The organism is Caballeronia sp. AZ7_KS35 (assembly GCF_023631045.1).
Taxonomy (GTDB): Bacteria; Pseudomonadota; Gammaproteobacteria; order Burkholderiales; family Burkholderiaceae; genus Caballeronia; species Caballeronia zhejiangensis.
The window spans coordinates 54,293-136,941 of record NZ_JALQDV010000071.1 but is presented as its reverse complement, the minus strand read 5'-3'; the positions used below and the strand labels follow the sequence as shown (position 1 = coordinate 136,941).

The window sequence follows — 82,649 nt, the reverse complement described above, 5'->3', positions numbered from 1 at the left end:
TGATGATCGTTGCGGCCGAGGAACTCGATGTTGCCATCGGCACGATAACGTGCGAGATCGCCTGTGCGGTACATGCGCTCGCCAGAAGTGAAGGGGTCGGCGACGAAGCGCTGCGCGGTGAGCGCCGCGCGCCGCGGATAGCCGCTCGCGAGACCCGTACCGCCGATATACAACTCACCCGTCACGCCGAGCGGCACAGGACGCAGGAATTCATCGAGAACATAGGCTCGCGTGTTGGCCAGCGGTCTCCCGATGGGAATCGACATGCCGTATGCGATGTCATCGTGATAGGCATGCGTCAACACGCCCACCGTCGTCTCGGTCGGGCCATAGTGATTCAGAATGCGCATGCCGGGCTTCAGTGCCTGCACGCGGCGGATCCAGTCGGAGCGCGTCGCTTCCCCGCCTAGCACGAGCAATTGCGTCGGCAATGCAGGCGCGGTGTCGAGCGTAACGTCAACGAGCGCGCGCAAATGTCCGGGCACGATCTTGAGGACATCGATTCCGCGCTGACGCATGTACTGCCCGAACAGATAGCTATCAGTGGTGCGGTCGTTCGACAGCACATGCAGCTCGTGGCCAGCGACCAGCGCACCGAACAGAATCGTATTGCCCAGATCGGTCGCGATGGTCGAAGCGAGGGCCATCTTGCACGGCGCGAGCACGTTCATCCTCGCAAGCACGCCGCTCAGATAGTTCGATAGATTCCGATGACTCAGCACGACGCCCTTGGGCTTGCCGGTCGAGCCGGACGTGTAGATCACATACGCGGGGCTGTGCGACTGCAGGTCAATGGCGGGATCGATATCGGGACATGCATCGATACGGCACGCTCCTTCGTCGGGACAAACGATCGAGACGTTAAGCGCGACCCGTGAAAGACCGTCGAGCAACGATGTCTGAGTCACGAGCAGCGATACATCGGCGTCGTCGAGCATGTACGCGAGGCGCTCGGCGACCGAGGCGGGGTCGAGCGGCACATACGCAGCGCCTGCCTTGAGTATCGCCATCAACGCGACGATCATGTCGATGCCGCGCTCCATGCACAATGCGACGCGATGTTCCGGTTCGACGCCAAGCGCGATGAGATGGTGCGCAAGCCGATTAGCGCGCGCATCGAGTTGCGCATACGTGAGGGATTCGTCTTCGAAAACGAGCGCGATCGCATCGGGCGAGCGTCGGACCTGTTGGGCAAAAAGTTGATGGATACTCAAGTGCTCGGGATACGCAGCAGCGGTGTCGTTCCATCGCCTGAGCGATGCATGCTCTTCGGGTAGCACGATGTCGAACGCGTGCAGAGGCGCATCGGGTTTTTCTAGCGCTTGTTCGAGCAGACGCGCGAAGCGTTCCCCGAGCCTTGCAATCGTGTGCTCGTCGAAAAGATCGGATGCGTAGCTCAGGCTACCGGTAAAGCGCCCTTGCGTGTGCGCGAGCTTCAACGTGAGATCGAACTTCGCGCCGGCTTCGGAAGGAGGCAGCAACTCGAGCGTGAGTCCGGGCAAGGCGAGCGGCTCCGTCGGGGCGTTCTGCAACACGAACATCGCCTGGAAGAGCGCCGTACGGCTAGTATCGCGAGCGGGCGCGAGTGCTTCGACGAGCTTCTCGAACGGCAAGTCCTGATGCGCGTACGCGGCGAGCGTCGTATCGCGAACTTGCCTGAGCAATGTACGCAACGAAGGCGAGCCGGAGAGATCCGCGCGCATGACGAGCGTATTGATGAACAGGCCGATGAGCGGCTCGACTTGCGCATGCGTGCGATTGGCGATCGGCGAGCCCACCGCGATATCCGTTTGCCCGGACAAACGCGCGAGGAGCGTCTGGAAGACGGCGAGCAGCAGCATGAAGGGCGTGGCGCCTTCGCGTTGCGCGAGCGCGATCAGCCGCTCGGAAAGCGCCGGGCTGAGCGCGAAGGGCAAGCTGGCACCGCGCCCGCTGATGTGCGAGGGCCGGGGGTGATCGGTCGGCAGATCGAGCGGCGCGAGGCCTTCGAGCCGATTGCGCCAGTACCGAGTCTGTCTTTCGAGCTCGGCGCCGGCGAGCCAATCGCGCTGCCACAAGGTGAAGTCGGCGTACTGCACATCGAGCGGCGGCAACGCAGCAGGCGCGTTCGACAACGCCGCCGTGTAGCACGCGCCGAGTTCACGCACGAGCACGCCCGTCGACCAGCCATCGTAGATGATGTGATGGATCGTGAACAGCAGGACATGCTCTCGCGCGGACAGGCGCATCAATCTCGCTCGGAGCAGCGGACCCTGTTCAAGATCGAATGCGCGTGTTGCCTCATCTTGTGCGAGGCGGCGGACTTCGGTGGCCTGCGCATCGGCATCGAGCGTATCGAGCGCGATCAGCGGCACGGTGACCTGCGCTTGCATTGCGATGCGTTGAACCGGAACGCCGTCGTGTTGCGCGAAGCAAGTGCGCAGGACTTCATGCCGATCGATGAGCGCGTTCATCGCGGTCTGCAACGCCCGAGCATCGAGCGATCCGGTGAGACGCACGGCCACTGGAATGTGATACGCGGACTGACCCGGGTTGAGTTGCTCGAGGAACCATAAACGTTCCTGCGCGAAGGACAACGGCAGATGCGCGGGGCGCTCGCGCGTCTGCAAAGGCGGCAAGATGCTCGCGCGATCCGAAGGCGCATCGAGCGTCAGCGCTTCGGCAAGCAAAGCGACGCCAGGCGCATCGAACAGCGTCCGCAAGGGCAGCTCGATCGCAAGCGTCTGACGCAAACGCGAGACGAGTTGCGTAGCAAGCAGCGAATGGCCGCCGAGCGAGAAGAAGTTGTCGAAGACGCTCACGCGTTCGAGGCCGAGTACATCGGCGAAGCACTTCGCGAGCGTGTGTTCGAGCAAGGTGCGCGGCGCGACATACGCGGCAAGGTTTTGCCATTCAGGATCGGGCAACGCGCGACGATCGAGCTTGCCGTTGGGTGTCAGCGGCAGCGCGTCGAGCAGCACGAAGGCCGACGGCACCATATAGTCGGGCAGACGAGAACGTGCATGTTCCCGAAGTGCCTCGATGTCGATATCGCCGGTTGCCGTAACATAAGCGACGAGTTGCTGATCCAGCGTTTTTTGATGCCGCATGCGGCCGATGACGACAGCCTCGCGCACCGACGGATGACTGGCGACGTGCGCTTCGATCTCGCCGAGCTCGATACGGAAGCCGCGTATCTTGACTTGATGATCGTTGCGTCCGAGGAACTCGATATTGCCATCGGCGCGATAACGCGCGATATCGCCGGTTCGATACATGCGCGCGCCCGCGATGAACGGATCATCGATGAAACGTTCGGCCGTGAGTTCGGGCCGGTTCAGATAACCACGCGACACACCCGCGCCGCCTATAAACAACTCACCGATCGCGCCCGGCGGAACCCGCCGAAGGTGCGCATCGAGCAGATAGATGCGCGCGTTGGCAATCGGCTTGCCGATGACCGGCTGCACCTGGTCTGCCGTGATCTCGGTAAGCGCCGCATCGACGGTGCATTCAGTCGGACCGTAGACGTTGAACGCGCGAATCTGTTCAGCGTTCGCCAGTCGATTCCACGTCTGTTGTGTGATCGCTTCGCCGCCGATAAGCAAGGTCAGCTTCGACCGCCGGCGTTCGAGCAAGCCGCTGGCGAGCATGACATCGAGTTGAGTGGGCGTGCAGTCGAGCGCGTCGATATCGGCGTTGTTCAGATAGTCGATGAGCACCGCACTATCGGTGCGCACGTCGGCGGGAATCACGATCAGTCGATGACCTGCAAGCAGCGCCGTGAGGCTCTTCAATGAAGAGTCGAACGCGATGCTCGCGTTCAGACCGATGCCGGAGCGCGCGGCGCAACGTGTGAACACCGTCGATTGCAGCGCGTAATGCAGATTCACGACATGGCGATGTTCGACCATCACGCCCTTGGGCTTGCCGGTGGAGCCGGAGGTGTAGATGACGTAGGCGAGATGATGAGGCGCGACGTTCGTTTGCGGGTTCTCTTGTGGGAGCGCTTCATCGAGCGATGCATCGATATCGAGTACGTCGAGCGCGCCGGTGTCGCCCAATGCTTCCCGGCCCGCGGCATCGGCGAGCAGCAGACGCGGCGCGGCATCGGTGAGGATATGGTTCAGGCGCTCGCCCGGATAAGCCGGATCGAGCGGCACGTAAGCGCCGCCTGCCTTGAGTATCGCCATCAACGCGACGATCATGCCGATGCTGCGCTGCATGCACAGCGCGACGCGATCGTCCGGCCGGACGCCGAGCGCGATCATTCGATGCGCAAGCCGATTCGCGCGCGCATTGAGTTCGGCATACGTGAGCGATTCGCCTTCGAATACCAGCGCGGTCGCTTCAGGCGAGCGCCGAACCTGCTGCTCGAACAGACGATGGACGCATACATCTTCGGGATGCGCCTCGGCCGTGTCGTTCCATCGTTCGAGCAGCGCATGCTCGTCAGGCAGCACCAGTTCGAACGCGTGCAAGGGCGCATCCGGTTGATCGAGCGCCTGTTCGAGCAGACGCGTGAAGCGTTCGCCCAAGCGCACGATCGTCTGTTCATCGAACAGGTCGGTCGCATAAGCGAGCGTGCCTTGGAATCGATCTTGTGTATGCGTCAGATTCAGCGTGAGATCGAACTTCGCGCCGGCATCGGCGGGGCGCATCACTTCCAGCGTCAGGCCGGGCAGCGAGAGCGGCTCCATCGGCGCGTTCTGAAGGACGAACATGACCTGGAACAACGCCGTGCGGCTGGTGTCGCGAACCGGCGCGAGCGCTTCGACGAGCTTCTCGAACGGCAAGTCCTGATGGGCGTAAGCGGCGAGCGTGGTCTCACGAACTTGCGCGAGCAGTTCACGCAGCGACGGCGATCCCGAAAGATCGGCGCGCAAGACGAGCGTGTTCACGAACAGGCCGATGAGCGGTTCCGTCTGCGCATGCGTGCGGTTTGCGATCGGCGACCCTATGGCGATGTCGTTTTGACCGGACAGTCGCGCGAGCAGCGTCTGGAACACGGCGAGCAGCAGCATGAACGGCGTGACGCCCTCCCGATTCGCAAGCGCGTCGATCCGTTCGCATAACGCGGCACCTACCGCGAATGGCACACTCGCACCGCGTCCGCTCATTTGCGATGGACGTGGGCGATCGGCGGGCAGGTTCAGCGGTGCGAGTTCGGCGAGCTGATTGCGCCAGTATTGCGTCTGACGGTCGAGTTCTGCACCCGCCAGCCAATCGCGCTGCCACAAGGTGAAGTCGGCGTATTGCACGGCCAGCGGCGGCAGTGAAACAGGCTCATTGCGTAACGCAGCCGCATAGCCCGCACCGAGTTCACGCACGAGCACGCCCGTCGACCAGCCATCCGAGACGATATGATGCATCGTGAACAGCAGCACATGTTCGTCTTGTGCAACGCGCAGCAAGAGTGCGCGCAGCAACGGACCGCGCTGAAGATCGAATGCCCGCGTGGCTTCGTCCTGCGCGAGTCGACGCAGTTCGGCGGCTTGCGCATCAGATGCAAGCGCATCGAGCGCGATGACCGGCAGCGCGATGTGCAAGTGCGGCGCGATGCATTGCACGGCCTGTTCGTCGTATTGCGCGAACGTGGTTCGCAAGCTCTCGTGACGCTCCACGAGCGCGTTCAGCGCGGTCTCGAATGACGGCACATCGAGCGATCCGTTCAGACGCACCGCGACTGGAATGTTATACGCGGATTGTCCGGGATCCAGTTGTTCGAGGAACCACATACGTTCCTGCGCGAAGGAAAGCGGCAGATGAGCGGGTCGCTCGCGTGCTTGCAGAGGCGGCAAGGCGCTCGCGAGGCGACGTGACTCATCGAGCGCAAGCACTTCGGCAAGCGCTGCAACGCTCGGCGCATCGAACAAGGCACGCAGCGGCAAGTCGATGGAGAGCGCTTGGCGCACGCGCGAAACGAGTTGCGTGGCCAGCAGCGAATGACCGCCCAGCGAGAAGAAGTTGTCGAACACGGCGACACGTTGAAGGCCGAGCACACTGGCAAAGCATTGCGCGAGGGTTTCTTCCAGCGATGTGCGCGGCGCGACATATGTGGCCTGATCCTGCCACTGCGGATCGGGCAATGCGCGACGATCGAGCTTGCCGTTGGGCGTCAGCGGCAAGGCATCGAGCACCACGAACGCCGAGGGCACCATGTAATCGGGTAAGCCCGATGCAAGATGTTCGCGCAACATGCCCGCGTCGATCTCGTCCGTACCGGTGACGTACGCGATGAGTTGCTGATCCTGCGTCGCTTCATGCCGCGCGCGCGCGATGACGACAGCCTCCCGCACCGACGGATGACTCGCGATCTGCGCCTCGATCTCGCCGAGTTCGATACGGAAACCGCGAATCTTGACTTGATGATCGTTGCGTCCGAGAAATTCGATGTTGCCATCGGCGCGATAGCGTGCGATGTCGCCGGTGCGATACATGCGCCCGCCCGGTACGAAGGGATCGTCGAGGAAGCGCTCGGCGGTGAGTTCGGGACGGTTCAGATAGCCGCGTCCGACACCCGCGCCGCCGACATAGAGTTCGCCCACGGCGCCGACAGGCATCAGGCGGCGCTCGGCATCCAGCAGATAGATGCGCGTGTTCGCGATGGGACCGCCGATCGGCACCGGGTTCGACTCTTCCGGCAGGCACCGATACGCGGTCGCCCAAACCGTCGCTTCCGTCGGACCGTATTCGTTGTAGAGGGCGACCGGTCGAGGCAGCGTGGAGCTTTGCTTCGCGAGTCCGGGCGGGCACGCTTCGCCCGCTACGATGATCTCGCGAAGCTTATGATCATCGCTCGACGACATACTGTCGAGAATGGCCTGACCGAGCGACGGCACGCACAACACACGCGTGATGTCGCGGTGCCGCACCAGTTCGATGATCGCGTGCGGGTCTCGCGCGGTATCGAGATCGACGAGCGCAAGACAGCCTCCGTTCGTGAGCGTGCCGAAGAGGCCCGCGACGGAGCTGTCGAACGCGAGCGACGACAGCAGCAGGAAGCGTTCGTTCGGTGCGCGCTCATAGAACCGGTGCCGCGCGAAGGTGGACGCGACGAGCGTTCCGTGCTCGATCGCCACGCCTTTGGGCTTGCCGGTCGAACCCGATGTATAGATCACGTAAGCAAGGTTGTTCGGGCTGACGTTCGGGCGCGGATCATCCTGCGGATACGCGTCGTCGAGCGCTGCTTGCGGATCGATGACAGTGAGCGAACCCGTGTCGCCCAATGCTTCGCGACCGGCGGCATCGGCAATGAGCAGACGAGGCATCGCATCGGTGAGGATATGCGTCAGGCGTTCGCCCGGATAAGCGGGATCGAGCGGCACGTACGCGCCGCCTGCCTTCAGTATCGCCATCAACGCGACGATTCCTCCGATGCCGCGTTCCATGCAGAACGCGACGCGATCTTCCGCTTGCACGCCGAGCGCGATCAGCCGATGCGCAAGCCGGTTCGCGCGCGCATCGAGCTGCGTGTACGTGAGCGACTCGTCCGCGAAGATGAGCGCGAGGGCATCCGGCGTGCGCCGGACTTGCTCTTCGAAGAGTTGCTGGATGCAAACATCGTCGCGATAAGCCGTTGCCGTGTCATTCCATCGTTCGAGGAGCGCGTGCTCCTCGGGCAGCACGATGTCGAGCGCAAAGAGCGGCGCATCGGGCTGATCGAGCGCATGTTCGAGCAAGCGCGCGAAGCGCTCGCCGAAGCGCGCGATGGTGCGTTCATCGAAGAGGTCGGTGGCGTAGTTCAGGCTGCCGGTCAGATGGTCTTGCGCATGAGTCAGGTCCAACGTGAGATCGAACTTGGCGGCGGATTCGGCCGGTGGCAGCGGTTCCAGCGTGAGGCCGGGCAGCGCGAGTGGTTCGAGCGGCGCGTTCTGTAACACGAACATCACCTGAAACAACGCGGGGCGGCTAGTGTCCCGAACCGGCGCGAGTGCTTCGACGAGCTTTTCGAACGGCAAATCCTGATGCGCGTAAGCAGCGAGCGTCGTTTCGCGGACTTGCGTGAGCAACGTACGCAACGACGGCGATCCCGAAAGATCGGCGCGCAGCACGAGCGTATTGACGAAGAGGCCGATGAGTGGCTCGATCTGTGCATGCGTGCGATTGGCGATGGGCGAGCCGACGGCGACATCGTTCTGTCCGGACAGGCGCGCAAGCAGCGTCTGGAACACGGCGAGTAGCAGCATGAAAGGCGTGACGCCTTCCCGATGCGCGAACGCATACAGCCGTTCGCACAGCGCGGGGCTGAGCGCGAAAGGCAAGGTCGCGCCGCGTCCGCTGATCTGTGCGGGGCGTGGACGGTCGAGAGGCAAGTCCAGCGGCGCGAGATCGGCAAGACGACCGCGCCAGTATTGCGTCTGGCGTTCCAGTTCCGCATCGGCGAGCCAGGCACGCTGCCAAATCGTGAAGTCGGCGTACTGCACGGGCAAGCGCGGAAGCGCAACCGGCTCCTTGCGCACGGCAGCCGTATAGCATGCGCCGAGTTCGCGAACGAGCACGCCGATAGACCAGCCGTCCGAGACGATGTGATGCATCGTGAACAACAGGACATGTTCAGCGGATGACAACCGCAGCAATCGCGCGCGAAGCAGCGGTCCATGTTGAAGATCGAAGGCGCGCGAGGCTTCGATCTGCGCGAGACGGCGGACCTCGGCGCTTTGCTCATCGGCGACGCGTTCATCGAGTTCGATGATCGGCAGCGCGATCTTCAGGCTGGACGCTATGCATTGCATCGCTTGGCCGTCGTGCTCCACGAACGATGTGCGAAGGCTCTCGTGACGTGCCACGAGCGCGTTCAACGCGGTTTCGAATGCGTGAACATCGAGCGAGCCGAAAAGGCGCACGGCGACGGGTATGTTGTACGTCGATTGTCCCGGATCGAGTTGATCGAGGAACCACAAGCGTTCCTGTGCGAACGACAGCGGCACTTGCGCGGGACGCGGCAACGCTTGCAACGGCGGGCGCGCCCCGGCGCGATGAGCCGTGTCCTCCAACGCGTCGGCGAGCGCGGCGACGCTCGGCGCATCGAACAGCGTGCGCAAGGACAATTCGATCGACAGGGCTTCGCGCAGTCGCGAGACGAGTTGCGTGGCGAGCAGCGAGTGTCCGCCAAGCGCAAAGAAGTCATCGAAGATGCTCACGCGTTCGAGGCCGAGCACGCTGGCAAAGCACTCGGCAAGCGATGTCTCGAGCGATGTCCGCGGCGCGACATACACGGCGAGGTTCTGCCATTGCGGATCAGGCAGCGCGCGTCGATCCAGCTTGCCGTTCGTCGTAAGCGGCAAGGCATCGAGCGTCACGAACGCGGACGGCACCATGTAATCCGGCAGACGCGAACCGAGATGCTCGCGAAGGTCGCTCGTGTCGATGTCGGAAACGCCGGTGATATACGCGATGAGTTGCTGATCCTGCGTCGCTTCATCGCGTGCGCGCGCGATGACGACGGCTTCGCGCACCGCCGGATGACTGGCGATCTGCGCTTCGATCTCTCCCAACTCGATACGAAAGCCTCGAATCTTGACCTGATGATCGTTGCGCCCGAAAAACTCCAGACTGCCATCGGGACGATACCGTCCGAGATCGCCCGTGCGATAGAGCCGCGCGCCCGGAACGAAGGGATCGTCGATGAAACGCTCCGCGGTCAGCTCGGGCCGATTGAGATAGCCGCGCGCCACGCCCGCGCCGCCGACATACAACTCGCCGACCGCACCGACAGGCGCGAGCCGCTGTTGCGCATCGAGCAGATAGATCGTGAGGTCAGGAATGCGCACGCCGATCGGGCTGTGGCTGTCCGCGCAGTCTTCGCGATCGAGCGGTCGATAAGTCACATGCACGGTCGTCTCGGTGATGCCGTACATGTTGACGAGGCGCGGATGCCGATCCGAATGACGCGCGTACCACGGCTCCAGCATCGAAGGATTCAACGCCTCGCCGCCGAATATCACATAGCGCAACGCGGTGGGCGCATCGTTCGTCTCCTGCGCCTGAATCAATGCGCGAAACGCGCTCGGTGTCTGATTCAGTACGGTCACGCGTTCCCGCTGAAGCAGTCGAAGAAAGTCGGGCGCGAAGCGCGCAAGCTGTTGCGGCACGATCACGAGCTTGCCGCCATAACGCAGCGCGCCCCACATTTCCCAGACCGAGAAGTCGAAGGCGAACGAGTGGAACAGGCACCATACGTCGCGTTCATCGAAATTGAACCAGTCGTGCGTCGCATCGAAGAGGCGAACGATCTGCGCGTGCTCGATCATCACACCCTTGGGCTTGCCGGTAGAACCGGACGTGTAGATCACGTATGCGAGATGCGACGGAGCGACGGCCGTGACCGGATCGTCTTGCGAGATGTCGTCGTCGAGCAATGCATCGGGATCGATCACGGTAAGCTCGCCCGTATCGCCGAGCGCCGCGCGGCCGGGGGCGTCGGCGAGCAACAGGCGCGGCGTCGAGTCGCTGAGAATGTGGCTCAGGCGCTCGCCCGAATAAGCGGGATCGAGCGGCACATAAGCGCCACCGGACTTGAGGATCGCGAGCAACGCGACCATCATGCCGATGCCACGCTCCACGCATAACGCGACGCGATCTTCCGGCCCCACGCCCAGCGCGATCAGACGATGCGCGAGCCGGTTCGCTCGCGCATTGAGTTGCGCATAGGTCATGGATTGATCTTGGAAGACGAGCGCGACCGCGTCGGGCACGCGCCTGGCCTGTTGCTCGAAAAGCTGGTGAATGCACATGTCCGATGGATACGAAGCCGTGTCGTTCCATGTCTTCACCAGCAGCTCGTACGTGTCGGGCGGCACGACGTCGAGCTGATTCACCGGCGTTTGCGGCGCTTCTTCGAGTGCCTGCGCAAGGCTCGACAAAGCCTGCGCCATATATCCACAGAGCTGTACGGGCGACAGCGGCGCAACGGTCTGCGCGATGAGACCGAGACTATCGCCGTTGTCATCGACGCACAACGTCAGCGGATAATTGGTGCGCTCTTCGGCGCCGAGCAGTTCGATGCCGTCGAAGGGGGTGTGCCGGTCGTCGGATGCGCGATTATGACGATAGTTGAGCAGCGCATTGAAGAGCGGCGCGGGCGCGGCGACGCCGCTGCATCGTTGAGCGAGCGCGAGCGGGGCATGCTGATGCTGCAGCAGCGCGGCGAGACGGTCATGCGCAAGACGCGCGCTGTCAGCGACGGAAGCGTCGTCGATGTCGAAGCGAACCGGCAAGGTGTTGATCACGAGCCCGAGCGCCTGGTCGACGCCCGCCTGCATGCGTCCGAGCAACACGGTGCCGAATACCACGCACCCATCGGAATCCAGTGCGCTGCCCGCGTTCAACACGCGCGCCCACGCGAGATGACAGAGACTCGCGAGACTGACGCCGATATGCCGGGCCTGCGCGCGCAGACGCGCATCGAGTTCGGCGGGCAGCGTGATGTGCGCTTCGGCGACGGCCGAGCCGTCGTGATGCACATCGGTCAAGCCGAACGGCAACGTGGGCTCGCTGACATCGGCGAGCATGTCGCGGAAAAAGGCTTCCTGCGCGTCATGGTTCGCCGCGAGCCGGGCCTGCGCGACAAGGTCGCGGAATGGTTGCGCCGCGCCCAACGCGTGCGCGCGGCCATCGAGAATCGCGCCGATTTCCGCATGCATGACCTCGAGCGTCGCATGATCGCCGATCAGATGATGCCAGTTCAATTGCATCAGCCAGCGATCCCCGCTCGCGTCGCGTGCGATTGCAATCTGCATCAGGGGCGCGCGAGCGAGATCGAGGCGCTGCGTGCGCGCATCGAAATGATGCGCCAGATCGTCGACCTCGACGATCGTCACGGGCGCATGACGCAGGACGACTTGCGCCGCCGTCGTCACGCCTTCGTGAACGAACGCAGTGCGCAGAATGTCATGCCGCGCGACGACCTGTTGCAACGCATCGACCCATGCATCGAGACGGGCGCGGCTGTCGAACGCGAGGCGCGCGGTTTGCAGATACGGATCGCCTTCCGTCGTGAGCATGTGATGAAACAGGATGCCTTCCTGAAGCGGCGCGAGTGCATAGATATCCTGAACGTTATAGATTCCGCCAGGCATTTGATCGGCGATGCGATCGATATCCGTCTGCGTCAGCGAGATGAGCGGCAGCATGTCCGGCGTGATGGCGCTGTTCGCGGGCGTGATGACATTGGGCGGCACGACAATGTCGGACTTCGGCGCGGCGTAATCGATGGCATCGGCGAATGCGCTGAGCACGGGCGTCGCGAAGAGATCTCGCACGCTCGCTTGCAACCCGATGCGCCGCAAGCGCTCGATCAGCGTCACCGCGAGCAGCGAGTGGCCGCCGAGCGCGAAAAAATTGTCATGCCGACCGACACGTTCGATTCCCAGCAGTTCAGCCCACAGTCCGGCAAGCGCGCTTTCGGTGCGACCTTGCGGTGCTTCGAAGGGACGCAGCGCGAAGGCGTCGGCTTGCGGATCGGGCAACGCGCGGCGATCGAGCTTGCCGCTCGGCGTAAGCGGCAGCGCATCGAGCGCAACGAACGCGGCGGGCGTCATATAGTCGGGAAGACGCGTGCTCAGATGTTCGCGCAAGTCGCTTGCGTCGATGCCGAATTCATCGCGTGCGGTGACATAGGCGATGAGTTGCTGATCCTGCGAGCCGGGCGTGCGCGAACGCGCAATCACCACCGCATCGCGCACGGCCGGATGACTCGCGATCTGCGTCTCGATCTCGCCGGGCTCGATGCGGAAGCCGCGAATCTTGATTTGCAGATCATTGCGTCCGAGGAATTCGATATTGCCGTCGAGATGAAAGCGGGCGAGATCGCCGGTGCGGTACATGCGTGCGCCGGGCACGAACGGATCGTCGAGAAAGCGCTCGGCCGTGAGCTCGGGACGATTCAGATAGCCGCGCGCGACACCCGCGCCGCCGATATACAGCTCGCCCACCGCGCCAGGCGGCACCGTGCGACGCCGTGCGTCGAGCACATACGTGCGCGTGTTGGCGAGCGGCTTGCCGATAACCGGTCGCGCCTGTTCATCCGTGATCTCCGCGAAAGTCGCATCTACCGTGCATTCGGTCGGACCATAGACGTTGAACGCACGTATGCCTTGTGCGCGCGCAAGACGGCTCCACGTCTGCGGCGTGAGCGGTTCACCGCCGACGAGCACGGTCAGTGGCGCTTGCCGTCGTTCGAGCAGACGGGCCGAGAACAGCGATTCGAGTTGCGTCGGCGTGCAGTCGAAAACGTCGATACCGGATGTGTCGAGAAAATCGACGAGCGCCATCGCGTCGGTGCGCACATCGGCGGGAACGATGACGAGCCGATGCCCGGACAGCAACGCGGTGAGATTCTGCACGGACGCATCGAAGGCGATGCTTGCGTTCAGCGTCACGCCCGCATGCGGCGCGCAATGCGCGAACACGGTCGATTGCAACGCATGATGCAGGTTCATCACGTGCCGGTGCTCGACCATCACGCCCTTGGGCTTGCCGGTGGACCCCGACGTGTAGATGACATACGCGAGATGATGCGAGGCGAGGGCGGGCACATGCGGATCGTCGTTCGGCAGGGCATCGTCGAGCGATGCATCCGGATCGAGCACCGTAAGCGCGCCGATATCACCGAGCGCGTGACGGCCCGCTGCATCGGCGACGAGCAACCGAGGCGAGGCATCGCCGAGTATGTAACTCAGACGTTCGCCCGCGTAAGCTGGATCGAGCGGGATGTAAGCGCCGCCCGACTTGAGTATGCCGAACAACGCGACGATCGCGCCGATGCCGCGCTCCATACACAAGGCGACGCGACCTTCGGGACGCACGCCGAGCGCGATGAGCCGATGCGCGAGCCGGTTCGCGCGCGCATTGAGCTGCGCAAACGTGAGCGATGCGCCATCGCAGACGAGTGCGACGGCGTCGGGCGTGAGCCGTGCCTGCTGCTCGAGAAGCCGATGAATGCACTCATGCTCCGGATACGGCGCGGTCGTGTCGTTCCAGCGTTCGAGGAGCGCCTGCCTTTCAGGTAACACGAGCTGAAGCGTATGCAGCGGCGCATCGGGCCGATCGAGCACTTGTTCGAGGAGACGTGTGAAGCGGCGCGCGTGCGCCTCGACGGACTCGGGCGTATAGAGCAACGGATTGCCATCGAACATCAATTCGATGCCAAGTTCATCGCCCTGGTCATGCACGATCAGCGCGAGATCATCGGGCGTGCCATAGAAGGAGCGATTCGAGCCGATGACGCAGCCCGCGAAGTTCAGCGCACGGCTGTACTCCGGCATGATGTTCACCGTGGGACCGAAGAGCGGCCTGTCGGCTTCGATGCGGCCGACATCGCGCCGGATATCTTTCACGCGATAGCGCTGATGACGCAGCACGCGGCGGCTTTGCCGTGTTACGGCATCGAGAAGATCGACGATGGTCGTGCGTTCGTCGACGATCGCTCGTAACGGCAGCGCATTCGACAACATGCCCGGCACGCTTCTCGCCAGACGTCCGACGCGTGCGGTGACGGGCAACCCGAGCACCACTTCGGGCTGGCCGCTCAGACGTGCGACATAGGCGGCCATGACCGCCGTCATGATTTGCGGCCAGGTCGTGCCGTTGCGTTCAGCCATATCGCGCATGCGCGCGGTCGTGTCGGGCGACAGACGGATCCGCGCGCTCGCCTGCGAATAGGCTTCTGCGGGCATCGGCTCGGGCGCCATGCATGCCGAGAGGATTACAGGCTCGGGGCAACCCGCCATGTATTCGTGCCAGAACTGCCGATCGTTTTCGAAGGCGCTGGACGCGCGATACGCGGCGTCGTTATCGAGGAGATCGGCAAGACGCGCCCAGCCGGACGGTGCGGGATCGTCTCCTTGGATCAGTGCCGAGTAAATGGCTGCGAGCCGCTGCGTGAACAGCAAAAACGAAAAGCCATCGAACGCTACATGGTGAATCCGCTGAAAGAAGAAGAAGCGCGTGGGGCTCGCCTGAAAGAGCTGCCCATCGAATAGCGGCCAATGGCCGAGGTCGAAGGCGGTGGCCAGCGCGATCTGCACAGCGCGATCGATCGCTTCCAGCGGATCGGGTGCATCGCTTACATCGACCACGCGCAGTGTGAAGTGCAACGGCTCATCGGGGACGATCTGACGCGGCAAGCCGTCGGTGACGAAGAGGCGCACGCGCATGCCTTCGGCTTCGTCGATGGTTTGCCGCAGCGCTGCCTGAAGCGCATCGACATCGAGCGGTCCGATGATCTCCGTGAGTTGAGCAAGATTGAAGCGCGGATCGCGCAAATCGAGTTGCTGTCGAAAGAAGATGCCTGATTGAGCGGGCGTGATGGGAAAACCGTGCATGGCGTCGATCCGTAGTGGAGAGCACGCGCGTGCTCTGAAAGCGATAGTCGAGAACGTCGTCATCGGAACGCGTGGAAGAAGCGCACGCGCGTTCGCGCGTGGTTGCATCTGGCACAGGTCCTTGCGTGTTCGTCAGACTGATGCGGCGGCGTAAAGCGACGCTAACGCGCCTCGATTGGCCGCGGGTGTGAATGTGAAACTCAGGAAGTCACGAGCCTCGAAAGCGAACCGAGGGCGACGAACGCTCTCATCCGGAACGCGAGCATGGCGCTTTGCTGCGCGCGGATGACGTCTTTCACCGCGGGATCGCTCAGTGAACCGAGGCGATTGAGCGGCGTTCTGAAACAATGAGCGAGTGTGATGCCGAAATCGTTATCGGCGGGATCGACGCCATGCCACCAGAACGGTGGGATATAGAGAACGTCGCCGGGCGCAAGCGTGGTTTCGAACTTCGTCAGTGCACCATCCGCGGGAAAGAAGCGCGCGCCATCATTCATGTGATGAAGATTGGACTTGATCGGCACGGCATACGCTTGCCAGTTTTCACTGGACAGCCTGAACATGGAAATGCGCTTGGTGCCGATGATCTGCGTGGTTAGCGTCTCGTCGGTCGTGTGGTAGTGCCATTCGGTCGAAGCATTCCGATAGATGAAGAGCCGGTCTTGTGCATATGCGCGCGGCGGTCGATCGTGCTCTCTTTCGAGAAACTCATAATGGCCGAGATCGGGTTTCCATTCCGACGGAATAGGGAGCGCGCGGATCGCATGCGTCTCGTCCGGCCCTGCGTCGCGCAGACGCGTAATCGCCTGATTGAGTTTGAGCTTCGGGAGATTTGCATACCAGAGACCGGTGGGCGAGGCGTTGAACGCATCCGAGATGCCGACTTCGCTATCCGTCAATGCTTCGAGATAGCCGGGTGCGTTCCATTTCCGGAGAGCAGGCCAGTTGCGCACCGCTCCTCTGATGACAACAGGTTTCTGAGCGCAGACATGGTCGCTCCAGAATTGTCCGTGTCTGAGCGTTTCATTATCGATGGACGGAAGCTGAACGCTGCGTCCCGGAACGAGGTCGATCACTTTCACAATGCGCTTGGCCATTTCCCACTCCAGATCGAGAATCATCAGGACCGTGCAGTCCAGTTCTGTTCGATGTAGTCCAGGCATTGCCTGCGTGAGCAATCTGGATACTCCACCGTCCAGCCGTCCGGAACCTCGAGATGAGCGGGCCAAAGCGAGCGCTGCTGCAATTCGTTGATCAGCACACGGAATGTGCCCTGATCGTCGTCGAATGGATTGTCCACGCTGTTGCTCCCTTCGTTCGTGCTTCGGATTGCAACGAAATATAGGCGCCGGGAGTTAGCATTGAATGAGGTGTCGCGAGAGCCATAGCGTGCGTCGAGCGTGGCGCGCACTCGATGCGACGAGCACCTTGCAAAAGACGTGAGGAATGCATCGCTATTTAATATCGGCTTCGGATTGGTAGCAAGGGAAATTGCGGGGGCCTTACCGAGTTCGATATGTCTCGCGTGACGAGTGCTTTGCGCGATGCCCACATCGCGCTCGGCGCAAGGCACGTCGAGTTGCTTGTGACGCGTGTGCTGCCCTTGGGGGACGAGGTACGCAGCTATGCAAGCGCTTCCCGATGGCCTCGATCGCAATAAAAGAAGCGTATCAAGGATTGGTTTTCTAATCCAAAGCGCCCGGCATTTGCACGCAGACCGGCACAGACTCGGTCTTAACTCGAAAGAGCGTGCGCTGTGCACCTCGCCCGAGTTTGTGAGTGCTTCAAACATGGACTGCGGTCCCGGTGAGCCGCGCACGCGCGTATCCCGGCGCATACGATAACTTTCCGCGATGCCGTGCGCTGGCGCCAGGCGCTGCGGTTCCGTCGCGCGGGCTCGACTGCACCCGCCGACGCCATCGAACGCGTGGCGCGTCATGCGAACTTCCATCTGCATCTGGCTGCGCCCTGGCACGAAGCCGTCGTCGATGACAACCGCGTGCGCGCGCGTGCGGAAGACGGCACGTTCGAATTCGATTTCGTGATCGCGGCACGGGCTACACGGTCGATCTGCATGCGCGGCCCGAACTCGCCGGCATCGCCCATCGTGTGCTGCTTTGGCGCGACCGCTACCGCCCGCATCCGACGAACGCGACGATGCGCTCGAATATGTGGAGAAGCGGCCCGGCGAGGCATCGTTCCTGAAGAATATCCACGTCGTCAATGCCGCGGGATTGGTGAGCCGGGGCGAAGCCGCTGCGCCACGCTGTTACCGGTAACGCACGCAATTGCACGAATCGCGAAACTGTCGTTATACTGGCTCCGCGATCGAGTGGCCTGACCACCGCGATTGGCCTGACCGCAGGACGAATCAAGCAGACTGACTGGAAGCGTCGCATCGGCACCGCGCCCGATGCGCCCGGAAGGGGCGTGCTGAAGATGAAGTCGCGCAGCGCCTCTCCACAAGAAAAATGAAAGGAGACAACCCGATGTTCCGTGAAGGAGTGCAGGCAAGAGCCGCGCTCGCGCTCGCCGTCTGCATGCTCGCAGGCGCCGCGCACGCGCAGGTCGCAACGGGCGACACCACGCAGAAAAAAATCGCCCTGTCGAATAGCTTCGCGGGCAACGCGTGGCGGCAGTCGATGCTCAAGAGCTGGAACGCCGTCGCCCAGCAAGCGGTGGCGGACAAGAAGATCGCGGCCGCGCCCGCTTTCACGACCGCCGAGAATCAGGTGACGGAGCAGGCGCAGCAGGTTCAGAACCTGATCCTGCAAGGCTATAACGCGATCGTCATCGACGCCGTTTCGCCGACCGCGCTCAACGGCACCATCAAGAAGGCATGCGCTGCGGGCGTCGTCGTCGTCTCGTTCGACGGCGTCGTCGACGAGCCGTGCGCGTATCGCGTCAATTTCGACTTCAAGGGCTGGGCGGAGCAGGGCGTCGACTATCTGGCGACGAAGCTCAATGGCCACGGCAACATACTGGAAGTGCGCGGCGTGGCCGGCATCTCCGTCGACAACCTCATGCACGAAGGCGTGCTCGAAGGGCTCAAGAAGCATCCGGGGCTCAAGCTCGTCGGCTCGGTGAACGGCGACTGGACGCAATCGGTCGCGCAGAAGGCTGTGGCCGGCATTCTCCCGACGCTACCGCAAGTCGATGGCGTGGCGACCGAAGGCGAGATGTCGTTCGGCATCGCGCAGGCGTTCAAGGCCGCCAATCGTCCCGCGCCGCCGATGGTCATCGGCAGCACCTATCCCGAACTGCAATGGTGGAGCGAGCAGGCGAAGACCGGTTATCAGTCGCGCTCGCTGTCGAATCCGCCGGGCGCGGTCTCGTTCGCGTTCTGGGTGGCGCAGCAAGTGCTCGCGGGCAAGAAGATTCCGAAGGAAGTCACCATTAACGTGCCGCTGCTCGCCATCTCGCAGCAGGAGTTGCCGGCGAGGCTCGCCGCGACGCCGCCGGGTGGAATCGCCGACGTCACTTATACGCTGCCGCAGACCGTGGCCTTGCTCGACAAGAAGTAAGCATTCGATGACGCCACGCATGGAGGCATGTGAATGGGCGCAACTATCAATACAGAGGACGAGCGCACGCTGATTCGCTTCGAAGGCGTCGGCAAGACCTTCGGCCGGGTGCGCGCGCTCGCGGATATCGACTTCGCGTTCATGCGCGGCGAATGCGTCGGCATCGCGGGACACAACGGCGCGGGCAAATCGACGCTCATGGCCGTGCTCGCGGGCGTGTATGCGCCGACGCAGGGCCGTATCGAAGTGGACGGCCAAAGCGCGCCGCACTACGACGCCAACGCCGCGCGCAAGGCCGGCGTGCGCTGCGTCTTTCAGGAACTCTCGCTGTGCGCGAACCTGACGGTCGCGGAAAACATGACGATCGTGCATCCGAAATTGCGCGGGCGCGGCTGGCGGCGCACGGCAACGGCGCTCATGCGCGACAAGCTCGAAGAGATTTTTCCGGGCAACGGACTGAAGGGCAACGAACTCGTGTCCGATCTGACGCTCACCCAACAGCAGATGGTCGAGATCGCGCGCGGGTTCACGGTGACGGACGCGCCCGTGCGTCTCGTGATCCTCGACGAGCCGACCTCGTCGCTCGATGCCCATACCGCCGATCAACTGCTTGCCTTCGTCCGGCGCGCGGCAGAGAGCGGCATCACCTGTCTGCTGATTACGCACATGCTCGGCGAGATAGAGCGCGTCGCGAATCGTGTGATGGTGATGCGCGACGGCGGCATCGTCGGCGTGCTGCCGGGCAACGAGGCGAACCGTGCGTCGATCATTCAGGCGATGGGCCAGCATCTGGAAGCGGAGAAAACGCCGGCCGCCGCCCGCATACGCAACGCACAAAGCGATGACAAACCGTTCCGCTGGAACGTCGGCGGAAGGAAACATACGCTGATCGAGGCATCGCGCGGAGAGATCGTCGGCTTCGCCGGACTCGCGGGCCAAGGTCAGACCGAAGCGCTGCTCGCCATCTACGAGGCAGCGACGAGCCACGGCGCGGGCCGCATGAAAGCCGCATTCGTTGCCGGCGATCGCGGGCGCGACGGCGTGTTCCCGGTGTGGTCCATCGCGCAGAATCTCGATTTGCGGTGGCTTCTCGGCGGTGCGAAGCGCAAGCGCGGACTCGTCGATCGCGCGGCGGCGCGCGCGCTCGTGGAAGCGTGGCGCACGAAGATCGGCATACGCGGCGCGCCGATAAGCGCGGGCATCCTGTCGCTCTCGGGCGGCAACCAGCAGAAGGTGCTGTTTGCGCGCGCGCTGTCGTCGGACGCGCAGCTCATTCTGATGGACGATCCGACGCGCGGCGTCGATGTAGGCACCAAGCGCGACATCTACCGGCTCGTTCACGACGAAGCCGCGAAAGGCCGCACGTTCATCTGGTACACGACAGAAAACGAAGAGCTGTCGCATTGCGACCGCACGTATGTCTTTCGCTCGTCGGCGGTCACGCGCGTCTTGCATGCGGACGAATGCACGGAAGAAGCGCTGCTCGCTGCGAGCTTCGAGGAGCAGGCCGCATGACCCCCGCGCGCATCACCTTCCGGGACACGCAAGCGCGTCTTCGCGCGCTGCTTCCCGCCATCTCGCTCGTCGCGGTGCTCGTGCCGATTCTCGTCATGCAACCCGCCGTGATGAGCTATTTCGGATCGAGCCTGCTGCTCAATCTGGCCGTGCCGATCGTGCTCGCCACGCTTGCGCAACTCGCGATCATCACCGTCAACGATCTCGACTTGTCCATCGGTCCATTCGTGAGTCTCGTCGCGTGCATCGGCGCGACGCTGCTCGTCAAGGAGCCGTGGCTCGGCGCGCTCGCACTCGTCGCCTGTGTGCTCGCGTATGCAGCCGTCGGCGCGCTGATCGAACTGCGGCAGATTCCGTCGATCGTCGTGACGCTCGGGCTGTCGTTCGTGTGGAGCGGGCTCGCAATCGTGCTGCTGCCTTCGCCGGGCGGCGCGAGCCCCGGCTGGCTCGGCACGGCGATGAGCTATCAGACGCCGTTCATCGCCGCGCCGATCGTGTGGTCGGTGCTCATTGCCATCGCAGGGCACATTCTGCTGATGCGCACCTCGGCCGGCGTGCGCATACGCGGCGCGGGCGGCAATCCGCGCGCGATGCGGCGCTTCGGCTGGTCGCTCGTGCGCAGCAAGGCGACGCTTTACGGCATCGCGGGCGTGTTCGGCGTGCTGTCGGGTCTTTCGCTGCTCGGGCTCACGACCTCCGCCGACGCGAACCTTGCGCTGCGCTACACGCTGCTCTCGATTGCGGCGGTCATTCTCGGCGGTGGCGAATTCGTCGGCGGGCGCGTATCGGTCATCGGCGCGGTGCTCGGTGCCATCACGCTCACGCTCGCGGCGTCGTTCCTCGCCTTTCTCAACATCTCGGCGGATTGGCAAGTCGGCATGCAGGGCGCGATCCTGATCGTCGTGCTGTCCTTGCGCGTGCTGCTGCAACGCGGGGAACGGCAATGAAATCGCAGACTTCCGGTGAAGCGCTCGCCAACAACGATACCGCGTGGGAACGGCTGAAGGGCGTTCAAGCGCCCTGGGCGTGGTCTTTCGTCGGCACGGTGCTCGTGTGGTTCGGTATCGTCGGCATCTTCGGCTTCGGCATCGCGAGCAATGTCGCGCAGACGGCCCTCACCTACGGCGTGTTCATGGTGCTGGTCGGTCTCGGGCAGATGCTCGTCATCACGTCGGGTGTCGGCAACATCGACCTCTCGGTGCCGTCGACGATCGCGCTCGCGGGCGTCGTCGGCATGCACGCGATGGGCGGCTCCAACGGCCAGATTGCGCTCGGCGTCGCGGCGGCGCTCGGCGTGGGCGTCGCGGTCGGGATCGCGAACTACATGCTGATCCGGCTGCTGCGCATTCCGCCGATCATCGCGACGCTGTCGTCGAGCTTCATCATCCAGTCGATCGCCATTACGCAAGGGCGCCAGCTTCCGCCGCCGCCGCCCGCGCTGGGCGCATTCGCCACGAGCCGGCTCTTCAACGTGCCGTATATCGCGCTGGTTGCGCTCGCCTTGTCGGTCTCGCTCGCGGTGCTGCTTCATCGCGCCGTGTATGGCCGCAGGCTTTCGGCGATCGGACAGAACGCCCGCGCCGCGTGGCTCGCGGGCGTGAACGTGCATCGCACGCGCTGCCTTGCCTACGTGCTTTCGTCGATGATCGCGGCGCTCACGGCGCTGCTGCTCGCGGCGACATCAGGCGGCGCGTCGCTCGATATGGGCGTCGAGTACATGCTGATCTCGATCGCCGTGGTCGTGATCGGCGGCACGCTGGTCACGGGCGGCAAGGCGACGATCGTCGGCGTATGGGGCGCCTCGATGTTCCTGTTTCTCACCAACGCCGCGCTCAACGCGGTCGGCGCCGATGCCGGCGTGCGCTCGATCGTGTACGGCGTGCTCATCATCGCGGTGACGGTCGCCGCCGGCGGAAAACCGGCGCGCTGACACGCAATCCACAAAGGACGAGGAGACATGAAACCCAGCGATTTCGAAGTGCATGATCCGCGTTTCAGGCTGCTGCTGCAGCCGAACGCGTTCCTTTCCAAAGTGACGGACGAATGCCTCTGGGCGGAAGGACCGGTCTATTTTCCGGCCACGGACCTGTTCGTCTGGAGCGACATCCCGAACAACCGCATGCTGCGCTGGGCGCCGGGAATGGGCGTCGGCGTGTTTCGCGCGCCGTCGAACTACAGCAACGGCAACACGCGCGACCGCGAAGGGCGGCTCGTGAGTTGCGAGCATGGCGCGCGGCGCGTGACGCGCACGGAGCACGACGGCAGCGTGACCGTGCTTGCATCGCATTTCGAAGGCAAGCGGCTGAACTCGCCGAACGATGTCGTCGTTGATTCGAAGGGCGACATCTGGTTCACGGATCCCGACTACGGAATCTTGAGCGACTACGAAGGCTATCGCGCAGAGAGCGAGATCGGCCGATGCAACGTGTATCGCCTATCGCCCGACGGCGCGCGTGTGCATCTCGTCTGCGACGACTTCGCGAAGCCGAACGGCCTCGCGTTTTCTCCGGACGAATCGCAGATCTACATCGCGGATTCGGCCGCTTCCCACGACGAAGAAGCGCCGCGTCATATCCGCGTGTTCGATGTATCGGGCGATGGCGTATTGCGTAACGGACGCGTGTTCATCGAGATGCAGAGCGGCGTGCCGGACGGCATGCGGGTCGACGAGCACGGCAATGTCTGGACCAGCGCGGAGGACGGCGTGCACTGCTACGCACCCGACGGCACGCTGCTCGGCAAGATCCTCATTCCCGAGGTCGTCGCGAACCTGACGTTCGGCGGCATCCATCGAAATCGCCTGTTCATTACGGCGACGTCATCGATCTATTCGCTGCATGTCGGCGTGCGTGGCGCGGGACGGTAAAAACATCAATAACAGGAGACGAGCATGAGAATCACAACACTGGCCGTGGCGCTGTGCCTGGTCGCGGCGTCGGCGGGCGCGTCGGCGCAGGTCGCGACGGGCGATACGTCGTCGATGAAGATCGCGCTGTCGAACAACTACGCGGGCAATAGCTGGCGCCAGCAGATGCTCAAGAGCTGGGCCAACGTCGCCGATCCGGCCGTGAAGCAGAAGGTCGTCGCGGCGGCGCCCAGCTTCACGACAGCCGAAAGCCAGGCGACAGAGCAGGTTCAGCAGATCCAGAATCTCATCTTGCAAGGCTTCAAGGCCATCGCCGTCGATGCCGTTTCGCCCACGGCGCTCAACGGCGTCATCAAGCAGGCATGCGGCGCGGGCGTGACGGTCGTATCGTTCGATGGCATCGCAACCGAGCCGTGCGCGTATCGCATTGCCGTGGATTTTCAGGGCATGGGCCGCATGCAGGTCGATTACTTGGCGAAGCGGCTGAACGGCAAGGGCAACTTGCTCGAAATTCGCGGACTCGCGGGCGTCTCCGTGGACGACGAGATTCATCAGGGCATCGTCGACGAACTCAAGAAGTATCCGGGGATGAAGATCGTCGGTTCGGTGCACGGGGACTGGACGCAGACCGTCGCGCAGAAGCAGGTCGCGGGCATCCTGCCGACTTTGCCGAAGGTCGACGGCGTGCTCACGCAAGGGGGCGACGGCTTCGGCACCGCGCAGGCGCTCAAGGCCGCGGGGCGGCCGACGCCGATCATCATTCTCGGCAACCGGCAGGAAGAACTCGCCTGGTGGGCCGAACAGAAGAAGAGCGGTTACGAGACGATGTCGGTGACGATTCCGCCGGGCGCGTCCTCGTTCGCCTTCTGGGTGACGCAGCAGCTTCTCGCCGGCAAGAAGATGCCGCACGACATCCGTATGCCGGTTCTGGAAGTGAAGCCGGAGGAACTCGACGCGGTGCTGGCCAAAACGCCGGTTGGTGCATTGGCGAACAAGGAGTACACGCGCGACGAGGTCGTCGCCGTCGTGGATGGGAAGAAGTAGGCACGTATCATCGGAGATGGAAACACGACGAATGAATCTCTCAAGGGGCTAAAGGTTGCGATCTTGGTCGCGGGAAGGATTTGAGCAAGTGGAAATGGCGAGCCCCGCAAGGCGCTCGATGAAGCCGGCGCCAAGACGCGCATCGTCTCGCCCAAGAATGAGCATGTGCGCGCTTCGACATTCACGAACTGGGGAGACGAGTTCCCGGTCGACGTCGTTCTCGATACGTCGGCGCGCACCGTTCGCTCATCGACGACGCATGGAGCCCTTCGAAGCGTTCGACGGTCTCGTGAACTGCGCGGGCATTGCATCGCTCGAATCGCCGCTGGAACTCGACGCGGACGCATTCGACCGCGTGATGGCCGTCAATGCGCGGGGCGCCGCGATGGTCGCCCGCGCCGTCGCGCTCGAGATGATCGAGCGGGATATCGCTGCCTGTCGATGGCGGGTACACGGCGCGTTGAATGCGGTTGGCTCGTCGCCCGCCAGCCTGATCGCCTGCTCCGAGCGCTGATGAAGCTCGGCAAGCGTGTATTGGCCAGAGCGTCTCTGCTCGTGGTGTTCAGAAGGTATTGCCGAGACGTCCTGCGGCAAGGACGTCTCGCGCTCATTTCGCCCGCGAGGCGTTCGCAGTCAGCTTGACGATTGCGTCGAGCGCGCCATTCACCATGCCGCGTACCACCGGCTCCACTTTCCTCGCGACCTCGGGCAGATAGTGGAACGGTGCGTTTTCGCTCATATAGGTGGACTGGCACATCTCCAGTTGCACCGCATGCACGCCGTCCTGCGGCGCGCCGGCGTGCCGCGTGATAAAGCCGCCCTTGAAGCGGCCGTTCGCAATCCATGTGAACGGACTCGCCGCGGCGACCCGCTGTATTGCTTCCTGCACGGAGGGCGCGGCGGTGCGGCCATCCTGCGTACCGATGTTGAAGTCCGGAAGCTTGCCTTCGAAAACGCGCGGCAGCACCTCGCGATCGAGTGCGCTTCCCACAGCAGCACATTGCGATGCTGGCTGCGCAGGCGCGTCAGCTCTTCCTGAAGAGCGTCGTGATACGGCTGCCAGTAAGTCGCCACCCCGCGATCGCGCTCGGCCGCGTCGGGCGCGCAGCCTTCGCGATACAGCGGCGCGCCGCGAAACGTTTCCGTCGGGCACAGGGACGTGGTGGTCTGCCCGGGATACAGGCTCTCGTCGTTCGATGGCCGGTTCAGGTCGATCACGTAGCGCGACACGCGCGCGCCGAGGATCGTCGCGCCGAGTGCGCGGGCGAAGCCGTAGAGGCGGTCGAGGTGCCAGTCAGTATCCGCGACCGTCAGCGCGATATCCGTGTACCGGTCGCGCAGGGCGTCGGGAATGTGCGTGCCGAGATGAGGAATGGAGATTATCAGCGGCGCATCGCCGACTTCGAGTGAGAAGAGATCGTTCATGGTGCCTGCAATGGAATTACGGTTGCGTTCAGGCGTCGGCGAGAAGCTGCGCCAGCGCCCGGCGATAGTCCGCGTAATGCCTGGCTTCGTCGCGATGACGGCGCTCGTGGATCACGCGCTCGCCGCCGACGAAGACATCGCGCACGGGCGTTTCGCCGTGTTCGCAAAAGACGGCGGACGAAAGCGACGTCGCGCTGGTCTGTTCGGCGAGAGCGGGATGGTCGGAATCGAGCACGATCCAGTCCGCCCGCCCGCCCTGTTCGAGGGCGCCGACGGTGCGGCCGGCCGCGCGCGCGCCGCCTGGACAAAAATGCGATTCCCATTGCGCGGGAATGACGAATTGAGGGTTTGCACTATCGCTTACCTAAGGCTATGTTCAGGCGCGGCAGTATCGCAATGCGAAGGTCGCAGTCGGTACCTTGGGGGGCAGCGCCAATGTCGCTTCGACCGGACGCCGCTAGGCGCTGTTAGCTCTCTCCTGAGTTTGGATCCGTCAGCTTGAGACACTCGCGGGGTTAGTCGACTGGTCGGACGAAGCAGCGATGGTCGTTCGAACACATTGCCTCGTTTGACGCGTCGTTCGATCAGGCTGCGGCCGACATGACATCGCGTTCAGTCATCTTTAGATTTCGGACCTGCAGTCGAATGACCGGTGTTTTTCGTTACCCGACGCCAAAACCCTGTCCAGGTAACGGCGGTTCTGGGTCGGTTCGCGCCCGTCACCTCCTCAAACCCGTCGCTGGAAAGCAGTCAGTGGTTGCAACTGCCCACAAGCTCCCGGCCGGCAGCGGATCTTCACAACACCGAACGGCCGTCCACGTTCCTCAAGCCGACGTTTAGGGCCGCGGAAGTCCCACTGCGTAGGAATGCGCTAGGCGCATGTAGCGCGTCGTCGCACGTGCGACAATTCGGTTTTCGCCTGCGCGCGCACCGCCTTGAGATCTGCACCGCATCAGCACAGGGCGGCCTTCCGGGGCCATATATCATGAATCTACGAGCACCGGTCTTACCCCCCGACTGGGTGAGGCGCGCCGAGCCGATAGAAGGCGTCGAGCGCATCGAAGCGTGGTTTCACGGCAGCGCATACTCCATGCACCGCCACGACACCTACGCGATCGGCCGCACGCTCGCTGGCGTTCAGAGTTTCAACTATCGGCGCAGCCAGCGGAACAGCCTGCCGGGCAACACGCTCGTACTGCATCCCGATGAGGCTCACGATGGCCAGGCGGGCACCGATGAGGGGTTCCAATACCGGATGGTCTACGTGGAACCCGCTCTCTTTCAGGAAGTGCTCGGCGGACAAGCGCTGCCGTTCCTCGAAGGCGGCGTGACTACCGATCGGCGCCTCGAGGTTGCGACCGTAGCGTTGCTGCAGCATGTCAGCTATACGCTCGAGCCGCTTGAACAGAGCGATGCACTTGCCGAGTTGGCGAATGCCTTGGCCGCCGTCACTGGTACGCCTGCAAGAAAAGCCAAAGGGGACTTCCTCGCGGCGCGGCGTGCACGCGACTATCTGCACGCAAATTGCTCGCGCGTTGTCGCGCTCGACGAACTCGAAGCGGTGACGGGTCGCGATCGCTGGAGCTTGTCGCACGATTTTCGCAGGTTCTACGGCACGAGCCCGTATCGATATCTGACGATGCGGCGCCTCGATGCAGTGCGCCACATGCTGCTCGCTGGCACCTCGCTCGCTTGCGCTGCTGCAGCCGCGGGTTTTGCCGATCAGAGTCATATGACGCGACACTTTTCGAAGACATTTGGGCTGACGCCAGGGCGCTGGTTACAAGTCGCGGGCGGCGTTCCGCGCGGCTAAAACGCCACGATCGTTCAATACGACCGGAAGGAGCATGCGTATCCTCAACGCATCAACCTTTGAACGGAGAGAACGATGTCCCAATCCTCGAACCATTCCACCGCTCCGGTCACGCGCGGCCAGTGCGACACCATCGATCTGATCGGCAAGATCGCGCAGATTAACGATCACTGGCAACCGCGCGTTGTCGCTGAAATGAACGACTATCAATTCAAGGTCGTCAAGGTCGAAGGCGAGTTCGAGTGGCACCGACATGCCGATACCGACGAAGCGTTCATCGTCCTCGATGGCGAACTGCGTATCGATTTTCGGGCAGGGCCTTCAGGCGATGGTTCGATCGTATTACGTGCCGGACAGTTGGGAGTCGTTCCGAAGGGAGTCGAGCACAAGCCCTGTGCAAACGCAGAAGTCAAGCTGCTGCTTATCGAGCCGCGAGGTGTCGTGAACACAGGCGACGGCGCGGCAAGCGAGCGTACTGTCGCGAACGACCAGTGGATTTGAGCCGGCCACCGGGGTATGACCGGTGAGACGTGGCGGGCGGAGACGGGCGATTCTCCGAGGGGCGCGATTGCGTCGATTCCACTTCAACGTCCGCTCTTGTGTGGGGCCAGGTAGTTCCACCGGCGATTCGCTTGAGGACACAAGGCATGTGCCGGTCGAAACAGCCCGGCGCCTGCCACTCGGCCATGGCTGGTGAGCCGGCGACAATCGCGAGGAAACACAGAGCGCAACTAATCGTCTGCGTTTCCGTCCGCCTTCAAGAACATCTCAGGTCACCATCTTCAGGATATGCCTTTGAGAAGGGGGCAAGACAATCAGCCGCCCGAAGAATCACCCTCGGTCAGGCACACGCGATTCGTGGGGCGGGCTCGAAGGTTTCGTCGTGCGACAGTTTCGAGCCGAGCGAACCCGTTCCTGAACACGCTTACCAGTCGAGCATCGTCCGCATTGCGCGGAAGCCAGAATGCTTAGCCGGACGGCAGGCTCACGTACTGCGGGGATCTTAACGGCCGCTCGTTTTACGGAGCGAGGCTCGATAGCGAAGCTCGAACATCAGGCGCGAGACATCCGAGTCCGATTAGCGTCTTTTCGACGGCCACGTCCAGCGGCGTATGCGGCTCGTGGCCGAGCGTCTGCACGAGCCGCGCGTTATTCAGATGCACGGACGTTGTCCATAGATAGCGCATTTCCTGAAGCTCCCTGAATGTTACGTTGAACGGCGCGGCAAGCGCGAGCAGCCACCACGGAAAGCCGACGACAGCGGGCGCCCGCCCGGTGCGCCGCGCGACCACGCGACGGATCGCGTCGGCAAAGCCGGTGCCGTCCTCGTCCCAATGACCGCTCATGTGAAAGCGCGCGAACGCATCGAGCGAATGGCGGTGCGCAAGCAGTTCAACCATCGTGCGAGCGACATCGGGTAGATACGCCCATTGATGCCCGATGCCACGCGCACCCGGATTGCTGACCTTCGCCACCGGCTTTCCTGGCTTCACGAGTCCTTGCGCGAGCCAGTTATTGCCCGCTCTTGGCCCGAAGAAATCGCCCGCGCGCACGATCAGCACTCGCGCGCCTTCCTTGCTCGCGCGTTGCAGACGCGCTTCCATTTCCACGCGAATCGCGCCTTTGCGCGTGACGGGATGCTGTGGCGCGTCTTCGTCGATGAATGGAAACGCGTCCGGCCCGAAGTTGTAGACCGTGCCCGGCAACACGATGGTAGCGCCCTGCGCCTTCGCCGCCGCGATGGTGTTGTCGATCATCGGCAGCACCAGTTCGGCCCAGCGCTTATAGCCTGGCGGATTGACCGCGTGCACGATCACGGATACGCCCTGTGCCGCGCGCATCACGTCGGCCGCGTTCATCGCGTCGCCGTGAATCCAGTCGATGCCGTCGCCCTTCGATGCCCCCGCGCCACGCCGCAGCCCGTGCACGCGCCAGCCCCCATCGCGCAATTGCCGCGCAACTTCCCCGCCGATGCCGCCCGTCGCCCCAAGTACCAGAACCGTTTCGCCTTGCGCCATGTCACGCCTCCCAGGTTGTCGATGACGCCATTCTCCGCCCTTCGCGGACACATTAAAATTGGCGAACCTCGTTGATCCGATATTCAAAAACGTATGGCAGACGACATCGGCTGGGAGCTTTACCGAACGTTCCTCGCAGTGCTGCGCGAGGGCTCGCTGTCGGGTGCAGCGCGCGCGCTCGGCATCACGCAGCCGACGGCTGGGCGGCACGTTGAAGCGCTCGAACGGGCGCTGAAGGTAAGTCTATTTACGCGCTCGCAGAACGGGCTTCAGCCGACCGACGTTGCGCTTGGATTACAGTCGCACGCCGAAGCGATGCAGAGTACGGCGGCATCGCTCAAGCGCGCGGCGAGCGGCCACACGGGCGACGACGGCGCGGGCGTGCAGGGCGTCGTGCGCGTATCCGCGAGCGAAGTGGTCGGGGTCGAAGTGCTGCCGCCGGTCATCGCCGCGCTGCGCGAGCGGCATCCGCGATTGATCGTCGAACTCGTGCTGTCGAACCGCGTGCAGGACTTGCTGAGGCGCGAAGCGGATATTGCCGTGCGCATGGTGCGCCCGCGCCAGACGCAACTCGTCGCGCGGCGAGTCGGCGTGATCGAGGTCGGACTTCATGCGCGGCGCGATTATCTCGACCGTCACGGCACGCCGCGCAGCATGGCGGCGCTCGCAGAACACGCGGTCATCGGCTACGACCAGCCAAACGCGTTCATTCGCGATGTGAGCCGCACGTTGCCGGGTTTTCGTCACGCGTTGTTTTCGATGCGCGCCGATAGCGATCTCGCGCAACTCGCACTGATCCGCGCGGGTGCGGGAATCGGCGGATGTCATGTCGCGATTGCGCGCCGTGATGGTCTCGTACGCGTGCTGTCGAAAGCGTTCGCGCTCCGGCTCGAAACGTGGGTGACGATGCACGAAGATCTGCGCGCTAGCCCGCGCTGCCGCGCTACCTTCGATGCCCTTGCTGACGCGCTCGAACAGTACGCGCGATAACGCCGCGACTGGGCGACACGCGCATCCGCAAGCCTCACTGTGAGCGTCGGCGCGAGGCATCGACACGGCGCAGTCCGCACCCGTCTTCCGAAACACTTCCAGCGGAGCTTCGACGAGCGGCGCAACCAGTTCGCATGGGCACGACGGATTTGTTCGATCCCGTATCGATGATTCTCCGCGAGACGCGACAGCGCATGTTATAGCGCGTGCTACCAGCGGAGGAAGAGGCATTTGACCGTTCTGGGCGAGGTCAATCCAGAAACTTGACGCGGGCAGCGAGGTGAGAGCCGCGCGTTCTGATTGCCGAGCGAACCGAACAGCCATGTGCACGCCGATGAACTCAAGCGCGTCAACGAAAGGGTGTTGAATACGTACAGAATCTCGGCACCATGCGTGGCGCCTGCGACTTTATCTCTGATCGACTGAGCGACATACGAAAAACGATAGAGATACGCCGGCGCGCCGTTGGACGTAAAAATTCGGGCGACAAAGCGGGCGGGCACATCCATCGTAATGACACGAGAAATTTGGCTCTCAATGGACGCGACAGAGGCGGTGCCAGCCGGATCAAACGCCGCAGCGGCGGCGCTCGAGTTTTGAGGACCAAAGATCGCGAACGCCTGCTCCTTCGTCGTAATGCCTCGACTCGAAAAGCCGAGGTCGGCACCGTTCACAGCAATCATGAGCGGGATCTTCGCAAAGTGTCCCGCCTTGTACCGATTCTCCGGTTCGTCCACCACGATTTTCCCGTCAATGATCGCGCTGCCCGAGAACGTGGCCGGTTGTGCGGCGTATTCAACGTTGAGGCGTCCAACCCGTCGAGGACCTGGTCTGCCGAGAGCGCACGTAGGGCGTCGAGCGAACTGGCGTCACTCCCGTTGATTCCGAGTCCACTGGCGAATGAAGCACCCAGTTCTTCAGCCGAAGCCCCGACCATCCTGGCGTTACGCGTGAGCGTACGGCCATAGTACTGATTGACGCGTCCATTGCCGGACTCATTAATCGCCTTTGCAAACAGTCTTGATGCCAACGGCGATGTCAGCAGGTTGTGAATAGATTCACCTCCAGCCGATTCCCCGAATATCGTAACGTTCGTGGGGTCGCCGCCGAAATTGGAGATGTTACGCTGTACCCATTTCAAAGCGGCGATCTGGTCCATATAGCCGTAATTGGCCAACGTTTCGCCTGACCGGGCAGCGGCCGCGGTCAGTGCAGGATGTGCAAAGAAGCCGAAGCGGCCGAGCCGGTAATTTACAGTGACGATAACGACGCCTTCTTTGGCGAACTGCGTGCCGTCATAGGTCGGCATCGATGTCCACCAACGACGTATGCACCGCCGTAGATCCAGACCATCACAGGCAAGTTCTTGCCAGTGCTGTTCTGCGGGCGCCATACGTTGAGGTACAGACAATCTTCTGACGGGGCGACCGTCAGCGCGGGATTCGGACCGCTCGTTTGCATGCAGTCGTGAACAAAAGAAGTGGCCTGTCGCACACCACTCCAAGCAGACACGGGCTGAGGGGGGCGCCAACGCAAGCTCCCGACAGGAGGAGCCGCAAAAGGAATACCCTTGTACGCGACCACTCCGCTAGCCGCCGCGCCCTGTACAGCACCATCGGCCGTCATAGAGATTAAGGAATCCGACGAACTCGAAGAGCCGCCGCCTCCACAAGCAGACAGCGCCGCCGCGAGAATGGGCGAGGTGAGCAATGCGAGACGCGCATCAATGCGTCTCGCTTTGGCACAGTCCGTTTGATCTTTCCTGGAGCTTTACGTCTCTGTTTAATCGTGATGCCATCGTCCCCCTTATAAGCTCGGATGCTCCATGCCGCCATGAACCGTTGCTTCGGCGGGCTCTGCGGCGCAGAGTGGAATTGAGTATCGAAGGGTGATTGTCTGCAGTCAAATTCAAGACAATAATTGACCGCATGAACGGCGTTCATAGGAAATGGTATTAAGGAATGCGACGGAATAAGGGCTTTGGTCCAAAGCTTATGTCCTCGGCAAGGCGTATTCTGTGAGCGTTCCTGCCCGCATCATCCGCAACACGTAACGCACGTGACGGAGCAGTCGCCCCGCCATCCGACAGGACGCCCGCGTAGGCGCTATTGACCCCGTGGCTAATCCGCGTTCGTTACGCCGGTCGGAGAGTTGGAAGGGCGGGAACACTCGCACGAGACGTAGCGTTGATTTCATAACGACGTTATGATTTCAAAGAAGACTACGCCGCTGGGCGCACAGGCACGCCTCACTGATGCACCACAGGTGCCTATCGAGTCCTGCTCTGATGGCACGCGTGAATTCGAGAGACAAGCAATGAGAGACGAAGAGAAGAAGCACGCCCCGGCGCAGGCAATTCCGCGGAGATTGAGGCGGTATCTCTCGCTCGATGACTTCGAGCACGTCGCGCAGCGGCACCTTCCGCGTCCCATCTTCGGCTACATCTCGGGCGCTGCGGAGCGTAATGCGTCGCTGGACGACAACCAGCGCGCGTATTCCGAATATCGCTTCGTTACGCGCGTGCTGCGCGACGTTTCTCGTCGCACGCAGGAAACGACGCTGCTCGGCCGGACATATCGCGCTCCGTTCGGCATTGCGCCGATGGGCATATCCGCGCTATCTGCCTACCGGGGCGACGTCGTCCAAGCCGAAGCAGCTCGGGAAGCTGGCATCCCGATGATCATGAGCGGTTCGTCGCTCATTCCTCTCGAGGTCGTTGCACGAGACGCTCCGGGCACATGGTTTCAGGCTTATCTCCCCGGCGAATCGCAAAAGATTCGCGCACTAGTCGAGCGCGTCGAGCGCGCAGGCTACGACACGCTCGTTTTGACCGTGGACACTGCCTTGCTGGCCAATCGTGAAAACAACGTCCGCACAGGGTTTTCCACTCCACTAAAGCCGAGCATGAGGCTCGCGTGGGATGGCGTCACGCGTCCTCGATGGCTGCTCGGGACCGCGCTTAGAACGCTGGTCAGGCACGGTATGCCGCATTTCGAGAACTCGTCCGCCACGAGAGGCGCGCCAATCTTCTCGGGCCGTGTGGTCCGGGATTTCGGCGCGAAGGATCATCTGAACTGGAGCCATGTGCGTCAGATCCGAGCGCAGTGGAAAGGGAAGCTCGTCATCAAGGGCATCATGGCGGCCGAGGATGCGATCGCCGCGCGAGACCACGGCGTAGACGGAATCATCGTCTCGAACCACGGCGGGCGTCAGCTGGACGGCACGGCCGCTCCGCTTCGCGTGCTGCCCCGCATCGCCGATGCAGTCGGTCGCGACATCGCCCTGATGATCGACGGAGGCATCCGCCGGGGCACCGATGTTTTGAAGGCGCTTGCTCTCGGCGCCGATTTCGTCTTCGTCGGGCGCCCGTTCAACTATGCCGCTTCGGTGGCCGGCCAGGCGGGCGTCGCGCATGCGATCGGCATTCTGCACGCGGAAGTGCAGCGCAATCTCGGTTTGCTCGGGCTCAACAGCATCGACGAATTGAGTCCGGACCTGCTCATCAGGTTGCCGGAGGGATCGGCTGCAAGCGAGAGGCACAGTCAATGAAGCCGGCAATGAAGGATGAGGAACAGATCGACCGTTCCGTCGCCGCGGTGGACAGGACGCTCTCGTTGCTCGAAGCGTTTCTGGGCGAGCCGGGCGTCCGTTCGCTGTCGGACCTGGAAGAGCGAACGGGGCTCTTCAAGAGCGTGATTCTTCGCTACATGCTTTCCCTCGAAACGCGCGGCTTCGTGCATAAGGAGCAAAGCGGCACGTACCGGCTCGGCGTCAAGGCCGTTCAACTGGGCCGCGCGTTCGAAAGCAGCGTGGATCTGGCGTCGACCTTGCAGCCGGTCGTTGAGCGGCTCAGCGAGAAAACCGGCAACAGCGCGTCCGTCTACGTGCGCGACGGCGAGTGGCGCGTCTGTCTGGTGCGCGCGGAACCGGAGCGCGATGTGCGCGTCGCGATCCGTGCCGGCACGCGGCGCCCGATGGACAAGTCGGCGTCCAGCCTCGCTTTCAAGCGCTTCGAACGAAAGACCGTGCAGGTGTTCGCCGCGTCGGGCGTGGCCGGCATCGCTTCGTCCGCCGGTGTCGGCGATCCGCTGCTCGCGTCGATGGCCGCGCCGCTGTTCGGCATTGACAATGCGTTCGTCGGCGTGCTGACGCTTTCGGGCGTGATCGGCCACTTTCATGTCGACGACGAAAAAGTGCGCTCGCTCCTCTTCGATGCGGCGCTCGCCGCGAGCGCATTGCTCGGCGCGACGTGCAACGAAGGCGCTGGCGAATGACGCGCGCGTGCTCAGCGTCGCTCGGCCGTGCCGTATATGCGCTCGCAGAAGGCCACGCTCGCGCCGAGCCGCCGGGAAAGGTCGGAGGCGGCCTGCAATTGCGGGGCAATCATTTCGCCCGTTTCGCGCGCCACGCTCAGGCGCGAGGCCGGACCGGACAGCGTCAGTGCCGCCATGAATTCTTCGTCGGGACCGAACACCGGCGTGGCGAACGCCGCGGTATGCACATCGCGCGCGCCCGAGGTGAAGAGCGGAATCTGCGGCGGCTCGGCGAAGAGCGGTTCGCGCATTCCCCAATAGCGGATGACTTGCCCGATGGCCGTGTCGTCGAGCGGAAGCGAAGTTCCCGCGAGCCGCGTTTCGCGCAGCCCCTCGGACGGTTCCGCGCGAAACAGACATAGCCGCTTGCCATTGTCGAGCACGTAGTACGAGGCGCTTTCCTTCGTCGCGGAAGCGAGCGCGAACAACACCGGTTCGACTACCGACGACAGATGGAACGACTGTTCGTAGAGCTTGCCCAGATAAAGCACGCGCGCGCCGAGTCCGTACATGCCGTCGTCGGATCGCACGACATAGCCCATGCGCTCCAGTGAGTTCATCAGCCGGTACACAGTCGTCTTGTGCATGCCCGAAGCGCTTGCCAGCGCGGCAAGCGAGAGTTTCTCCCTGCCGAGCCTGAAGCAGTCGAGCAGACCGAGCGCTCGTTCGACCGCGATCACCCCGTCGTTTCCCATCTCGTCTCCTTGACGTTCGTTTTCTCGATGCATTGTACACAGTAAAACGACGGTGCGCACAGTAAAAGGGTAAACGCTACTGGCTCGCACATCGACCGCACGTTAAAGTGGTTTCACTTCGTACACCACTGTTGCACACAGTACAACTTTCTCCTGAGGTTAGTCCATGAGCACCGACACGAATCAATCGATCATTCGAGACATCGACCGCGTTTCCCCCGAACTCGTCGAAGCTGCGGGGAAGTTCCAGGCCGCGATCGTCGCCGACGTCGCAGGCCGGCGCGGCACCGTGCACGGCCGCGTGAAGCCGCTCTCGCCGAAGATGAAAGTAGCGGGACCGGCAATCACCGTCGAGGTCCGTCAAGGCGACAATCTCGCGATCCACGCTGCACTGGCGATCGCGAAGCCGGGCGATGTGATCGTCGTCGACGGCAAGGGCGACGTGAGCTGCGCGCTGCTCGGCGAGATCATGGCGACGCAGGCGAAGGTCAGCGGCATCGCGGGCATCGTCATCGACGCGGCGGTGCGCGACGCGCACGAACTCGCGAACGGCGACTATCCGATCTTTTCCGCCGGCCTGAATCCGTGCGGCCCGACGAAGAGCGTGGCCGGGCTCGTCAACCATCCGATTTCCGCTGGCGGAACGGCGGTCAATCCCGGCGATCTCGTGGTCGGCGATGCCGACGGCGTCGTCGTGATTCCGCGTGCCGATGTCGCGCGCATCGTCGAACTCGCGCAGAAGAAGCTCGATATGGAAACGGCGCGCATCGCGGCGATCCACAAGGGCGACGTGCGCCCGGGTTGGCTCGACAAGGAACTGCGCGCGGTCGGCATGCTGGCCGAAGGCGAGGCGCTGTGATGGACTCGAACGTTCAAAAGCCCGTCGTGCTCGTGACGGCCGCCGATATCGCACCGCAGGCGCTCGAGATGCTTCAGGCATTCGAAGTCGTGTTCGCGGGCAAGCAGCCGACGGAAGACGACGTCGTGGCGCTGTGCGAAAAGACGAAGCCGGTCGCGATCATCGTGCGATACGGCAAGGTGGACGCGCGCATCATGGACGCAGCGGAAAACCTGCAGGTCATCTCGAAGCACGGCAGCGGCATCGACGTGATCGATCAGGACGCGGCCGCCGCGCGCGGCATCGCGGTGCGGGCGGCGGTCGGCGCGAATGCCGCGGCGGTCGCCGAGCACGCGTGGGCGCTCATCCTTGCGTGCGCGAAGTCGATTCCGCAGTTGGACGTTCGCATGCGCGCCGGCCACTGGGACAAGTCGACGCACAAGTCCTTCGAACTCGACGGCCGCACGCTCGGCGTCGTGGGCCTCGGTTCGATCGGGCGTCGCGTGGCGACGATCGGCGTCGCGTTCGGCATGAACGTGCTCGCCTTCGATCCGTTCGCGAAGGAAGCGCCGCACGGCGTCACACTCGCGTCGATGGACGAGATCTACGCCGCATCCGACGTGCTCTCGCTCAACTGTCCGCTGACGGACGAGAACCGCAACATGATCGGCCGCGACACGCTCGCGCGCATGAAGCGCGGCGCGATTCTCGTGAACACGGCGCGCGGCGGGCTGATCGATGAAGCGGCGCTCGTCGAGGCGCTCTTGAGGGGTCAATTGCGTTCGGCCGGCGTCGATAGTTTCGCCATCGAGCCGATGACGCATCCGCATCCGTTCCAGTCCGTGCCGAACCTGATTCTTTCGCCGCACGTGGGCGGCGTCAGCGAAGCGGCGTACGTGAACATGGGCAAGGGTGCCGCGGCCAACGTGCTCGCGGTCATCGAGGAAAACGCCCGCAAGGTGGCGTGACGTTCGCAGGAAGGCTCAGCATGTTCCATCTCACATCGCCCGGAGTGCGCGAAGCGCAGGTGTTCACGCGCATGCCGGAGAAATACCGCAAGCGGGATGCAGAGAGCGATTGGGCACGCGCCAATCGCGGCGGCATGACCACCGATTCGTTTCTGGAGGGTCCGGTCTGGGATCCGCGCGGCCATCTGTACGTGACCGATATTCCCTACGGCCGCATCTTTCGCATTTCGCCTTCGGGCGAGTGGGATCTCGTCGCGCAGTACGACGGCGAGCCCAACGGGATGAAGCTGTTCGACGACGCGCATCTGCTCATCACCGACTATCGCAACGGCCTGATGCTGCTCGACATCGAGCGCGGGGAAGTGAAGCCCTACCTCGAACGCCGCAACTCCGAGCGCTTCAAGGGTGTGAACGACCTGACCTTCGATTCGCACGGCAACCTCTATTTCACCGATCAGGGCCAGTCGGGCCTGCACGATCCGACGGGCCGCGTGTATCGGCTGTCGCCGGATGGCAAGCTCGACATGCTGCTCGGCAACTGCCCGAGCCCGAACGGACTCGTGCTGTCGCCCGACGAAAATGTGCTTTACGTCGGCATGACGCGGGGCAATTGCGTGTGGCGAGTTCCGCTGCAAGCGGACGGCTCGGTCAGCAAGGTCGGGCAGTTCTTCACGTCGTACGGTCCGAGCGGCCCCGACGGACTCACGATCGATGCCGAAGGCCGGCTGTTCATCGCGAATCCGGGGCTCGGTCGCGTGTGGGTGTTGAATCGCCGCGCCGAGCCGGTGGAGATTCTGACCGCGCAGGAAGGCGTGTCGCTCACGAATCTCTGTTTCGGCGGCGCGGACATGAAGACGCTCTTCATGACCGAATCGACGAACGGGCTCATGTTGAAGGCCGACATGACCGTTCCCGGACCGCTTCCCAAGCGGGCAAAGACCCACTGAGGCTTACTGCGCAGCGGGACCGAAAAGGCTCGCGCGGCGTCTATCGAGACATTGCGCCGAAGCAGCGCAGTGGAGGAGCAAGCATGAATCTCTCGGAAACCATCGATCACACGCGCGCCGAGCGCTCGACGAACGCGACGAGCGGCGCCGCGTTCGCGAGCGACGATTTCGCCGCCAGCGAACGCACGCTCGCGAAGGCGTTCCGGCGCATCCTGCCGTTCATCTTCCTGTGCTACGTCGTCAGCTATCTCGACCGAACGAATGTCGGCTTCGCCGCGCTGACGATGAACAAGGACCTCGGTCTCACCGGCGAACAGTTCGGCTTCGCTGCGGGACTCTTCTCGATCGGCTACTTCCTGTTCGAGATTCCGAGCAACCTCATCATGCAGAAGGTGGGCGCCCGCGTCTGGATCGCGCGCATCATGATCACCTGGGGCGTGTGCTCGATGCTGACGGCGTTCGTCGTCGGGCCGAAGAGCTTCGCCGCCGCGCGGTTTCTGCTCGGTATCGCGGAAGCGGGATTCACGCCCGGCATCTATCTGTATTTCACGCACTGGTTTCCCGGCAAGTGGCGCGCCAAGGTGACGGCTGCGTTCCTCGTCGGCATTCCTGTCGCGAACATGATCGGCTCGCCGATATCGGGCGCGCTGCTGCAGTTGGGCGGCTTGCAGGGCTTGAAAAGCTGGCAATGGCTGCTGCTGATCGAAGGCCTGCCCGCCGTGCTGCTCGGCATCGCATGTCTGTTCATCCTCGCCGATCGCCCCGACAAGGCTTCCTGGCTAAGCGATGAAGAGAAGGCCACGCTCGCCCGGCGCCTCGCCGCGGAGCAAAAGGATATCGGCAGCAAGCACGGCAGCACGCTGCGCGATGCCATGACCAACTGGCGCGTGTTCGTGCTCGCGTTCATCAACTTCTGCGGGATCGTCGGATCGGTGGGCGTCGGCTTGTGGATGCCGCAGATCATCAAGCAGTTCGGCGTCGCACATTCGGTCGTCGGCTGGCTGACGGCGGTTCCCTATCTCATCGGCGCGTTCGCCATGCTGTGGTGGGCGCGCGTGGCGAACAAGTCGCAGAAGCGTGTCCCTTACGTTGCCGGCGCATTGCTGATTGCCGCCGCCGCGCTCGCGTGCAGCGCGCTGACCGACGTGCCGCTCCTGAAGCTCATCGCCCTTTGTTTCACCGTCAGCGGAATTCTCGCGTTCCAGGCGACGTACTGGGCGATTCCCTCCAGCTTCCTCACCGGCCGCGCTGCCGCTGGCGGACTGGCGCTGATCGTGTCTGTCGGCAATCTCGGCGGCTTCGCGGGGCCGTCGATGATCGGCGCGCTCAAGCAGATGTCCGGCGGCTTCACCGTGCCGCTGCTCGCGGTCTCGGCCGTGCTGCTGATCGGCGCGCTGACGATCGCATGGCTCGGCGACCCCGGCGCGAATGCCGGCGAAGCGGGCGCCGCGCGCAAGTCGTGAAGCTACGCATCAAATCGATTCATAACCACTATTCGGAGACGAAATGTCCGTGAAGAAGGCTGCCAAGAAAGCCAACCTTAGAACCAGTCTTGCGCTTGGGACGGTCGCAGTCGCAAGCATGACGTTCGCGTCCGGCGCTGCGCGTGCGCAAAGCAGCGTGACGCTGTACGGTATCGCCGATGTCGGCGTCGAGTATCTCAACAACACGAGCGCTGGCGGTTCTCAGGTGAGAGAAGTGTCCGGCAATCTGTCGGGTTCGCGCTGGGGGCTGAAGGGCGTCGAAGACATGGGCGGCGGGCTCAAGGCGATTTTCAACCTCGAAGCGGGCTTCAACATCAACGACGGGACGAGTTCGCAATCGACGCGCGGCCTCGGCCCGAATCCGACTACGACGTCGCGTCTGTTCGGTCGCCAGGCGTGGGTCGGTCTCAATTACAAGGGGCAGCAGCTGACCCTCGGCCGCCAGAACGCACTGATTTACGAACAGTCGGTGACGTTCGATCCGATGGGCGTCTCGTCGAGGTACTCGGCGCTGTCGCTCGACTACGCGCTTGCCGCTCGCATCGACAACTCTGCGAAATACACAGGCAAGTTCGGCCCCCTGACGGCTCAGGCGATGTACAGCACGCGCTACGACACGGGCTATGGCGCGGAAGTGCCGGGCGCGCTCATCACGGGCCGCTTCTTTAGCGGCGCGCTGACGTATTCCAGCGGCCCGATCGCGGCGACCGCAGTCTACGAACAGCGCAACAGCAACACGCAGACGACGAACACCAGCACCGAGCGCCGCGCGCTCGCCGCCGCTACGTACAACTTCGGTCCGGTGACGGCTTATGCCGGCTACCGCTATCTGCGGGCATCGAACGCATTTCTGCCGACGAATCCCATCGCCGTGGCCAACGGCTCCGAAGCGAATGCCGCGAACCTGTACTGGCTCGGCGCGCAGTATCTGATCACGCCGTCGTTCCAGTTGACTGCGGCCGGGTACTACCACGACGTTCATTCGACCGGCGCGGATCCGTGGCTCGCCGTCATCAACGCCGATTACTTCCTGTCGAAGCGCACCGACCTGTATGCGACCGTCGCTTACGCGCACAACAAGGACAACGCGGCGCTCGGTGTGAACGGCTACGGTACGGTGGCGCCGGGGCATAACCAGACCGGCGTGACCATCGGCTTGCGCCAGAAGTTCTGACGAGGAAACCGCCGTGCAGATCGTCCATGCGCCTCATTTGCCTGTCCGCGAAAAATGGCTCGCGCTCCATGAGGAGCCGATTCTGGAGCCGGATCTTTGCATCGTCGATGCACATCATCATCTGTGGGACCGGCAGAGCGGACGCTACCTGACGGAGGAGTTCGCGCGCGATGTCGGCAGCGGGCATCGCATCGTATCGAGCGTGTATGTGCAGTGCCGCTCGATGCTGCGCGAGCACGGTCCCGCCGCGATGAAGCCCGTCGGCGAAGCGGAGTTCGCCAATGGCATCGCCGCGATGTTCGCGAGCGGGGCGTATGGACCGACGCGAGCCTGCGATGCGATCGTAGGCGGCGCGGATCTCGCGCTCGGCGATGCAGTCGCGCCCGTGCTCGAAACGATGCGTGAGGTGACGGGCGGACGCTTGCGCGGCATCCGCAATCCGCTCGCGTGGCATTCGAGCCCGGACGTGAGTTCGAGCCCGGTGACGCCGCCGCGCGATCTCATGGCGAACGCAGGCTTCCGGCAAGGCGTGAAGACGTTGGCGCGTCATGGCCTGTCGCTGGACGCGTGGGTCTATCACACGCAGCTGTCCGAACTTTACGAGCTGGCTCGCGCGGTGCCGGATGTCACCGTGGTCATCGATCACTTCGGCGGGCCGCTAGGCGTCCGACCGTATGCGAACAGCCGTGAGGAAGTCGCAGCGGAATGGCGGCGGCAGCTCGCGCGACTCGCGAGCCTGCCCAACACGCGCATGAAGCTGGGCGGTGCAGGCTTGACCGTGTTCGGCTTCGATTTCGCGTGGCGCGAAACGCCGCCCACATCGGAGGAATTGGCCGCTGCATGGCGTCCTTACTTCGAAACGTGCGTTGAACTTTTCGGCGCGAAGCGCTGCATGTTCGAGAGCAACTTTCCCGTCGATAAAGGAATGTTCAGCTACGCCGTGCTATGGAACGCCTTCAAGCGGCTGGCGCAATCCGTGTCGGCGGATGAAAAAGCCGCGCTGTTCAGCGGCACGGCTGCGGCGACGTATCGCTTGCGGCTACAAGGAGACGAGTCATGAAAACGAGCGCTAGCGTTGCATCGGGCGACATCGGCAGTGAAATCGGCAGCGAAGCCGAAGGCAAGCGTTACAAGGACATCACGCGCACGGAGTGGCGCTCGCTGTCGCTCGCCGGTCTGGGCTGGACGTTCGAGAGCTATGACTCGTTCCTGCTCTCGCTTCTTTTGCCGACGCTTGCGCTGCAATTCGGTCTGACGAAAGCGCAGCTCGGGCTTTTCACGAGCATCACGGCGGCGGGGCAGATTCTCGGCGGCATCCTGTTCGGCTACGTGTCGGACCGGCTGGGGCGCGTTCGCACGGCGCTGCTTTGCATCGGCATCTATTCGCTGTTCTCGGGACTGCTCGCGTTCGCGCCGAACGAGCACTGGTTTGCGACGATCCGCTTCTTCGGCGCGCTCGGCATGGGCGGGACGTGGACGGCGGGCGCGGCGCTCATCGCGGAAACGTGGCACGCGAGCCGCCGCGGGAAGGGCGGCGCGCTGATGCAGATGGGCCTGCCCATCGGCGCGATTCTCGCGATCACGATCTCGGGGATCGTCAGCGGCGTCAACGACGGTCTCGCGGGCCACGGATGGCGCGTGCTGTTCCTGATCGGCGCGCTGCCTTTCTTCATCCTGTTCTTTGTCGCGCGCAAGACGCCCGAATCGCCCATCTGGCTCGAGCGCAAGAAGGCGAAAGCGCAAGCAAAGACCGTTTCCGTCGATGCGAAGCTGAACGTTCGCGGTCTTCTCACTGCGTTCACGTTCATCTTCGTTCTGCAATACCTCTATTGGGGCGTGTTCACATGGACGCCGACGTTCCTCATCACTGTGAAGCACCTCGATTTCGTGCATAGCCTCAAGTTCGTGCTCGCGCTGCAATTCGGCGCAATCTCGGGCTTTCTGCTGTTTTCCGCGTTCGTCGATCGCCTCGGCCGCCGACCGATGTTCATGGCGTATCTGCTCGTGGGCGCGGCGGCGGTGTTCGGCTACATCCTGTCGTCGAATGCGCTCGTGCTGATGGTCGCCATCTTCTTCACGGGTTTCAGCGTCAACGGAATCTTCGCGGGCGCGGGACCGTTTCTCGCCGAAATCATCGGCAATACGGCTTCGCGCGGCTTTCTCATGGGCCTCGCCTACAACGGCGGACGGCTCGGCGGATTCATCGCGCCGCTCGTCATCGGAACGCTGGCGTCGACTGCGAGCGGATTCGTGCTGGGCTTGTCGACGACCATCGTCGCGTTCATCGCAGCTGCGATCGTCGTCTACTTCGCGCCGGAGACGCGCGGCAAAACGCTCGCATGACGACGGCCGCCAATCAGCCGGGATGGATCGGCAGGCTCTTTCCCGCCCTCAACGAAGCGCCGCTGCGGCGCTATCTGAGCGGTCAGGTTGCGTCGGTGCTCGGAAGCTGGACGCAAAACGTCACGCTGAATCTGCTCGTGTATCACCTGTCGGGATCGGCGGCGATCCTCGCGCTGCTCAACTTTCTGTTGTATGGGCCGCAACTGGTGGTCGCGCCCGTCGCCGGATCGCGTATTCGCGCGGAGAACGCGCGCCGCGTGACGCTGTGCGTGCTGACGACATCGCTCGTATTGACGGGCAGTCTCATCACGCTGTCCGCATTGAACGTGCTGAACGTGCCGCTGATTCTCGCGCATGCGCTGGCGATAGGCATTTCGAGCGCGATTGAAGTGCCCGCGCGTCAGGTGCTGCTGTTGACGAGCCTGCGCGATACGAGCCTGACATCGAACGCGGTCGCGATGAATACGATGGTCTATAACGTCGGCCGCATGGTCGGCCCGACGATTGCGGGCTTCGTGTATCCGACGCTGGGTCCGAGGGCATCGTTCGCCATTTATGCGCTGGCGCTCTGCTTCATGGCGATATGCGTGCGATCGATCCGGCTGTCCACGAACGTACGCGCCGCGCGCCCCGACAGCAGCTTGCGCGACGCCGTCGGCTACGTGATGTCGGACGCCTTTTCCGCGCGCTATCTGCCGATTCTCGCGTGCATCGGCCTGTTCGCGGCGAGCTATCAGACGCTCGTGCCGCTTCTGGCGGATCGTGCGTTTCACGACGCCGCGCGCTTTACGGGCGTGTTCTTCGCCTGTGCGGGCGCGGGCTCGCTGAGTGCCGCGGTGCTGCTCTCGTCGGCGCTGGGGCCGCGCGCGTCGGCGCGGTTCATCGCGTGGGCGCCGTGGACCGCGATCGTCGCGCTGATGGTGCTCGCGACGACGAGCGCGGTAGGGGCGTCGATGCCCGCGTTCTACGCGCTCGGCTTCAGCCTCACGTTCGCGGCGACATCGACGAATGCAACGATCCAGCGCCGCTGCCCCGAGCACGTTCGCGGCGGACTCGTCGGCATGTACGGCATGGCCTACAACGGCACGATGCCGTTCGGCTATCTGCTCGTGGGCACCGTATCGGAGGCGCTCGGCGTGCGTCACACATTCGCGGCGATGGCCGTGGTGCTCGCATTGGGCATCCTGTCCATCGTTGCCTGGCAACGCTTCAGGGAACAGCGCTAAAAGGCGCACTATATATCGGGAGACGGAAATGCAAGCTAGTGGCGCGATGGCGAAATCCGAGCTTGAGCAGAAAACCATACGGAAGGTCGTATGGCGGCTCGTTCCATTTTTGATGATCTGCTATCTGTTCGCCTACATTGACCGAGGCAACGTCGGAATGGCATCGCTACAGATGAACCATGACCTGGCGATGTCAGCAAAAGTATTCGGATTCGGGAGCAGTCTGTTTTTCATCTCATACTTTTTCTGTGAAGTACCGAGTAATCTCGCGCTTCAGAAGTATGGCGCCCGGCTTTGGATCTCCCGCATCATGATTACATGGGGCATCATCTCTGCCGGCACCGCGCTGGTGCAAAACGCGACGATGTTCTATGTCCTGCGCTTCTTGCTCGGTGCTGCCGAGGCTGGTTTCTTTCCGGGGGTCCTACTGTACCTCTCGTACTGGATTCCGGCGTCGTACCGCGCTCGCATCGTTGCTATATTCATGGTGGCGATCCCGCTCGGTAACTTCGTCGGTTCACCACTGTCCGCACTGCTTCTGCAAATGGATGGAATCGCAGGGATGCGCGGATGGCACTGGCTTTTTATCCTTGAAGGCCTGCCAACTGTGCTTCTTGGTCTGATGTGCCTGTTCTTCTTGACGAACAAGCCAGAGCAAGCAAGATGGCTCAAGGAGGAAGAGCGCACCTGGCTCGCCAATGAACTTGCGACGGAGACGAAGGCGCCAAAAAAAGTCTTGGATATGCCGCTGACGAAGCTCTTCCGAAACCGCTACGTCCTTTGCCTTGCTCTTGTCGATACCTGTGCGTCGGCTGCGGGTAGCACCCTGAACGTGTGGCAGCCACAATTGCTCAAGTCGTACGGCCTGACCGTTATGCAGACAGGCCTCATTAACTCTGTACCCTACGCGTTGGCATGCGTGTTGATGGTCTATTGGGGCCGACGCTCTGACCGAGTAAAGGAACGTCGCTGGCACACAGTCATTCCGATGCTTCTTATCGGTATGGGCCTATTCGCCACGTCGCTTAGCGGCGCCTTGCTCCCGACGATATGTCTGCTCTGTGCCGTTTTGGTCGGTGCTTATGCGTTCAAAGGGCCTTTCTGGGCGCTCGCTGGCGACATGCTCTCCGGCAGCGCGGCGGCGGCGGGCCTCGCAACGATTAACGCCATCGCAAATCTGCTTGGTGGCGGCCTCATGGTGAACGTCTACGGCTGGGTTAAGGAGGCAACGGGCAGTTACTCCCTCGCGCTCATGCCGCTTGCCATCCTTACGCTCGTCAGTGTCGCAACGTTGCTGCTCTTGACGCGCAAAGGGCGATCCGGGCACATGGTCGGCAAGACCGAGGCAGCCTGAGCATGAAAAATCTCTCGCGGCGCGGCTTTCTGAAGCTCGCCTGCGCTTCGAGGCGAATGGATTTACCTCGGTATGTTGCTTCTCGGATTGATCGCGATCGCCTTCATTCCCTCAATATCAACGGTCTCTCTTAGAGGCGCCGTCGAAAGCCGAGGTCGCTTGGTTTGAGGCCGCTGGCGCGCATCAGTGCGTACGCGAATGCAGGCGTCGATCCGACGACCATTCCTCGATTCCACGTACAGCAGGAATTTGTAATTCCCATCTGTACGGAGGTTTGAATGTCAGGGAAGCTAGTGCCAAAGCGACAACGGTGTCATTGCGCTGCGGCCGCCGTGTCGCGCAGCGCCGTGCGATCCCAGCCGCCTCCGAGCGCCTTGAACAGTCGAACGCTAGCATTCAGTCGGCGCGCTTCGATCGTCTCGCCGTTGCGCTGGTTCTCGAGCGCAACGGTCTGCGCGCTGGCGACGTCCAGATAGTCAACCGCGCCAGCTTGGTATCGGTTCGTCGCGAGCCTAAGTGAAAGCTTGGCGGCGGCTGTCGCACGCTGCTGGCTCTGCGCCTCCCGCCCTAGTGTGTTAAGCGTGTCGAGGCTGTCCTCGATCACCGGCCTCCCCTTGAGCACGAAAGGGTGGATGGAACGCTCTTACCTTCGTAGCTGTGTCGACCATGAGGTCCGACGTGCGCGCTAAGGTCTTAGCGACGTTCGGGACTGAAAGCGAGCTTGCTTGGCGAAACAAGTAGCATCACCGATGTCGACCTCGACCGGCTGAAGTATGGCTGCTCGCGGCTGCCCGTTGGATCGCTAGCTGCGCGGGACTTAGCAAACGGACTTCGATTGTGATCATCTTCTAGTTCTTGACCGTTGCGGTTACCGGATCTGTGCCGAGTTCTCGCGATGGTGCTATGTTCGCGTGCATCAGTTCCGCGCATCCGAGCGGACCCCCAACGGAGTCGAACCGAACATGAAAGGTTGTACACGGAAAGCGGTGGCCGGTTTCACCTTTGTCGCGTCGGGCGCCATGGCGCAATCCAGCGTCACGATGTATGGACGCCTCGACGGGGGCATCGAATATCTGAATCACGTCGCGAACGGTTCCGGCGGCACATCCGCGCGATGGAGCGCCGAGGGCGGCGACTGGGGCACCAGCATGTGGGGCCTCAAAGGCAACGAAGATCTCGGCGGCGGCCTGACGTCGGTGTTCAATCTCGAAACTGCGATACAGATCATGAACGGCACCACGGGGGGCGGACGTCTCTGGTCGCGCCGCGCCTATGTCGGACTGAGCTCGAAGACATACGGGCAGTTGCAGGCGGGCCGCAATCTGTTCATTGACAGCGACGGCGTCTGGGAATTCGATCCCTTCGTGCAACAGGCGGTGTCATCGGCGTCACTCGTGCGCGGACGCAACTGGCAGCAGACGAGCAACAACGTCGAATATCACAGCCCCGTGTTTCATGGGTTCGACGTGCAAGGACAGTACTCGCTGGGCGGTCAGGCGGGCGCATTCAACTCCGGCGCGGCGGGCGAGTTCGGCCGCTCGGACGGCATCATGCTGACTTACCACTCGCCGCTTTTCGACGTGCGCGGCATCTATGACGAACTGCGCAGCCAGAATGGCCAGATGAACAACGTATTTCAGGCGTCGCGCGAACTCTTCGTGGGCGCGAACCTGAAGGTGGATCGATGGAAAGTGCAGGCCGCCTACACGCACTATTCCGCGCCCGACACGCCCGCGGGCCTCTCCAGCACCGCCGATCACTATTGGCTCGGCGCGACCTATCAGGCGACGCCCGCTTGGGCCGTCACGGCGGCGGGCTTCTATGTCCACGTGGGCGAGGGCGGCGGCGACGCATCGCATGACCCGGCGAGCCACGCGATGCTCTATGTGCTCGGCACGACCTATAACTTCACCAAGCGCACATTTCTGTACAGCACGGTCGCTTACGTGCGCAACAGCGCGAACGGTACGTTCTCCGTCTTCGCCACGCCGCGCGACGCCGATCCGGGCACGAGTCCGCTCGCGGGGCAATCCCAGACGGGCGCGTACATCGGCATGATGCATATTTTCTGACGCGCCGACGTTTCTTTTCGGCCGAAGTAGTCATGTGCCTTGCGCTTGGTGCACTACGCGAGCGTGACCGCGCAATCGAGGCGTGGCTGCGGGATGAGGTTTTGCCGGCGGCGAAAGCGTTGAGGGAAAATCTCGAGCGAGCGCTGTCTGCCGACGACGTCCGTGCAGAGCTCGCCAGAGCGCGCACAGGCCACGGATGACGCTGAGCATCCAGTTTGCTCCCGAGGCGTTGACACAACTCAAGAAGCTGGGACAACCGATTAGTGACGCCGGCGTCCCGGTTGCCGGAGCCAAGGAGCTGCAAGCTGGAACGGGCGACGGTCGATCGCACGGAACTCAGCCCATTACAACGCCTTCACGAACTGCGGCACCGCCTCGAACAGATCGCCCACGAGCCCGTAATCCGCGACGCTGAAGATCGGCGCTTCCGCGTCCTTGTTCACGGCGACGATGACCTTCGCGTCCTTCATGCCGGCCAGATGCTGGATCGCGCCCGATATGCCGACCGCGACATACAACTGCGGCGCGACGATCTTGCCCGTCTGTCCGACCTGCCAGTCGTTGGGTGCGAAACCCGCATCGACCGCCGCGCGCGACGCGCCAACCGCCGCGCCGAGTTTTTGCGCGAGCGGATCGAGCAGCGCGAAGTTCTCCGCGCTTCCCATACCGCGCCCGCCCGAGACGACGACGCGCGCCGACGTGAGCTCGGGCCGTTCGCTCAGCGCCACCTCGCGACGCACGAAACGCGCGCGCTGCGTCCCCGCGACGGCTTCTTTTGTGTCGACGGGAGTGCAAGCCTCGGACAACGGCGCGGCATCGAATGCGGTGGTACGGATCGTCAGCACCTTGATCGCGTCATCGCATTGCACGGTAGCGATGGCGTTGCCCGCGTAGATCGGCCGGTCGAAGGTATCGGCGTTGTGAATGGCGATGACATCGGAGATCTGCGAGGCATCGAGCTTCGCGGCGACGCGCGGCGCGACGTTCTTCCCCGACGCCGTCGCCGGAAACAGCACGTGCGTATAGGACGGCGCGAGCATCAGCACCTGTGCGGCGACATTCTCCGCGAGACCATCGGCGAGATGCGATGCATCGACGAGCACGACGCGATCCACGCCTTCGATACGGCTCGCGGAATCGGCCGCGCCGCGCGCATCATGACCCGCGACCAGCACGTGCACGGGCGCGTTCAACTGGCTGGCGGCGCCGATCGTATTGAGGGTAACCGCCTTGATGCGTGCGCCGTCGTGATCGGCAATGACGAGTGTGCTCATTCAGATGACCTTCGCTTCGTTCTTGAGTTTGTCGACGAGCGCGGCGACGTCGTTCACGCGCACGCCCGCGTTGCGCGCCGCCGGTTCGACGACCTTCAGCGTCTTCAGGCGCGGCGAAGGATCGACGCCGAGATCGGCGGGAATCAGCGTATCGATCGGCTTCTTCTTTGCCTTCATGATGTTGGGCAGCGTCACGTAGCGCGGCTCGTTCAGCCGCAAATCCGTCGTTACGATGGCAGGCAACACAAGCTCGATGACTTCGAGACCGCCATCCACTTCGCGCGTGACCGTGGCGGTGTCCGCGCCGATCTCGATGTGACTCGCGAAGGTCGCCTGCGGCCAGTCGAGCAATGCGGCGAGCAATTGGCCGGTCTGACCGGCGTCGTCGTCGATGGCCTGTTTGCCGAGAATCACGAGTCGCGGTTGTTCGCGCTCGACAGCGGCCTTCAGCAACTTCGCGACGGCCAGCGGCTGCAACTCCGCGTCCGTCTGAATGAGCACGCCGCGATCCGCGCCGATGGCAAGCGCGGTGCGCAGCGTCTCGGTGGTTTGCGCCGGACCGCACGTCACCGCGATCACTTCGCTTGCGTGTCCGCCTTCCTTCAGGCGCGTGGCCGCTTCGACGGCGATCTCGTCGAACGGATTCATCGACATCTTCACGTTGCTCATTTCCACGCCGCTTCGATCCGCCTTGACGCGGACCTTCACGTTGTAATCGACGACGCGTTTCACTGCTGCCATGACCTTCATGGTTGCATTCCCTGGTTCCAATCCAATGAGAAGAGCGCGACGCCGCGCGGCTCAAGACACCGCGCCGAGCCCGTATTTGCCGGTCAACAACGCGCCGGTCGCAAAGCGTTCGACGGAATACGGCGCGAGCGACACATCCGTCGGCAAGCCGAGCGCGGCCTGCGCAAGCACCTTGCCGACGGTCGGCGACAGCTTGAAGCCGTGCCCCGAAAAGCCATAACCGACGACGAGACCTTCGATGCCCGGCAACGCGCCGAGCACGGGGTTCCAGTCGGGCGTGACGTCGTACACGCCCGTCCACGACGACGCGATGCCCGCCGCCTCGTATGCCGGAAAGCGTTCGGCGACCTGCGCGCCGACTTCGACTACATAGTCCATCGAGATATCGCCTTGTTCGATCTCCGCTGTGTCGAGCTTCTCGCCGGCGGTGCCTTCGCTAACGAGCATCTGATTGCCGCCGTAGCTGCGGCAATACAACATGCCCGGCGATGCGAGGTCTTTGAACACCGGCATTGTGTACGTATAGGCCGCGCCTTCGCATTCGAGCGCGAGCACCGCGTGACGCTCGGGCGATACCGGCAGCGTCGCGCCGGTCCAACGCGCGAGCTCGGGCGTCCAGATGTTCTGCGTGCTGACGACCATCGATGCCGCGAAATCGCCCGCCCTCGTCGATACCCCGCGCACCCGGCCGTGCTCGATCAACAAGCGATTCACCGTGACGTTCTCGCGGATTGTCACGCCGCCGCGCCGCGCGGCGCGCGCGAAACTCGTCGCCGTGAGATAGGCGTCGGCGAAACCGGCTTCGGGCTCGAAGCCGATCAGTGCGGCATCGTCGAAACGTGCGATCGGCATGAGTTCGCGCGCCTGTTGCGCGCTCAGCAATTCGAGCGGAATGCCCTGGCTCTTTTGCTGTTCAAGCGATGCGCGCAACGGCTCGACCTTGTCGCCATCGGCCGCGACGATCATATAGCCGCTCTTGACGATGCCGCACGATGCTTCGTCATCGCCGAGATAGGCCGCGAAGTCGTTGAACACGGCCCACGACTTGCGCGCGAGCTCGACGTTCTCCTTCACCGAATAATGCGTGCGCAGAATGCCCGACGATTGCGACGTCGTGCCCGCGCCGATCGTCGCTCGATCCAGCACGAGCACGCTTTTCGCGCCCAGCTTCTGAAGATGAAACGCGACGGAACTGCCGACCACGCCGGCCCCGATCACCACCACGTCATAGGTATTCACTGTTGCGCGTCCTTCCTCATGCGGATGATGTGCAGTGTGCCGCTTCGCTGATGCAACGCCGCATCCATAAGCGAAAACGATGTTAAGCAGAAGCGATATCAGACAGCGCCTTCGAGTCCCTTCATGACTTCGGCCTGCACCGTTTCCCAGATCGATTTCTTCATCTCCAGATACGCGGGCGAGAGCTGCACTTCGGCGCTGCGCGGCAGCGGCAGATCGTTGCGGATATCCTGCACGATGCGCCCCGGCTTCGCGCCCATCACGATCATGCGAGTGGAAAGCATCAGCGCTTCGTCGATGGAATGCGTGATGAAGACGATGGTCTTGCCGCTCTTTTCATAGAGCGACAGCAGTTGTTCCTGCAGCACTTGCCGCGTCATCGCGTCAAGCGCGGCGAAGGGTTCGTCGAGCAGCATGACGTCCGGATCGTTGGCGAGCACGCGCGCGATCGATACGCGCTGCTTCATACCGCCCGACAACTTGCCGGGATAGCTGTCCTCGAAGCCCTTCAGTCCGACGGCTTCAATATGACGCCGCGCCGCCTCGCGCCTTTCCGCCTTGCCGACGCCGCGCATCTTCAGCCCGAACGCGACGTTCTCGCTCACCGTCTTCCATGGAAAGAGCGCGTACTGCTGAAATACCATGCCGCATGCGGGTTCGACATCCTTCACGGTCTTGCCGTTGACGAGCACGCGGCCCTGCGTCGGATGCTCGAAGCCGGAGATCATGTTGAGCATCGTCGATTTGCCGCAGCCCGACGCGCCGAGCAGCACGACGAACTCGCCCTTCGCGATATCGAGATCGACTTCCTTCAACACCTGCAACGCGCCATAACTCTTCGCGACGCCTTCGAGCCGGATCATCGGGTGATTCATCGTTGCCATGACAGCACTCCGCGTTCGATGAGCCGGAACACGGCATCCGTCACAAGCACCGTGATGCTGATGAGCACCATGCCGAGCACGACGGTATCGGTCTGGAAGAACTCGCGTCCGTTCATGATCATGAAGCCGAGACCTTGTTGCGCCGCGACGAGTTCGGCCGAGATCACGCAAGTCCACGCGAGTCCGAGAATCACCTTCATGCCCGACAGAATCTGCGGAATGCAGCCGGGCAGAATGACTTCGAACATGACCTGCCAGCGGTTCGCGCCGAGATTGCGCGCCGCGCGAATGAAGATCGGATCGATGCTGCGCGTCGCGTCGATCACATACAGCAGTGCGGGCGCGAACGAGCCCATGAACACGATGCTGTACTTCTGCGTTTCGGTAATGCCGAACCAAAGGAGCGAAAGCGGAATCCAGCTCATTGACGGCAGCGGTCGCAGGAACGACAGCAGGGGATCGAACACCGCGCGCGCCACGCGCGACGTGCCGAGCATGATGCCGAGCGGTATCGATACGACGGCCGCCGTGAGAAAGCCAACCATCACGCGGCGCGTGGACGCGATCACGTTGTCGACGAGCGAATGCTGATTCCACATGCGGATGCCGCGTGCCAGCACTTGCGATGGCGCGGGCAGAAAGACCGCATCGACGAGACCCGCGCGGCACACGAGTTCCCACAGCAGCAAAAATCCGATCAGCGAACACGCGCTGACGACGAGCAGGCCACCGCCCGCCCATTTGCGATTCGATGCCATCCGTGGAGGCTCACAGATAAGTTGCGTTGATCCAGTCCACCACCTTCGGCGACTGATCGATCTGCTTGAGATCGACGAGCATGTCGGCGAGCTTCTGCACGCCATCGACGAACGGTCCCGGCTTGCCGCCACTGCTCACGAAAATCGCTTTCTGCTGCGCGTGCGAATACCACTGCGTCTGCTTGAGGATCGCCAGTTGCTCGTCTTCGGACAGATTCGTGAGCGTCATCAGAATGGGCGCCGCCTTTTCGGGACTTTGCGTCATCATGTCGCTGGCCTGCGCGATGCCTTGCAGAAAGGCCTTCGGCACCTCAGGATGCGCGCTCGCGAACGCCGTGCGCACCAGCAGCACGTCCGGTCCCGGCGTCAATTGATACTGCTTGTAGAGCGAGAACGACGAATCGTCGAGCAGGAGCTTGGTGTCGGGCAGCGCCTTGATGCGGTCGAAGGTCGGCGTCCATGCGGCGGCGGCATCGATCTGATTGCCGCGATAAGCGGTGAGCAGTTCGTTCGCGGGCAGATTGATGATGCTCACGTCCCTGGCCGAGTCCATGTTGGCCTGACGCAGCACGTCGAGCAGCAGCACATGTGAACTCGAAGCATACGTGACGCCGATCTTCTTGCCCTTGAGATCCGCGAGCGACTTCACGTTGCTGCGCACGAGCAGCCCTTCGGACTTGCCGAAGTTATTGGGCGTGGAGATGAGTTGAAACTGCTTCGCGCCGTTGGCCATCAGCGCGAGCGCCGAGACGACGCCCGTGCCCGCGATATCGATATTGCCCGCCATCACCGCGCCCATGCGCGCCGAGGACGTCGAGAACGATTGCCAGCGGCAGTCAATGCCGAGCTTCGTGAAGATATCGGTCTTCATCGCGACATACGCCGCGTAGTGGCCGAGCCACGCCGAGCCGCCGTAGTTCACCGTCGTTGCCGCGCGCGCGAGCGGCGCGAATCCCGCGCTGAGACCCGCCGTGGCCGCAGCCGCGCCGATCCAGGATGCCTGCTTCAGAAATGTACGGCGATTGCTTGTCATCGTTATGCCCTGTCTGAATGAGAGGTGGGTCCGGCGGTCTGTTTGCGATGGTAGTAGCGAACCTCGCCCGGTCATTAAGCTATCTGACCGAATCAGAAACTCTTATGTTTTGAAGCAGTTCCGCTAATTCCATGCTGCGCCTTGCGCATCGTAGTCATGCGCGTAGACGTCGAAGAGTTCGGCGGGCATGCCGGGCAGGGCGGCAAGCAATCCCGGCGCGATCACGTCGCGCGCGACCGCGATGGACTCGCGCGACACGGCATCGGCCATCGCGGACCATTCGGAGCGGCGCGTTAGAATGTAGAAGTGTCGATGTCCGATGCGCGTGGCGGGCAGCGGAACGACCGTCACGTCCGGCAGATGCGCGCGCGATTGCCACAGACACAGCGGCGATGTGATCGCGCAGCCGAAACCGGACGCAACGAGGCTGAGCAGCGGATCGGTGTCGTCGAACTCGTAGCGGTTGGGTGCATGGAAGTTCATGTGCTTGACGAGCCGCTCGACCTGTTGGCCGATCAGCGAGCGTCCCGTGTAACGCAACAGCGGCAGTTCGCGCACGACGTCGTGGAAGTCGCACGGCTTGCGGCCCGCGCCGAACGTTTTCGGCGCAACGGCGACGAATGTCTCCGAGAACAGCGGACGCAATTCGACGCGGCGCGGATCGAGCGTCGCTTCGGTGCAGATGGCGAGATCGAGTTCGCGATTGGCGAGTTGTTCGCTGAGCGTCGGCGTGAGGCCGGACCACATCGAAAGGGTCTTCATGCGATCGGACAGGCGCTGCACGAGATGCGGCCCGACGCTCGCCGCGAACGAATCCACGCAGCCGATGCGCAGGCTCGGCACGCCTTCGCTCGTCGCGTTGCGCACGTTATGCGAAACCGCCTGCGCATGTTCGAGCAGCCCACCCGCCTGTTCGAGCAGAATGCGGCCCGCCGCGTTGGGCCGCACCGGCCTGAACTCGCGATCGAACAGCGCCACGCCCTGTTCGCGTTCCAGTGCGGCGATGAGCTGGCTCACCGCGCTTTGCGTGACGCCCAGCACGCGCGCGGCCTCGGTCATCGAACGCGTTTCGCAGACCGCGACGAACGCCTGCAATGCACGCAGGTCTACCCCGACGAAAGTGTTTCGCATGGTTTCCTCCCGCGTCCATTCTGCCGTAAAGGCCTCGCCGCGCTCTGTTCGCACGGGTATTTTCGCGGCGATAATGACGGGCACACGCATTGAAAAAGGCGCCTTCGCTTACGCGGAGGTTTTTATCCGTCCATCTCACGCGCCGCGCTTTGATCTCTCACTCTCGTTCGTCCGATGCCGGGCCGCGCCGGTTCGTGTTTCTGCTCGCGGACGGCTTGTCGATGATGAGCCTGTCGTCCGCCATCGAGCCGCTGCGCTCGGCCAATCGCCTCGCGGGCGACACGCTTTACGACTGGGCGCTCGCGAGTCTCGACGGCGAGCCGGTGCACTCGTCGAGCGGCATTGCGCTCGCGGCGCACCCGTTCGACGACGTGTACAAGTACGCCGATTACGTGTTCGTCTGCGGCGGCTTGCGTCTCGCGCCCGCTCTCGAACCGGCCTTCGTCGCGGCGTTGAAGCGCGCGGCGCGCACGCAGGCGGTCATCGGTTCGCTTTCGACGGCGACCTATCTGCTCGCGCTCGCGGGCTTGCTCGACGGCTACCATTGCACGATCCACTGGGAAAATCTCCCCGCGTTCACGGAGGCGTTTCCCGATCTGTTATGCAGCAGCAAGCTGTTCGAGATCGATCGCGACCGCATGACGTGCTCGGGCGGCATCGCCGCGATGGACATGATGCTGCATCTCATCAAGACGCAGCAGGGCAGCGATCTCGCGGTGCGGGTCGCCAATCAGTTTCACCACGAACGCATGCGCGACACCGCCGACGATCAGCGCGGCTGGCGCGACCGGAATCACGCGAGCTTGCCGCGCGGCATCCGCCGGGCCATTGAAATGATGCGCGCGCATGTCGAGACGCCGTTGCAGATCAACGATATCGGCTCGGCCATCGGGATGACGTCGAGGCAAATGGAGCGTCTGTTCCTGCGGCATCTGAACGCGACGCCCGCGCGCTATTACGTGCAGTTGCGACTGGAGCGCGCGCACGACATGTTGACCTATTCGAGCGTGCCCGTCGCCGATGTCGCCGTGGCGACGGGATTCGCGTCGCCTTCGCATCTGGCGCGCTGGGTGCGTCGCGCGTACGGCATCAGTCCGACGGAGTTGCGCGCGGCGCAGCCGAGATCATGACGCGCTTATGCGGTTTCGAGCACCGGCGCCGGGGCTCGCAGCGGCAGCGGCAGCCAGCCTTGCAGTTCGCGCCAGTCCGGTTCGAGAAGCGCAAAGCGCGCGAGCGACAGGGACGACAGATCCGCGAATCCGCATCGCCCGTCGACGACCAGATCGCGGACCGCGCGGCCGCTCGCCGGCGACAGGCCGAAGCCCACGCTCGATAAGGTCGCGACCGTCACGTTCTCTTGCGCAGCCGGACGGTCGATGACGGGCCGTCCATCCGGCGTGTTCTCGATATAGCCCGCCCAGCTGCGGATGACCTTCGCGTGCGCGGCCTTCGGCAGCAGCGCCGCGAGCCGTGCGGCGATGCTGCATTGAAGCGGCGTTGAAGGTGCACGCACGTTGCGCACGTCATCGAGCCGGATCCATTCGTGCGGACCGCCGCCGAACGCGAGATTGCCGCGCAGCGTCTGCCGTCCGTAGAGGCCGTTGCCGTCGACGCCGCCGAGCGGCATCAGCGGAAGCGGCTCGGTGACGATCATCTCCGCGCGCGCCGCCGCGAGCGGCACGTCGATGCCGAGTCGCGCCGCAAGCACGCCCGTATGCGGGCCGGCCGCGATCACGAGATGATCGCAGGCGAATTCTCCGTTCGGCGTCTGCACGGCGCTCACGCGCCCGCCTTGCGTGACGAAGCCTGTCACCGGCGTATGTTGCAGGATGCGCGCACCGTGATCTTCCATCGACCACGCATAAGCCTGCAACGTGCGATGCGGATTTGCATGTCCGCCGAAGTGATAGAAATAACCGGCATACACGTTGTCGCCCGCGAGCGGCACGAGTTCGCGCACCTGCCTTGCATCCAGCACGTCGGAGCGCAGGCCGTGATGCTCGCCGTTTTCCAGCGCCCGGCGATACAGCGTGAACTGATGCTCGTCGAGCGCAATGCGGATGCGCTCGCTGCGAAACTCCGTGGGATAGCCGAGCAGGTCGTCCATCATCGGCCAGAGTCGTTGCTCTTCCATGAAGAGCGGGCTGTGATGATGCGAGCAGCCGCCGCCGTTACGTCCCGACGCGCCCCAGCCGATCATGCCCGCTTCGAGCACGAGCACGTCGATGCCCTCGCGCGCGAGCCACCATCCCGCGGAGAGCCCCGTCACGCCGCCGCCGACGATGACCACCGATGCGCCCTTGAGTTTGTCTGCTGCCGATGTGTTCATGCTTGCGCGCCTTCGATCGTGTAATGGGCCTGGTTATGGCGACGTGGAGCGATGCCGCTATTCGCTCGCCACCGGTTCTCCGGTCTGCCGCGTGCCCGCTCGATACAGCGGATCGACGCGCCAGAACGGCACCCATTGCGACGCCATGCCGAACCAGCTATCCCAATGCGAACCGGTTGACGAGGCTTCGGCCACGTCGGCGAGTTGCCGCAGCGCGAGCGGACGCACCGGCGCGCGGAACGTCGCGAGCGGAATGCGCGGCAGCGCGCAGCCGGAGCCGATCGCGAGCAGCGCCGCCACTTGTTCGCGGCATCGGCGGCCCTGACACGGGCCCATGCAGGCGCGGGTGAGCCGCTTGACCGCATCGGGATTCGGCGGGCCGCTGCGTGCCAGTCCGGCTACGCCGCGTGTGTCGTGCGCCGCGTCGGCGGGATGCCAGTCGAGGTAACGCGGTGGACGCACGTCGAGAATTTCGCGCGCGGTGACTTCCTCGCACTGGCACACGAACGGCTCGCCCGCCGCGCCGAGCACGCTTGCGCGCACCCATGCCACGCGCGACGCGGCGATGTCATGCGCGGGCGCGTCGGGCTGCGTGACGGGCGCGGTGCCGCGAACGCCCGGAGCGTCGAGCGCCGAACGCGCCGCGCGCCGGCCTTCTTCCCGCGCAATGCCGTCATCCCGGCTCTTCGATGCCCACACGCCCGCGCAGTCGCCCGCCGCATACGCGAACGGCAGCGACGTGCGCTGCAGCGCATCGACATTGGCGACGTGACCGCCGCGCGCGGCATCGAATGTCGTAGCGCAGCCGGCCGCTTCGAGCAGTTCGATCGCGGGCAGCGCGGCTATGCCGAGCAGCACCGTATCGCATTCGAACGTGACCGATGTGTCCGCCTGGGGCGACGCCGCTTCGACTGAAGTGACGCCGTACGCATCGCCGCGCGCGTGCCGCACGACGTGCCGCGTGAGCAGGCGCGCGCCACCCGCTTCGAGTTGCGACGCAAGGGCGGCATCGCCGACGATCGCATCGGACTGTTCGATCACCGCGACGATCCGCACGCCGCGCGCCATCAGATCGACGGCAATCTTCAGCGCGTGCGTGTCGCTGCCGACCAGCACGGCGCGGCGCGCATCTAGTGCGCCGTAGAGCACGGCGAGCCGCCACGCGGCGCTTGCGCCCATCACGCCCGGACGCTGCCAGCCGTCGAAGGCGAGGCCCATGTCGCGCCGTCCTGAGGCGACGATCACCTGTTTGAAGCCGATGAGCCACGTACGCGAAGCATCGGCGAGACCGGCAACGTGCGTGTCCATCCATGCGCTCGCCGGGCCGTGCGGAAAGATGCCCCAGACCGCCGTGCCGAGCTTCACGTCGACGCCCGCTTCCAGCGCATCGCCGAGTTCGGGGCGCGCGTCGAGCATGGCTTCGAGCATCGCGTTGGCGTTGCCGGCCACAGCGCCCATGCGCCCGCCGAAGTGCAGCGGCACGTCCTCGCCCATCGTGTCGAGTGGCACCGGGTTTTCATCGACGAGCGTCACGCTGACGCCGCGTCCGGCCGCTTCGAGCGCGGCCGCGATGCCCGCGGGACCCGCGCCGACGATCAGCAGATCGGCCGATTCATCGACGGGCGGCGCCCTGCCCGCGACGGACGCGGGATCGTAGAACGGGGTATGCATGGTTTCGTTGTCCATCGAGACTCTCATTGCGTGAAGTTGGGCGCGTTCAGAACGAGTTCGCATAACGGCGATGCGCTGGCGCGAGGTTCGCCGAGCGCGTCGACAGCGGCTTCGAGTTCGCTTGCGAAGCGTGCGCCGAAGCGCGCGCCGGTCAACGCGCGGAACTTGCCGCGTTCGGCTTCAGGCGTCATCGGGCGCGCGGGATCGCCGCTCGCCTGCATCGCGCCGGAGTCCAAGCGCCGGCCATCGCGCAGTTCGACCGTCACACGCGCCCAGCGCTCGGCGGGAAACGCCGCGTTGAAGTCAGCGCGCTCCTGTGTGACGAGGCGCGGCAGCAGCGCGCGCACGGCGGAGTCGACGATCCCTTCATCGCCGATGGTGTCCGCATCCACGCGGCCATGCAGCAACGCGGCGGCGACGGGAAACAGCACGCCGTATTGCGCTTCCTCGGTGGTGCGCGGCGCGTCGGACCACAAGCGCTTCGCTTCGTGAAACGTTTCGATTTCCACACGTTCGATGTTGTCCGCGTCGAAGGCAGCCTGCGCGCGCACCGCGAGCGCCGCCGCAATCGACGGATGCGCCCAGCGGCATACCGGATACGGCTTCACATACTGTTCGAGGATCAGCCAGCGCTCGCCGAGATCGGCAAAGATCGCGGGCGCGTCGCGTTCGACGGTCGTCGCCGGCGCGCCGGTGAAGCCACGGGAGGCCAGCAGCGCCGCGCTGATGCCCGCGAGCGCGCCCCAGCACGAGCCGTCCTTCAGCATCGTCGGATGATCGATGCAGCGCATCATGTCCGAGCGCGGCCCGTGGTACTCCGCGATGCCCAGCGCATGACGCGTCATCGGCACGTCGAAGCCGAGCGCGCGGCTCGCGATGGCCGCCGCCGCGAGCGCATTCCACGCGCCCGACGTGTGATATTCGCGGCTCGTCGCATGTAGCGAGATGCCCGCGCGCGTGCCGAGTTCGTAGCCGAGCACCGTCTGCACGATGAACTCGCGCCCGCTCATGCCGGGCACCCGTTCGGTCATCGCGAGCAGCGCGGGCAGCGCGGTGACGCCCACGTGCCCCTTGGTGAGCGCGTGGCCGTCGTGTCCATCGAAACTGTCGATGGTCGCCGCGCCCGCGAAGGCCGCTCCCGCCGCGCTCGCGATGCGTCCGTCGAACAACATGCGCGCCGGCGTGCCGCCCGCCGCGAAGCAATCGAGCGCGTGTTCGAGCGCAATCGACGACATGCGCGTCGATGTGCCCGCCGCCGCGACGGCGAAGAGGTCGAGCAGACGGCGCTGCGCATCGCGTACGACGGCATCGGGCAGCATGTCGAAGCGCAACGTGTGCGTGAAGCGGCTGGCGTCGTCGTGCAGCGGCGGCGTTGGCTTCATCATCGGAAGGCGATTTCGACGTCGGTGGATGGACGGCTGGAGCACGCGAGAATGAAGCCCTGAGCCTCCTCGGCGGCCGATAAACCGCCCGCGTGCTGCATCGATACGACGCCCGACACGCGGCGCACCTTGCACGTGCCGCACAAGCCGCTCGCGCAGCCGCACGGAATCACGACTTGCTGACGCGTCGCGGCGACGAGCAGCGTTTCGCCCGCGCGCACGTCGAAGCGTTTATCGCCCAATGTCGCGTGATAAACGGCATCCGGCGATGACGTGACATCGGTTTGCGAAACCTCGACAGGCACGGGCCCGAAATGCTCGATATGAAACGCCGCGCGCCGCGAGCCTTCGGCCGCGTGAATCCGCCGGATGCTCTGCATGAAGCCCGCCGGTCCGCAGCAATACACCGTGCGGCGTCCGAAGTCGGGCGCGATCGCCCAGAGCGGGCCGCGCGCGATTCGTCCGCGCAAGCCGAACCAGCCCGGCGCGGGCGCGCTCAGCCACACGCTGACCTTCAGATTCGGCATGCGCGACTGAAGCGCCGCGAGTTCATCGGCGAAAAGAATGTTGGCGGCGTTGCGCGCGCTGTGCAGCCACGCGACATCCGCATCCGGCTGGCTATGCGCGAGCGTGCGCAACATCGACATCAGCGGCGATGCGCCCGATCCCGCCGATACGAACGCAAGCGGCGCCGCCTTCGCTGCGTCGAGCGTGAAGCGGCCGAGCGGATAGCGCGCGTCGATGCGCGTTCCCGGCATCAGGTTCTCGTGCAGCCAGCGCGTGACGATGCCGTCCGCCTGGGCCTTGATGGTGAGTTCGAGCACGTCGCGCTCGACGGGCGACGACGCGATCGAAAACGTGCGGTCGTGACGCACGCCGTCGATATCGACCGTGAGCAGCATCGCCTGACCGGGCGCGAAGCGGCGCGCGCCGTCGGCGTGGGGATCGCGCAGGCAAAAGGTCTTGACGCCCGGCGCTTCATCGCGCACGCCGATGCATTCGAGCGTGCGCGCCTGCGCTTCGTCGGACACGATAAGCGTTTGCGCTTCGATCAGCACGTCAGCCATTCGACACCTTCAGTTGAATCGAACGATGCGCATGCGTGCCGTCGAGATACGACGCGAGCTTGTTCGCGTACCAGTTGGTGAAGTTGCGCAGCATGAATTCGGAAGGCGCATAGGGGCCCGGCGTGTAGCCGACGGACCCGACGCCGAGCTGATTGTTCGCCGCGAGCCGCGCGTCCTGCGTGTTGGTCGCGTTCCACACGGATGTCAGCTCGCCGACGTCGTAATCGACGCCTTCGACTGCGTCCTCATGTACGAGCCAGGTCGTGCGCAGCATCGTGCGCGAGACCGACAGCGGCAGGATCCGGAAGTGGATGATGTGATCCGCGAGAAAGTGATTCCAGTTGTTCGGCACACGGAACATGCGCACGGAACCAAGGTCGGGTTCGGTGAGATCGCCGAGCAGCTTCGCGCACGCGGGCGATCCGTCCGGCGTGAACGACACCGCGCCACGATGAAATGGCAGCCGGATGCAGCGGAACTCGTCGCCGCCATCGGCGGGCAAGTGCGGCAGGCCGTGTCGTTCCCACTTCGCGGCTTGCGCGTCCATCAGCAAACGGAAGTCGCGCGAGCCGGCGGAATCGTCGGGCAGGGCGAATTCGATCAGCGTCGCGAGCAGTTCGGGATGATTGCCCGCGCAGTGATAGCACTCGCGATTGTTCTCGATCACGAGCTTCCAGTTCGCGTCCTCGATCATCGTCGAGACGGCGGCGACTTTCGTGCGCCACGGCTGATGTGGCGCGATGTACGGCGTCACGGCGTCGCGAAAGCGCGCGATGTCGGGCGGCGTATCGGCGAGGCAGATATAGACCATGCCGCACACGATTTCGACATGCACGGGCCGCAAGCCATACGCTTCGCGCTCGAAGCCCACGGGCATCTGCCGCGCATGCAGCAACGAGCCGTCGAGTTCGTAGACCCATTGGTGATAGGCGCACGTCAGGCGATGCGCATGGCCTTTTTCATCGAGACAGATGCGCGATCCGCGATGCCGGCACGTGTTGAAGAACCCGCGAATCTCGCCGTCGTTATCGCGCAGCACGATTACCGAAGTCGGACCGATTTCGAGCGTCAGATAATCGCCCGGCTCAGGCAACTCGCAGCCGTTGCACGCGAAGAGCCATTCGTCGTTGAAGACCGCGTCGATATCGAGCTGGTGAAAGGTGTCGTCGGTATAGAACGGCTGCGGCAGCGAGAAATTGTCGCGGCGCTGCGCGAGGGCGGCACGCACGCGCGTCGGGTCGATCATCGTCATGCTCTCCGTGCGAACGATCAGTTGAATCGATTGTCTGCCGCCGATTTCGTCCATGCCAACAGGCAGACGACCAACCCGATCACGAAACCGACACGATGTCGTTTCCGGGCGCACCCTGCGCGAGAATCGTATCGATGGCCCGGGCGTCGCGCACCGTCGGCAGATCGAAACGCGCGTTGCGCACGGCGTCGTAGTCGAGCGATGCGACGACGAGTTCCTCGCGCGGCGATTCGCTTTGCGCGACGATTTCGCCGCGCGGACCGACGATGCGCGAGCCGCCCCAGAAATGCAGCGCACCTTCCCGGCCGACGCGATTCGCGAACACGATCGGCAAGCCGTAGACGAGCGCATGCGCGCGCAATACGGTGTCCCAGCCGCGCGGATTGTCGAACTCGCTGCCGACAGCTTCGATCGCGGAACTCACTGGCGCGGCGCACAACGTCGCGCCGTCGCGCGCGAGGCGATGCATCAGCGCGGGACTCCAGAGGTCGGCGCAGATCGGCGTCGCGACGCGCCAGTGCGGATCGCCGGGCATGGCGAACTGATCGAGGCGTTCGCCGTGTCCGTAGAACTTGCCGTCGTCGAGGCGGCCATACGTCGCCAGCGCGATCTTTCGATGCACGTGCACGACTCGCCCGGCATGCAGCGTCGCGACGCTGTTGTAGAACAACGCACCTGGCGCTTCCTCGATGAAGCCGACGACCGCGCACAGCGGCATGCAGTCGCGTGCGAGTTCGAGCAGTGCGCGGTCGGCGCGCGGGATAGCAAGCTTCAGCGCGTGCTCGCCCGCCGCGTGTCCGGCGAGCGACAACTCGGGAAACACGAGCAGACGCACGCCGCGCGCGGCCGCCTTCTCAATCATCCGCCGATGCGATGCGAGGTTCGCCGCGAGATCGCCGGCAACCGTTTCGACCTGCGCCGCCGCGACGAGCAAGGGTTCCATCGCGCGCCTCGGTCAGAGCAGACCGGCGGACTTGAGGAAAGCGCCCGAGACATCGCTGAGCGACTTCTTCTGCACGTCGACTTCGGCGTTCAGGCGCGCCATCGTCGCGTCGTCCAGCTTGGCGGACAGCGCGTTGAGGATCTCTCCGAGCTTCGGATTGGCGTCGAGCGTCGCCTTGCGCACGACTGGCGTCAGCGCGTAAGCGGGGAAGAAGTTCTTGTCGTCGCGCAGTACGATGAAGTTGAACGCGGGCACGCGGCCATCGGTCGTAAAGACGAGCGCGGTGTCGACCTGACGATCCTTCAGCGCCTGATACGTGAGGCCCGAATCCATCCGCTTGATCTGCGACGGCTCGAAGTGAAAGCCGTATTCCTTCTCCAGCGGACGCAGGCCGTCGGGTCGCGCGTAGAATTCGGAATTGCACGCGAAAGTCAGTTCCTTGCCGCTGTTGAGCACCTTCGCGAGATCGCTGAGCGTCGCAATGCCGAGCTTCTGCGCGACGTCGCGGTTCATCGCGAGGCCGTAGGTATCGTTCGCTCTCGAAGGGTCGAGCCAGACGAGTCCCTTCTGCGCATCGAGTTCCTTCACGCGCGCGTAGGTCTGCTGCGGATCGAGCTTGTCGGTCACTTTGTTGTAGGTGATGAGCGACGTGCCGGTGTATTCCCAGTACACGTCGACTTGCCCGTTCTCCTGCGCCTGACGCAGCACGGTGCTGCCCATGCCGTCCTTCTTCACGACATCGAAGCCCTTCGCCTTCAGCAGTTCCGTGGTCATTTCCGCGAGCAGGACCTGCTCCGTGAAATTCTTCCCGCCGACGGTGATGGTCGATGCCGCCCGCGCGGACTGGCTCGCGCCGAACGCGCCGAGGGCGAGCGCGAAGAACGTTGCGCCGACGAGGCGCGACCACGGCTTGCGTGACAAAAGCGGCTTGAACATTGGCTTCGGTTCCGGGAGAGGTTCAACGTTGAGGACTGACGCCGCGCGGCACGAGCCAGTGCTGAAGCTGCGCGACGAACAGGTCGGTGGCGACCGCGAGCAGGGCGGTCGGAATGGCGCCGGCAAGCAGCATCGGAAAATCGTTGAGGTCGATGCCAGTGAAGATCAGTTCGCCGAGCCCGCCGCCGCCGACGAGAAATGCGAGCGGCGCGGTACCGACCGTGATCGCGAGCGCGGTGCGCACGCCCGCGAGAATCACGAACATCGCGTTGGGCAGTTCGACCCTGCGCAGAATCTGCCATTGCGTCATGCCGATGCCGTTGGCCGCCTCGATCATCGCGGGCGGCACGGCGCGGATGCCTTCGTAGGTGTTCATCGCGATGGGCAGCAGCGTGGCGAGCCACAGCGCGAGAATCGCGGGCTTCGCACCGATGCCAAGCACGCTCATCGCGAGCGCGAGGATCGCGAGTTTCGGCACGGCCTGGCCCGCGTTGAGCGTAAACATCACGAAATGCGCGGCGCGGCCGTTGCCGGGACGGCTCAGCCAGATGCCCGCCGGAACCGCGACGAGAATCGCCGCGACGCCCGCGATCAGCACCATCAGCATCTGCTGGCCCGCCTGATATACGATGTCCGCGCGATACTGTCCGATCGATGCAAACCAGTTGTCCGCGCGGGCCGATGCGCTGAGCAGCGCGATCGATGCGCCGGCCAGGATGCGCGCGCAGCGAGGGTTCATCGCGCCGCTCCGATCGCGAGTTCGGCGGCGTGCGGCGCGGCCGCAATGGCGTGCGGCGACGCCTCGCCCGACGCGCACGCACCGCGCGCCATCGACGCGATGCGTTCGTGCGTCACGTAACCGATGAAGCGTCCGTCCGCGTCGATGCCCGGCAGCCAGCTCGCGCCGTGCGCGAGCAGCATGGACATGACCGAGCGCAGATCGTCGCTCGCGCGCACGACCGCGGGCAGCGCGCGCACTTGCGCGGCGTCGAGCGTCGCGCCGCCGGCGGCGAGTTCCATCGGACCGACATGGCCGACAGGCTTGTCTTGCGCATCGAGCACGACGAGCGTATCGGCGAGATGGTTGCGCAGCAGCGCACGCGCATCCGCGCTCGGAAAACCGCAGCGGGCGACGCGCGCTGGTTCCAGCGCCGCATCGGCCGCGCGCATCAGGCGCAGACGCTTTAACGCGCGGTCGGCGCCGACGAAATCCGCGACGAACGCGCTCGCCGGACGCGCGAGCAGTTCGTCCGGACTCGCCATCTGTTCGATCTTGCCGTCGCGGAAAATCGCGACCTTGTCGCCCATTTTCATGGCCTCGTCGATATCGTGGCTCACAAACATCACGGTCTTCCTGAGGCTCTTCTGAATGTGGCGGAACTCGTCCTGAATCGAGGCGCGGTTGATCGGATCGATCGCGCCGAAGGGCTCGTCCATCAACATGACCGGCGGATCGGCGGCGAGCGCGCGCGCCACGCCGACGCGCTGCTGCTGCCCGCCTGATAGATCGCGCGGATACGCGGGCATGTAGGTCGCCGGATGGAGCGAGACCATCGCGAGCAGCGTTTCCGTGCGCGCGCGAATGCGCGGCTTGTCCCAGCCGAGCATCTGCGGCACGAGCCCGATGTTCTCCGCGACGGTCATGTTCGGAAACAGGCCGACCTGCTGGATCGCGTAGCCGATACGCCGCCGCAGCTCGACGATATCGAAGCCCGCGGTATCGGCGCCGCCGATCAGGATCCGGCCCGAGGTCGGCTGCACGAGGCGGTTGATCATCTTGAGCGTCGTGGTCTTGCCGCAGCCGGACGGTCCGAGCAGCACGCACAGTTCGCCTTCCTCGACGGTCATGGAGATATCGTCGACGACCGGCTTCGCGCCGCGCGATTCGAAGCGCTTCGTCAGGTTCCGAAGATCGATCATCGTGCCTCCGCCGATTGGACCGCCGTGCTGGTAAAGGGCGCGCTGCGCCGCCAGAGAAAACGCGCGCGGCGCGGCCGCATGCCTTGCGGCGTGAGACGCCATTGCAGCGCGGCGAGGCCGAGATCGGCGAGGATCGCGAGCAGTGCGACGATCACCGCGCCCGCGACGAGCTGACGCGGGTCCGACTGCGAAATGCCGCGACTGATGAGCCGCCCGAGCCCGCCCGCGCCGATATACGTCGCAATCGCCGCGATGCCGATGTTCATCACCACGGCCATGCGCACGCCCGCCATGATGATCGGCACGGCGATCGGCATTTCGACGCGATGGAGCCGCTGCCACGGCGTCATGCCCATGCCGAGCGCGGCCTCGCGCAGCGCGGGATCGAGATTGCGAATCGCCGCGTAGGTGTTGCGCAGGATCGGCAACTGCGAATAGAGAAAGAGCGCGATGGCGGCGGGCAGAAAGCCGATGCCCTGGCCGATCAGCGACAGCACCGGAATCAGCAGGCCGAAGAGCGCGATCGACGGAATCGTCATCAGCATCGCAGCCGTATAGAGCACGACGCGCGCGAGGCGCTCGTTGAGCGTGATGACGATGCCGAGCGCGACGCCCGTGACGATCGCGCAGCCGACCCCCGCCAGCACGAGCAGCACGTGATCGACCAGCATGTGCCCGATCGATGCCGCGTTATTCCAGACGAAAACCAGCGTATCCACTGCGGCCTCCCGCGCATCCCGATGCCAGCGTTGGTCGAATGTACCGGGCCAAAATCGGTTTAACCAACACAAACTCGACATCTGTTGTCACTAAAACGACGCGCCCGAGATATGTCGGACATCGCGCAACCATTTTGCATAAGGCAAACTGATGCTCGTTCCCGCCGGTTCGCTGATGATGCGACCGCGCGCATCCGATGAATGCATGATGGGCACCGCTCATGCCCGCCATGAATAGGCAGAATCACGGAGCTTCGATGAGACGCATCCCAACTCCGCTCGACCTGCGCGCGCTGCAGGCGTTCGTCGCGGTCTGCGAGACCGGCTCGATGACGGCGGCGGCGCGCCGCCTCGGTCTGAGCCAGAGCGCGGTCAGCCAGTCGATCGCGGCGCTGGAGCGCGAGCAGGGCGCGGGTTTTTTCGATCGCGACAGCCGTCCGCCGCGTCCGAATCGCGCGGGGCTCGCGCTGCTCGAACTCGCCGGTCCGCTGCTCGATCACGCGCAGCGGGTAAGCGCGCGCATCGGCGATGCGTCGCTCGCGCTTGCGTTGCCCTTGCGGCTCGGTTGCGTGGATTCGTTCGCGGCGACCGTCGGCCCCGAACTGATCCGCGCGATGTCCGGCCCCGCACGGCAGATCGCATTGTGGTCGGGTCTGACGCCCGGTTTATCGGCGCAGATGCACGCGCGCGAAGTCGATGTCGTCGTGTGTACGCAGACGGCGCTGAGCGATACGCGCATCGTCGAGGTGCCGTTGTTCTCGGAGGCGTTCGTCGCCGTGGTGTCGCGCGGATGGTTCGAGGAACGCGAGGCGCTTTCGCACGATCCATCGGCGTGGCGCGCGCTCGCCAATGAACTGCCGCTCATCCGCTATACGGCGCGCTCGGTCATCGGTCAGCAGGTCGATCGCTTCGCGCGGCATCTTGGCATCGACAGTCCGCGTCGATACGAGTTCGACGCCACCGATCCGCTGCTCAGTCTCGTCAGCGCGAAACTGGGCTTCGCCATTTCGACGCCGTTGTGCCTGTGGCAGGCGCGGCATTATCTCGAGGAGATCGCCGTCTTGCCGCTGCCCGAAGGGCGCCTCGCGCGGCGCGAGTTTTTCGTGCTGCATCGGCAAGGCGAGTGGGACGATTTCGTCGATGAAACCGTCACGCTCACGCGCCGCGTGCTCGATCACCTGATTCGCCCGGCAGTCATGCGCGCCGTGCCGACGCTGCCGGACCATGCGCTGTTATGACTTCCTTTCCTTGCTGACGACTTCTCTCATGGACGATCTCTATACGCTGCAGCGCGGCGATGCGCCGCTCCTGCTTTCGATCCCGCATCTCGGCACGACGATTCCCGGCGATTTGCGCGGGCAATACACGGATATCGCGCTGACGGTCGCCGATACCGACTGGCATCTGGACCGGCTCTACGCGTTCGCGCGGGAACTTGGCGCGACGATTCTCGGCGCGCGCGTGTCGCGCTATGTGATAGACCTGAACCGGCCATCGTCCGATGAAAGCCTGTATCCGGGACAGACGACGACCGGCCTGTGCCCCGATCTGACGTTTCGCGGCGAGTCGGTGAATCGCGAAGGCTGCGCTCCCGATGCCGCCGAAAAGCAGCGTCGCGTTGCAGCGTACTGGCAGCCGTATCACGATGCGATCGCCGCCGAGCTTGCGCGTCTGCGCGAGCTGCATGCGAACGTGCTGCTGTGGGAAGGGCACTCGATCGCGAGCGTGCTGCCGCGTCTTTTCGACGGCAAGCTGCCAGACCTGAACATCGGCACGCAGGATGGGAGGACGGCGGCGGAATCGGTGACGAGGGCGGTGACGGATGCGGCCGCGCAAAGCGATTACACGTGGGTCGCGAACGGGCGCTTCAAGGGCGGCTTTATCACGCGCCATTACGGCGCGCCGCAGGACGGGATTCACGCGGTCCAACTGGAAATGTGCCAGTCCGCGTATATGGATGAAGCGCCGCCGTTCGTGTATCTGCCGGAAAAAGCCGACGCTATCGAGCCGACGCTGCGCGCGATGGTCGGCGGCGCGCTCGATGCGGTCATGACGTTGGATTGACGTCGGCGAGGCGGTCATCGGCCACAGCATCGACGTGGCTTGCCGGACGTCGACCCTCTTTCCGATCGTCCCTGGACTTTGCGCCGCAAGTGAAGTGCTTCCGATGCAGATCGAATATTCATCGGGTTGCGTCGCGCGAACGGAATTGACCTCGCAATGACGCATTTCACGGTGATACGCAACGGCCGCTGCTGTTCAGGCAGCCGGTCAGGCGCGCCGCTACCCGCCCCTCCAAAACGCAGCTAATGATCTTATCCACTTCTTGGCTCGACTCGGGAAGACACCGGCGCGATTTAATGGAGTGATTGCGATCTGGCTTCTAGGCTAATCCGCCTGTCGGCGGATCGGGCTCTATTCGCTGCGCTCAACGGGCCAAAGAGCCGTCCCGGCCATTCGGTAACGATCCCTTCGCTACGTCAAAAGCTCAGTCAGAAAAACGAGCTAATGGGCGCTGCCCCTGGCGCCCTGCAAGGGAAATGGCTTCGCCCTAGCGCGGGGTATCCCCAAAATTTTTTCGATACAGCGCCGAAAAAATCCCGGGTGATCCCCCTCCCCACGTCCAGCCCTTGCAGCTTGCCTCCCCGGTCGTCGCCCGACGGTCGTCGGGTGCATGTGCGCAACCCCAGCACATCCACCCCGAGACCTAAAGGAGAGACCATGAAAGCACAAACGAAGATACCGCTGCCCGACATCTATAGCCGGGTGACGGACAAGATCATTGCCGACCTGGAGCAGAGGGTCAGGCCATGGGTCAAGCCGTGGAAAGGCGGAAACGCCGCTGACCGGATCACCCTTCCGGCGCGACACAACGGCATCCCCTACCAAGACATCAACATTCTGCTTCTTTGGGGCGAGCAGCTCGACAAAGGCTTCCTGTCCAATCGTTGGATCACATTTAAGCAAGCGCAGGCGCTCGGCGGCAACGTCCGTAAGGGCGAGCACGGAAGCCTCGTTGTCTACGCCAACAAAGTACTCAAGAGCGAGACCGACGACAAAGGCGACGAGATTGAACGTGAGATCCCTTTCTTAAAGGGCTACACAGTGTTTAACGTCGACCAAATCGAGAACCTGCCCGCGGAATACCGCACGGAACCGGAGCCCGTCAAAAGCGAGCCCCTTGAGCTGATCGAGCATGCAGAAGCCTTCTTTTCGAAGACCGGCGCTGTCATCCGTCACGGCGGAAACAAGGCGTACTACGCACCCGCGCAAGACATCGTCCAGTTGCCCATCCCCGAGTCGTTCGATACGGCGGAAAGTTACGCAGCCACGAAGGCGCACGAGCTCACTCACTGGACCAGCCACACGACCCGCCTCGACCGCCAGCTAGGGAAGCGTTTCGGCGACGACGCCTACGCCGCCGAGGAACTGATCGCCGAGATGGGGGCCGCTTTCGTTTGTGCACCACTGGGATTAAGCCCGGAAGTTCGCGACGATCACGCCGCTTACCTCGACTACTGGCTCAAGGTCCTGAAGGTCGACAAAAAGGCAATTTTCACGGCCGCAAGTCAGGCGCAAAAAGCTTGCGAGTTCTTGTTTTCGCTGCAAGGCGCAGACGAACAACAACCAGCGTGAAGACATCGCCGAAGGCCTGGGGCGCAGCGCTCCAGGTCAAGGACGACTGTTTCGAAAACAAGGAGATGGACTCGTGAGCAACTTCACCGTTGTCTATGCCGTCAATGTCCCGCACTACGGCAAAACCCACATCGAAGCGGCGACGGCGGCCGAGGCGATCGCCGTGGCTAAGCATCGAGACCCCGCGGAAATCTGCACCGAGCGTGACCGCAGCAGCGCCGCCTGCGCGCGCATTGTCTCGATTACTGACGATGATGGCCGGAGCATTGCCGATGGTGTCACCCTCGACGGGGCGTTTATGCGTTACGGTGGGCGCTCCGCCTGGCTCCTGTGCGAAGCCTCACCGGCAATGTTTGAAAGTCTGCAGAGAATGGTCTCGCGCTCCGACGACCTCGTCCGCGCGTTGGCCTGTCCGAACGGCCGAAACGAACATCTCGTGGAGCGGCTTTGCGCCGCGTGTCATGTCGCGAAAGCCGTGATTGCCGCAGCGAACGGCGAGAACTGGACCTAGCGGGCGGTTAAACATGTAGGCCGTAAGAGTTTGCTAAGTGCTGTTCATTCAAGGCGCCAACGAATAAAGAACGACACTGCAGCCGCAGATTGACGGCGACGCCGCGCGCGCCGTCTCAAGCAAGGCGGTACCAGCAAGAACCCGGCGGCGACTGACAACGGGTAGTCAACGCAGCGCCAGTACCTTATATGCCGGCCGCCAGCCTACCGCCGATGAAACCGCCCACAATGCCGGCGGTAACTGAGAATACGGCCAGCAGCATCAAGAACCGCCACGCCTTGCGTTCAAGCGCCACATTGGCGGCGACAAGTTGCGCGGCTCCGCCGTTGAGCTGGTTTCCAATCTGCGCGGCCGCTATTCGGCCTGCTTCGATCAGCTTGTTGCCGTTCTGCTCGATGACTGACTCGAGATTGAGCTTTGCGGCTAGGAACGCCTTGCCGGCCGCGTCCGTGGTTGCCCGCTCAATTTTGCCGGACAGGACTTCATCAGCCTGTTCGAAGCGCCTCACAAGCGCATCGGCATCTTCCAACAGCTCCGCCATCAGCGCTTCGCGTGCGGTGGATACGTTGCCACCCATGACGTCTCCCCTTACTTGAACAGAACCTTGTACACGTCGTCCAGGTTCTTGTGCGCGGACTTTGCGAGCCGCTGCGCCGAAATCATGCTGACTGCCCGCGCTTTCGTGTCCTCATCGGTCGCCTCGCGAAGCATGGCCCGGTAGTCAGTCGCATCCGCGATGATCTCCGAAACATTCTTCTTGAGCACACGCAGCCGCTCGAAAATCTCGTTTCTGAAAACCGCCGCTTCCGGTTTCAATGTGAAGCACTTGCGCTCAGCGTGAAGGCCAAAGACCGTACTGAACAAGCGCGGCACATCGCTCGCGTCTTCGAGTTCGACCTTGTTGAACACCACCCGGATTTTCTTCGGGGGAACGCCGAGACCGGCCAGTGTCTCGATAGTGTTGACCGTGTCGATCTGCTGTTTCTTTTCACTCACCGCTGGCACGACAAAATAGTCGAACTCTTCGTGCGAGCCGTCGAACTGGCTCATCTGTTTGATGAATTCTTCGACGTTCGATGCGCCAACATCCACGATGGCCGAGTCAAGCGTCATCAAATCCTCCTGAAGTCCGCCGTAGTCCTTTCCCTTGAGCCGTTCGGCGTCGGTGCCGGACGACCCTGCATTGATCGTTTCGACCTCGAACTTCGGCGCATTCATTCGCGGCGCGAGGAGGTTATCGACCAGCGTGGTTTTTCCCGGATTGCCACTGAAGTTGATTACGGCGACTTTCATTTGCGACTCCTTCGTTGCTGTTTGGCCAGGCGTTCATAACGCGCGAGCTTCTCGGCTTGTTCTGCCGGGTCGGGTCTCATCAAGCGGTCTAGCTCCTGCATCGAGATCGGCCCTTGTGAAGCTACTTGTGTCGATGAGGCTGGATCAGTTATCGGAGATGGGTCAGAGTCGTGTCGTTGTGACACTGGATCGGTGGCGCTGGAATGCTGTGCATAAGATTGAATCTTCTGCCCTGTAGTCTCTCGCTCGACCTGCTGCCTCCGCCGGTATCGGTACAAGTAGCTTTTCAACGTGGCTTCGGTCAAATCGATCCCACTCTCTCTCAGAGCCTTAAGAATGGCCGCGATCCGCACGCCCGCTGAGATCCTCTGTTCGATCAACGGCATTACTTCGCGCACTTTTGCCGCTTTGGTCTTTGGCTCCAGTGCCGTCAAAGCCTGCATTACGTCACGCTGCGGCATTCACACATCCTCCGAGCTATTGATACGCAGTCCTACTGCATCTGATGCGCATACTTCATACTATCAACTTGCCTCTGTTTTGCAACCTTTCTGCTGCTGCCTCGCATCTTTTTCGCCTACGCCCTTCGGGCTAGTCGACTATCACGCCCTTAACCCCTAGAGATCCCTGTCCTTAACAGGCCAGAAATCTCGATACACATTACGCACCCCCTTCGGGGATGCAGACCCTTGGTTTTATCGGTCTCAAATCAAAAGTGACACTACTTTGGCTCTATAGCGTTGCTATAGAAATTCGCAGGAGAGCTATGTGTTTGCTCACTTGATACCTATAGACAATACTATAGGTAGGAAGAGTGAGTTACTCTATTTTCAACAACAGGGATAACCACGCATGAGCACAGGCAAATCGATCCCAGTCTGGTTTTCAGAGGAGGATCGCCGCAGGGTCGAGGAGGCCGCGGCATTGGCGGGATATAAGCATCTCTCCGCATATATTCGCGATAAGGCGATGAGTCGCGATAGCCAGCGCGACGCTGCTCGCGACAGCATGGAAACATGGGCTGAGCGGCAAGAGCTTAACGGTCGGCTCGCGGAGATTGAGCGTAGCCAGACGACTTCACACACACTGCTGGCCGCGCTGCTTTTCCTGGTGCGGAAGAAGGCGACGACCGGCGAGTTCAATGATCTCGTCCTTGCATGCAAAGACGCCGTGATAGGTACCGCTACGCCAGCGGAATTGCTTGCGGCCTCATCGCCAGAACTCGCTTGGCTCATCGGTCGCTTGACGGAGGAATCGTGATGTCAGACCTGACCGACCCGAGAGCCCATCGAGCAGATCGACGCCGATATTCAGGCGGCGCTCAATACACCCAGCACGAGCTACTGGCTGCGCGACGCGCTGCTCAGCGCGTTGCGGCGCGATTGGGTTGACGCGGCTCGCGATGCACAGATCCTGGCCACGTGGCTCGACAGGCGATGTGATGCAGTCCTCAGGCGCAGCAGGAGCTAGGCCGATGCAGAAACACGAAGCGGAAAACGCGACTTTGCTCTTTGGCGTCAGCTTACCGATTGCCGGGTGGCTGGCCGGCACCTATGCCGCGGACGTGCCGCTGCGCCCGCTCCCGGAAGCGCTCACCGCAGCGCTCCATATGACGCCGCACAACCCGCTCCTAGCAAGCGGCGTCGTGCTCGGTCTCGGCCTGGCCGCGACCACCGCGTATTTGCTGCACGAGTACGGCGACGACGGCTTCCGCGGCGCCCGATACCACCGGTGGCTGCGCGGCGCGCGCATGGCGAACTGGCACGGTGTCAAGCAGCAGGTGAAGGCCGCGAATCGCCGTGAGAATCGCCGCATTCGCTCTGAACTGAAGCGCGCGGCAGCGCTGGAGCGAGAGGCCGGGAACCCAAGGCTGGGCCCAAAAGCCAGGGCAACGGACTTGCCGCCCATCATGATTGGTCGGATGCCGATGCCGTTGCACCTTGAGAACCGGAACACGCTGATCTGCGCGACCATCGGTGCCGGTAAATCGGTCGCCATGGAAAGCATGATCGCATCGGCCGTGAAGCGCCGCGACAAGATGGCCGTGGTTGACCCCAACGGCACGTTTTATTCGAAGTTCAGTTTTCCGGGCGACATCATTCTCAACCCCTTTGACCAACGTTCAGCGGGCTGGACTCTATTTAACGAAATCAGGGGTGTACATGACTTCGATCGGATGGCGCGAAGCATCATTCCCCCGCAGTTGGATCCGACGGATGAACAGTGGTGCGCGTACACGCGGGACGTACTCGCCGACACCATGCGCAAGCTGGTCGAGACCAGCAACCCGGACCAGGACACGCTGGTCAATCTTCTCGTGCGCGAGGACGGCGAGGTGATTCAGGCATTTCTAGCCAATACCGACTCACAGGGTTACTTTCGGGAAAACGCGGAAAAAGCGGTCGCCTCGATTCAGTTCATGATGAACAAATATGTGCGGCCGTTGCGATTCATGTCTAAGGGCGAGTTTTCGCTTTACAGATGGGTGCATGACCCGAACGCGGGAAACCTCTTCATCACCTGGCGCGAAGACATGCGCACGACACAGCGCCCGCTCGTGGCCACGTGGATCGACACGATTTGCGCCACCATCATGAGTATCCCCGACAGTGCCGTGGCGCTCGCGCGCAGGCTTTGGCTCTTCCTCGATGAGCTGGAGTCCCTCGGCAAGCTCCAATCCTTCGTGCCGGCCGCAACGAAGGGTCGAAAGCACGGTCTGCGCATGGCGGCGTCGATCCAGGATTGGGCCCAGCTGGACGAGACCTATGGCAAGGATGCTGCGCGAACCTTGCTCGGATGCTTTCGAAATTACCTTATTTTCGGTGGGTCGAATGCGCTCAATACCGATAAAGCGAGCGAGATCCTTGGAAAGCATCAGGTCGAGCGAGTCCAGATCACAACAAACGCAGGCGGCGGCGCAGGAGGCGGCGGGGGAGGGCGCAGCCGCAACATGGTCACCAGCCCACCCGAGCCCGTCGTGATGGATTCGGAAATTTCGTTCTTGAAGGACCTGGAGGGCTACGTCATGTTCGGCGAAGATTTTCCTATCGCCAAAATCAAGCTGCCCTACGTCAAGTATCCTCATCGCGCCACGGCAATCGAGATCAAATGACGGAGGCGTGGCGATGCTCAACGTGACGCCGATTCGCGGCAGCAACCAGTACGCGGCAGCCCACTATTTCTCGTCCGCCGATGACTATTACGCCAAGGAGAATCCTGGCGAGTGGCAGGGCGAAGGGGCGCGGCTCCTGGGACTCACCGGGCCGATCGAACAGGCACAGCTTTCGCGCCTCCTGAATGGCCAGCTTCCCAACGGCGAGCGCATCCAGACGACGTTCGACCCGACCGACAAGAAAAAACGCATGGGGCTCGATCTCACGTTCTCCGCGCCAAAATCGGTGTCGATGGAAGCGCTCGTTGCCGGCGATCGCGAAGTAACTGCTGCGCACGACCGCGCCGTGACGCGCGCACTCGAGCAGGTCGAGCAACTCGCCGAGGCGCGCAAGAAGGTCAAGGGCAAGAGCTATCGTGAGCGCACGGGCAATATGACCATCGCCAAGTTCCGGCACGAAATGAGCCGGGCAAAGGATCCTCAGCTGCACACGCACTCGGTCGTGCTGAACATGACGCGACGCGCTGATGGCGCGTGGCGTGCGCTCTCGAACGAGGACATATTCCGCGTCCAGCACGAGGTCGATGCGATCTATAAGGCCGAGCTGGCGAAAGGCCTCCAGGCAATTGGCTACTCGATCCGGCTCGTCGATGACAAAGGCAATTTTGAGCTGGCCCACATCAGCCGCGACCAGATCGAAGCGTTTTCAGCGCGGAGCCGCGTCATCGAAGAGGCCTTGGCGAACGAGGGCAAGACGCGCGCGAGCGCGAGCACGCTGGAAAAGCAGGTGATTGCACTCGCCACACGACCGCGCAAGGACGAATCCGATCGCGAGATCGTCAAACAATACTGGGTTGAGAAAAGTCGTGAGCTCGGCATCGACTACGGCGCGCGTTCCCAGCTCGACGGGCGCAGTTACGACGTGAACGGCGGCCGAGAACACCGAAGGCAAGCTAAGCTTGCCAACACGAGTGACGGGGCAGGGGATCCGGTGAGCAATAGCATCGCCGGTCACGGTGGGAACAGCGCTGATGCCGGCGGCCGCGATCGCGTTGCCGCCACGAGCCTGCCGACGGGACTCTCGCCCGCACAAGCGGTCGTGCAGTACGCCATCCATCACCTGACTGAACGTGAAGCCGTCGTGCGTGAGAGCGTACTGATGGCCACCGCGCTGCGCCGATCTGTTGGGTTGGCAGGCCCGGGCGAGGTGCGCGCCGAGATCAAGCGTCTGGTCGGCCAGGGCGCGTTGATCGAGGCGGTGCCGGCCTATCGCATGGCGGATCGAAAAGATGGGCCCGCGCTCTCGTCCGCGGGTTGGAGAAACTATCTGCAAGAGCTCAAAGGGTGGCCGAACAAGCAGGCGCAGCAATACGTCAATGCTGCGATCAAGCACGGCTCGCTCGTTCCCGCCGAGAAGCGTTACACGACACAACAGGCGCTTGCCCGTGAAAAAGCGATTCTTGCAATCGAGCGCACTGGCCGCGGGGCCGTGGCGCCGATCCAGTCCGTCGCCACCGTCCGGTCCCTACTCGAACACTCCACGCTCAATACAGGGCAGCGCTCAGCCGTGGAAACCATCGTCGCCACAGGCAATCGGTTTGTGGGCATCCAGGGCGACGCTGGAACGGGAAAGACCTATACCGTCAATCAGGCCGTCTCCCTCATTAAGCAGGCATCGCCCTCGACGTTGGGAGAGGGCTATCGCACCGTCGCGCTCGCGCCTTACGGCAACCAGGTCAAGGCGCTTAAGAACGAGGGCCTCGAAGCGCATACGCTGGCCAGTTTCCTCGGGTCCAAGGATAAGCCGGTCGATAGCAAGACGATCATCGTTCTGGACGAGTCGGGCGTCGTCGGCGCGCGCCAGATGGAACAGCTCATGCGAACGGTTGAAAAGGCCGGCGCGCGGATGGTGTTGATCGGAGACACCAAACAGACCGAGGCCATCGAGGCGGGGAAACCATTCGCCCAGCTTCAACACCATGGTATGCAGACCGCACGCATAAGCGAAATACAGCGGCAGAAAGATCACGAACTGAAGGCGGCCGTGAGTCACGCGGCCGAAAGTCGCGTTATTCAATCGCTCGCGCATCTCAAACACGTCGAAGAACTGAAAGAGCCGACAGAACGGCATCGCGCGATCGTGAACGACTACATTGCCCTCACCGAAGGTGAGCGACGTGACACCCTGATTGTCGCCGGCACCAATGAGGCACGCCGCGAAATCAACAAAATGGTGCGCGAGTCGCTGGCGCTCACGGGTAACGGACGCGAGTTTGAGACGCTAACCCGTGTCGACATGACGCAAGCGCAGCGCCGCTTCGCGCCGAGCTATCAGCCCGGCATGGTGATTCAGCCGGAGAAAGACTATTTGAAAGCCGGGTTAATGCGAGGCGAAACATATCGCGTCTCCGAAGCGCTACCCGGCAACGCGCTCGTTTTGTCGCGGCAAGACGGCACCACGGCTACGATCAACCCACGCAAGGTGACGCAGCTCAGCGTCTATCGCCTTGAGCGCGCCGAGCTGTCTGTTGGCGATACCGTACGGATCAACCGCAACGATGCCGGCCGGGACCTCACAAATGGCGACCGCATGCGCGTGACGGGGGTGATCGGCGGAGTCGTGAGTCTCGAGTCGGTGGAGCAACGCGACGGTCGGCCCTTACGGTCGCTCGAACTTCCGACTAGTCGACCGCTTCACCTGGAGCACGCTTACGCCTCGACGGTTCATAGTTCGCAAGGTCTGACCAACGACCGGACCCTGATCGCGCTCGACACCAAGAGCCGCACGACGTCAATGAATCTGTATTACGTCGCCATCAGTCGAGCGCGGTATGAAGCACGCGTCTACACGAATTCGGTCAAGTCATTGCCGGCCGCAATCGCACGCCGCTTCGATAAGACAACAGCCCTGGCAATTCAGCGAGAACGCGAACTGCAGCGCCGCGGGCAAGGCATGCTAAGACGAGGCGCAGCAGAGGGTAAGCAAGAACTGCAACGTCAATCATTCAGGGACCAACGCAGGCGACCGGCCGACGGTCGCAAACCCTTAGACTATGGCCGCCTTTGATAGTCCTTGTCTTGACAAGCGAACGCTTATTGATTTGTGCCCTGCGAGCACTCGATAACGTCCGCTATTCCTTGGAGCGGTCGAAGGGCATCCGGATCATGTCAACGAGGCACCGCGAGATCGGCCCAATCTTGATCGCGCAGGTGATCGCAACGGCGCAGACCACGAAAATCGCGATCCAACGTTCCGGGTCCGGCCAGCTAGCAAGCTGACCCAACATCGTCGTAGCAAAAGACACGATCAGAAAAGACACGATCAGATAAGTGAGCACAAAGAAGGCGATCAAATCGAGGAGGCGCACATAAACGGTCGGTTCATCTATCGTGCCCCGTTTGTAGATTTGCCGAGCGACAGAGAGGCTGGAGAACTTGCGTCTGTTGTCGAACCGGAAACGCGCGAGGCGAATACGCGTCACGTCACCAACGCACGCGCTGCTGCCACCCGTTGTCGATATAGACGTCGATCGCACGCGGATTTTGCGGGAGCTGCCAAAGCACCTTGTCGAACACGGTCACGGTGTATGTGTTGTCATAGTTGCCCACGACATACGAGCCGATCGGCTGACCGACACACGCCCGCGCGCCCGACGTATAGCCCTCACCGAGCGATGACTCTGAGACTTGCGGTCGGTCATTCAGCGTGAATGACCCGTCGCCCCCGAACCATCCTCCCTTGTTACCGCTCGATCCCCTCTGGCCCTGGACGACAAAGGCGCCACGCTCGGCGGGGAGCAAGGGCGCAGGGCAAGGATCATACGGATCATAAACTTGACGGGCGTAGCTTGATCCATCATTTCCGTCCGCTTGATCGCAACGCGGAAACGGTCGTCCCTTGCTCAGGTCGTGGTAGAGCTGATTGATCGGGGGTATGCACTCGCTTACGCCTTTGGGGCCTCCATTGGACGCGGGGTTCGCGAGACACAGCAGCACCTTGCAGCCGTATTCCGAAGCGTGCGTCGACATCGACGCGCCGAGCACACACAGGGCAACGAGGGATTTTTTCATCGGTTCTTCTCTTGAAGTCGCTTGTCTCATGGGCGAGAGAGGCGTCAATTTACAAACTGCACGAACGGCGCAGCTTGCTTTGTGGTCGATGACGGTGATCGCAAAACGGAGACAGGCTGCGTCTCGTGCGATGGCGACGTGGGGACGAGATGAGTCGGGTCCCCTTCGACCGCCGATCCATTGGTCGGCGTCGCGATCCGCACCTTGACCGCGGGGTTCCTGTTGGTGCCCTCGAACGGCAAGTCGGGAGTCTGATCACGCCGCGATCGGCCGTCCGCAAACATCACCCACTCTGCCGACGTGGCCGCCCGCTTCGCAGGCTTTGGAATTGCCGCCGGTTGGACTGCAACGCCGGCATCAGCGCGATCAGGTTTGACTGCCGGCACAACGGGAATGGGCTCTGCTGTGTCCGTCGCGTTTGCGACGACCTTTTGCACGTAGCTGCGCTGACCAGCGCGATCCGGCCGGAAACCGCGCGTGAAGTTGCCCGAGTAGTAGCAGCTGAAGGCAGCGCGCAGCGCCTGCTGATCGTATGGAATGCGTGCCCGCGCTCGCTGGTAGCAATCTCTAAGAATCGCACCGCCGGCCTTGAGATTGCGGCACGGCTCGAAGATCGTCTCGTAACGCTCGCCGTACTTCGCAAGGTTGTATCGATTCACCTGTCCAAGGCCCATCGAAAAGTTGAAACCCTGGCGCTCAAGCTCTCGGGCGGTCGCGACCGCTTCCGTCAGATTGCGCGGCTGACGCTCGAGCCGACCGCCCACGACACCAATTGCGTAGGGATTACCCGCCGATTCGGTGGTCACCACGCCTCTGAGTGTGATTGGATGAACACCTGGGGCGCACGCGGCGGCCAGCTCGTCGAAGGGCCGGGACGGTGCCGACGTTTCGGCGCAAGCAATCCGAGAGATGGCGATCAGTAGCCCGGTCGCCACCAACGTTGCTGATAGATCAGGCGCCCGCATACAGGATCTCCGATACGTAGCGGCCGTTGCGCTCGGTGTATTTCCACTGCACAACCACGTCAATACGCCTTTTGACGCGCTCGATGATCTGCTCGCGTGTCATCGAGGTATGGCCGTCCATCAGCTCGCCGAACCGGTCGTACATCTCGGCGGGCGAGTCGGTGTGGATAGTTGTGAGCGATCCTTTGTGGCCCGTGTTGAGCATGTTCACGAACTCGACCGCCTCCTGGCCGCGGATCTCACCCATGATGACTCGGTCAGGAGTGAGCCGCATGCACGAGCGAAGCAACGTGGTCGGTGTCACCGCAGCCTGTCCCGATGCTTGTTGGCGGGCGTAGGACAGTCGGACGCAGTTCGGTTGGGCCGGCTCGATTTCCCGAGAGTCCTCGATCGTGACAATGCGTTCATGTGCGGGTATTTCCTGTACCAGCGCGTTGAGGCATGTCGTCTTTCCGCAATAGGTGCCGGCAGAGATGACGATGTTCTTGTGGGCCAAGACCGCGCCGCGCAGGAAGGTGTCCCACTGCTTCTCTCGATACAACTCCTGCAGCCGCACATCCGAGTACGGCTCATCGACCACGTCGCCGTTGACGAAGCGGAACGCGCCCTGTTCCCGGTATTTCGGCAGACTCATCCGAACGAGCGATTGCTTGCGAATCGTCATCGCAATGGTCCCCTCAGGGACAACAGGCGGCAAGATCATCTCGGCCCGGTAGGTTCCGCGCTCGGAATCAGGAATGCCATCGTCAAGATTCACCGGGATTTCGGCCGAGAGAATCGGGCTTTCTCGGTCGACTTCGAGACTCTTAAAAGAAGCCGTGACGTCGGCCAATGACGAAAGCAACTGATACGACAGTCCGGGCACTTCGATCTTCTCGGCGTAGTAGGAGTCTTTCTTTCTGAGCCAGAGTTCGCCGGGCTTGTTGACCTGAATCTCGGTGACCTCCTTGTCATCGAGATAGTCCGCCAACAAAGAGAGCTTGGCTCGGAAGGAGGCAATTTGCGACATGTCTCTTCCTCATTGAATGAACGTGACGCCATCGACGTGCTTCGCCGCGTCGATTTGCTCCTTATAAATCGACGTGAAGTCGAGATCCTTGTTTACATAGATACGCACGCGGGAGCCTGCTGGCACCGTGACGGTGGGTTGGATGTTGATGTACGGAGACAGCACTTGTTGGGACGACTGGGCTGCGGCCTGCTGCACCGACTGCCGGTATTGCGAGGCCGAGTTGTACTGATCGCCTGAACTCACCCCCGCGTTCGACGCGCCGGCACCGATGATCGACAGGAGCGCAGACATGCCGAAAATCTCAGCAAAATGGGTGTCCACGATGCCGCCCATACCCGCTGTTCCGAGTTGGTCGCCGCCAGCGCTATCAAGGGCAACTTGCACGCCGTCTGGGCGACGCAGTGTGTTCCACACGACGAAAAGGCGATCTTGACCTTTGCGCAGCTCGGCGTTGTACGTACCGCACACCCGCGAGCCCCACGGAATCAGTGTGAGCCGACCTTGTGCGCCGTACACGTCGCGTTGCACAAGCGCGCACAATTGACCCGGAAGATCGGAGATCGCTCGCGGTTCCAGTACCGCTTCGATAAACTCGCCCTGCAAAACCTTGTAGGGAAGATTGGGGATCTGGCTCGCCATGCTCACCGGGACAGCGTTGCCACTTACTGCGCGTGCAAAGCGCGAATTGGCATCTTGCGGACCTTGGTCGCCCGAGGAACCTCCTAACATCCCGGCGTTCTGCCGCGCTTGCCCGCCAGCATCGGGCCCGGACTGTGGCTGAACGCCCGCCGGCTGATTCGCGCTGTTTGGCGGAATGATGGCCGACTTCATGCGAGCTTCGAGCAGC

Annotated in this window: 62 protein-coding genes and 4 pseudogenes (1 of these 66 cut by a window edge); 30 read left to right on the top strand and 36 right to left on the bottom strand. The window is 63.1% G+C overall.

Annotation, left to right across the window (positions count from 1 at the left end):
* The 3 genes from NCT05_RS35985 to NCT05_RS36910 all read right to left on the bottom strand — a co-directional run.
* Positions 1 to 15,305: non-ribosomal peptide synthetase (locus tag NCT05_RS35985; protein WP_250504643.1), on the bottom strand; the 15,305-nt coding region annotated here is incomplete at its 3' end.
* 200 nt (positions 15,306 to 15,505) lie between these two features.
* Complete coding sequence (locus tag NCT05_RS35980; protein ID WP_250504642.1) at positions 15,506 to 16,483, bottom strand: cupin-like domain-containing protein; 978 nt, start codon at positions 16,481 to 16,483, stop codon at positions 15,506 to 15,508.
* A complete protein-coding gene (locus NCT05_RS36910) occupies positions 16,426 to 17,097 on the bottom strand; it encodes an MbtH family protein (RefSeq protein ID WP_284507654.1) in 672 nt (223 codons plus the stop codon). The genes NCT05_RS35980 and NCT05_RS36910 overlap by 58 nt, the downstream gene beginning before the upstream one ends.
* Before the next feature lie 697 nt (positions 17,098 to 17,794).
* Here NCT05_RS36910 and NCT05_RS35970 point away from each other — a divergent pair.
* The 7 genes and pseudogenes from NCT05_RS35970 to NCT05_RS35940 all read left to right on the top strand — a co-directional run.
* A complete protein-coding gene (locus tag NCT05_RS35970) occupies positions 17,795 to 18,829 on the top strand; it encodes a substrate-binding domain-containing protein (RefSeq protein ID WP_008345492.1) in 1,035 nt (344 codons plus the stop codon).
* A gap of 33 nt (positions 18,830 to 18,862) precedes the next feature.
* Positions 18,863 to 20,344, top strand: a complete 1,482-nt coding sequence (locus NCT05_RS35965) for a sugar ABC transporter ATP-binding protein (protein ID WP_250504641.1) — start codon at positions 18,863 to 18,865, stop codon at positions 20,342 to 20,344.
* Complete coding sequence (locus NCT05_RS35960; protein ID WP_008345494.1) at positions 20,341 to 21,291, top strand: ABC transporter permease; 951 nt, start codon at positions 20,341 to 20,343, stop codon at positions 21,289 to 21,291. The genes NCT05_RS35965 and NCT05_RS35960 overlap by 4 nt, the downstream gene beginning before the upstream one ends.
* Positions 21,288 to 22,274, top strand: a complete 987-nt coding sequence (locus tag NCT05_RS35955) for an ABC transporter permease (RefSeq protein ID WP_175983205.1) — start codon at positions 21,288 to 21,290, stop codon at positions 22,272 to 22,274. The genes NCT05_RS35960 and NCT05_RS35955 overlap by 4 nt, the downstream gene beginning before the upstream one ends.
* A 27-nt stretch (positions 22,275 to 22,301) precedes the next feature.
* On the top strand, positions 22,302 to 23,210 hold the full coding sequence (locus NCT05_RS35950) for an SMP-30/gluconolactonase/LRE family protein (protein WP_008345503.1): 909 nt from the start codon (positions 22,302 to 22,304) through the stop codon (positions 23,208 to 23,210).
* Positions 23,211 to 23,234: 24 nt separating this feature from the next.
* Positions 23,235 to 24,254, top strand: a complete 1,020-nt coding sequence (locus tag NCT05_RS35945) for an ABC transporter substrate-binding protein (protein WP_008345505.1) — start codon at positions 23,235 to 23,237, stop codon at positions 24,252 to 24,254.
* Between the two features lie 271 nt (positions 24,255 to 24,525).
* Positions 24,526 to 24,672, top strand: a pseudogene (locus NCT05_RS35940) (SDR family NAD(P)-dependent oxidoreductase); the annotation flags it as partial.
* A 189-nt stretch (positions 24,673 to 24,861) separates the two neighbouring features.
* Here NCT05_RS35940 and hutG (NCT05_RS35935) read toward each other — a convergent pair.
* Positions 24,862 to 25,679 (bottom strand): annotated as a pseudogene (hutG, locus tag NCT05_RS35935) (N-formylglutamate deformylase).
* Between the two features lie 28 nt (positions 25,680 to 25,707).
* Positions 25,708 to 25,980 (bottom strand): annotated as a pseudogene (locus NCT05_RS35930) (formimidoylglutamate deiminase); the annotation flags it as partial.
* Positions 25,981 to 26,664: 684 nt separating this feature from the next.
* Between NCT05_RS35930 and NCT05_RS35925 the strand changes: the two are divergent.
* Both NCT05_RS35925 and NCT05_RS35920 read left to right on the top strand, forming a co-directional pair.
* On the top strand, positions 26,665 to 27,492 hold the full coding sequence (locus NCT05_RS35925) for an AraC family transcriptional regulator (RefSeq protein WP_250504640.1): 828 nt from the start codon (positions 26,665 to 26,667) through the stop codon (positions 27,490 to 27,492).
* 75 nt (positions 27,493 to 27,567) lie between these two features.
* Positions 27,568 to 27,993 carry a cupin domain-containing protein gene (locus NCT05_RS35920; RefSeq protein WP_175983202.1) on the top strand — a complete coding sequence of 142 codons (426 nt, stop codon included), beginning with the start codon at positions 27,568 to 27,570 and terminating at the stop codon, positions 27,991 to 27,993.
* A gap of 518 nt (positions 27,994 to 28,511) precedes the next feature.
* Here the strand turns inward: NCT05_RS35920 and NCT05_RS35915 are convergent.
* Complete coding sequence (locus NCT05_RS35915; RefSeq protein ID WP_250504639.1) at positions 28,512 to 29,510, bottom strand: NAD-dependent epimerase/dehydratase family protein; 999 nt, start codon at positions 29,508 to 29,510, stop codon at positions 28,512 to 28,514.
* A 93-nt stretch (positions 29,511 to 29,603) separates the two neighbouring features.
* Between NCT05_RS35915 and NCT05_RS35910 the strand changes: the two genes are divergently transcribed.
* Positions 29,604 to 30,500: a LysR family transcriptional regulator gene (locus NCT05_RS35910; protein WP_250504638.1), complete on the top strand. Its 897-nt coding sequence runs from the start codon at positions 29,604 to 29,606 to the stop codon at positions 30,498 to 30,500.
* Between the two features lie 209 nt (positions 30,501 to 30,709).
* Here the strand turns inward: NCT05_RS35910 and NCT05_RS35905 are convergent, their stop codons facing one another.
* The 3 genes from NCT05_RS35905 to NCT05_RS35895 are packed head-to-tail and all read right to left on the bottom strand — an operon-like array spanning position 30,710 to position 32,126.
* Positions 30,710 to 31,183, bottom strand: coding sequence for a carboxylesterase family protein (locus NCT05_RS35905; protein WP_250504637.1), 474 nt, complete (start codon positions 31,181 to 31,183; stop codon positions 30,710 to 30,712).
* Positions 31,180 to 31,809: a carboxylesterase family protein gene (locus tag NCT05_RS35900; protein WP_250504636.1), complete on the bottom strand. Its 630-nt coding sequence runs from the start codon at positions 31,807 to 31,809 to the stop codon at positions 31,180 to 31,182. The genes NCT05_RS35905 and NCT05_RS35900 overlap by 4 nt, the downstream gene beginning before the upstream one ends.
* Positions 31,752 to 32,126 (bottom strand): carboxylesterase family protein, encoded by a 375-nt coding sequence (locus NCT05_RS35895; protein WP_250504635.1) that lies wholly within the window; start codon positions 32,124 to 32,126, stop codon positions 31,752 to 31,754. Before NCT05_RS35895 ends, NCT05_RS35900 begins: the two co-directional genes overlap by 58 nt.
* 690 nt (positions 32,127 to 32,816) lie before the next feature.
* Between NCT05_RS35895 and NCT05_RS35890 the strand changes: the two genes are divergently transcribed.
* Together NCT05_RS35890 and NCT05_RS35885 are read left to right on the top strand one after the other, a co-directional pair.
* A complete protein-coding gene (locus NCT05_RS35890) occupies positions 32,817 to 34,049 on the top strand; it encodes an alpha-hydroxy acid oxidase (RefSeq protein WP_250504649.1) in 1,233 nt (410 codons plus the stop codon).
* Positions 34,050 to 34,057: 8 nt separating this feature from the next.
* Positions 34,058 to 34,774 carry an IclR family transcriptional regulator gene (locus NCT05_RS35885; protein ID WP_250504634.1) on the top strand — a complete coding sequence of 239 codons (717 nt, stop codon included), beginning with the start codon at positions 34,058 to 34,060 and terminating at the stop codon, positions 34,772 to 34,774.
* A gap of 11 nt (positions 34,775 to 34,785) precedes the next feature.
* On the opposite strand, the gene NCT05_RS35880 is transcribed toward NCT05_RS35885, so the two are convergent.
* Positions 34,786 to 35,508 carry an IclR family transcriptional regulator gene (locus NCT05_RS35880; protein ID WP_250504633.1) on the bottom strand — a complete coding sequence of 241 codons (723 nt, stop codon included), beginning with the start codon at positions 35,506 to 35,508 and terminating at the stop codon, positions 34,786 to 34,788.
* Positions 35,509 to 35,674: 166 nt separating this feature from the next.
* Between NCT05_RS35880 and NCT05_RS35875 the strand changes: the two genes are divergently transcribed.
* The 9 genes from NCT05_RS35875 to NCT05_RS35835 all read left to right on the top strand — a co-directional run bounded on the left by NCT05_RS35875 (position 35,675) and on the right by NCT05_RS35835 (position 45,842).
* A complete protein-coding gene (locus NCT05_RS35875) occupies positions 35,675 to 36,367 on the top strand; it encodes an RraA family protein (protein ID WP_250504632.1) in 693 nt (230 codons plus the stop codon).
* Positions 36,367 to 37,314 (top strand): hydroxyacid dehydrogenase, encoded by a 948-nt coding sequence (locus tag NCT05_RS35870; protein ID WP_250504631.1) that lies wholly within the window; start codon positions 36,367 to 36,369, stop codon positions 37,312 to 37,314. The genes NCT05_RS35875 and NCT05_RS35870 overlap by 1 nt, the downstream gene beginning before the upstream one ends.
* Positions 37,315 to 37,334: 20 nt before the next feature.
* Positions 37,335 to 38,261 carry an SMP-30/gluconolactonase/LRE family protein gene (locus NCT05_RS35865; RefSeq protein WP_250504630.1) on the top strand — a complete coding sequence of 309 codons (927 nt, stop codon included), beginning with the start codon at positions 37,335 to 37,337 and terminating at the stop codon, positions 38,259 to 38,261.
* An 83-nt stretch (positions 38,262 to 38,344) separates the two neighbouring features.
* Complete coding sequence (locus NCT05_RS35860) at positions 38,345 to 39,724, top strand: MFS transporter (RefSeq protein WP_250504629.1); 1,380 nt, start codon at positions 38,345 to 38,347, stop codon at positions 39,722 to 39,724.
* A gap of 43 nt (positions 39,725 to 39,767) precedes the next feature.
* Positions 39,768 to 40,919 carry a porin gene (locus NCT05_RS35855; protein WP_250504628.1) on the top strand — a complete coding sequence of 384 codons (1,152 nt, stop codon included), beginning with the start codon at positions 39,768 to 39,770 and terminating at the stop codon, positions 40,917 to 40,919.
* 13 nt (positions 40,920 to 40,932) lie between these two features.
* The gene (locus NCT05_RS35850; protein WP_250504627.1) at positions 40,933 to 41,979 is read left to right on the top strand and encodes an amidohydrolase family protein; all 1,047 of its coding nucleotides are present in this window, start codon (positions 40,933 to 40,935) and stop codon (positions 41,977 to 41,979) included.
* On the top strand, positions 41,976 to 43,262 hold the full coding sequence (locus tag NCT05_RS35845) for an MFS transporter (protein ID WP_250504626.1): 1,287 nt from the start codon (positions 41,976 to 41,978) through the stop codon (positions 43,260 to 43,262). The genes NCT05_RS35850 and NCT05_RS35845 overlap by 4 nt, the downstream gene beginning before the upstream one ends.
* Entirely contained in the window at positions 43,259 to 44,488 is a 1,230-nt protein-coding gene (locus tag NCT05_RS35840; RefSeq protein WP_250504625.1) for an MFS transporter, read from the top strand. The genes NCT05_RS35845 and NCT05_RS35840 overlap by 4 nt, the downstream gene beginning before the upstream one ends.
* Before the next feature lie 28 nt (positions 44,489 to 44,516).
* Positions 44,517 to 45,842: an MFS transporter gene (locus NCT05_RS35835; RefSeq protein WP_250504624.1), complete on the top strand. Its 1,326-nt coding sequence runs from the start codon at positions 44,517 to 44,519 to the stop codon at positions 45,840 to 45,842.
* A 313-nt stretch (positions 45,843 to 46,155) separates the two neighbouring features.
* Here NCT05_RS35835 and NCT05_RS35830 read toward each other — a convergent pair.
* Positions 46,156 to 46,440, bottom strand: a pseudogene (locus NCT05_RS35830) (TolC family protein); the annotation flags it as partial.
* 364 nt (positions 46,441 to 46,804) lie between these two features.
* Between NCT05_RS35830 and NCT05_RS35825 the strand changes: the two are divergent.
* Positions 46,805 to 47,914 carry a porin gene (locus NCT05_RS35825; protein WP_284507649.1) on the top strand — a complete coding sequence of 370 codons (1,110 nt, stop codon included), beginning with the start codon at positions 46,805 to 46,807 and terminating at the stop codon, positions 47,912 to 47,914.
* 344 nt (positions 47,915 to 48,258) lie between these two features.
* Here NCT05_RS35825 and NCT05_RS35820 read toward each other — a convergent pair whose 3' ends face one another.
* The 7 genes from NCT05_RS35820 to NCT05_RS35790 all read right to left on the bottom strand — a co-directional run bounded on the left by NCT05_RS35820 (position 48,259) and on the right by NCT05_RS35790 (position 54,983).
* Positions 48,259 to 49,188, bottom strand: a complete 930-nt coding sequence (locus tag NCT05_RS35820) for an electron transfer flavoprotein subunit alpha/FixB family protein (protein ID WP_250504622.1) — start codon at positions 49,186 to 49,188, stop codon at positions 48,259 to 48,261.
* A complete protein-coding gene (locus NCT05_RS35815) occupies positions 49,189 to 49,938 on the bottom strand; it encodes an electron transfer flavoprotein subunit beta/FixA family protein (RefSeq protein WP_250504621.1) in 750 nt (249 codons plus the stop codon).
* A gap of 51 nt (positions 49,939 to 49,989) precedes the next feature.
* Positions 49,990 to 51,177, bottom strand: coding sequence for an NAD(P)/FAD-dependent oxidoreductase (locus NCT05_RS35810; protein WP_250504620.1), 1,188 nt, complete (start codon positions 51,175 to 51,177; stop codon positions 49,990 to 49,992).
* A gap of 98 nt (positions 51,178 to 51,275) precedes the next feature.
* A complete protein-coding gene (locus NCT05_RS35805) occupies positions 51,276 to 52,061 on the bottom strand; it encodes an ABC transporter ATP-binding protein (protein WP_250504619.1) in 786 nt (261 codons plus the stop codon).
* A complete protein-coding gene (locus NCT05_RS35800) occupies positions 52,049 to 52,819 on the bottom strand; it encodes an ABC transporter permease (protein ID WP_250504618.1) in 771 nt (256 codons plus the stop codon). Before NCT05_RS35800 ends, NCT05_RS35805 begins: the two co-directional genes overlap by 13 nt.
* A gap of 10 nt (positions 52,820 to 52,829) precedes the next feature.
* Entirely contained in the window at positions 52,830 to 53,852 is a 1,023-nt protein-coding gene (locus tag NCT05_RS35795) for an ABC transporter substrate-binding protein (protein ID WP_250504617.1), read from the bottom strand.
* 123 nt (positions 53,853 to 53,975) lie between these two features.
* On the bottom strand, positions 53,976 to 54,983 hold the full coding sequence (locus tag NCT05_RS35790; RefSeq protein WP_250504616.1) for a LysR family transcriptional regulator: 1,008 nt from the start codon (positions 54,981 to 54,983) through the stop codon (positions 53,976 to 53,978).
* Positions 54,984 to 55,132: 149 nt separating this feature from the next.
* On the opposite strand from NCT05_RS35790, the gene NCT05_RS35785 reads away from it, so the two are divergent.
* Positions 55,133 to 56,113 carry a GlxA family transcriptional regulator gene (locus tag NCT05_RS35785; RefSeq protein ID WP_250504615.1) on the top strand — a complete coding sequence of 327 codons (981 nt, stop codon included), beginning with the start codon at positions 55,133 to 55,135 and terminating at the stop codon, positions 56,111 to 56,113.
* A 5-nt stretch (positions 56,114 to 56,118) separates the two neighbouring features.
* Here the strand turns inward: NCT05_RS35785 and NCT05_RS35780 are convergent, their stop codons facing one another.
* The 10 genes from NCT05_RS35780 to NCT05_RS35735 form a co-directional block, all read right to left on the bottom strand.
* Positions 56,119 to 57,312 carry an NAD(P)/FAD-dependent oxidoreductase gene (locus tag NCT05_RS35780; protein WP_250504614.1) on the bottom strand — a complete coding sequence of 398 codons (1,194 nt, stop codon included), beginning with the start codon at positions 57,310 to 57,312 and terminating at the stop codon, positions 56,119 to 56,121.
* A 57-nt stretch (positions 57,313 to 57,369) separates the two neighbouring features.
* Positions 57,370 to 58,998 carry an FAD/NAD(P)-dependent oxidoreductase gene (locus NCT05_RS35775; protein ID WP_250504613.1) on the bottom strand — a complete coding sequence of 543 codons (1,629 nt, stop codon included), beginning with the start codon at positions 58,996 to 58,998 and terminating at the stop codon, positions 57,370 to 57,372.
* A gap of 8 nt (positions 58,999 to 59,006) precedes the next feature.
* On the bottom strand, positions 59,007 to 60,368 hold the full coding sequence (locus NCT05_RS35770) for an MmgE/PrpD family protein (protein WP_250504612.1): 1,362 nt from the start codon (positions 60,366 to 60,368) through the stop codon (positions 59,007 to 59,009).
* Positions 60,365 to 61,432 (bottom strand): FAD-binding oxidoreductase, encoded by a 1,068-nt coding sequence (locus tag NCT05_RS35765; RefSeq protein ID WP_250504611.1) that lies wholly within the window; start codon positions 61,430 to 61,432, stop codon positions 60,365 to 60,367. The genes NCT05_RS35770 and NCT05_RS35765 overlap by 4 nt, the downstream gene beginning before the upstream one ends.
* Positions 61,425 to 62,684 (bottom strand): aromatic ring-hydroxylating oxygenase subunit alpha, encoded by a 1,260-nt coding sequence (locus NCT05_RS35760; protein ID WP_250504610.1) that lies wholly within the window; start codon positions 62,682 to 62,684, stop codon positions 61,425 to 61,427. Before NCT05_RS35760 ends, NCT05_RS35765 begins: the two co-directional genes overlap by 8 nt.
* A gap of 79 nt (positions 62,685 to 62,763) precedes the next feature.
* Positions 62,764 to 63,627: a nitrilase-related carbon-nitrogen hydrolase gene (locus tag NCT05_RS35755; protein WP_250504609.1), complete on the bottom strand. Its 864-nt coding sequence runs from the start codon at positions 63,625 to 63,627 to the stop codon at positions 62,764 to 62,766.
* A gap of 12 nt (positions 63,628 to 63,639) precedes the next feature.
* On the bottom strand, positions 63,640 to 64,563 hold the full coding sequence (locus tag NCT05_RS35750; protein WP_250504608.1) for a glycine betaine ABC transporter substrate-binding protein: 924 nt from the start codon (positions 64,561 to 64,563) through the stop codon (positions 63,640 to 63,642).
* A 22-nt stretch (positions 64,564 to 64,585) separates the two neighbouring features.
* Positions 64,586 to 65,302 (bottom strand): ABC transporter permease, encoded by a 717-nt coding sequence (locus NCT05_RS35745; protein ID WP_250504607.1) that lies wholly within the window; start codon positions 65,300 to 65,302, stop codon positions 64,586 to 64,588.
* Positions 65,299 to 66,483 (bottom strand): ABC transporter ATP-binding protein, encoded by a 1,185-nt coding sequence (locus tag NCT05_RS35740; protein ID WP_250504606.1) that lies wholly within the window; start codon positions 66,481 to 66,483, stop codon positions 65,299 to 65,301. Before NCT05_RS35740 ends, NCT05_RS35745 begins: the two co-directional genes overlap by 4 nt.
* Positions 66,480 to 67,202 (bottom strand): ABC transporter permease, encoded by a 723-nt coding sequence (locus NCT05_RS35735; RefSeq protein ID WP_250504605.1) that lies wholly within the window; start codon positions 67,200 to 67,202, stop codon positions 66,480 to 66,482. Before NCT05_RS35735 ends, NCT05_RS35740 begins: the two co-directional genes overlap by 4 nt.
* 257 nt (positions 67,203 to 67,459) lie before the next feature.
* Between NCT05_RS35735 and NCT05_RS35730 the strand changes: the two genes are divergently transcribed.
* From NCT05_RS35730 to NCT05_RS35715, 4 genes are all read left to right on the top strand, one after another.
* A complete protein-coding gene (locus NCT05_RS35730) occupies positions 67,460 to 68,440 on the top strand; it encodes a LysR family transcriptional regulator (RefSeq protein WP_250504604.1) in 981 nt (326 codons plus the stop codon).
* 28 nt (positions 68,441 to 68,468) lie between these two features.
* A complete protein-coding gene (gene hutG, locus NCT05_RS35725) occupies positions 68,469 to 69,266 on the top strand; it encodes an N-formylglutamate deformylase (RefSeq protein WP_250504603.1) in 798 nt (265 codons plus the stop codon).
* 657 nt (positions 69,267 to 69,923) lie between these two features.
* Complete coding sequence (locus tag NCT05_RS35720) at positions 69,924 to 70,838, top strand: ArdC family protein (RefSeq protein ID WP_250504602.1); 915 nt, start codon at positions 69,924 to 69,926, stop codon at positions 70,836 to 70,838.
* Between the two features lie 73 nt (positions 70,839 to 70,911).
* Positions 70,912 to 71,349 (top strand): hypothetical protein, encoded by a 438-nt coding sequence (locus NCT05_RS35715; protein WP_250504601.1) that lies wholly within the window; start codon positions 70,912 to 70,914, stop codon positions 71,347 to 71,349.
* Positions 71,350 to 71,533: 184 nt separating this feature from the next.
* Here the strand turns inward: NCT05_RS35715 and NCT05_RS35710 are convergent, their stop codons facing one another.
* Genes NCT05_RS35710 through NCT05_RS35700 form a run of 3 tightly spaced genes read right to left on the bottom strand, consistent with a single transcriptional unit; the run spans position 71,534 to position 73,103 of the window.
* Positions 71,534 to 71,926: a hypothetical protein gene (locus tag NCT05_RS35710; RefSeq protein ID WP_250504600.1), complete on the bottom strand. Its 393-nt coding sequence runs from the start codon at positions 71,924 to 71,926 to the stop codon at positions 71,534 to 71,536.
* Positions 71,927 to 71,937: 11 nt separating this feature from the next.
* Positions 71,938 to 72,642, bottom strand: a complete 705-nt coding sequence (gene stbB / locus NCT05_RS35705) for a StbB family protein (protein ID WP_250504599.1) — start codon at positions 72,640 to 72,642, stop codon at positions 71,938 to 71,940.
* On the bottom strand, positions 72,639 to 73,103 hold the full coding sequence (locus tag NCT05_RS35700) for a conjugal transfer protein TraD (RefSeq protein WP_250504598.1): 465 nt from the start codon (positions 73,101 to 73,103) through the stop codon (positions 72,639 to 72,641). Before NCT05_RS35700 ends, stbB begins: the two co-directional genes overlap by 4 nt.
* A 391-nt stretch (positions 73,104 to 73,494) precedes the next feature.
* Between NCT05_RS35700 and NCT05_RS35695 the strand changes: the two genes are divergently transcribed.
* The 3 genes from NCT05_RS35695 to mobF all read left to right on the top strand — a co-directional run bounded on the left by NCT05_RS35695 (position 73,495) and on the right by mobF (position 78,821).
* Positions 73,495 to 73,902, top strand: a complete 408-nt coding sequence (locus NCT05_RS35695) for a hypothetical protein (protein ID WP_250504597.1) — start codon at positions 73,495 to 73,497, stop codon at positions 73,900 to 73,902.
* A 214-nt stretch (positions 73,903 to 74,116) separates the two neighbouring features.
* Positions 74,117 to 75,754: a type IV secretion system DNA-binding domain-containing protein gene (locus tag NCT05_RS35690; RefSeq protein ID WP_250504596.1), complete on the top strand. Its 1,638-nt coding sequence runs from the start codon at positions 74,117 to 74,119 to the stop codon at positions 75,752 to 75,754.
* A gap of 13 nt (positions 75,755 to 75,767) precedes the next feature.
* Positions 75,768 to 78,821, top strand: a complete 3,054-nt coding sequence (gene mobF / locus NCT05_RS35685; RefSeq protein WP_250504595.1) for a MobF family relaxase — start codon at positions 75,768 to 75,770, stop codon at positions 78,819 to 78,821.
* A gap of 64 nt (positions 78,822 to 78,885) precedes the next feature.
* On the opposite strand, the gene NCT05_RS35680 is transcribed toward mobF, so the two are convergent.
* The 5 genes in view from NCT05_RS35680 to NCT05_RS35660 are tightly spaced (at most 44 nt apart) and all read right to left on the bottom strand, a layout consistent with a single transcriptional unit that may run on beyond the window.
* Complete coding sequence (locus NCT05_RS35680; protein WP_250504594.1) at positions 78,886 to 79,236, bottom strand: hypothetical protein; 351 nt, start codon at positions 79,234 to 79,236, stop codon at positions 78,886 to 78,888.
* 1 nt (position 79,237) lies between these two features.
* The gene (locus NCT05_RS35675) at positions 79,238 to 79,825 is read right to left on the bottom strand and encodes a hypothetical protein (protein WP_250504593.1); all 588 of its coding nucleotides are present in this window, start codon (positions 79,823 to 79,825) and stop codon (positions 79,238 to 79,240) included.
* A 44-nt stretch (positions 79,826 to 79,869) separates the two neighbouring features.
* Positions 79,870 to 80,790, bottom strand: a complete 921-nt coding sequence (locus NCT05_RS35670) for a lytic transglycosylase domain-containing protein (protein ID WP_250504592.1) — start codon at positions 80,788 to 80,790, stop codon at positions 79,870 to 79,872.
* A complete protein-coding gene (virB11, locus tag NCT05_RS35665) occupies positions 80,777 to 81,799 on the bottom strand; it encodes a P-type DNA transfer ATPase VirB11 (protein WP_250504591.1) in 1,023 nt (340 codons plus the stop codon). The genes NCT05_RS35670 and virB11 overlap by 14 nt, the downstream gene beginning before the upstream one ends.
* A 9-nt stretch (positions 81,800 to 81,808) precedes the next feature.
* A protein-coding gene (locus tag NCT05_RS35660; protein ID WP_250504590.1) for a TrbI/VirB10 family protein crosses the window boundary here: on the bottom strand, positions 81,809 to 82,649 show its 3' portion. Its footprint extends 383 nt past the window's final position; only the last 841 of its 1,224 coding nucleotides appear in the window; its start codon lies off the right edge, out of view; the stop codon is at positions 81,809 to 81,811.

Excerpts from the sequence above, each read along its gene's own strand:
- NCT05_RS36910 (WP_284507654.1), bottom strand. The coding sequence starts at position 17,097 with ATGTTTGAAGCACTCACAAACTCGGGCGAGGTGCACAGCGCACGCTCT.
- NCT05_RS35970 (WP_008345492.1), top strand. The coding sequence starts at position 17,795 with ATGTTCCGTGAAGGAGTGCAGGCAAGAGCCGCGCTCGCGCTCGCCGTC.
- NCT05_RS35965 (WP_250504641.1), top strand. The coding sequence starts at position 18,863 with ATGGGCGCAACTATCAATACAGAGGACGAGCGCACGCTGATTCGCTTC.
- NCT05_RS35960 (WP_008345494.1), top strand. The coding sequence starts at position 20,341 with ATGACCCCCGCGCGCATCACCTTCCGGGACACGCAAGCGCGTCTTCGC.
- NCT05_RS35955 (WP_175983205.1), top strand. The coding sequence starts at position 21,288 with ATGAAATCGCAGACTTCCGGTGAAGCGCTCGCCAACAACGATACCGCG.
- NCT05_RS35950 (WP_008345503.1), top strand. The coding sequence starts at position 22,302 with ATGAAACCCAGCGATTTCGAAGTGCATGATCCGCGTTTCAGGCTGCTG.
- NCT05_RS35945 (WP_008345505.1), top strand. The coding sequence starts at position 23,235 with ATGAGAATCACAACACTGGCCGTGGCGCTGTGCCTGGTCGCGGCGTCG.
- NCT05_RS35925 (WP_250504640.1), top strand. The coding sequence starts at position 26,665 with ATGAATCTACGAGCACCGGTCTTACCCCCCGACTGGGTGAGGCGCGCC.
- NCT05_RS35920 (WP_175983202.1), top strand. The coding sequence starts at position 27,568 with ATGTCCCAATCCTCGAACCATTCCACCGCTCCGGTCACGCGCGGCCAG.
- NCT05_RS35915 (WP_250504639.1), bottom strand. The coding sequence starts at position 29,510 with ATGGCGCAAGGCGAAACGGTTCTGGTACTTGGGGCGACGGGCGGCATC.
- NCT05_RS35910 (WP_250504638.1), top strand. The coding sequence starts at position 29,604 with ATGGCAGACGACATCGGCTGGGAGCTTTACCGAACGTTCCTCGCAGTG.
- NCT05_RS35905 (WP_250504637.1), bottom strand. The coding sequence starts at position 31,183 with ATGATTGCTGTGAACGGTGCCGACCTCGGCTTTTCGAGTCGAGGCATT.
- NCT05_RS35900 (WP_250504636.1), bottom strand. The coding sequence starts at position 31,809 with ATGCCGACCTATGACGGCACGCAGTTCGCCAAAGAAGGCGTCGTTATC.
- NCT05_RS35895 (WP_250504635.1), bottom strand. The coding sequence starts at position 32,126 with ATGACGGCCGATGGTGCTGTACAGGGCGCGGCGGCTAGCGGAGTGGTC.
- NCT05_RS35890 (WP_250504649.1), top strand. The coding sequence starts at position 32,817 with ATGAGAGACGAAGAGAAGAAGCACGCCCCGGCGCAGGCAATTCCGCGG.
- NCT05_RS35885 (WP_250504634.1), top strand. The coding sequence starts at position 34,058 with ATGAAGGATGAGGAACAGATCGACCGTTCCGTCGCCGCGGTGGACAGG.
- NCT05_RS35880 (WP_250504633.1), bottom strand. The coding sequence starts at position 35,508 with ATGGGAAACGACGGGGTGATCGCGGTCGAACGAGCGCTCGGTCTGCTC.
- NCT05_RS35875 (WP_250504632.1), top strand. The coding sequence starts at position 35,675 with ATGAGCACCGACACGAATCAATCGATCATTCGAGACATCGACCGCGTT.
- NCT05_RS35870 (WP_250504631.1), top strand. The coding sequence starts at position 36,367 with ATGGACTCGAACGTTCAAAAGCCCGTCGTGCTCGTGACGGCCGCCGAT.
- NCT05_RS35865 (WP_250504630.1), top strand. The coding sequence starts at position 37,335 with ATGTTCCATCTCACATCGCCCGGAGTGCGCGAAGCGCAGGTGTTCACG.
- NCT05_RS35860 (WP_250504629.1), top strand. The coding sequence starts at position 38,345 with ATGAATCTCTCGGAAACCATCGATCACACGCGCGCCGAGCGCTCGACG.
- NCT05_RS35855 (WP_250504628.1), top strand. The coding sequence starts at position 39,768 with ATGTCCGTGAAGAAGGCTGCCAAGAAAGCCAACCTTAGAACCAGTCTT.
- NCT05_RS35845 (WP_250504626.1), top strand. The coding sequence starts at position 41,976 with ATGAAAACGAGCGCTAGCGTTGCATCGGGCGACATCGGCAGTGAAATC.
- NCT05_RS35840 (WP_250504625.1), top strand. The coding sequence starts at position 43,259 with ATGACGACGGCCGCCAATCAGCCGGGATGGATCGGCAGGCTCTTTCCC.
- NCT05_RS35835 (WP_250504624.1), top strand. The coding sequence starts at position 44,517 with ATGCAAGCTAGTGGCGCGATGGCGAAATCCGAGCTTGAGCAGAAAACC.
- NCT05_RS35825 (WP_284507649.1), top strand. The coding sequence starts at position 46,805 with ATGAAAGGTTGTACACGGAAAGCGGTGGCCGGTTTCACCTTTGTCGCG.
- NCT05_RS35820 (WP_250504622.1), bottom strand. The coding sequence starts at position 49,188 with ATGAGCACACTCGTCATTGCCGATCACGACGGCGCACGCATCAAGGCG.
- NCT05_RS35815 (WP_250504621.1), bottom strand. The coding sequence starts at position 49,938 with ATGAAGGTCATGGCAGCAGTGAAACGCGTCGTCGATTACAACGTGAAG.
- NCT05_RS35805 (WP_250504619.1), bottom strand. The coding sequence starts at position 52,061 with ATGGCAACGATGAATCACCCGATGATCCGGCTCGAAGGCGTCGCGAAG.
- NCT05_RS35800 (WP_250504618.1), bottom strand. The coding sequence starts at position 52,819 with ATGGCATCGAATCGCAAATGGGCGGGCGGTGGCCTGCTCGTCGTCAGC.
- NCT05_RS35795 (WP_250504617.1), bottom strand. The coding sequence starts at position 53,852 with ATGACAAGCAATCGCCGTACATTTCTGAAGCAGGCATCCTGGATCGGC.
- NCT05_RS35790 (WP_250504616.1), bottom strand. The coding sequence starts at position 54,983 with ATGCGAAACACTTTCGTCGGGGTAGACCTGCGTGCATTGCAGGCGTTC.
- NCT05_RS35780 (WP_250504614.1), bottom strand. The coding sequence starts at position 57,312 with ATGAACACATCGGCAGCAGACAAACTCAAGGGCGCATCGGTGGTCATC.
- NCT05_RS35775 (WP_250504613.1), bottom strand. The coding sequence starts at position 58,998 with ATGGACAACGAAACCATGCATACCCCGTTCTACGATCCCGCGTCCGTC.
- NCT05_RS35770 (WP_250504612.1), bottom strand. The coding sequence starts at position 60,368 with ATGATGAAGCCAACGCCGCCGCTGCACGACGACGCCAGCCGCTTCACG.
- NCT05_RS35765 (WP_250504611.1), bottom strand. The coding sequence starts at position 61,432 with ATGGCTGACGTGCTGATCGAAGCGCAAACGCTTATCGTGTCCGACGAA.
- NCT05_RS35760 (WP_250504610.1), bottom strand. The coding sequence starts at position 62,684 with ATGACGATGATCGACCCGACGCGCGTGCGTGCCGCCCTCGCGCAGCGC.
- NCT05_RS35755 (WP_250504609.1), bottom strand. The coding sequence starts at position 63,627 with ATGGAACCCTTGCTCGTCGCGGCGGCGCAGGTCGAAACGGTTGCCGGC.
- NCT05_RS35750 (WP_250504608.1), bottom strand. The coding sequence starts at position 64,563 with ATGTTCAAGCCGCTTTTGTCACGCAAGCCGTGGTCGCGCCTCGTCGGC.
- NCT05_RS35745 (WP_250504607.1), bottom strand. The coding sequence starts at position 65,302 with ATGAACCCTCGCTGCGCGCGCATCCTGGCCGGCGCATCGATCGCGCTG.
- NCT05_RS35740 (WP_250504606.1), bottom strand. The coding sequence starts at position 66,483 with ATGATCGATCTTCGGAACCTGACGAAGCGCTTCGAATCGCGCGGCGCG.
- NCT05_RS35730 (WP_250504604.1), top strand. The coding sequence starts at position 67,460 with ATGAGACGCATCCCAACTCCGCTCGACCTGCGCGCGCTGCAGGCGTTC.
- hutG (WP_250504603.1), top strand. The coding sequence starts at position 68,469 with ATGGACGATCTCTATACGCTGCAGCGCGGCGATGCGCCGCTCCTGCTT.
- NCT05_RS35720 (WP_250504602.1), top strand. The coding sequence starts at position 69,924 with ATGAAAGCACAAACGAAGATACCGCTGCCCGACATCTATAGCCGGGTG.
- NCT05_RS35710 (WP_250504600.1), bottom strand. The coding sequence starts at position 71,926 with ATGGGTGGCAACGTATCCACCGCACGCGAAGCGCTGATGGCGGAGCTG.
- stbB (WP_250504599.1), bottom strand. The coding sequence starts at position 72,642 with ATGAAAGTCGCCGTAATCAACTTCAGTGGCAATCCGGGAAAAACCACG.
- NCT05_RS35700 (WP_250504598.1), bottom strand. The coding sequence starts at position 73,103 with ATGCCGCAGCGTGACGTAATGCAGGCTTTGACGGCACTGGAGCCAAAG.
- NCT05_RS35695 (WP_250504597.1), top strand. The coding sequence starts at position 73,495 with ATGAGCACAGGCAAATCGATCCCAGTCTGGTTTTCAGAGGAGGATCGC.
- NCT05_RS35690 (WP_250504596.1), top strand. The coding sequence starts at position 74,117 with ATGCAGAAACACGAAGCGGAAAACGCGACTTTGCTCTTTGGCGTCAGC.
- mobF (WP_250504595.1), top strand. The coding sequence starts at position 75,768 with ATGCTCAACGTGACGCCGATTCGCGGCAGCAACCAGTACGCGGCAGCC.
- NCT05_RS35675 (WP_250504593.1), bottom strand. The coding sequence starts at position 79,825 with ATGAAAAAATCCCTCGTTGCCCTGTGTGTGCTCGGCGCGTCGATGTCG.
- NCT05_RS35670 (WP_250504592.1), bottom strand. The coding sequence starts at position 80,790 with ATGCGGGCGCCTGATCTATCAGCAACGTTGGTGGCGACCGGGCTACTG.
- virB11 (WP_250504591.1), bottom strand. The coding sequence starts at position 81,799 with ATGTCGCAAATTGCCTCCTTCCGAGCCAAGCTCTCTTTGTTGGCGGAC.